Raw genomic sequence first — 111,551 nt, forward strand, 5'->3', positions numbered from 1 at the left:
TCTCGATCGCCTTGCTCGGAAATTTGTCCTGCGCGGCCGCCGGCAGGGCGCCCGCGGCGCCGATGGCGAGGGCCATCGCGGCTTTCCATAGGATCTTCATTCCGTTCCTCCCTGATGTTTTGCTTGATCGACCACGGCTCGGGCCGTAGCCAGTTTCGTCACGCGTCCAGACCGAGGAAGCGCGCGGCGTTCCGATACATGACCTTTTCCCTGTTCTCGTCACTCAAAGGCAGCGTGCAGAACCAGTCCTTATAATCCTTGATCGGGCAATAAGGATAAGACGAGGCATAGATAAAGCGGTCGGAGAGAAAGCCATTCGCGGCTTTTACATAATCATCCATGCCCGGCATGTTCACGAGATACATGTCGGGGGAAAGATAAAGGTTCGAGCGCCGAAAGGCGACGTGAAGGATCTCGGCGACCCAGGGCCAGTTGCCGTGCGAGGACACGATGCGCAAGGTCGGGAAATCGGCGAGCACGCGGTCGAGCGTCGCCGGCGCGGTATAGCTGACATCGGGGCCGGCATTTCCGCCCGTCATCATGATCAGCGGCAGGCCGCGATCCTCGCAATGGGCATAAATCGGATAGAGACGCCGGTCGTCGGTGTGGAGCGGATTGGCATAGGCGCCCGGTTCGATATTGATCGCCTTGAATCCCGCCGCCACCGCCCCGTCGATCTGCGCGACGGCCCGGCGCCGGTCGGTGACGTCGATCGAGGCCACCGGAATGAAGCGGCCGGGATGGGCCTTGGTGAATTCCATCACCTCGTCATTGTCGACGGATCCGAGCGGGCCGGAATTGCGTCCGACGACGACGCCGAGATCGATGCCCGCCGCATCCATTTCGCCGACCATCAACTCGACCGATTCGGCGCGCGCCGAGGGCGCCGGTTCGAAGCCGAGCTGCCGCGTGAACCGATCCCGCCGATCGCCGCTGGCATACATCACCATGCCGCGAAAGCTTTTGAAGGGCGGACGAATTCGGAAATCGATGATCGGCACTGGCGTTCCTCTTCGCGCTTGACTGTTGTTCTGCCGGCCTGGCGCGGCCGGCGTTTTGGATGAGGACCGCAAGAAGCATGCCGGCCATTTCCAACCCGCCTCTGCGCGCGATGGCGACAGCGGATCTGTCGGCGGGGAGGACATTTGTCCGGCATACGGACAGTCTCGCGCCCCGGAAATGCTCGGTCGGCCTCCAGGGGCTGCGGCAAGGGATGGCACGCGGTTTGCGGACCTCGCCGCCTGCGGCCACGGCGCCTGATGCCGCGGCCTAAAAAAGAAAAGCTCGGCCATGTCCGATTTCGCGTTCCGCGGATTTGGGGTGGCTGGCCAGATCCATAGGGAGCGGAATCATGTTCGTTTCACGCAGATTCGTCTTGCGCGGTGGCGCAGCCGCCCTCGCGGTGTCGACCTTCGCCGGCCCCGCCTCGGCGCAAGCGGGGTTTCCCGCCAAGGCCATTGAAATCATCGTTCCGTTCGCCACAGGCGGGTCCACCGATCTCGGGGCCCGCATCGTCGCGGATGCGCTCCAGCAGCGCTGGAACGTGCCGGTGAAGGTGGTGAACCGGCCGGGCGGCAACACGCTTCCCGGTGTTGAAGAGGTGATGCGCGCGCCGCCCGACGGGTACACGGTCCTGATGGACGGGCCGGGCTCGAGTTCCATGCTCGAGACGGTGGTGAAGAATCTGCCGTTCAAAGTCATGGACCGCAGCTTCATCGGCCTTGCTGCGCAGACCCCCTTGATGCTGGTGGTGCCGGAAGAGTCCCCCTGGAAGACGCTGGAGGATGCGGTGCGGGCCGCGAAGGCCGACCCCGCGCACTTTTCCTGGACGTCGGGTGCGGGAACAACCGATTTGACCTTCCGCAGGCTGTTCCAGATTGCCGGGGTGAATTTCCGTCAGACCCGCGCGGTTCAGGTGAAAGGGGGATCGGAGGCGATCAATCTGGTCGCCGGCGGACACGTGAATATCGGCGTCGGATTCTGGGGCTCCATCGCCGCGCTGGCGCAGGCGAAAAGATTGCGCGTGCTGGCGGTCGCGGGACCCGAGCGGTTCCCCGCCGCCCCCGAGGTGCCGACGACGGCACAGGCCGGGATGCCGGACCTCATCATCCTGCAATGGATCGGCGTCTCCGGTCCGGCCGGGATGAACCCGGAGGTCGTGGGGGCCTGGAACGCCGCGCTGCAGGCGGTGTCGAAGGATCCGAAGGTGGTCGAGGGGCTCGCGCGCGTCGGGCTGGTGCCGTTTTCCAGCTCGCCCGAGGGTATGCGCGCATTCGTGACGAAGGAGAGCCGGATCGTCGAGGATCTCTGGAGGGCCTGACATTTGCCCCGAGGCTGCGGCTGAGTCGCCTCCGCCTCGGGGTCTAATAAGCGCGGCGGATCAAACCGATAGTTTAAATTTGATGGGACATGGCGAACCCGGGTGCTTTCCTCGGCGAAGGATATCGAGGAGGCGATGGGCGGATGGCGGGTGCTTGGGGACGGGGGCTCGCGCTGCGGGCGACACGCGGTGGCGATCTGGCAAATCTGCTTCCGGGGCTCGCTCTGGCGGCGGGATTGGCGGCGGTGAGTTATGCGCTGCGGGATTTGAGCGGGCTCGCCTTCGTCAGTCCGCTCGTGCTCGGGGTCTTTCTCGGGATGGCTGCGCGCGCCGCAGTGGCGATGCCCGCGGTCGCGCGGCCCGGATTGAAATTCGCCGCCCGCCCGGTGCTGCGCTTCGCGATCGTTTTGCTGGGGCTCCAGATCACCTTCGGCAAGGTGGCGGAGGTCGGGATCGACGGCTTCGCCGTCGCGGCCTTGGCGCTCGTTCTCACCTTCCTGTTCACCCTCTGGCTGGGTGCGAAGCTCGGGGTCGGGCGCGAGCTCACACAATTGATCGCGGCGGGGACCTCGATTTGCGGCGCCTCGGCCATCGTCGCAACCAATTCCGTGGCGCGCGGCACCGATGAGGACGTGGCCTATGCCATGGCTTGCGTCACGCTGTTCGGCTCGCTGGCGATGTTCCTCTACCCGCTCTTGCCGCCGCTGCTCGGGCTGGACGCGCACGCCTATGGCCTCTGGACCGGGGCTTCCGTCCACGAAGTGGCGCAGGTGGTCGCCGCCGCCTTCCAGGGCGGACAGGAGGCAGGCGAGGTGGGCACGATCACCAAGCTCACCCGCGTGATGCTGCTGGCGCCCATGCTGCTGGCGCTCGCGTGGAGCGCGCGGTTCGCCGTTGCCACGGAGCGGCGCACGGGGCCTCCGGTCCCGCTGTTCGTCGTCGCATTCCTTCTCGTCATTGCCGCCAACAGTCTCGGCCTGGTTCCTGCCTCGGTCGCTGCCGTCGGTGCGGTGGTGACGCCCTTCCTGCTTGCCATGTCGCTGTCGGCGATCGGCCTCGAGAGCGACGTGCGCCGGCTCAGCGCCATGGGCCTGCGGCCTCTCGCGCTCGGTGCGGTGGCGACCCTGTTCATCTCGGGTACGGCTCTCCTGCTGGTTGCCGTTCTTTAGCATGCAGGTCCCGGAGAGACGGGTGTCGCAGGGCCGGGCTTGCATCGTCACGCGCTTGCGCGCTCCATAGGAGGCGCAATGACATTCGAGCAATTGCGCGTCTTCATCGAGGTCGCCACCCAACTTCATATGACCCGGGCGGCGGAGCGGCTCAACATGACCCAGCCGGCGGTCAGCGCGTCGATCGCCGCGCTGGAAGCGAGCTGTGGCATGCCGTTCTTCGACCGGGTGGGGCGTCGCATCGAACTCACCGAGGCCGGGCGTCTCTTCCGTGCGGAAGCGGAGGCGATCCTCGATCGCGTGTCGCGTGCCGAGGCGGTGCTGAACGACATTTCTGGTCTGAGGCGAGGCCGACTGCGGATCTTCGCGAGCCAGACGGTCGCGAACTATTGGTTGGGTACCCGGCTCGCCTGCTATCGCGCGCGTCATCCCGCGATCGCGCTGTCCGTCACCATTGCCAACACTGCCCAATGCGCCGCCGCCGTGGTGTCGGGGGATGCCGATCTCGCCTGTGTCGAGGGGGAGGTAAACGAGCCGCTTTTGGTCAAGGTCGCGCTTCCGGGGGACCGTCTGGTCCTGGTTGTCGGGGCAGCGCATGCCTGGGCGGATCGGTCGCCGGATGGCGCCTCCGGTTTCGATCCGGCCCGTTTGCTTGAGACGGCGTGGGTGTTGCGCGAACACGGGTCCGGCACGCGGCAAGCCTTCGAGGATCGGTGCCGCGACCTCGGACTGGCGCCGAGCCTGCTCCGGGTTGCGCTGGAATTTCCCTCGAACGAGGCGGTGCTCAGCGCCGTTGCTGCGGGAGCGGGCGCAACGGTGATATCGGAACTCGTGGCCCGTGCGGGTCTTGCCGCCGGCGATCTCCGGCTGGTGCCCTTCGACCTGCCGGAGCGCACCTTCCTGCTCTTGCGCCACGCCGACCGCTACCGCTCGAAGGCCGAGACGGCGTTTGTCGAGATGGTCCGCTCCCCTCAGGGGCAACGCGCGCTCCCCGCGGCCGGCTGAAGCCGGGCGGCGGATCGCCGGTGCTCGGGCATGTCGACATGCGCGATCCACCTCTCGCAAAATGCCGGGCGAAAACCGCTTGAAAGCTTCACCGTGATCTGTAAGCTTCTCACAGTTACGCGGTGAGGTGTCTAAATGTCGGAGGCGCGGGCGGTCCGCCCGAGGTCGAGCGTGCTGGAAATGCCAGCATCGACCCTGAAGGGAAATCAGGCCTATGATCGGCTGCGGCGTGAGATCGTGTCGTGTCGGATCGTTCCGGGCACGCGTTTCACCGAAGCCGAAATCATGGACCGTTTCGAGTTCGGCAAAGCGAGTTGCCGGATTGCGCTTCAACGCCTCGCGCAGGACGGATTCGTCGTGTCCATGCCGCGGCACGGCTACCGCGTGGCGCCGGTGACGGTGCGGGACGTCGACGAGATCTTCGCCCTGCGCGTCGTGCTCGAACCCTATGCCGCGCGCCTTGCGGCGGGCCGGGTGAACCGGGCGCAGCTCGAGCGGCTGGAACGGGCCTGTCGGGCCAAGATGCCTTCGGAAATCGGGAATCAGATCGACTTCTTCCTGGAGGCCAACCGGAGCTTCCATATGTCGATCGCCATGGCGAGCGGCAATCAGCGTCTGTGTCGGACGCTTTCCGGACTGCTCGACGAGATGACGCGGCTCGTGGCGCTCGGATTCGGCGTTCAGGGCGTCCGCCCGAATATAGACAACGACCACAGCCTGATGATCGAGCATCTGGTGGTGGGCGACGCCGATCAGGCGGAGCGCGTGGCGCGGCGCCATGTCGAGACCTTCCGCGCCATGACGATGGAAAAGGTTGTCCAGAGCCTGCGCGATTCCGCCGAGCTCCTGCCCCTCGACGGCTGCCTGGCAGGAGACCTTCAGTGAGCGTGGTCGCCCTCCAATCTGTCAGCAAATGCTTTTTCCGCCGCGACGGCGAGCAGCTCGAAGTGCTGCGCAATATCGATCTCGATGTGCCGGAGCGCTCGATCGTCGCCCTGCTCGGCGCCTCCGGCTGCGGCAAGAGCACGCTTTTGAACATCATTGCCGGGCTGGTCGAGCCCGACCATGGCCGCGTGCTTCTGAACGGGACTCCGTCAGCGGCCTTCAAGGATTGGAGGTCCATGACCTACATGTTCCAGGAGGATCGTCTTCTCCCCTGGCGTACCGCCGCGCAGAATGTCGCGTTCGGCCTGGAGGCGACAAAGCTCAGCCGGGCGGAGCGGCGGGTGCGCGTGGCGGAGACCCTCGACCTCGTCGGTCTGTCCCAGTTCGCGAACGTCTATCCCTATGAATTGTCCGGCGGCATGCGCTCGCGCGTCGCGCTCGCCCGCAGTCTGGCGACCGAGCCGTCCATCCTTCTGATGGACGAACCCTTCTCCAAGCTCGATCCCTCGATCCGCGCCCAGATGCATGCGGAGGTGTTGCGCATCGCCGCGCTGCGAAAGGTGACGATCATCTTCGTCACCCACGATGTCGAGGAAGCCGTCGTGCTCGCCGACAAGGTGGTGGTCCTGCATCCGCGGCCCGGTCGGGTGCGGGAGACGATCTCCGTGCCGCTCGCCTATCCCCGCGACCCGCTCGCCACCGCGTTCACCGATCAGGTGCGCCATTTGAGGCGGATCCTATGACCGACGCGCGCGATGTTCCCCCCACCTCCGGACCGGCAGCGATGAAAGTCTCGCCGGCCGCGGCGATCGAACGCCCCGCCCGCGCGCCGTCCGCGACGGACCGACGTCTTCGGACGCTCTTCCTCCGGGTGGGTCTGTTCGTCGCCATCCTCGTCGCCTGGCAGATCGGCTCGACCAATGCGCCGGCCTTCGTCCTGCCTTCGCCGGAGCGGGTTTGGCGCGTCTGGATCTCGCTGGTCGCGACGCCGAGCTTCTGGACCGATTTCGGGATCACGTTCGGCCGCATCCTCGCCGGCTTCGCCTTTGCGGCGGTCGTCGGCACGGTGCTCGGTCTGGTGCTCGGTGCCAGCCGCCTTCTCGGCGAGGCCTTCGAACCGCTGCTCACCGTCATCAATACGGTCTCCTCGGCGATCTGGGCGATCTTTGCGCTGATCTGGTTCGGCCTCTCGAATTGGACCACCATCTTCGTGGTGTTCATGACCGCGATGCCGCTGATCCTCACCAATGTCTGGCAGGGGACGCGGACGGTGAACGTCGAGTTTGTCGAATTGGCCCAGACCTTCCGCATGTCGCGCCGGCAGGTCCTGACCAAGATCTATCTCCCCACCATTCTGCCGCCCTTCTTCTCCGGCGCCCGGCTGGCCTTCGGCTTCGGCGCCCGCGTGAGCCTGGTGGCGGAGAGCCTCGGTGCGACCAGCGGGATCGGCTACCGGCTGCGCCAGGCGGCCGATCTCGTCCAGACCGACCAGGTGTTCGCCTGGACCCTCACGCTCATCGCGCTGATGATCGTCCTCGAAACGCTCATCCTGAAGCCGCTCGAACGTCATCTGTTCAAGTGGAAGGAGCGCGTGCCGGGATGAACCGCCTCTCCCCCTGTCCCGTCAACCCATGAAACGGAGCCGCCAGATGAAACGGATTGGTCTGATTGCCGCCGCGCTGACGCTTGCGCTCGCCACCTCGGCCGCCGCCCAGAAGGTGCGCATCGGCTATTGGAGCTCCGGGGTCAGCCTCGGCTTCGGCTCGATTCTCGAGAACGGCAAGTTCATGGAAAAAGAGGGGCTCGAGGTCGAGTACAGCAAGTTCCCCGACGTGAACGCCCCGACCAAGGCCATGGCCGCCGGCGCGATCGACTTCGCGATCGGTGCCAGCGCCGGCACCTCCTTCAGCGTGATCACGGACGGCCTGCCGCTCAGCATCATCCTCGCTACCCAGGTCGCGGATCTCGACTTCGTCGTGATGGAGGATTCGCCGATCAAGTCGCTCTCCGAGCTGAAGGGCAAGAAGATCGGCATGTCGCCGTCCGGCAGCGCCACGGCGGCCATCACGGCGGCGATCCTCGATGCCAATTACGGCATCAAGCCGAGCGATTTCACCACCGTCCCGGGCAACGATCCGCGCCTCGCGCAGTTTCTGGTTCAGAAGGACATCGATGCGGCCGCCCTGCGCACCGTGACCATCGCTCTGCTGCCCGACGTCAAGCTCAGGAAGCTCGGCACCTTCCGCGAGGAGTGGAAGAAGATCACCAAGCAGGATGCGCCGCCGGTGCTCGGGGTCGGTTTGATCCGCAACGACTGGATGAGCGCAAATCCCGACGGGGCAGCCAAGATCGTGGTGGCGATGCGCAAGGCCTACGAGTTCGGCAAGACGGACAAGGCGGCGGTGGCCAAGGCCCTGATCGAGAGCGCCAACATCAAGGCGGACGACGCCCGGGCATACGCCGCGCTCTGGGACGGAATCTACACGGTCAGCATGGAGCCCGCCGACGTCGCCTCCTTGAAGGCGGAGTTCGAGGTCTTCAAAAGCGTCGGCGCGGTCAAGGGCACCCTGCCGGATTCGGGCCTCGTCACGGCTCCGTACGAAAAGTCCAAGACCATGAAGTGACCCCGATCGCGACCAGCCGTTCTGGCGGCGTCGCCATCCGAGTGGTGAAAAACGTTGTCTGTCAGTGAGTTCGTGCCTGAGAGGCCGGCCGGTCGAGTGCCGGCCGGCCGCCGCAGGCACCCTAAGTTTTCCTCCGGCCCAGCGCCCAAGCAAGAGACGTTGCCAATGACTGCGACCATGAAGGCCCTGCTGCTCAAGCAGCACGGGGATCTCGATGCCTTGACCGTCGTCGAGGATCATCCCATCCCGGTTGCCGGGCCGGGACAGGTAGTGATCCGCGTCCGCGCCTCCTCCTTCAACTATCACGACGTGTTCACCGTGAAGGGCATGCCCGGCATCAAGGTGCCGCTGCCCGTGATCATCGGCCTCGATATGGCCGGTGAGATCACCGAACTCGGCGAAGGCGTAACCGACTGGAAGATCGGCGATCGCGTGCTGGTCAATCCGCTCAATCCGGCCAAAGGCCTGATGGGCGAGATGCTGGACGGCGGCATGGCGCAATATTGTGCCGTAACTGCCGGGCAGCTGATCCCGATGCCGCCCGACGTCAGCTTTGTCGACGCCGCCTCGCTGCCGGTGGCCTATGGCACCGCGCACCGCATGATCGTCACCCACAACACCATCAAGAAGGGCGACAAGGTCCTGGTGCTCGGCGCCTCCGGCGGCGTCGGCACGGGCAGCGTCATTCTCGCCAAGCATCTCGGCGCCGAGGTGATCGCCTGCGCGGGCAGCGACGACAAGATGGCCCGCCTGAAGGAGATCGGCGCGGATCACGTGATCAATTACCGCGAGACCGACTTCTCCAAATGGGCGGTCGAGAAGTTCGGCAAGCCGCAGCGCCGCACCTATGAAGGCGGCGTCGACGTGGTGATCAACTTCACCGGCGGCGACACCTGGATCCCTTCGCTCCGCTGCATCAAGCGTGGCGGCAAGCTGCTGGTCTGCGGCGCGACCGCGGGCTTCGATCCGAAGGAAGATCTGCGCTACATCTGGAGCTTCGAGATCAACATCGTCGGGTCGAACAGCTTCTACCACGAAAATCTGGCGGCCCTGATGGACATGATCCAGGCGGGAAGCCTCAAGCCGGTGATCGACAAGGTCCTGCCGCTGGAGGAGGCGGCCGAGGGGCTGCGGCTGATCCGCGACCGCGAGGTCATGGGCAAGGTCGTGGTCACGCCCTGACCGCCATGCCGCGCCTCGATCATGTGGTGGTGAACACCCTCAAGGACATGCCGGCGGCGGCGGCGGTCTTCGCGGCGCTGGGCTTTACGCTCACGCCGCTGGGCCGTCACTCGCTCGGCTCGATCAACCATCTCATGATGACGCCCGGTCCCTATCTGGAACTCGTCGGCGTCCCGGAGGCGGGGCTCCAGCGCCAGGAGGTGCTGGACAGTCCCTTCGGGTTGAACGGCCTCGTCTTCACGACCGACAATGCCGATGCGACGTGCGACCGCCTGCGCGCCGCCGGCCTTCCCGCCACCGACCCGGTCGCCTTTTCGCGGCCGGTGGAGATCGACGGCGAAGTCGTGGAGGCGCGCTTTCGCACCGTGCGCCTCCCCGCCGCTTTGGTGCCCGCCGGGCGGGTCTATTTCTGCCAGCACCTCACGCCGGACTATGTCTGGCGCCCCGAATGGCTGACCCATCCGAACGGCTTCCGTGCCATCGACCGCTTTCAGGTGGCGAGCCGCGATCCCGCGTCGGATGCCCGGCTGTTCGCGCTGCTGTGCGACGCGCCGGCCGAGACCGAGGGCTCCGTCTGGCGCGTCGACGGTGACGGGTTCCGGATCGAGATCGAGGAGGGGCCGGCGCCCCGCTTCGTCACGTTCGACCTCGTGTTCGACAGCCTCGACGAGATCGCACGCCGCGCCGGGCGCCTCCCGGGTGCCGTCTGGCAGCGGCTGGGCGCGGACGCCGCGCGCCTGGCCCTTCCCGCCTTTGACCTGACTATGGAATGTCGGAGTATCCGATGAGTGCCCCACAAAATCTCGGCGCGTTCGTCAACCGCGATGGCAGTCCAGACAAGCCGGTCATCATCGGCCTCGATGGCGAAAACCGCGAAACGGTGCTGACGCGCAGCGCCCTCGACGAAATGGCCGATGCGATCGCCCGCGGGCTCCTGAAAGGGGGCCTCGTGCGGGGCGATCGGGTGGCGATCCTGTCGGCCAACCGGCCGGACTATGTGGCAATCATCCTCGGCGCGATGCGGGCGGGCATTGTCCCGGTGCCGGTCAATTTCAAATTCCCGCCGGCCATCATCGCCCATGTCATCAAGGATTGCGGTGCGCGGCTCGTGGTCGGGGACGCGCCGCGGCTGGCGGCGATCGACGCCGCGGACTTTCCCGGCGTCGCCTTCGCCGCCTTCGAGGCGGACGGGTTGGCCGGCTGGCTCGATCCCGGTCCGTTCACGCCGATCGTGCCGCGTCCCGACGAGCCTGCGCTGAGCCTCTATACGTCGGGATCGACGGGGCGGCCCAAGGGCGTCCTGCTGTCGCACGAATCGCACTCCTGGGTGGTGCGCACCCGCATGGCGGAGAACGACCTTTCAAACGAGCGCGTCCTCATCGCGGCGCCACTCTATCACATGAACGCGCTCGCCCTTTCGCTGCTGGTCTGCGCCAGCGGCGCGACGGCGGTGATGCTGCCGCAATTTCAGGCGGTGCAATATATCGAGGCGATCAGCCGCTATCGGTGCACCTGGCTGACCGCCGTGCCGCCGATGATCGCCATGATGCTGCGCGAGCGGGATGCGCTCGCCAAGGCGGACTTGTCCAGCGTGCGGCTGGTGCGCATGGGCTCGGCCCCGGTAAACGATGCGCTCGCGGGACAGGTCCGCGCGCTCCTGCCGAACGCCCGCATCGTCAATGCCTATGGCACCACGGAGGGCGGGCCGATCGTCTTCACCGACCACCCGGCGGGACTGCCGACGCCGATCGCTTCGGTCGGCTATCCCCATCCGGAAGTGGCGGTGCGGCTGGTGGGGCCGGAGGCGCCGGATCACGGGGTTCTCCAGCAGAAGAGCCCGGCCGTCATGCTCGGCTATCACAACCGCCCGGATGTCCGTATGCCGATCTCGTCCGACGGCTATTACGACACGGGGGACGTGTTCCGACGCGACACCGACGGCTTCTTCTATTTCGTGGGGCGTGCCGACGACATGTTCGTGAGCGGGGGGGAGAACATCTTTCCCGGTGAGGTCGAGACGGTGCTGGAGACGCACCCCGACATCCTCCAGGCCTGCGTGGTGCCGGTCGACGACGAGATCAAGGGGCAGAAGCCGGTAGCCTTCGTGGTGCGGCGCCCCTTGGCCGACCTCGACGAGGAGGCTGTCAAGCGTCACACGCTGGCCAATGCCCCCGCCTATCAGCATCCCCGGCGGGTCTGGTTCGTGGAGGCCATGCCGCTCGCCTCGACCAACAAGATCGACCGCGCCGCCCTGCGCCAGCGCGCCGAGGCCGAGCTCAAGACCGTTTCCTGAACGCGAGAGAGCCGGATTTGGCGGGCATCAGGCCCGACCAAATCCGGCTCTCTGCGTCCTGCGTTCGAGACGGCGGTCGGACTGCTCCGCCCGCCGTCTCGGCTGTCAATCGGGCAAAGCGAGGTCCGACCAGATCGCCTCGGTGAGCCGGGTGAAAGCGGGGTCGGATCGCATCGAGCGCATGTGACGCGGCCGCGGCAGGGTCACCTTGTAGTCCGCGACGATGCGGGCCGGCCGCGCGCTGAACACCACCACCCGATCGGCGAGCGCGACGGCCTCCTCGATGTCGTGGGTGACGAAGATGATGGAGCGTCGCTCCGCCTCCCACACCCGCAGCAATTCGAGACCCATGGCGATCTTGGTCTGATAGTCGAGCGCGCCGAACGGCTCGTCCATCAGCATCAGCGAGGGCTGGTAGGCGAGCAGGCGGCCGAGCGATACGCGCTGGCGCATGCCGCCCGAGAGCTGACGCGGCCAGGCATCCTCGAACCCGTCGAGGCGGAGCAGCCGGATCAATGCTGCGATCCGCTCCGGGCGCTCCGCCGCCGGGGTGCCGCCGAGTTCGGCGCCGACCGCAATGTTCCCGGAGACCGTCCGCCAGGGCAGCAGCGCGTCCTTCTGGAACATGAAGCCGACCCCGGGTGGAGGGGCGGTGACGTCGCGCCCATCCACCATCACCCGGCCGCCCGAAGGCTTCAGCAGGCCGCAGAGGGCCCGCAGGATGGTCGACTTTCCGGACCCGCTCGGTCCGACCACGGCGACGAACTCGCCTTCCCCGACGCTCATCGATATGCCCGAAATCACCTCCAGGGGCGGCAGGTCCGGGCGCGGGAAGGAGATCTTCAGGTCGCGCAATTCGGCGCGGACCCGTGCCGGTGCGGGCGTGGCTTCAAGTGGCGGGACAGCCGCCAGGGTCGCGGTCAGCGCCATGTGACGAGCCTCCGTTCGATGAAGCCGATCAGCTGATTGGCGAGCATGGCGAGCACCATCAGCACGGTGAGGCCGGTGAAGACCCCGGTCGTGTCGAGCTGGCCGCCGGAACTTTCGACATACCAGCCGAGGCCGCGATTGGCGCCGATGAGCTCGCCCACCACCGCCCCGATCAGCGCCAGGCCGACGCCGATCCGGAACGAAGCGACGATCCAGGGGACGACGGCCGGCAGAAGCACCCGACGGATCAGATAGAACCGGCCGGCGCGCATGGACTTCATCAGGTCGAGATGGTCCGGGTCGATCGTGCGCACCCCCTCCATGACATTCAGGAGGAAGATGAAAACGACCATCGTGAAGGCCATCATGACCTTCGACAGGAGGCCGATGCCGAACCACAGGATGAACAGCGGCGCCAAGGCGACGCGCGGGAGGCCGTAGAGCCCCATCACCACAGGATCGACGGTGCGTGCGACGCGCGGGGCGCGGGCGAGCACGATGCCGAGCGGAATGCCGACCAAGGCGGCCAGCAGCAGGCCGGCCGCCGCTTCCTGGACCGTGGTGCTGGTATGCACCCAGAGCTCGCCGGAGACCGCGAGCTCCCACAGCCGCACGGCGATCAAGCTCGGCCGGCTGCTCCAGAAGGGATTGAACAGGGTGCGGGAGGCAAGCTCCCACAGCCCGAGAAGTGCCAGGATGAAAGCGAGCTGCGCGAGCGCGGTCGGGCTGATCCCGAAGGATCGCCGGCGCGCGGGCGCTGCGACGCGCTCTTCCGTCAGGGTTGCGGTGTCGGTCATCTGCGGGCTCACTTCGGCAGATAGGTCGTCACCATGATGTCGTCGTACGGAATCGCCTTCAGTCGGGGGTCCGCCGCCATCATCATCTTCATCAGGGTGTCGTAGCTCGCCCGCGTCATCAGGCCGTCCTTGGAGAGATAGCCGTTGGTCACGTCGGTCGCGATTTGGGCGAGCAGGGCCTCATCCTTGAGTCCCGGGAACATTTCCTTCACCGCCGGATAGATGATGGTCTTGTCCTCCTGGATCAGCTTCATGGCCTTGACCACGGCACGCGTGATCTTCGCGGCCTTTTCCGGATTCGCCTTCAGCCACGTGTCGGTGACGACGAGATCCTGGGCCGGATAGGCCATGCTGCGGAAGTCCTCGATAATCTTGTAGGCGCCCTTGTCCGCCATGGTGATCTGGATGTCGGGCGTCGTGAACATGCCGGCGGCAATGGCACCGGCCTGCAATGCCGCGCGCTGGGCCCCGGCGCGGCCGACCGCGAGGATTTCGAAGTCCTTGTCGGGATCGAGTCCGGCTTCCTTGATGGCATAGCGGATCGTCGTGTCGGTCAGGCTGCCGGCGGACGTGATGCCGATCTTCTGACCTTTCAGGTCCGCCAGGCTCTTGGCCTTGGACCCGGCTGCGCCGATCAGGGCGTAGCTGTGCTGGTCTGCGAGGCCGACCAGAACCTTGCCGCCGAGCCCGCGCTCCTCGAGCCGGATGGCATGGTCGGCGGCGCAGATGCAGACGTCCAGGCTGCCGGCGGCGAGCGCCTGCGCAGCCGGAGCGCCGCCTTTGAAGTCGAGCCGCTCATATTTGAGGCCTTCGGCGGCAAACAAGCCCTTCTGCTCCGCGACGATGACCGGCAGGGACCCCGCCGATACCTGGGCGGCACCGAACTTGACGACTTCCTGGGCCTGGGCCGGAAGTGTCAGGCTGCCCAAAGGCAGAATGGCGGCCGCAACAATAAGCGTCCTGAGTTTCTGATACATGGTGTCGCCCTCTGGTAAGACGAGTGGAAGTGAGGTTCCAGTCCTAAGGCGTTGCCGCAGCTTGTGCCGCAGTCATTGTATAATCTCGGGTCGTCGGCTTGGATTCTATAGGGTCCGGCGGCGGTCCCCATCTCTCCCTTTTTTCGGTGGTGTCGTCATTGTGAACGGCGACGCACAGCGCCGCCGTTCCAGCTCTCACGCGCGCGTCACGCGCCGGGCGGCTTGGCGGCGAAGGCGGAGCCGCGCAGGCACATGCGGCCCCGCGGATCCTGCCACAGCCGCTCTGTGGCGTGCAGAAGGCCGAGGGCCCGCGCCACCACCGGGAAGTCGTATGTGCCGAACGCTTCCGCGATGTCGGTATAGTAACGCGGCGCCGCGCCGATCATCTCGGCGATCGCTTCGGCGAGCTTCGCGACCTCGGCATCGGAGGCCGATGCCCCGGCCGGATCCGCCTTGCCGCGCTCGTAATCCGAAATTTTCGCCGTGTCGGCATAGGCATAGGCGATGCGTTCGAAGCGCTCCTTGGGAATGCCTTCGGAAATTGTCGCGTCGATGCCGACCTTGGCGGTGGTCGGGACAATTCCGGGCGGGGTCGGGGGCAGGCTCGGATCGAGCGGCTTGCCGCGCGCGCCGGTGATCACGACGATGTCCTTGTCGCCCTGGACGCGGGTTGCGATCGCCCATTCGACGTCCATCGGATTGAAGACGTCGATGTCGTCGTCCACCACCACCACATGCTTGAGGTCCATCACCGACAGCGCGGCGAGCAGTGCGTTCTTGCCTTCGCCCGGCTGCTTTTTGATGGAGATGACGGCGTGCCAGAAGGCGCAGCCGCCAAGCGTCACGTTGATGTCCTTCACATTCACGCCGGCGGTCTTCAGCGCCTGGCGGATCGCCGCATAGCGCGTCGGCGCCGCGAGCCAGGTGTTCTCCCAAGGCATGTGGAGCGCGTAATAGATCGCGTCCTTGCGCATCGAAATCGACTTCACCCGCACCAGCGGATTCCAGTGCAGCCCGCCCATCAGGCGCGTGAATTCGCCGAACCGGCCTTCCGGATAGACCCAGCCGGTGGGCAGGATCTCGGCCTCCAGCACGATCTCGGCATCGGCGATATAGGGCACGTCTATGGTGCGGCACGGGGCGAGGTCGACCGGTCCGCCGCGCAAGCCGCCGGAAATCGCCATTTCGTCCACGCCGAGCGGGGCACGGAAGCCGGAGCCCATGATCTCGTAGGGATGGGTGCCGATGGAGATCGAAATCGGGCAGGGCCGTCCCGCCTCATAGGCCCTTTGCGCGAACAGGCGCATATTGTTGGGCGTGACGATGTCGATCCCGGTGAGGTTCTTCTCCTTGACGATGAAGCGGTAGATGCCCGCGTTCAGCCCATATTCCGGGTCGCGGGCGATCACCACGCCGGCCGTGATCATCGGCCCGCCGTCATAGATCGAACTCATGGGGATCGGAAGGCGGTAGAGGTCGACATCGTCGCCCTCCATCACCACCTCCTGCGTCGGCGAGGTGTTGACGCTGTTGGAAGGGACCGGCCGGTCGATGGCGGCCTTCAGCTTGGCCTCGATCTCGGGATAGGCGGTGCAGCCGAGCGACATGATCGCCCGCTTCTGGGAGCGGATGATGCCCGAGACCACCGGCATGTCGTAGCCGATGACGTTATGGAAGAACAACGCCTTGTCCGACTGGTCGACCAGCGTCGCGATGTGGCGGATGTCGACCTTCTGGTGCAGGTCGATGAGTTCGCCGGCATCGCGCAGGCGGCTGAGGAACTCGCGAAAGGTCTCGGTATCGTGCCGCATTGTCCGCGCTCCGCGGCGCGCCCCATGAAGGGGCCGCGCCTGTGAAAAAGGCCCGGCATCGCTGCCGGGCCCTGGATCATTTGGTCGTCGTGGCGTAGGTGCCGCGGCCGCTGGCGACGAGCTTGCCGTCTGCGTCCTCGACATAGGCTTCGCAGGTCGAGAAGGTGGAGCCGAGCCGCACCACTTTGCCCCGCACGGTCAGTGTCCCCTTCATGGCGGGGCGGTGATAATCGACCCGCAGGTCCACCGTGGGATAAGGCCGGCCGAGCTTGGTCGTGGCGAGCGCCCAGTCGGCGACGAGGTCCACCAGGGTGGCGAGGATGCCGCCATGGGTGTAGCCGACGTCGGGATTGACGACCATTTCCTCGCGCCAGGGGCACGTCACCACGATCTCGCCGTCCTTCGCCTCGGTCACGGCGAGGCCGAGCCAGCGGTGGAAGGGGCCGCGCGTGATGCGGGCGTTCAAATCGGCGAGGTCGGGCCCGGCCTTGGTTTCGGTTTCGCTCATGACACTCTTCTCCTCAATTTCTGCGCGTCACGGCGCAACGATCACTTTGCCGATCACTTCCCGCTCCTCGATCAGGCGCAGGGCTTCGGCGGATTGGTCGAGCGGCAGCACGCGGTCGATCACCGGCTTCAGCTCGCCTTTGGCGACATGGTCGAGCAGCGCGACGAGATCTTCGCGCGCCCAGCTGTTCGAGCCCAGGATCTTCAATTCGAAGGTCCAGATGAAGCGCAGATCCTCGACCGGATTAAAGCCGGCGGTGGCGCCGCAGGTGAGCAGCTTGCCACCGCGCTTCAGCGCGCGCAGCGAAGGCACCCAGGTGTCGCCGCCGGTGAAGTTCACCACCACGTCCACCCCGCCATCATACGTGCGGCGATGCGGCTTGCCGTAGCGCGCATAGACCTCCTTGGCGAAGTCGGTCTTGGTATAGTCGATCACCTCGTCGGCGCCGATCTCGCTCAGCTTGGCGAGCTTGGCTTCGCTCGAGCCGCAGGCGATGACATGGGCGCCCGCGAGCTTGGCGAGCAGCACCGCGCCGGTGCCCACCCCGCCCGAGGCGCCGAGCACCAGAACTTTGTCGCCCGCCTTCACGCCGCCATTGGCGAACATCATGCGATAGGCCGTGCCATAGGCCACCGGGAGGGCCGCCGCCTGTTCGAAGGTGACGCCGTCGGGCATGGGCACGAGCTGGTGCGCCCGCACCTTCACATATTCGCCGAGCCCGCCATCCGTGGTCTCGCCCATCAGCCCGCCTTCGACGCGGTTGATCGGATCGACCAGCACGCGATCGCCGATCTCGACCCCTTCGACCCCTTCCCCGAGCGCCGACACTTCGCCGGCGATGTCGAGCCCGGGGACGACCGGAAGAGCGAGCTTGATGCCGGGCATGCCGCGCCGGGTGAACACGTCGTGATAGTTCAGGGAGCTGGCCTTGACCCGCAGGACCACGTCGCCGGGACCGGGCTGGGGCTGATGCCAGTCCTCGACATAGACCAGGTTTTCCGGGCCGCCATGGGCCTTCACGATTGCCGCCTTCACCTGCGCTCCTCCAGATCCGAAACCTTGCGACAGCAAGCGCTGTCGCCGATCGGGATCATGATACATAGCTTGCTATTCAAGTCCAGACGTAAGGCTCACTTAATTTCTTCGGCCGTTTCCGCCGCCGGCTCCCCGAGATCGGCTTCCAGCCGCGCCGCGAGATCGATCAGCGTGTTGCGAAGCGCGGCCTGATCGGCGGGCGACAAACCGTCGAGGGCAATCCGGTTCACCTCCGCGGCATTGCGCACGGCGGCTTGGGCGCGGCAGATGCCGAGTTCGGTGAGGTGAACGGTCGAGAGGCGCCCATCCTCCGTGCTTTGGCGGCGCGTGATCAGGCCGTCGCGTTCCATGCGCTTCAGCGTGTTGGCCATGGTCGCCTGCTCTATTCTCACGGCCTCGCACAGATCGCGCTGGCTCATTCCGTCCTGCAGCAGGAGTTCCACCGCGACCGGATATTGGCCCGGCAAGATGCCGTCCGCGCCGTTTCGCGCCTTCAGCGACTGCGCCATCAAGCGGGCGATGAGATTGACGAGATAGCCGAGCGTCATGCGGTGCAGCGGGTCGGTATCGAAGCCGGGCGCACCCTGCGCCTCCGGCTTCCGCTTCGCCTTCGCTGCCATGCCTTCGCTCCTCCTGGTCTTCGCGGCACTCTGGCCTAAATCAAGCGCGCCGCTAACGAAATATCGACGGGGCGCTTGAAGGGTCGCGCCGGTCTTGAAGAATGAAATTCTCCTGTCTGACGTGATATGAGAATCTAAATCCTCATTTCTTCGGATCCCCGCATGACCGATGCCATCGACTGCAAAATCCTCGACTTGCTCCAGCAGGACGCCACGCTTCCGGTGGCGACCATCGCCGACAAGGTCGGGCTGAGCTCGACGCCCTGCTGGCGTCGCATCAAGAAACTCGAAGAAGAGGGGCTGATCCTGCGCCGCGTGGCGCTGCTCGACCGGCGGAAGGCGAATGTGCCGCTCACCGTCTTCGTTGCGGTGAAGGCGCCGCGCCACGCGATGGAATGGCTGGAGGGATTCCGCCGCGCCATCATCGACATCTCCGAAATCGTCGAGGCCTGGCGGCTGACCGGCGAGACCGACTATCTGCTGCGCCTCGTCGTGCCGGACATCGAGACCTATGACGCGGTCTATCAAAGGCTGATCTCCCGCCTGGATTTTTCCGATGTCAGTTCCTCCATCGCGATGGAGGAACTGAAATTCACCACGGCGGTCCCCACGACCTATCTGGCCCGGTAAAGTGCCGGTGTCAGGCCGCGGCCGCATCGGGCAAGCGGGCCGATAGGCAGAAGTCCACGGCCTTGTCGGCATGCAGCAGGGTGGAATCGAACGTCGGCAGATCGAGATCCTCGGGGCCGATCAGCAGCCCGATCTCGGTGCAGCCGAGAATCACGCTGTCGGCGCCGGCCGCCCGCCCCTTGGCGATGATGTCGAGATAGCTCTGCCGGGATTCGGGCCGGATCACGCCGCGGCACAATTCCTCGAAAATGACGTCATGGACCACGCCGCGATCCGCGGCGTCCGGCACCATCGGGGCAAGGCCGTGGTGCGCGCGCATGCGGTCGAGATAGAAGCCGTGCTCCATCGTATAGCGGGTGGCGAGCAGGAGCGGTTTGCGCGCGCCGGCCGCGATCAGCGCCTCGGCGGTGATGTCGATGATGTTGAGCAGCGGCACCGAGACGCTGTCCTGAACCGCGTCGGCGAGCTTGTGCATGGTGTTGGTGCAGATCAGCAGACAGCGCGCCCCGGCGCCTTCGAGGCCGCCGGCGACGGTGCGCAGGGCTGCGGTCGCGGCATCCCAATCGCCGGCCTTCTGCATGCCGACAATGTCCTCGAAATTCACGGAATGCATGAGGACGGGCGCCGAGTGGAGCCCGCCCAGGCGGTCCCGCACCTGCTCGTTGATGCGGCGATAATAGACCGCCGTGCTTTCCCAGCTCATCCCACCGATCAGGCCGATCGTGCGCATCGCGACTCCTTCAGGCTGAGGGAGCGGCCCGCGCTCCGGTCGTGGCTATTAGAGCGGGAGGCGGGCGCACGGGGGCTGCAAATTTCGGGAAAATCCCGCCGGAAATTAGAAATAATTACTCGGAAAATGTCGATTACTAGGACTGAATAACGCGTACTACGAAATTGTTAGAACTTCGATCCTCCAAACCCCGGTCCCGCGCATCGGCGCTCTGGAACGGGAGCCGGCGGCGATGCTACAAGCGGGGCAGGTCCGGCGGGAGCCGCTCGCGCGTCCGCCGGGCTGCGACGAACTCGGCCGTTCGGGCCGGTCGCACCGGGACCCCGCCAAGAGTCGCCCCGCCATGAATCGCCCCGCCCTGAATCTCTCCGCTCTGGATTATCGCAGCTCCTATCCGATGGCCCGGCCGCCGGTCTTCGGCCGGAGCATGGTGGCCACCTCGCAGCCGCTCGCGGCGCAGGCCGGTCTCGCCATGCTGGCGAAAGGCGGCAATGCGGTCGATGCCGCGATCGCCACCGCGATGGCGCTGACCGTCGTCGAGCCCTCCGGCTGCGGCCTCGGCAGCGACGCCTTCGCGATTCTGTGGGACGGCACGCAGCTGCACGGTCTCAATGCCTCGGGGCGCGCGCCCGCCGATTGGACGACGGAACGGTTCGCCGGGCGCAGCGCCATGCCGGAACGGGGCTGGGACGCGGTCACCGTCCCCGGCGCGGTCTCGGCCTGGATCGCGCTGTGGCGCCGCTTCGGCACGCTGCCGCTCGCGACGCTCGCCGAGCCGGCCCTGCGCTTCGCCCGGGAGGGCTTTCCGGTTTCGGTGCAGGTGTCGCGTCTGTGGGCCAATGCCGCGCCGCTGCTCGGACGCCAGCCGGGCTTCGCCGAGGCCTTCCTTCCGAACGGCCGGCCGCTGGCAGCCGGAGAAATCTTCCGCAATCCCGATCTCGCCGCCAGCCTGGAAGCCATCGTCGCGACCGAAGGCGAGGCGTTCTACCGCGGCGCCCTCGCCGAGCGGATGGTCGCCCATGCCAAAGCGTGCGGCGGTGCGATGCGGCTCGACGATCTCGCGGCGCATCGCGCGGATTTCGTCGACACCCTCTCCCAGCCTTATGCGGGGGCGGTGGTGCACGAATTGCCGCCGAACGGGCAAGGCATCGCCACCCTGATCACGCTCGGCATTCTCGATGCGCTGGGGGTCGGCGCCGCGCCGGTGGATTCGCTGGAAACCACCCACCTCATGATCGAGGCGACCAAGCTCGCCCTCGCCGACCTCGACCATTATGTCGCCGACCCCGATGCGATGACCATCGATCCGCGCAGCCTCCTCGATCCGGCCTATCTCGCCGAGCGGGCGCGCGAGGTGTCGGCCAGCGAAGCCCGGCTTCCGAGTTTCAAGGGGCCGAAGCCGGGCGGCACGGTCTATCTCTCGGCCGCCGACGCGAACGGCATGATGGTCTCGTTCATCCAGTCCAATTATATGGGCTTCGGCTCGGGCGTCGTGGTGCCGGGCACCGGGATCAGCCTGCAGAATCGCGGCACGTCCTTCACGCTCGATCCCGCCCATCCCAATTGCGTCGCGCCGGGCAAGCGCCCGTTCCACACCATCATTCCCGGCTTCGTCATGGACGGCGGGGGCGCGCCCCTGATGTCGTTCGGCGTGATGGGGGGACCGATGCAGGCGCAGGGGCACACCCAGATGGTCCTGCGCACCCTGAAATACGGCCAGAGCCCCCAGGCCGCGGCGGATGCGCCGCGCTGGCGCGTCGTTCAGGGGCGCAAGGTGGCGGTGGAGCCGGGCCTCGGCGCCGAGCTGATCGAGGGGCTGGCCAAGCTCGGCCACGAGATCGTCGTGGAACCCCCCGAGGCGGTGTTCGCCTTCGGCGGCGCGCAGCTCGTGTTGCGCGGTGCGGACGGGGCCTATGTCGGCGGGTCCGACAGCCGCAAGGACGGGCAGGCGGTCGCCTTCTGACCGCGTCCGCCCGCCGGCGCGCTCAGGTCGAGCCTCGGGCCGAGTCTCAGACCAAGCCTGCGGCCTGCGCTCCCGCGAGCGCGGCGCAGAACAGAACCCCGTCATGCAGCGCGAGGGCGAGCCGGCCCGACGCCCCGGCCTCGCGCAGCCAGGCCGTCGTGCCGACGGTGGCGATGCACCAGCCCGCGCCGGAGAGCAGCAACGCGGCGCCCAGGCCGGGACCGGTCTGGGTCGCGGCGCCGAGCGCCAGCGCCGCGGCGCACAGCGACCCGCCGGCCAGAGCCAGGACCGGGCCCGGCACCCGGCCGGCGATCCACATGAGCGGCACGGCCGGGCCATACATGGCGAGGACGTGGAGGGCGACGAAGCCGAACACCGCGCCTTCGCCGACGCCGCAGGCGACGAGCTTGGCGGGGGAACCCGCCATCAGCGCGCTCATGGCGAACCAGGCGAGCGCGCCGGCCGCTGTGGGCCAGAGAAGGGGCCGGAGCGATCCGCCGGGCTGGGCGGCGGCTTCGGAAACGGGATCCGGCGCGAGCCGCACGGCGACCCCGAGCGAAGCGACATGGGCGAGCGCGGCGAGCGCCGCCGCGCCGACCAGGAAATAGGGCGCGACCAGCGCCTCGGCGGCCTGAACGAGGGCGGGGCCGGCCAAAGCCGCGAGCACCCCGCCGGCCAAGACGCCGGCCGCCGCCGCGCCCGGTGCGCCGGACGTCGCCGCCGCCTCGTGCCGATAGAAGAAGGAAAAGCCCTGCGCCATGCCGAGCCAGAGCCCGCCGATGCAGGCGAAGGCGAACTGGCGGTTCAGAAGCCCGAGCGCGAGCAGGGCGCCGCCCGCAATGCCGAGCGAGGCGCCGAGCGCGAATCCCGCGCGCCGCCCGAATGCATCGCGCAGGAAGGAGGCGGGGAAGGAGGCGAGGGCCGCGCCCAGCATCAGCGCCGCGAACGGCCAGGTGACGAGGGCGCCTTCGGGCGCCAGCAGGGTTCCCGCCAGCGGCAGAACGGTCGCGGCGATGGTCTGCGCCAGCACGGCGAAGGCGAAGCCCGCCGTCAGCGCGAACCGGCCCGCCGGGCGGCGCGCATTGTCGTTGGCGGGCGGCGCCGCGGCCCCGTCGCAGGCGCAGATCAGCATGCCCGCGCGCAACGGCGCACTCATCGCTCGATATCCTCGTCCGAGAGGATGCGCCGCGCGGCGCCGTCGAGATCCTCATATTGCCCCGCGCGCAGGCACCACAGGAAGGCGAAGAGGCCCGCCACCCCCAAAGCCAAAGCGAGGGGGACGAGATAGATCAGGACGTTCATCGCGTGCCCTCCGGCGGCTTTTCCCCGGTGTGGGCCGGACGGGTTGGTTCGGGATGCGCCGATTTGGGTTTCGCCGATTTGGGATTCGCCATGCGCAGGGCGTTCAGCGTCACCAGAATCGAGGAGCCCGACATGGCGAGCGCAGCGACCAGCGGCGTGACATAGCCCCCGATCGCCAATGGAACGGCGACAAGATTGTAGGCGAGGGCGAGGCCCAGATTCTCGCGGACGCGGCGCATGGCGCGGCGCGCGCCGTCGACCGCGGCGAGGACCGGCGCGAGGCCGGAGCCGAGGAATTCCGCATCCGCCTGCGCCTTGGTGAGGGCCGCCGCATCGACCGGCGAGAGGGAGACGTCGGCGGCGGCGAGGCTCGGGGCGTCGTTGAGCCCGTCACCCACCATCAGGACGCGACGGCCCTGCGCCTTCATCGCCGCCAGCGCGGCGATCTTGTCCCCGGGCTGCAGGCCGGCGCGCGCGTCCGCGATCCCGAGGGCCGCCGCAATCGGGGCGACGGCTTCGGGCCGATCTCCGGAGAGGATGACCAGATTCAGGCCCCGGGCGCGCAGCGCCGCGATGACCTCCACCGCGTCCGCACGCAGCACCTGATCGATGCCGATGACGAGGCCGCGCGCGCCGTGCCGCACCCCGATCAGCGAGGCGGTCGCCGGCAGGCCGGAGGGCAAAGCGAGCCCGCAGAAGGCGAGACTGCCGAGCCGGGCCGGCACGCCGTCGACCTCGGCACTGATTCCGGCTCCCGGGCTTTCCGTGACGTCGGGAAAGGGGCCATCCGCCGCGTCCCGGGCGAGAACGGAGGCGAGCGGATGCCGGCTCGAAAGCGCGAGGCGGAGGGCCAGCGGCAGCAAAGCGGCATCCGCGCCGGGTGCGAGCCGGACCGCCGGCTCCGGCAGCGTGAGGGTCCCGGTCTTGTCGAACACCACCGTGTCGATGCCCGCCAGGCGCTCCAGCACATCGGGCGCGCGCACCAGCAGCCCGGCGCGGAACAGCGCCCCGGTGGCCACCACCTGCACCGCCGGCACGGCGAGCGCGAGGGCGCACGGGCAGGTGATGATCAGGACCGCGACCGCGATCATCGCCGCATCGTGCAGGCTCGCGCCGAGCATCAGCCAGCCCGCGGCCGAGAGGAGGGCCGTGAGATGGACGACCGGGGCGTAGGCCGCGGCGATCCGGTCGGCGAGCCGGACATAGGTGCTGCGGCCGGTCAAGGCGGCGTCGAGGAGGCGCTGGACGTCGTCGAGCAGCGTGTCGGCCCCGCCCGCCGTGACGCGCACCGTCAGCGCGCCGGTTCCGTTGAGGCCGCCGGCATGGACGGGCGCGCCGGCTTCGACCAGACGCGGCAGGGTCTCGCCGGTGACCACGGGCTCGCTGACGCTGGACGCGCCGGCCGCAACCACGCCGTCCGCGCCGATCCGCTCGCCCGCGGGAACGAGGATCAGGTCGCCAGCCGCGAGCGCCTGGACCGGCACGCGGATCGTTCCGCCCGCCGGGTCGAGCCGGAGGGCGAATTCGCCGCGCAGCGCCGCCACGTTCGCCGCCTCGGCCCGCGCTTTGCGCCGGGCGGCATGGTCGAAATAGCGGCCGCAGAGCAGGAAGAAGAGCAGCATCAGCGCGCTGTCGAAATAGGCGTGCTCGGCATGCAGGGCCGTCTCGACCACCGACATGCCGAGCGCCAGCAGCACGCCGAGCGAGATCGGCACGTCCATGTTGAGCGTGTGCCGCCGGAGCGCGGCGAGCGCGCTGAGGAAGAAGGGCTGGCCGGCATAGGCGGCGGCCGGCAGCGCGATGAGGGCGGACAGCCAGTGGAACAGGTCGCGGGTTTCCGGGGTGATGTCGCTGACATTGCCGGCCCAGACCGACACCGAGAGCAGCATCACGTTCATCGCCGCGAAGCCGGCGACGCCGAGGCAGCGCAGCAGCCAGCGGGCGCGCTCGGCCTCCTCGTCCACGGCCCGCGGCGCGAAGGGATGGGCGCGGTAGCCGAGCGCCGAGAGCCGCTCAACCACCGCCCCGGCGCTCGCCTCCTCCGACCAGGCGACGGTGAGGCGGTGCGTCGTGTAATTCAGCCGGGCCCGCACCACGCCGGGCAAAGCGGCGAGCCCGCGTTCGATCTCGGAGATGGACGTGGCGTCCGCGACGTTCTCCACCACGAGATTCATCTGGGCGTGGCCGGCGGCGTCGCGCCCGACGAAATGGGAATAATCTGCGGCCTGCACGGTCGGCGGTCCCCGGCGCGCTCGGTCGATGGGTTCGAGACCGATTCCCCGATCGGGGCGTTTCAACCCGGTCGGATCAGGCTCTAGTCGAGCTGCACCCGGTTTCTGGACCGGAACAGGCGGCTGTCGCCTTGCGACAGGTCAAGGACGAGATCCCATTGTCCGGCGGCGGCCGGCAGAATGCCCGTATAGCGCCCGCCGCCCTCCTCCGAGAGCTGCGCGACCGCATCGCGCCGCGCATCGGTGGGGTGGGACAGGCGTGCGCGCACCTCGAGGCCGGGCAGCGGCCGACCGGCGGCGTCGCGCACGACGAGCGCCACCGTCCGGGTGTCGTCGCCGCGGCCGCGCACCTGCGCATCGACCTGCCAATGGCGCGCGGCCTGTTCCGCCGCGGCCTGCTCCTCGCCGCGGAAGGCGAGCCCGGCTTTGTAGGCGCTCGCGGTCTCGACGCCGCCGAACGTGCTCACGGCGAGCCGCGCCATCACCAGATTGACCCCCACCACCACGCCGAAGAAAGCGAGGATGGCAAACAGCACGACGCGGCCGGTCACCGGGCGCGGCGCGCCCTTTTCGAGCATGCTCATGGCGCTGACTCCGGCGGGCCGATGAAATGGTCCGTGACGTGCGCGGCAATCCCGGTCGCGGCGTCGCGGATGGTGAAGGTCACGGGGAGCGAAGCGGCGGGGGGCAGCGGCGCATGGGTGGTGACGAGCACCCGGATCTCGCGGGTCTGGTCCGGCCCCACCGTGACGCTCAGATCGCCGGCGGCCCCGACAATGTCGAGCCAGGCGCCCGGGACGCCGTCGACCGAAAGCCGGAAGCTGCGCTCGGTGAGCTTCTTGTTGGCAAGGCGCAGGGTGTAGGCGTTGCGGATCGCCCCGTCCGACAAGCGCACGAACAGGGGATTGCGATCATGGATCGCCGCCACGCCCTCGAGCTCGCGCCTGGCGAGGGCGGTGAGCATCAGGCCCGCCACGGCGAGGATCAGCACGGCATAGAGGATGGTGCGGGCGCGCACGATGTGGCGCACAAGCGGGCGGCCGGCGCGGCGGGCCTCCAGATTGGCCTCGCTGTCATAGGCGATCAGGCCGCGCGGACGCTCGATCTTGTCCATCACGGTGTCGCACGCATCGATGCACAGGCCGCATTGGATGCAGGCGAGCTGCGAACCGTTGCGGATGTCGACGCCGGTCGGGCAGACGACGACGCACTGGCTGCAATCGATGCAGTCGCCCGCCGGCAGGTGTGCCTGCCGTAGCGCCGCGGCCTTCTTGATCGAGTGGCGCGGCTCGCCCCGGTCGGCGCGATAGGAGACGTTCAGCGCATATTCGTCGGTGAGCGCGGCCTGGATGCGCGGCCAGGGGCACATATAGGTGCAGACCTGCTCGCGCATGTGTCCGGCGAGGACATAGGTGGTGAAGGTGAGAACGCCGATCGAGGCATAGGCGATGGCCGGCGCCTGGAACGTGGCGAGCTCGACCACCAAAGTCGGCGCGTCGGCGAAATAGAGCACCCAGGCGCCCCCCGTCCACCAGGCGATGATCAGCCACAAACTGTGCTTGAGGGTTTTGTGGGTGACCTTCTCCAGCGTCCAGGGCCCGGCATCCGCCCGCATGCGCGCGCGCCGGTCGCCCTCGATCACGCGCTCCACGGCGAGGAACAGATCGGTCCACACCGTCTGGGGGCAGAGATAGCCGCACCAGACGCGCCCGGCGACCGCGTTCATCAGGAACAGGATCAGCGCCGCGAGGATCAAGAGGCCGGCGACGTAGTAGAATTCCTGCGGCCAGATCTCCAGGAAGAAGAAATAGAAGCGCCGCGAGGGGAAATCGATCAGAACCGCCTGGTCGGGGGCGTCCGGGCCGCGGTCCCAGCGCACGAAAGGCAGCAGATAATAGATCGCGAGCGTGACCGCGAGCACCGCCCATTTGATGCGGCGGAACCGCCCGTGGACGCGCTGCGGATAGATCTGCCGCCGCGCCTCGTAAAGCGGCTCGTCGTCCGCCTCGTCGTGCGCGGCGGGTTCGGTGCCGGTGGCATGAGCCGTCATGATGCGTGAGCCGCCGGTGCCGGCGGCGCCTCCTATTGTCCGCCGCCGAGCGTGTGCACGTAGACGGTGAGCGCCTTGATGGTGGATGCGGGCAGGCGGCTGCCCCAGGCCGGCATCACGCCGCCGCGGCCGTGCGCGATGGTCTGCACGATGGTCGCCTTGTCGCCGCCATAGAGCCAGATGCCGTCGGTGAGGTTCTTCGAGCCGAGCTCGACCTTGCCCTTGGCGTCGTCGCCGTGGCAGACGGCGCAATTGGCCTTGAACACGACCGCGCCCCGCGCCACCGCGGGCTCGCCCGCCGGCACCAGGCCGGACAGCGAGCGGACATAGTCCGCCACGTCCGACATCTGCGCCGGGGTGAGCACGCCGGCAAAGGCGATCATGTTGCCCTGGTGGCCCTTGTCGTCGCCGGCCCGCACGCCGTGCTCGATGGTCGCCTGGATCTGCGCGAGCGTGCCGCCCCACAGCCAGTCGTCGTCGTTCAGATTGGGATAGCCCTTCGCCCCGCCGCCGCCGGCGCCGTGGCACGGCGCGCAATTGTCGGCGAAGGCGACGCGGCCCTCGGCCCGGGCCAGCGAGAGCAGTGCCGGATTGCGCTCGATCTCGTCCAGCGGGACATTGGCGAGCCGCGCCGAGGAGGTCGCCCGCAGCGCGGTGAGGTCGGCGAGCTGGGTCTCGACCGCGGTGCGCGAATGCCAGCCGATCAGCCCGCCGGTGGCGCTCGAGATCAGCGGCCAGGCGGGATAGACGAACCAATAGCCCACCGACCAGACGATGCAGGCATAGAAGGTCCAGAGCCACCAGCGCGGCAAAGGCGTGTTCAGTTCGCGGATGCCGTCCCACTCGTGTCCGGTCGTGGACTTGCCGGTGGCGGAATCCACATGAGCGTCAGGGCTGTCGTGCGCGGTGCTCACGGGATCAATCCTCTTTCAGCGGGATCTGCGCGGCCTCGTCGAAGGCCTTCTTGCGCTTTTTCGACGGCCAGAACGCGTAGGCGACGACGCCGAGGAAGCCGATGAAGAAGATCAGCAGCCCCCAGGTCTGGGCGAAGGCGGCGAGGGACAGATAGGTCTCGCGCATGGCTCACCTCACATTCGCTTTGTCGTCGTAGAGCTTGAAGTCGACGAGGGTGCCGAGCATCTGGAGATAGGCGACGAGCGCGTCCGCCTCGGTGAGGCGCCCCGGATTGCCGTCGAAGTCGCGCACCTGCGCCTTGGGATAGCGTGCGAGCAAAGCGTCGCCGTCCGCCGCGTCCGTCGTCGCCTGCGTCTTCAGGTCGTCGCCCGCCGCCGCGATCATGTCGTCGGTATAGGGCACGCCCTCGAGCCGGAGGACCTTCATGTCCTGGGCGATGTGCTTGCCGTCGAGGCGGGTCTGCGCCAGCCAGGAATAAGACGGCATGATCGAGGCCGGCACCACGGAGCGCGGGTCGTTGAGGTGCTCGACGTGCCAGAGGTCGGAATATTTGCCGCCGACCCGCGCGAGGTCGGGCCCCGTGCGCTTCGAACCCCATTGGAAGGGGTGGTCGTACATGCTCTCGGCGGCGAGCGAATAATGCCCGTAGCGCTCGACCTCGTCGCGCAGCGGCCGGATCATCTGGCTGTGGCAATTGTAGCAGCCCTCGCGCACATAGATGCGCCGGCCGGCGAGTTCGAGCGGCGTATAGGGGCGCATCCCCTCCACGGTCTCGATCGTGCTGCGCAGGTAGAACAGGGGCACGATCTCGACCAGGCCGCCGATCGAGATGACGAGGAGCACGCCGAGCAGCAGGATCGAGGAATGCTTCTCGAAAATGGCGTGGCGGGCCCAGAGCGAGGCGGATTTCGTGGACATCGGGATCTCCGTCATTCCGCGGCGGCGAGCTGAAGACCGGCGGCCGCTTCGGCCGTGTCGGGCTCCGCCTTGCGGATGGTCATCACCACGTTCCAGGCCATGATCAGCGCGCCGGCGAGGAACAGGATCCCGCCCACCGCGCGGATGACATAGAGCGGGTGCATGGCCTCGACGGTCTCGATGAAGGAATATTCGAGGAAGCCGAGCGAGGTATAAGCGCGCCACATCAGCCCCTGGAGGATGCCGGCGACCCACATCGAGGAGATGTAGAGCACGATGCCGAGCGTCGAGATCCAGAAGTGCCAGTTGATGGCCTTGACCGAATACATCTCACGCCGGTGCCACAGCCAGGGAACGAGGCAGTAGATCGCGCCGAAGGAGATATAGGCGACCCAGCCGAGCGCGCCGGAATGCACGTGGCCGATCGTCCATTCGGTGTAATGGCTGAGCGAGTTGACCGCCTTCACCGACATCATCGGCCCTTCGAAGGTCGACATGCCGTAGAAGGCGACGGAGACCACCATCATGCGCAGCACGGGGTCGGTGCGCAGCTTGTCCCAGGCACCCGACAGGGTCATCAGGCCGTTGATCATGCCGCCCCAGGAGGGCATCCACAGCATGATCGAGAAGGTCATGCCCAGCGTCTGCGCCCAGTCGGGCAGCGCGGTATAGTGCAGATGGTGCGGGCCGGCCCAGATATAGAGGAAGATCAGCGCCCAGAAATGGACGATCGAGAGCCGGTAGGAATAGACCGGCCGGTCGGCGCGCTTGGGGATGAAATAATACATCAGCGCCAGGAAGCCGGCGGTAAGGAAGAAGCCGACCGCATTGTGCCCGTACCACCACTGCACCATGGCATCCTGCACGCCGGACCAGACGATGTAGGAATTGGGCGAGAAGACCGAGACCGGCACCGTGGCATTGTTGCCGAGATGCAGCACGGCGATGGTCACGATGAAGGCGAGATAGAACCAGTTGGCGACATAGATGTGCGGCTCGGTGCGCTTCAGCAGCGTCAGCAGGAAGACCGCGAAATAGGTCACCCAGACGACCGTCAGGAACAGGTCGGCATACCATTCCGGCTCGGCATATTCCTTGCCCTGGGTGATGCCGAGGAGATAGCCGGTGCCCGCCACCAGGATGAAGAAATTGTAGCCCAGCACGACGAACCAGGGCGCCAGATCGCCGGCGAGGCGGGCACGGCTGGTGCGCTGGACGACGTAGAAGGAGGTGCCGACCAGAACGTTGCCGCCGAACGCGAAGATCACCGCGGAGGTGTGGAGCGGGCGCAACCGGCCGAAGGCGGTGTAGGGTAGGTCGAAATTCAGCATCGGAAAGGCGAGCTGCAGGGCGATGATCACCCCGATCAGGAATCCCGCAATTCCCCAGAAGACCGCGAACAGCGTGGCCACCTTGACCGGGCCCATATTGTAATTGGGCTTGCCGTCGATGGTCTGCGCCGGCAGCGCCGCCGGACGGTCCATGTAGCGGTTGCCGACCGCGAACACGGTGGCGATGCTCGCGGCGGCGAACAGGAAGGCGTGAAAGCCGAAGGCGCCGGTCTGGGCCTTGGCCATGACGATGATGGAAAAGCAGGCGAGCACCACGGCGAGGGCCAAGGCGATCATCTCGCCATCGGTCATGGTCTTCTGCTCGGTGTCGGGCACATCGCGGACGGTCGGCATGGGCAATCCCCTGCTTCGGCCGCGAGACGGCCCAAGCTTCGCGAGGCACCATGCGGTCGCCGCGCGGGCGGCTCCTTGATGCACGTCAAAGGGGATCGGAACGCGCCGTCGCCCGCCGCACGCGCGCAGGGACCGCCGAGGCGGGAGCGCCCCCGCTTGGGCGAGAGCGCTACTGGCCGCGATAGGTGGCGTAGGCCCAGGGCGTGATGGTGAGCGGAACGTGATAATCCCCGGTCGGCTCGTCGATCGAAAAGACGATCGGCACCACGTCGAGGAACGGCCACGGCCCATCCACCGCGCCGATGCTGCGGAAATAGTCGCCGACATGGAAGCGCAGCTCGTAGCGCCCGATGCGCAGCGGCTGCCCGGAAATGAGCGGCGCGCCGGTCTGGCCGTGGCTGTCCGTCACCGTCTCGATCAGCGCCGCGCCGGTGCTGCAGGGCAAGGCGCTGTCGACCTGATGGAGCGCGAGACGCAGACCCTGCGCCGGCTGGCCGCGGCTGGTGTCGAGGACATGGGTGGTGAGGCGGCCCTCGAGATCGGCAAGGCCATGATCGGCGATTCGCGCCGCGAGCCGGTAGCGCGTGATCAGGCCGATCTCGCGCAGCGTCGCGGCGATTTCCGCCTCGCGGCTGTTGCCGAGGCGCTGCGCGAAGACCTGGCGCATGGCGGCGACGGTGTAGTGCCGCGCGCAAAGGATGAAGGGGAAGCCGAACCGGGTCCGGTAGGCCGCGTTCAGGCGGTCCCACCACGCCTCCTCCTCGTGCGGCAGCCGATCCAAAGCGAGGGCGCCTTGTTCGCGGATGGAATCCGGCGTCATTGCTCCGGTCCGGGCCGCCGGCCCGGCGAGTTCGGGATGGCCGCAGAACACGGCGACGCGGGCGTCCTCGGGGAGCGCGCCGACGATCGCGAGCATCGCCGTGTGGAGGGCGTCGGCGGTGGCGAACGGCCGCTGCGCGGCGGCCTGCGCGGCGACCCAGGGGGCGTGTTCGAACACGTCGGCGAGCTGCGCGGCGAAGACGGACGCGGGGCAGGCATTGAGGTCGGCGAGGGAGAGGGGCGCGGTCATGGCGAGGCTCCGGCTGGCAGGCAGCGAGGTCACGGGGCGGCGACGGGCGTCCGGACCCGAAGCGGCGGAGGCGGGAGGAAAGCGGGGTCGAAGATGTCGCCGATGTCCGGGACGCGCGGGAGATCCTTGGCGCCGGCAATGGTCGCGATGGCGGCGCCGAGGCGCGCCGGATCGACCGGCCCGATGCCGGCAGTCGCCGCCTCGGGATGCGCCATTTCGAGCCCCAATGTCCCGACGAGCCGCGCCCGGTTCGCGGCGCGGTCGATGGCGGGATCGCGCCGCACCACCGCGTCGGTCGCCGCCTCGATGTCGGCGACCACGTCGGCGAGGCCCCGATTGATCGCGCGCACCAGCCCCCCAACGGCCTCCGGGCGGGTGGCGCGCAGCGCCCGCGACACCATGACGGCGGCGCCGTACAGCGCCGGCACATGGACCCGCCATTCCAGATGCCGCAGCAGCGCGGCCGGATCGAGGCCCGCCTCCAGAGTCTGGGCGTCGAGGGTGTTGACGAAGCCGAACAGGCCGTCCCACCGGCCCGCGAGCATCAGCGGGACCATCTCCTTGTGCGGCAGATCGCAGAATTCGATCCGGATGCCGGAGGGGTCGAGGCCGGTCGCGCGGCAGAATTCCGGAAACATCCGCCAGGCCGCGTCATTGGGATGCGCGGCGAGCCGGCGGCCGGCGAGGTCGCGCGGCGCCCGCACCGGACCCGCGGCCGGCACCGCGAGCGTGTAAGGCGAGCGGTTGTGCATCGCGAACACCGCGATCGGCGCGGTTTCGGGATGGACGGCCGCATATTCCACGAGCGCGTTCAGGTCGCCATAGCCGGCGTCGAACCCCGCTTCGGCGATGCGCGGCACGGCGTTCGCCAGGGTGTCCCCCGCCGTGAAGCGGACGTCGAGCCCTTCGTCGCGGAAGTAACCGCGGTCGTCGGCCACGAAGAACCAGGCCTGTGGACCCGAATAGAACGTGTTCAGGATGAAATTCAGGCGCAGGGGCGCCGGGATCGCGGGCGGCATCTGTCACTCCTCGCGCAAGGCGACGGCGCGGGTGCGCTTGACGCTGGGCAGGACCATCACCGCGAGCAAAGCGGCGGACACGAGCAGCAGGCCGGCGCTGATCGGGCGGTCGATGAAGGTGGCGGGATCGCCGCCCGCCAGCAGCATGGCGCGCTTGAAATTCTCCTCCATCATCGGACCGAGGATGAAGCCGAGCACCAAGGGGGTGGGCTCGAAGCCGAGCTTCGCCATGACATAGCCCAGCACCCCGGCGCCGACCGCGAGATAGACGTCGAACGCCTGGTTCGCGATCGAATAGACGCCGATCGCGCTGAAGAAGAGGATGGCGGGGAACATCAGCCGGTAGGGCACCTGGAGCAGCTTCACCCAGAGCCCGACGAGCGGCAGGTTGAGGACCAGCAGCATCAGATTGCCGATCCACATGCTGGCGATCATCCCCCAGAACAGGGGGGCGTGCTCGGTCATGACCTGGGGACCGGGAATGATGCCCTGGATCGTCATCGCCCCGGCCATGACCGCCATGATGGCGTTGGAGGGAACGCCGAGCGTGAGCAGCGGGATGAACGAGGTCTGCGCCCCGGCATTGTTGGCGGCCTCCGGCGCCGCCACGCCGGCGATGGCGCCCTTGCCGAAGCGGTCCGGCGTGCGCGACAGCTTCTTCTCCAGCGCATAGGCACCGAACGAGGCGAGCAGGGCGCCGCCGCCGGGCAGGACCCCGAGGATCGAGCCGAGGAAGGTCCCGCGCACGATGGGCATCGCGCTTTCGGACAGTTCGGCCCGCGTCGGAAACAGATCCCGCAGCGGGATCGCGGCGACCCGCGTCAGATCCCGTTCCAGATTGAGGATGATTTCGGTGAGGCCGAACAGGCCGACGGCGATGGCGACGAAGCTCATGCCGTCGGCCATCGCGTCGATGCCGAAGGTGAGGCGCGGCATCGGCGAGTTGGCGTCGGTGCCGGCCAGCCCGAGGAAGATCCCGAACAGGATCATCACCGCGGCCTTGTGGAGCGCCCCGGTGGCGAGGACCATCGAGCAGACGAGGCCGAGGACCATCAGCGAGAAATATTCCACCGGGCCGAACTTCAGCGCGAGCGCCGCCATAGCGGGGCCGAACTGGGCGATGAGCACGGTCGAGACGGTGCCGGCGAAGAAGGAGGCGATGGCGGCGATGGCGAGCGCCGCGCCGGCCCGGCCGCGCCGGGCCATGGCATAGCCGTCGAGCGTGGTGGCGACGGAATTGGCTTCGCCCGGCAGATTGACCAGGATCGCGGTGGTCGAGCCGCCATATTGCGCGCCGTAATAGATCCCCGCGAGCATGATCAGCGAGGTGGTCGGCGCGAGGTGGAAGGTCAGGGGCAGGAGCATCGCCATGGTGGCGACCGCGCCGATTCCCGGCAGGACGCCGATCAGCGTCCCCAGCAGGACGCCGAGGAAGCAGAACAGGAGGTTGTCGAACCCCGCCGCCACGCCGAGGCCGAGCGAGATGTTCTGGGCGAGGTCCATGGCATGTCCTCAGCGGGGCCAGATCGGGATGGCGAGGCCGAGGCCCTTGACGAAGGCCAGGGCGCCGAAGAGCGCGAGGACCGCACACAAGGCCGGCGTCTCGCGGTGGCGCGTGATCGGGCTCGCAAAGCTCGCGACGAGGGTCGCGGCGACCACCGCCAGCACGATCCCATAGCGGTCGACGAGCAGGCCGAAGATCACCACCGCGCCGGAGATTGCGACCAGGGGGCGCCAGTGCACCGCCTCCTGGACCTCCCGGCCGTCCCACAGCCCGCCGAAGGTCATGGCGGCCCCGGTGAGGAGGATCAGCCAGGCCAAAGCGAGAGGTACGTAGCCCGGACCCATTTCCTGCGCGGTGCCGATCTCGAGATCGCCGACCGCAAGGTGGCAGACGCCGCCCAGGATCAGGATGAAGAGCCCGGACAGGAACTCCGTGCGGCGGAGCAGACCGGCGAGGTTCGGCATGGCACCGTCCTCACTTCTCCGTGGCGCCGGCATCGATGATGAGCGGCCGCCACACGGCGATCTGGTCGGCGACGAAGGCGGCATATTGCGCGCTCGTCATCGGCTTGGTCTCGATGCCCCAGGTCGAGAGCTTGTCCTTCACCGCGGGGGTGGCGACGGCGGCGGCCACCGCGTCGTGGATCTTGGCCACGAGCTCGGGCGGCATGCCGGCCGGGCCGGAGACGCCGAGCCAGTTCTCGAGCACGATGTCGAGGCCCTGTTCGCGGAAGGTCGGCACGTCGGGGGCCTGCGAAATCCGCTCGGGCGCGGCGACGCCGATCGCCACCGCCTCGCCCGATTTGATCATGGGGACGTTCTGGGCGAGCAGGTCGTAATAGGATTTCAGCACGCCGGCCTTGAAATCCTGGATCGCCGGCGCGCTGCCTTTATAGGGCACGTGCACCATCTGGATGCCGGCCTTCTTCTTCACCGCCTCGCCGAGAATGTGGCTGATCGAGCCGACGCCGCTGGAGCCGTAGGTCAGCTTGGGATCGGCCTTGGCGAGCGCGACGAAGCCGTTCAGATCCTTCACGCCGAGCGAAGGCTGCACCATGAGGCCGGGCGCCGAGGCGCCGATATAGGCGATGTGGGTGAAGTCCTTGACCGGATCGTAGGGGATCTTCTTGAACTGGGTGGGGGCGATGGTGAAGGGCGCGTTGTTGGCGAGGATCAGGGTGTAGCCGTCGGGAGCCTCCTTGCGCACCAGTTCGGCGGCGACGGTGCCGCCGGCGCCGGGGCGGTTGTCGACCAGGACCTGCTGGCCGAGCCGTTCCGTCAGGTTCTGGCCGATCAGCCGCGCGACGATGTCGCTGGTGCCGCCGGGCGGGAAGGTGACGACGATCCGGATCGGCTTCTGCGGCCAGTCGGAGGCCTGAGCGAAAGCGCCGGGAGACGGCAAAGCGACGGCGGCGGCGAGCGCCAGAGCGGAGCCGAGAAGGGCTCTGCGGGAAGCGGTCCGGATCAGGCTGGAAAACGGCATCGCAAGGTCCTCTGGAAGCTGGTGCGGCGGGTTGATCCACCGTTCTGAAGCCGAGGCTAGGGGTGAACTGCGTTGCCGTCCATCGCAGCTTGAGCAATGATGCATTCGAAAAATTAGGATGAAAAAGGATGCGGCCCTCCTTCGTCCCCGCGGCGCTGCGCTATGTCGATCAGGTCGCCCGCTCCGGGTCGATCCAGCAGGCCTCGCGCGAGCTGCGGGTCGCCGCCTCCGCCATCGACCGGCAGATCCTGCTGCTGGAGCAGGACCTCGGCGTGCCGCTGTTCGAGCGGCGCCCGCGCGGCATGCAGCTCACCGCGTCCGGCGAAGCGATCCTCGGCCTGATCCGGCGCTGGCGCATCGACGAGCGCCGCGCCATCGCCGAGATCCGGCGCCTGCAGGGCGTGCAGCAGGGGCACGTCCAGTTGTTCGCGATGGACAGCCACACCACCAGTTTCCTGCCGCGCCTCGTCGACCGGCTGGCGCAGGCGCATCCCCTGGTCTCGCTCGATATCGAGATCGGCAGCCCCGACGAGGCGCCGGCCGCCCTCCTCGCCGGCCGCGCCGACGTCGCGGTCGCCTTCAATCTGCCGCCGCGGCGGGATCTCCAGGTGCTGTGGCGCGAGGATCTGCCGATCGGCTGCGTCGTCGCGCCGTCGCATCCTTTGGCGGGCGCCCGCTCGGTCAGCATGCAGGAGATCTGCGCCCATCCCGTGGCCTTGCAGAGCAAGGCGCTCGCGATCCGGCGCTTTCTCGAAGCGCAATACAGCTGGCTTCTGGCGGGCGCGAAGGGGCAGGTGGAATCGAACTCGCTCCAGCTCGTGAAGCTGCTCGCCTGCAGCGGCCGCTATGCCGTGGTGACCTCCGAGCTCGACGCGGCGCCGGAATTGATCTCCGGCGCCCTGGTCTTCGTCCCGGTGCGGGACACGGGCGCGGAACCGCAGACGATCAGCATCGCGGTCGAGGCGAAAGGGGTGGATTCGGTGGTGCGGCTGGTGGCGCAGCACCTCACCGAGGCCGTCGCCGCGTGCCTCGCCGAGGTGCGTGCCGCGCGGGATCCGGCGCCGGCGCCCGGTTAGGCCGGATCGCTGAAACCGGATATTACTTCTTTTAAAAGCTTAAGTCGGAAGTTATCATTTTCGCACGGACCGTCGGGCTGCGGCACCGCGGCCTTGAACGAAGCCCAGAACACCGAAGCCCAGAACACGAAGCTCAGGAAAGAAGCGACGATGAAGATCGACATCCAGCGCCTCCTCACCATGATCGACCACAAGACCGTCGAAGCCGGCCGAAGCCACGACCAGCCGCTCCGCAAGGTCGCGGTGATCGCTTTGGTCAAGAATCCCTATGCCAGGCGCTATGTCGAGGACCTGTCCGAGATGATCGCGGCGAGCGAAGCGCTCGGCGCGGCGATGTCGGAGGCGGCGGTCGCCGCGATGGGCGGGCTTCCGGTCGAGAGCTACGGCAAAGGCGGGGTGGTCGGCATGGGCGGCGAGGTCGAACATGCCAATGCGATGCTCACCACCACCTTCGCCGAGCCGCTGCGCGCGGCGGTGGGCGGCGCGCTCGCCTGGATCCCGTCCTTCACCAAGCGCGCGCCCGCCGGGGCGCTGATCGACGTGCCCCTGGCGCACAAGGACGCGCTCTATGTCCGCTCGCATTATGACGGCATGACCCTGCGCCTGCCCGACGAGATGCCGGACGCGGACGAAGTGGCGCTGATCATCTGCCTCGCCAATCGCGGCCGCCTCAATGCCCGCGTCGGCGGCCTCGCCAGCGATGCGATCCGCGCCAAAGACGGCCTGCGCTGACATCCCGACCCGGAGGCCGACATGCGCACCGTCATCGTCAATCTGGGCCGGATCGTCACCGGCCGCCTCGACCGTCCGTTCGCGGAGGGCGATGCGATCGTCATGGAGGACGGCCTGATCCGCGCGGTGGGAACCGCGTCGTCGGCCGACCTCGCATCCGCCGACGTGGTGATCGATGCCGGCGGCACGATCGCCATTCCGGGCCTGATCGACAGTCACGTCCACATCACCTTCGGGGATTACACGCCGCGCCAGCGCGTGGTCGGCTATCTCGAAAGCTATCTCCATGGCGGCACCACGACCGCCATCACCGCCTCGGAGGTCCATGTGCCGGGGCGGCCGAAGGATCCCGCCGGGGTGAAGGCGCTCGCTTTGGCGGCGCAGGCCTGCTTCCGCGACTACCGGCCGGGGGGCATGCGGGTGCATGCCGGCTCGATCATCCTCGAACCGGGCCTCACCGAAGCCGATCTCGCCGAACTCGCGCAGGCGGGCATCTGGCTCGCCAAAGCCGGCTTCGGCGCCTTTGCGACGCCGCACGATTACGCCCCGCTGATGCGTGCGGCGCGCGACCTCGGCATGATCACCACCATGCATACTGGGGGATCCTCGATCCCCGGCTCGTCGGGGATCTGGGCCGAGCACGTCCTCGCCTCCCACCCGAACGTCTCGTTCCACGTCAATGGCGGGCCGGTCGCGATGCCCGAGGCGGGCTTTGCCCGCCTGGTCGAGGAGAGCGACATCGCGCTCCAGATCTGCACCGCCGGCAATCTGCGGACCGCGCTCCTGACCGCGCGGCTGCTGGAGGAAGCGGGCCAGTGCGAACGCCTGCTGATCGCGACCGACACGCCCACCGGCAGCGGGATCATGCCGCTCGGCATGTTCTACACCATCTCCCATCTCGCCAGCCTCGGCGGCATGCCGCCGGAACGCGCGATCGCCGCGGCGACCGGCAACAATGCGGAGGTCTACCGGCTGAATTCGGGCCGGCTGGAAGAAGGCCGCGACGCCGACGTGGTGCTGATCGATGCCTGCGCCGGCGGTTCGAAGACCGACGCCCTGTCGGCTCTGGTCAATGGCGACGTCCCGGCGGTGGGCGCGGTGGTGACGGCCGGCATCCCGCGCTTCGTCGGCCGCAGCCGGAACACCCCGGCCGCCATGAAGCCGGTGCGCGTCGCGCACTGCACGTTGCCGTTCGACTTCTCGGGCGCGGCGCACTGAACCCGGCGCCGCCCGAAAGCGATCGCGGGAGGACAGGCGACAAGAGAAGCTTTTGAAGTTAGGTAGCGGATGGGAAGATTCTGCATCCTGGGAGGACAGAAGTGGCGGAAGCAAAAGCGCTCGCGCGCCCGCGGGGACGACGCAAAGCATCGCCGGTCGACGCGCCGGCCGCCGAGGCGCCCGCGCCGCCGCTGACCGTCACCCGGCCGGAACTTCTGGTCGACGGCAGCGACCGCGAGTTCCGCCGCCTCGTCCATGCGCTGTTCGGCTTCCTCGTGCGCCATGAGGCTATCCGTTCGGGCCATGGCGAGCGGATCGGGCTCGCCGGCATCGAATATACCGTGCTGATCTCGATCGCCCATCTCGCGGCGAGCGAGCCGGCCTTGAGCGTGAACGGCCTGGCGAGCCACCTCCATCTCAGCGGGGCGTTCGTCACCACCGTCACCAACAAGCTGGCCCGCCAGGGCCTCGTCACGAAGACCCCCGATGCCGCCGACCGGCGGCGGGTCCAGCTTCAGGTCACCGACAAGGGGCGGCTCCTGCTGGCCGAACTCGCGCCGGTGCAGCGGCGCGTCAACGACATCGAATTCGAGAGCCTCAGCCGCGAGGATTTCAAATATCTCCTCGCTTTGATCGAGCGGATGGTCGACAGCGCCGACCGCGCGCTGAAGCTCCAGTCTTATCTCCAGGATCAGCCGGTCGAGACCCCGACGCCCTGAGCCTGTCCCCGAAGAGCGGGGCCGCGGTCCGCGTTCCGGACGTCGCGGCCCAGCCGGTGCCGGACGTCCCGTTCAGACGAACTGCACGGCGACGCTGCCGAGCGGGCCGAAATCGGCATGCAGCGTGTCGCCCTTGGCGGCCCAGACCGGGCGGGTGAAGGAGCCGGAGAGCATGAGGTGTCCCGGTTCGAGCACGGTGCCGAAGCGGCCGACCTTGTTGGCGAGCCAGGCGATGGCCATGGCGGGATGGCCGAGCACGCCGGCGGCGAGGCCGGTCTCCTCGATCTCGGAATTGCGGTAGAAGACCGCGCCGACCCAGCGCAGATCCACATCGGTCGGGCGCACCGGACGCCCGCCCAGCACGATGCCGGCGGCCGCGCCGTTGTCGGCGACGGTGTCGGTGATCTTTCGGGGATTCTGCACCCGGGAATCGATGATCTCGATCGAGGGCACGACCCATTCGGTGGCGCGCAGCACGTCGACGAGGCCGATCCCCGGGCCTTTCAGCGGCTCCTTGAGGATGAAGGTCAGTTCCGGCTCGACGCGCGGCACGCAATAATCCTCGAACCGGACCTTGGCGCCGTCGTTCAGCAGCATCGAATCGAGCAGATGGCCGTAATCCGGCTCGTCGATCTGCGAGGATTGCTGCATCGCCTTGGAGGTGAGGCCGATCTTGTGGCCGAGCAGCTTGGCGCCGCCGGCGACCTTGCGCGCCGTCACCATGCTGGAGATGGCGTAGGAATCCTCGATCTCGATATGCGGATAGGTCTTGGAGAGTTGCACGGCCGGCGTCTTGGTCGCTTCGGCGGCGAGCAGGATTTCGACGGCCGCTTGGCGTTCTGCTTCGGTCAACATGGGGATCCTATCGGTTGATATGGGAGACACGGGGGCGGGTCAGGCGTCGGGCAGTTCGTTCAGACTCATGGCGAGGCGGATCTGCTCGGCGGTTCGAAGGATGTGATCTTCTACGAGGCGGCAGGCCTTCAGGGTCTGGCGTTCGAGCGCGGCGCGGAAGATCGCGACGTGCTCCTCGTGCACGTTGCGCCGGCCGCCGGACACCATCCGCGACACCCGGCGGTAGCGCTCGGATTGCTGGTAGAGCTGTTCGCAGAGCCGGGTGAGGCAGGGTGAGCCCGAGCCCGAGACGAGGGCGGCATGGAAGGCGTGATTTCGCTCCTCCCACGCATTGAGCAATGCGGCGGGGCGTTCCGTCCCCGGGCTCGGCATGCCTTCCTCGAACTGGGAGAGCCGTTCGAACGCCTCCTTGACGCGCCGTTCCCAGGCGCTGCCGCCTTTGGCGATCGACGCGCTCAGCGCCTCGGTCTCCAGCATGGCCCGGACCCGCGAGACATCGTCGATCTCGTCGAGCGGGAGCGGCGCGACCCAGAAGCCGCGCTGCCCCTCGGACACCACGAGATGATCGCCCTGCAGCCGCGCCAGGGCTTCGCGCAACGGCGACATGCCGACCGCGCAGTCCTTCGCCAGAGCCTCCAGCTTCAGCTTTTGGCCGGCGCCCAGATGACCGTCGAGAATCTCCGCGCGGAGCTTCCGGTACGCCTTGTCCGCAAGGGTCTTGTCCGGGCTCACAGCGGCCGTCTCCCGAATTCCGTCTGGGCCAGTGATAGTCAAAATATCGAAAATTTCAACGCCTATGGCCGCGCATGATTGACACGGCCCCGGATATGGGACGTCAATATCGAAAATTAATCCTGCTTCGGATCCGCATTCTCAAAAACTGGCGGCAAAAAGCCGGACCCGAAAACGGGTTCGGCGGACCGCCGGCAGCTGGGGCCGAAGCCGAGATAAAAACAGTGGGCAAGGGAGCGACGTCATGAAGATGAGGGCATTCATCGCCGGGGCCGGTCTGGCGCTGGTCCTGGGCTGCGCGACCGTGGCACAGGCGCAGGCGCAGGCGCAGACCTATCCGGACCGGCTGATCAAGATCGTGGCCCCGTTCCCGGCCGGCGGGGTCGTCGACGTCCTGTCGCGGGCGCTCGGGCAGGAGCTGTCGAAAGCGCTCGGCCAGCCGGTGATCATCGAAAATCGCCCCGGGGCCGGCGGCAATATCGGCGCGGAGACCGTCGCGAAGGCGCCGCCCGACGGCTACACGCTGATGATGACCTCGCCCGGGATCCAGAGCATCAACCAGTTCCTCTACAAGAAGATGCCGTTCGATCCGGAGACCGCGTTCGCGCCGATTTCGCTCGTCGCCGACATGCCGATGCTGGTGGTGCTGGGCGCGGCCAGTCCCTACACGACCTTGTCCGCCTTCATCGCGGCGGCGAAGGCGAAGCCCGACGGCTTCAATTTCGGATCCGCCGGGTATGGCACGACGGGCCATCTCGGGATGGAATTGTTCGCCTATACCGCGGGAATAAAGCTGCGCCACACGCCCTATAAGGGCGCCGCGCCGGCGGTCAACGACCTGCTCGGCGGCCATATCGACGGCGTCGTCGACAATCCGCCCACCGTCATGGCCCATATCAAATCCGGCGCGCTGCGGGCGCTGGCGGTGGCGGGGCCCGAGCGGCTGACGGCGCTTCCGAACGTGCCGACCTCCACGGAGGCGGGGCTCGCGGACTGGCGCGTCTCGTCCTGGTTCGGCCTCGTGGCCCCGGCGAAGACGCCGCCGGCGATCGTCGACCGGCTCGCGGAGGAAGTCCGCAAGGCGATCGCCCAGCCGGCGATGCGCAAGTTGAGCGACGAACTGGGGCTCGTGCTCGTCGGCGATACGCCGGCCGCGTTCGAAGCCGTCATCAAGCAGGAGCGCAAGAAGTGGGGCGAGCTGATCGCAAAGGCCGGCATCACGCTCGAGTGAATCGTGCGCGGGGCGCCGCCTCAGTCGAGGCGGTGGCCCCCCGCGATGAAGGGAAAGAAGGACTGGGCGCGTTTCACGCGTTCGCTGGGTCCGGGCGTCAGGCCCCAATGGTCGAGACGCCCGGGCGGCCAGCGCCACTCCTCCGGACGGCGGATCTCATAGGTGTCGTCGATCTGCGCCACCTCGCTCGTATATTCGAGCGGCAGCTCTTCCGGGCCGCAGAAATAGGCGAACACATTGTGCCCCGGCCCATGGCGGCCGGGTCCCCATTCCACGGCATGGCCGTGATCGCGAAGGCGCCCGATGCCCCGCATCAGGGATTCCGTGTCCGGCATTTCGAACGCGATGTGGTTGAGATGGGCATTGTCGGAAAAGCCGAGGACGAGGCTGTGATGATCCGGGCCGCAGCGCAGGAAGCGGAACATCCGGGTCTGGTCGGACAGCTCGAAGCCGAGCATCTCGCGCAGGAAACCGAACGCGGTGTCGTTGTCGCGGGCGTTCAGGTTGACATGGGCGAGCTTGGTCGGACGGTCGGCGACCGGCCCGCGGTCGTCGTGCTGCGCCATGCCGTGGACGAGGCTGAAATTGCGCCCTTCCGGATCGACGAGGCCGAACCCATAGCCCCCGCCGGGTCCGCCGAGCGCGCGGGGCGGGCCGTCCACCGCGTGGCCGGCCGCCAGCGCGCGCGCATAAGTCTGGTCGACCGCGGCCGGATTCTGCGCCTCGAGGCGGATGCGGATCAGTCCGCTGCGGTCCGCCTGGCGCAGGCTCAGCACGCTGAAATGCGGGCCGCTGGCGCGCAGATGGACGACCCCGCCAGCCTCCGCGACCATTTCGAGATGCCAGGCGTCCTCGAAGAAGCGCCGCGCCGCCGGAAGGTCGGTGACCGCGATGTCGACCGCCTGCACCGATCGCACGATATTGCCCATGACGGCGTTCTCTCCTTTATCATTTCGAATAAAATGTCCGTATGGGCTGTATATAGTCAAGTAGAATTTTGATCTGAATCGTTATTTCAATATAAATACAATCGAACGCCAAAATACATCGAAGGGGGATGCAATGTTTGAACAGACGGAATCGGATTTCGTCATCGAGAATTTCGAGACCGCCAGTGGTGAGCGCTTCGAAACGCTCCGCCAGCACGCCATGACGATCGGCACGCTGCGGCGCGACGCGGCCGGGCGGATCGACAATGCGGTCCTCCTCCTCCACAACACCACCGGCAGCGGGCGGGAATGGCTCGGGCCGGGCTTAAGCGGGGAATTGTTCGGACCCGGGCAGCCCCTCGATGCCGCGCGCTATTTCCTCATCGTGCCCGATGCGATCGGGTTCGGCCGGTCCAGCAAGCCGAGCGACGGCCTGCGGGCGAAATTTCCCCAATACCGCTATGGCGATATCGTCGCCGCGCAGCATCGTCTGCTGACCGAGGGGCTCGGGGTCGAGCATCTGCGCATGATCGTCGGCCTGTCCATGGGCGGCATGCTCGCCTGGCTGTGGGGCGGCCTGTTCCCCGGCTTCATGGACGCGCTGGTGCCGATCGCCTGCCAGCCGGCGCCGATGAGCGGCCGCAACTGGCTGCAGCGGCGGATGCAGATCGAGCTGATCCGCAACGATCCCGGCTGGCACGGCGGCGATTACACGGTGCAGCCGCGCTATTATGCCCGCGCCCCCTTCGGCGCCCTGATGACCACGAGCCCGGTCCACCTGCAGCGCCTCGCGCCGACGCGGGCCGCCGCCGACGCGCTCTATCAGCAATTCTGCGCGCGGGCGGAGGCGGGCGATGCGAACGACCGGCTCTACCAGCTCGAAGCGTCGATGGATTACGATCCGACCCCGCTTCTGGCGCGGATCGAAGCCCGCATCCTCGCGATCAATTTCGCCGATGACGAACTCAATCCGGCCGCGCTCGGCACCGTGGAGGCCGCCATCGCCGGGCTGAAAGCGGCCCGCGCCGTCATGCTGGCGCCGGGCCCCGAGCCCCGTGGGCACCAGGCGGCGCTGCACGCCGCGCTCTGGAAGGCCGAGCTGCAAGCCTTCGTCGCGGCGTTGGAATAATTCTCCCCGCCGCGCTTTATCCGCCGGATGGGGCCTCCGCCGCGAGGGGGCGGCCGCCGAGGAAGGTCTGGGAGATCACCGGGTCGTCGGCGAGGGCGCGCGCCGGGCCGGATGTGACCACCCGCCCGAGCTCCAGGAGATAGGCCCGGTCGGCGATCTTCAGCGTGTGGCGGGCCTTCTGCTCGACCAGGAGTACGGTCAGTCCGTCGGCGCGCAGCGACGCCACCAGCTCGAAGACAAAGCTCGCCATTTTCGGCGCCAGGCCGAGCGAGGGCTCGTCGAGCAGGAGAAGCCGCGGCCGCGAGAGCAAGGCGCGGGCGATCGCCAGCATCTGCTGCTCGCCGCCCGACAACAGGCTGGCGAGCCCGGCGCGCCGGTCGGCGAGGATCGGGAAACGGTCGTACATGCCGGCGAGGTCGGCGGCGGCCGCGCGCCGGTCGGTCCGGCAATAGGTGCCCATGAGGAGATTTTCCTCGACCGTCATGCGGCCGAGAATGCCGCGCCCCTCCGGCACCAGCGCGATGCCGGCGCGCAGATTGCGCTCCGCCGCGCCGGGGCGCAGCGGCGTCCCGTCGAGCGTCACGCTGCCGCCGAACGGCAGCAGCCCGGCGATCGCCTTGACCGTGGTGGTCTTGCCCGCGCCGTTGGCGCCGATCAAGGCGACGATCTCGCCCGCGCCGATCTCGAGGTCGATGCCGTGCACCGCGCCGATCGGCCCGTAGCTCACGGTGAGCCCGCGCACGCTGAGCATCATGTGTCGGCTCCCAGATAGGCGTCGAGGACGGCCGGGTCGGTGCGCACCGCTTCGGGGGTGCCGTGCGCGATCTGCCGCCCGAAATCGAGCACATGGATGCGGTCGCACAGATTCATCACGAAAGTCATGTCGTGCTCGATGAGCAGGATGGTCAGCCCGTCCGCCCGCAGCCGCATCAGCAGGTGGCGCAATTCGTCCGCCTCCTCGTGGCTCATGCCCGCGATCGGCTCGTCCAGGAGCAGCAGGCGCGGATTTGCGGTGAGGGCGCGGGCCATCTCCACCTTGCGCTGGGTGCCGTAGGGCAGCTCGCGCGCGGGGCGGTCGCGGACCTTTTCGAGGCCGAAGAAGACCAGCGCCTTTTCCGCCTCCCGCCCGGCCTTGGAGCGGGCGAGGCCGGCGGGCAGCAGCCGTCCGAAGACCGACCCGTCGTGCCGCTGCGCGACCAGCAGATGCTCCCAGACCGACATGCTGGAAAACAGCCGAATGTTCTGGAAGGTCCGGGCGATTCCCGCCCGGGCGATCTGGTAGGGCTTGAGGCCGGTCAGGCGCGCCCCGTCGAGATAGATTTCGCCGGCGGTCGGCGTATAGGCGCCGGTGATGACGTTGAACAGCGTCGTCTTGCCGGCGCCGTTGGGGCCGATGACGCCGGTGATCCGCCCGGCGGCGACGTCGAGCGAGACCCCGGACAAAGCCTGGACTCCGCCGAAGGTGCGCGTCACGTCGACCAGAGAGAGGAGGGGGGCGGGCATCGTGCTCAAGAGGCCTGCCTCCGGAAGGTGAGGGCGCGGAACAGGCCGCGATCGAGAATGCCCTGCCGCCGCACCAGCAGAACCAGGACCAGGAGCGTGCCGAACGCCGCGAGGCGCCAGTCGGCGAGGAAGCGCAGGGTCTCCGGCAGCAGGACCAGCAGCACCGCGCCGACCAGAGCGCCGGGCGCGACGGTCGAGCCGCCGAGGATCACCGCCAGAACCAGTTCGATCGAGCGGTCGAAGCCGAAATTGGCGGGCTCGATATAGACGTGGTGGTGGGCGAACAGCCCGCCCGCGACCGCCGCGACCGCCGCGCCGAAGCCGAACGCGCCGATCTTGGTGGCGGTGGTGTTGAGCCCGACGAGGCTCGCCGCGGTCTCGTCGTCATGGGTGGCGCGGATTTCCAGCCACAGCCGGCTGCGTTCCAGAAGCGTGACCAGGACCAGGATCCCGCCCGCCCACAGCCAGATATAGCCGACCGAGACGTGGACCATGCCGCTGAAGCCGCCGGCCCCGCCCATCGGCTCGAAATTGAGGAAGAAGCTGCGCACCATTTCGCCGAAGCCGAGGGTGGCCATGGCGAGATAGATGCCGCGCAGCCGCAAAGCGGGAAAGCCGATCACGATGCCGACCATCCCGGCGGCCAGCGCCGACAAGACCAGCGCGAGCGTGAGGGGGAGGCCGGCCTCGACGGTGAGATAGGAGGCGAGATAGGCGCCGATCCCCATGAACCCGGCATTGCCGAGCGACAGCTGGCCGGTGGCCAGGATGATGTAGACGCTCAGCGCGCCGAGCATGAGGATGCCGGAATCCGCCAGCAAAGCGGCATGATAGGTCGAGATCATACGCGCGGTCCCTGGTCGGAGCGGGCGCCGCCGAGCAGGCCTTGCGGACGCACGAGAAGGATCAGGATCATCAGTCCGTAGACCACGAAGTCGCGGATCTGCGAGCCGCCATAGGCGACGGTGGCGACCTCGGCGAGGCCGATCAGCGGACCGGCCAGAAGCGCGCCCCAGGTCCGGGTGACGCCGCCCACCACCATGACCGCGATCGCCTTCAGCCCGGTCTCGACGCCGATATAGGGCGTGATGGCGGCATAATGCAGACTGATCAGCACGCCGGCCGCACCCGCGAGCAGGCCGGACAGCAGGAAGGCGATGAGCAGGATGCGGTCGGCCCGCACCCCGAGCAGCCGCGCCACGTCGCGGTTTTCGGCGACCGCCCGCAGTGCGCGCCCGAGCGTCGTGTAGCGGATGACGAAGGCGAGCGCCGCCACCATGACGATCGCGGCGCCGATCACCAGAAGCTGCATCGCGCCGATGCTGACCTCGCCGAGGGCGATCCGGGTCGCCAGCATGTCGCCGGGCAATTGGAGCGGATCGGAGCCCCACAGATTGGTGGCGAGGTTCTGGAGGATGATCGAGAAGCCGAGCGTGCTCAGCATCGGCGTGATGAGCGGCGCATTGCGCAGCGGCTCATAGCCGATCTTCTCGATGACCAGCGACAGCGCCGCCGCGGCGAGCATGCCGGCGAGCAGCGCCACCGGCAGCGGCGCGCCGGCGATGATCAGCGTGAAGCCGACATAGCCGCCGATCATGAACAATTCGGCGATCGCCAGATTGAGGATCCCGAGGATCCCCATGACGAGGGAGAAGGACAAGGCGATCAGCGTGTAGACGGCGCCCAACGTCAGACCGTTGATCGCCTGCTGAAGCAAAAGAGTGCCGCTCATAGCATGCCTGCTGCTGCGTCGAAGAGGCAGGACCGGCTGCCGCGAGACGGCCGGCGCGGGGCGAGCGCCGATCCGGCGGGCCCGCGCGGGCCCGCCGGATCGCGGTCGCTTGGCTCAGAGGCCGCAGGCGGCGGGGTTGGGATCGCTGCATTTGTGCAGCTTGTCCGTCCAGACGCCGTTCTTGCCTTCGACGATGTAGAACAGCTTCACCGCGTCGCCATCGGCATTGAACGACACGGGACCGCCGAGCCCCTTGAAGTTCTTCAGCTGGGCCATGTAGTCGCGGATCTTGACGCGGTCGGCTTCCAGGTCTTCGGGCTTGGCGGTGATGCCGGCATTCTTGGCGGCATCGACATACATGCTGACGATCTCATAGATGTTCGCGTCATACATGCTGGGCTCGATTTCGGCCGGCAGGTTGGATTCCTTGCGCAGCAGCGGGGTCAGGGTCGAGACGAACGTCTTCGCCGCCTCGGTCTCCATGCCGGCATAGAAGGTCGCGGGGGCGATGATCGGCATTTCGGGGGCGGCCTTGAGGATCGCCGAGGAAATCAGCTGGGTGGCGCCGACGATCGGCTTCACCAGGCCCTGCCGCTTCATCTCGCGGATCACGGTGACCGCCTGGCTGTAGTCCGCGCTGACGACGACGCCGTCGGGATTGTAGGAGCGCAGCTTCGTCACCTGGGCGCTGACGTCGAGGTCGCCGGTGTTGAAGGACAGCAGGTCGCTGGCATTCAGCACCTCGATGCCGTTCGCGGTCAGGATCGCGGGCATGATCTTGGTGCCCACCGTGGCCGCGGTGGCGTCCTTCGCGTCATAGATGATCGCGACGGTCTTGATGCCGAAGGTCTGCTTGAAATAGGGCACCGTGGTCTGGGCGAGGATCTGCTCGTCGACGGTGTTGCGGAACGCCCAGGGCCGGTTGGCCTTGGCGACGCCGGGCTTCGAGGAGGCCTGGGACGTGCTGACGATGCCGATCTGGTTGGCGACCGGGAACACCACTTCGCAGGCGCTGCTGGTCAAGGGGCCGGCGACCGCCAGAACCTTGTCGTCGCCCGCGAGCTTGCGCAGGGCGTTGGTGGACTGCGCCGGGCGGGCGGCGTCGTCCATGATGGTGATGCGCAGCTTGGCGCCGTTGACGCCGCCGGCATCGTTGATCTGCTTTTCGAGCATTTTGAGGGTGACCGTATTGGTCCGTCCCCATTCGGCGAAGTGGCCGCTGCTCGGTACGATGGCGCCGATGGCGATTTCGCGCCCGGCCAGGGCCTGCGCCTCGGCTTCATTGCTCGACGCGACCGCCAAACCCAAGACGAGAGATGCGCAGAGCGCAATTTTTTCAACACGCCCGTTCAGTATAGCCAATGTCGTATCCCCTCTTTTTAGTTTGACGTGCGGCGCGCAGCGCGGTCTCGACGCTTCGTCCTGGGCGGATACTGTGCTTTGCCCGGGGCCGAACGGAATCTGGTCAAGGCGCGCGAAAGCGATACACGGCCAATATAATTAGCAAACACGAAAAGCTTCGGCAAGAAGGGAAATGCTGCGTGCCGCGCCAATTTCCTCCGCCGGCGCGCCGCCCCGCCGCCGTCCCGCCGACCCGCGGGGTCGGATCCGTCACAATTTTACTTGCAAAATTAGCTAATATGAGCAGTAATTGACCCAAGAGGCGCGCCGTCCGTGCCCGCACGCCCACCGGGGAGCCAGCACCATGAACGATGTCAGACCCACTTTGTCCCCGGTCAAGACCGGCGCCGAGCATATCGCCAGCGTCCGGGACGGACGCGCGGTCTATCTCGACGGCGAATGGGTTCCGGACGTCGCGACCCACCAAGCCTATCGCAACGCGGTCGCGACCTCCGGGCGGCTTTACGATTATCAGGCCGCGCCGGAAAATCTGGAGCGCATGACGTTCGACATCGGCGATGGCCGCCGCGTCAGCCGCGCCTGGCAATTGCCCACCAGCTATGGCGAGCTGGTCGAGCGCCGCAAGGCGCTGGTCGAATGGTCCGAACTGACCTGCGGCTTCATCGGCCGGTCGCCGGACCACGTCGCCTCCTCGGTCGCCGGGCAGATCATGGGGATCGAGGTGTTCGAGCGCCACGGCGCCAAGCGCGCCGCCGCGCTGCGCGACTGGTTCGACTATGCCCGGCGCAACGACCTGTTCCTGACCTATGTGATCAACAACGTCCAGGGCGACCGCTCCAAGGCGTTCGGCGACCAGGGGGCCGCCGCCGCGGACATGGTGGCGCGCATCGTCGACGAGGATTCCGAGGGCATCACCATCCGCGGCGCCAAGCTGTTCGCCACCAGTGCGATCATGGCGAACGAGATCTTCGTCGGTTCGGGCCAGCCGCTGAAGCCGGGCGAGGAGCATCTCGCCTTCGCCTGCGCGCTGCCGATGAACGCGAAGGGCATGAAGCTCCTGTCCCGCAAGTCGTTCGAGGCGCATGCGGTGAGCGAATACGACAATCCGCTCGCCTATCGCTATGACGAGAACGATGCGCTGGTGTTCTTCGACGACGTGAAGGTGCCGTGGGAACGGGTGTTCGTCTATCGCGACACCGACATGTGCCGGGCCCAGCTGCACGACACCCCGGCCCACATCTATCAGAATTACCAGGCGCAGATCCGCCTCTCGGTGAAGCTGCGCTTCCTGGTCGGGCTGGCGCGCTCGGTGGCGGAGATCATCGGCACGGTGAATTTCCCGCCGGTGCGCGACGCGCTCGGCCGCCTCGCTGCGCAGGCGAGCCTGATCGAGGGCATGGTCTACGGCATGGAGGCCGGCGGCGGCATGCGCGGCGCCTATTATCTGCCGAGCCGCACCTTGCTCTATGCGGCGCAGGTGCACTCGCAGGAGATTTATCCGCAGGTGATCGCGGCGCTGCGCGAACTGGCCGGCGGGGCGCTGCTGATGCTGCCCTCCTCGGTGCAGGATTTCGCCAATGCCGACCTCTCACACATCATCGACGCGACGCAGATCTCCCCCGCGATGAGCGGGCGCGACCGGGTGAAGGTGCTGAAGCTCGCCTGGGACGCGGTCGGATCGGAATTCGCCTCGCGCCATCTCCAGTACGAGATGTTCTATGCCGGCGCGCAATATGTCACGCGCGGCCATTCCTACCGCACCTATGACTGGGACCGCGCGGTCGGCATGAGCCGGGACATGGTCTCCGGCTACGAGGTCGAGGATTTCCTGACCAAAAGATGACGGGCCAGGGGCTGAGGGATCAGAGGCGCAGCGCCTCGATCCCGGCGGCGATGGCGAGGATCCGCCGGTCCGCGCCGCCCGCCCCCGCCAGCATCAGGCCGACCGGGGCGCCGCCGGTCGCCGCGATCGGCAGGGAGATGGCGCAGCCGTCGATCATGTTGATCAAAGTCGGGTTGCGCAAAGCGGCGAGATTGGCGGTGGCATAGGCCGCGTCGTCCTGCGCCAGAGCCGCGATCGGCGGCGGCAGGAGCGGCGCCGTCGGCAGGACCAGCGCATCATAGGGCGCGAGCCGCACGGCGGCGTCCGCGATCAAAGCGCGCCGCGCCGCCAGCATGTCGAGATAATCGGCCGCGGAGAGGTCGGCGCCGCGCCGGATCCGCACGGAAACGCGCGGGTCGTAGCCGTCGCCCTTCTCGGCCAGAAGCTGGCGCTGGGCGGCGTAGCATTCCGCCGCGGTGAAGCCGCCTTTGGCATTGATGCCGGCGATCGCGGAAAATTCCGGGACCGGCGCCGAGACCAGGATCGCCCCGGCCCGCGCGAGCGCCCGGAGCGCCGCCTCGAACGCCTCGGCCACCACCGGCTCGAGGCCGTCCAGCGCGACATTGGTCGGCACCAGCAGCCGCAGGCCGGCGACCGGCAGCGGCGCGAGCGGTTCGGGCTCGCCGCCGGCGAGCAGCGCGTCGAGCGCCGCGCAGCAGGCGACCGAGCGCGCCAGGGGGCCGATCGAATCGAGCGACGGCGATAACGGGAAGGCGCCGTCGAGCGGCACGCGCCGGGCCGTCGGCTTGAACCCGACGAGGCCGCAGAAGGCGGCGGGGATGCGGCACGAGCCGCCGGTGTCGGTGCCGAGCGCGGCGTGCGCCATGCCGTCCGCCACCGCCACCGCGCCGCCCGAGGTCGAGCCGCCCGAGACCCGGCCGACGGCGCGCTCGAACGGCGCGCGCGGATCGCCGTAATGCGGGTTCATGCCGAGGCCGGAATAAGCGAATTCGGTCATGTTGGTGCGGCCGATGGCGACGAAGCCGGCGCGCCGCAGCCGCGCGACCGCCGGGGCGTCGGCGGACGCCGGCGGCCGGTCGGCGAGCACCCGGGAACCCGCCGTCGTCACCTGCCCGGCGACGTCGAACAGGTCCTTGATCGCGATCGGGATGCCGGCGAAGCGCGAAGGCGCGGCGCCGGCCCGGCGCAGCGCATCCTGCCCGTCCGCCGCGGCCCGGGCGCCGGCCGCGTCGACCAGGGTGAAGGCGCGCCCGCCCTCGCCGTCCGGCGCGGCGATGCGCGCGAGGCAATCTTCCACAAGGGCGCGGGCGGTCGTCGCGCCGGCGGCGAGATCGTCCGCGAGCTTCGACAAGGTCGGCAAAGAGGGGGACATGGCAGGCCGCAGATCAGGAGGCGCCGGGGCCGGCGCGGGGCGGGGTTCGCGGATTGGCGGGATCAGACGGGATCGAAATAATGGATCTCGAACAGGATGCAGCCGCCTTCCGACTTGAACGGACCGTGAAAGGCGCCGGGCGGACGCACGGCATAGGTGAAGGGCGCGAAGCTCTCCCCGCCTTTGCCCTCGGCATCGTTGCCGACTGTGAGGTCGCCGGAGACCAGGAACACCTCTTCCCAATAGTCGTGCACGAACGGCGCGGTGGTGAATTCCCCGGCGTCGAAGCGCAGCAGGCGCGAGCGCGAGCCGCTTTTGTTCGCCTCGTCGAGCGCGCCGGACAGGATCTTCTGCTGGATCCCCTTGGGATAGCCGGGCGGCACTTCCCAGCCCGTCGCGAGGTCGACGGTGCGGAATTCGTCGTGGATCTTGTTGATGGCCATTGGGATCTCCGGTCTATTCGGCGGCCCGGCCGAGGGCCGGCACGATTTCGTCTTCAAGCTCGTAGCTCGACAGCATGCGGTCCAGCAAGGCGCCGGCCGCCGCCCAGTCGTAGGTGCGGTAGGAATGGCCCTTCACCACGAAGCTCGCCCCGGCATAGAACATTTCGTACTGGGTATGGCGCGAGGCGAATTCCGAGCCGACCGCGTCCCAGGCGAGCTTGTAGAACTTCACCTTCTCCCGCGCGCTGGCGGCGGGCGACTGCTGGGTCTTCGCGATCAGCCGGGCGAGCTCGGGATCCTCGAAATCCTGCACCGAGGAGGGCAGCATGATCATGCCGCCGCCCGCCAGTTCGCGCAGGGTGGCAATGAACTTGCCGTAGAGCTGCTGGGCCAGCGTCTGGGCGGCATAGAGGGTGTGGCGGTCGGGCACGAAATAGCGCCCGTGCCGCGTGCCCTTCGCCTCCATGGCGGTGACGAAGGCATCCACCATGGCGGCCTCGGCGGCGAGCTGGCCGAGGGTCTCCTTGACCTGCGGAAAGACCGTCGTGCCGTTGATCTCGGCGATGCGGCGGGCGATGGCGAGCAGGAAGCGCAGCTTCACCGAGAGCCGGATCTGCGCCTGGTAGTTCTGATAGACGTGCGCCGGCGTGCCGTGGAACTGCTTCGCCGTCATCTCGATGCTGCCGGCGACGAACACCCGGTCCCACGGCACCTTGACGTCGTCGAAATAGAGCACCGCGTCGTTCTCGTCGAAGCGGCTCGACAGCGGATTGTCGAACACCGAGGGCGCGGCCGCCTCGTAGGATTTGCGCGACAGGATCTTCAGCCCTTTGGCGTTCATCGGCACCGCGAACGACACCGCATAGCGCTCGTCGCCGGGCTGGAGCGGCTGGATGCAGGTGACGAACACCTCGTTCGCCATGATGCCGCCGGTCGCGAGCATCTTGGCGCCGCGCACCGTGATGCCCTCCGCGTCCTGGTCGACGATCCCGGTGGAAAGATAAGGATCGTCCTGCGCCGCCGCGCTCTTGGAGCGGTCGGCCTGGGGATTGATGATGACGTAGGTCAGATAGAGATCGTTGTCGCGGGCGTAGCGGTAATAGTCCGCGAGGGCCCGCGCCCGCGCCGGGTCGTGCGCCTCGAACGCGTCCAGCCCCATATACATGCCGGAAATGCAGGAGGCGACGTGGTCCGGCGCGCGGCCGAGGAAGCCGGCATGCAGCTCGGTCCAGGCTTCGAGGCCGGCGCGGCGCGTCTTCAGGTCCTCGTAGCTCTCCGGCAATTGCCAGATCCGGTTGGCGCGGGTGCCGGTGTCGGTCTCGAACGTCATCAGCGCGCGATTTTCCGGCGCGCTCTGGAAATCGAACATGCGGCCGACCGAGGCGATCGCGCCGCGAAAGGCGGGATCGACCGTGGCGTCGCGGACGCGGCGGCCGTCGAGGAAGATGTCCCGCCCGTCCCTGAGGCTGGCGATGTGTTCGGCTCCGGTCTTGATCATAGCGGGCTCCGTTCGGCGCTTCAGCCGGCTGCACCCGCCGCGAGGGCGTGGTAACGGCCACCGAAAAAGATGAGGGGCTCGCCCTCCTGCGCGGTCGAGAAGCGCAGGACGCGGGCGAGGAAGATTTCGTGGTCGCCGCCGTCATGGCGGGCATAGGGGGCGCATTCGAAATGGGCGATGGCGCCGTCCAGCAGCGGGGCGTCGTTGCCGCCGCGCCGATGCTCGACCTCCTGCCACTTGTCGGCGAGCGCGCGGGCAAAGCGGTTGGACAAATGCTGCTGATCCTGCGCCAGGATGTTGATGCCGAACCCGGTCGCCGCGCGCATCGCCGGCAGCGAATGGGCGGTGCGGGCGACCGAGAACAGGACCAGAGGCGGGTCGAGCGAGACCGAGTTGAACGAACTCATGGTCATGCCGACCACGGTGCCGTCCGGCGTTCCCGCCGTGACGATGGCGACACCGGTCGCAAAGCGACCCAGGGCCTGGCGGAAGGCCCGCGGGTCGAAATCAGCGTCACGCGCGATCTGCATGAGCCAATCCCTATTAGCTTGAGAGAATATCTTTGTTCCGAAGATATTATCAACGCCAAATCGGGTCAAGGCGGATTTCGCGGCGGGTCCGCGCGGCGCGCGTCCGGCGCGAACCAGGCGCGGGCGCGGGCCGAGGTCGTGTGATCCGGCACCGCGCCGCCGCTCAATATCAAGAGCGCACAGCGCCTTTTGCGGCCGGCTTGATGCAGCTCATCGCGCCCCGCTCGGGAGAACGATCCGGTCGGGTGGATCCCAACCCGAGCGGATCGTCGCCGAAGTCCCGGCGAGGGGGGCGTTCGTGTCAGGGCTGCCCCCCTCGCCCCTCCCCCGGCCGATCCGGTTGCCCGGGCCGGCCACTTGGGGAAGGAGCCTGAAGCGGGTGCGGCCGGCCATCGCGCCGGTCGCACCCGCTAATTCCAAAAGCGCAGGCGTCGGCGCCTACGAGTCCGCGTCCAGCCGGTCGTGCACCGGCGCCCAGAACAGCAGGCGTCCGCGGGCGAAGGCGACGGCGCGCTGGAGCGCGATGCCCATCACCGCCAGGATCACCAGCGCCGCCAGCGAGCCGGCGATGTCGAGGGCCGCATTGCGGCTGAGGATCAGCACGCCGAGCCCCGAATTGCCGCCGACGAACTCGCCGACCACGGCCCCCAGGATCGAATAGACCGCGGCCATTTCGAGTCCGGCGAAGACATAGGGCAGGGCGCTCGGAAACTTGACCATCCGGAACGTGGTCCAGCGCTTCGCCTTCAGGCTGGCCATCAGCTCGATCCGGTCGCGCTCCACGCTGGAAAGGCCCGCCGCCGTATTGATCAGCAGCGGGAAGAAGGTCAGCAGGACGCCGAGCAGGACCTTGGATTCGATGCCGAAGCCGAACCAGACCACGAACAGCGGCGCCAGGGCCACCTTCGGCACGCTCTGGAGTCCGATCACATACGGCAGGGCCAGCCGCCGCACGCCCTTGAACTCGACCACCATGGCGCCGGCGAAGATGCCGAAGGCGCTGCCGAGCACGAAGGAGAGGAGCGCCTCGGTCAAGGTCGTGGCGATGTTGACGTAATATTGCGACGGCGACAAAAACGGCGGCGCAAAGCCCCGCACCAGAGCGGTGAAGATTTGCGAGGGCGGCGGCAGGACATAATCCGGCACGCGGAAGTAGCGCAGCCCGAATTCGAGCGCCAGCATCAGGATGATGAAGGAGAGCACGCCGAGATGGCGGTCGATCAGCCCGGCGATGCTGAAGGGGGCGCGGGCGGGCAGCGTATCGGCCGGAGGGGGCGTGTCCGCCGAGGCCTTGACGTCAGTCGACATGGGGCCGCTCCTTACCGCCGATTCCAAACAGGCCGCGGATGTGCCGCACCGCCTCGGCGAAGGCCGGCTCCGACATCGTGTCGAGATCGCGCGGGCGGGGAAGGTCGACCTTGATCTCCTCGACGATGCGCCCGGGCCGCGCGCTCATCACCAGCACCCGGTCGGCCAGGAACACCGCCTCGGGAATCGAATGGGTGATCAGGAAGATGGTCTTGCCGCTCTCGCGCCAGATCCGCTGAAGCTCCAAATTCATGGTGTCGCGGGTCATGGCGTCGAGCGCCCCGAACGGCTCGTCCATGAGCAGGATGGAGGGGTCGTGCAGCAAGGCACGGGTGATCGAACAGCGCTGCTGCATCCCGCCCGACAATTCATTGGGATAGGACGAGGCGAACTGCTCGAGGCCGACCATGCGCAGCAGATCGTGGGCGCGCGCCTCGGCCGCCTTCGGATCGAGCCCCAGCACCTGCGCCGGCAGCAGCGTGTTCTGCAGGACGGTGCGCCACGGCAGCAGGACCGGCGCCTGGAACACCAGGCCGAGCCGGTTCTGCGCGTCGCTCGGCGGCTTGCCGCGGACCGCGACCGTCCCGACGGAATGGGCGACGATGCCGGCGAGGATCTTCAGAAGGGTCGACTTGCCGCAGCCGGACGGGCCGACGATGCAGACGAACTCGCCCTCCTCGACGGTGAAGCTGATGTCGTCCAGCGCGAGGACGGTCCCCTCCCGCTTGGAGCGGTAGGTCTTCGACAGGCCCCTGACCTCGATGGTCGGAGGCACCGCCGCCGAAGGTCCGGCCGCATTGTCCCGCGCATGCGTCGGGATTGCCCCGCCGCGTGCGTCCGGAGCCGTGCGTGCCGTTGCCTGGCGTGCGTTCATGTGTCCGGTTCCCCTTGTTTTTGGCCGTGACGCGTGAACTCGTTCATCTGGTCCCGCACCGGACCGGCGCGGAGTCGAAGGGCCGCCGATTTCGGCCGGCGGCCCGGTGCCGGGTCAGGCGACCGCCCGGACCTGGTTGCGCAGGATGCCGACGCCGCCGACTTCCGCTTCCACGATGTCGCCGTCGACCAGCCAGCGCTGCGGGGTCATGCCGAGCGCGACGCCCGCCGGGGTTCCGGTCGCGACGATGTCGCCGGGCTCCAGGGTGAGGCCCTGCGAGAGCACGGAGACGATGGTCGCGACGTCGAACAGAAGGTCGGACGTGGAGGAATCCTGGCGCGTCTCGCCATTCACCCGCAGCGTCACCCGCCGTCCCGAAGGATCCCCGAACGCATCCGCGGTGACGATCCAGGGTCCGACCGGGCAATAGGTGTCGAGCCCCTTGCCCTTGAACCATTGATGATGCCGCTTCTGCAGGTCGCGCGCGGTCACGTCGTTGAGCACGGTGTAGCCGAACACGGCCGACATCGCCTCCGCGACCGGAATGTCGCGGCAGGTCTTGCCGATGACGAGCGCCAGCTCGACCTCGTAATCGAGCTGATCGGTGAGGCGCGTGTCGAGGCGGATGTCGGCGTCGGGGCCGACGACCGCGGTGCTCGGCTTGGAGAAGAATTCCGGCACCGTCGGGAAGACCAGCGGCACGCCGCGGGCGCGGGCGCCTTCCTCGATATGGGCCTTGTAATTGCGGCCGACGCAGAAGACGTTCTTCTTCGGCCGGGGGATCGGCGCGAGCAATGCGGTCTCGGCCAGCGGCTGCCAGCACGCTGCGGCCGCCGAGGCGACGAGCGCGGCGAGCCGGTCGAGGGCCTCCGCGCCGGCCTCGATCAGGTCCTGCATGGCGGCGGGCACAACAATGCCGGCCTGCGCCGCCGCAGCCGCGACATCCAGCACGCGGTCGTCGACGACGACGCCGAGGGCGGGCGTTCCGGATCGGGAATAGGTGACGAGGCGCATCGGATTACTCTTTGACCGTCGTGAAGGCGGCGGGGATGTGGAATTCGAGGAAGCTCGCTTCCGTCACGCCCTCGGCGCAGCGCAGGCTGTGCACGTCTCCGGCGCGGAAGACCGTGGCATCGCCGGGCCGCACGACCACTTCCTTGCCGTCCACGACGAAGGTGATGGCGCCGTCGAGCAGCAGGAACATGCTCTCGGCGTCGGGGTGGTGATGCAGCGCGGTGACCGTGTCGCGCTCGTATTCCACGATCATCGCGTGGCCGCGCTGCGATTTCGAGGCTTCCTTGCTGACGATGTAGAAGCGCTTCTTCTTCTGCTCCGGCACCACGACGAGGGGGAGCTGATCGCGCGGGCGCACGTCGAGGCCGCCGCCGAAGCCGGCGAGGCCGGAGGCGACGCCCTGGGGCGGGGCGAGCACCTGCAGCAGTTCGCTCTCGCCGTCGAACATATTGGCGAGGGCGACCGTGGTGCCCTCCTCGATGACGGCGCTCGCCTGGAGCGCCAGATCGTGATCCGTCCCGTTCACCGTGAGGCGCACCGCGCCGCGCACGACGAACAGATAGCCGTCGGAGCCCGCCGGCACCGTCACGTCCAGGGTCGCCCCGGCCGCGAGGCGCAGAACCTTGGCGTCCATCCAGCGGGTTTCGCCCGCCGTTACGGAGGCGCCCGCCACACCGGCGGCGACCTCTTCACCCGGCAGATCCGCCAGGCGCACCACTCGTGCCATGCAATTCCTCCGTCCGGCCCTTCGGGCCGGCAACACACCTTCAACGAAAGCCAGTCTTCAAATTGTGCACGGCTTGGGGTAGAAGTCAAAACGGACGTTTGAATTTTTTGCGAGAGCATGAGCGCCCCACCCTCGGCACGGACCGCATCCGCCCCCCTCACCCCCGCCCGCAAAGCGCGGGAGCGGGACGTTCCTCCGCAGCTGGTCCACGACCCGCACGAGACCCGGCTGCGTCTGCTCGATGCGGCGGAGGCGCTGTTCGCCGAGCACGGATACAAAGGCGTGTCGCTGCGGACCATCACCGGCAAAGCCGGGGTGAATCTCGCGGCGGCGCACTATCATTTCCGCAACAAGGAAGGGCTCTACCGGGCGGTGTTCGAGCGCCGCGTCGGCCCGATGAACACCGAGCGCGACACCCTGCTCGCCGCGTGCGTCGCGGCGGAGGCGCAGACCGGCGCGCTCGACGTCGCGGCGGTCCTCGACGCCTTTATCGGCCCCTCGCTGCGGGTCGGCGCGTTGCCGGGGGGCGAGACCTTCCGCCGCCTCTCGGGACGCGCCGCGGCCGATCCCTCGCCGGAGGTGCGGCGCGTGGTCTACGAGCTCTACGACCCGGTCGCGATGCGCTTCGTCGAGGTTCTCACGCGCGCCTGCCCGCATCTGACGCGGGAGGATCTGTTCTGGCGGCTTGCCTGCGCCTATGGCGCGATGATGTATGTGCGGGCCGACAGCGGACGCCTTCAGCGCCTGCTCGGCGACGATCTCAGCATGGCCGACAGCGCGGCGGCCATGCACCACCTCATCCCGATGCTGACGGCGGGCTTCGCGCTTCCCTCTTTGTCCGCACCGCCGGCCGAGAAGAAGAAAAAAGCCAAATGATGTTCCGCGACCTGTTCGGCCCCGGCCGCTCCACCGTCCATTCCACCCATGCGATGGCGGCGACGTCGCATCCGCTCGCCACCGCCACGGCGCTCGACGTGCTGCGCGCGGGCGGCAATGCGGTCGATGCCGGGATCGCGGCCTGCGCCGTGCTCGCGGTCGTCGAACCCCAGATGACCGGGATCGGCGGCGACTGCTTCTGCCTCCTGGCGAAGGCGGGCGTGCCGCCCGTAATCGCCTATAACGGCTCCGGCCGCGCCCCCGCCGGGGCGACGCTCGCGCGCTATCGGGCGGCGGGGATCGCGGCGATCGACCCGCTCGGGCCGCACGCCGTGACCATTCCCGGCGCGATCGAAGCCTGGCACCGCCTCGCCACCGACCACGGCACGATGCCGTTCGGCGTGCTGCTGGAGCCGGCGGCGCAGCTCGCCAGCGAAGGCCATCCGCTGCACGAGCGCGTGGTGTTCGACCTGCGCGCCTTCCTCGCCAAGGTGAAGCGCGCCGAAGGCTTCGCCGACCTGATCCTCGATGCCGGCGAACTGCCGCGCCCCGGCCGGCTCTACACCAACCGCGCTTTGGGCCAGAGCCTGCGGGACATCGCCCGGGACGGACCGGACGCCTTCTATCGCGGCGCCATCGCGCAGCATTTGAGCGATTTCCTCGCCGCGCGCGGCGGCTTCCAGACCCCCGCCGATTTCGCGGCGCATGCCGGCGCCTATGTCGCCCCGGTGCGCGCCGATTATCGCGGCCACGAGGTCTATCAGTGCCCGCCCAACGGCCAGGGCATCATCACGCTCCTCTTGCTGCGCATCCTCTCGCATATCGACGTCGCGAAGGACGCGCCGCTGAGCCCCGAGCGCTTCCACACCTTGATGGAAGCGGCGCGCATCGCTTTTTCGGTGCGCGACGCCTGGCTCGCGGATCCCGAGCATTATCCGGTGCCGTGGGAGCGCTTCCTCGACGATGCCTTCACCTTGGCCGCGGCGCAGCGCATCCGGCCCGATTCTGTGGTGGATGTCGGCGGGCCGATCGATCTGCCGGAGCACAAGGATACGGTCTATCTGACGGTCGTCGACCGCGACCGCACCGCCTTCTCGCTGATCAATTCGCTGTTCGAGCCGTTCGGCAGCGCGCTCTACGAGCCGCAGACCGGCATCCTGCTGCAGAATCGCGGCCGCTCCTTCACGCTGCAGGAGGGCCACCCGAACGTCGTCGCGCCGGGCAAGCGTCCGATGCACACCATCATTCCCGGCATGGTGCTGAAGGACGGCAAGGTGCTCTATTCCTACGGCGTGATGGGCGGCCATTTCCAGCCCGTCGGCCATGCCACGCTGCTGTCGAACCTGATCGATTACGGCATGGACATGCAGCAGGCGGCCGATGCGGCGCGCTGCTTCCCGCAGGACGGCAAGGTGATGGTCGAGCCGACCGTGCCGGCGGCGACGCGGGCACGCCTCGCCGAGATCGGCCATGTCGTCGAGCTGCGCGCCGACCCGATCGGCGGCGCCCAGGCGATCCGCATCGATCCCGACAGCGGCGTCCTGTCCGGCTGCTCCGATCCCCGCAAGGACGGCTGCGCGCTGGGCTTCTGATCTATCGAGGGTTTGGAGACTGATTCGCCGATCCGGTTGATCAACCGGATCGGATCAGGCTCTAAGCGAGAGCGGCGCGGGCGCCGTCCCACAGGCGGCGCACGACGTCGCCGGCCGGCTCGGCCTTGGCGAGGCCTGCCGCCTGGCCGGCCCAGGCCTGCATGCGCGCGACGTCGTTGGCCTTTGCGGCCGCGCCGCGCATCGCCGCGGTGAGGCCGCGCTGGACCGGGTAGGGCGCCGGCGCGGGCGCGTCGGGGGCGGTGGCGGCGCGGACATAATCGGTCGCGAGGCTGCGTCCCGCACGGCCGCTGAACGCCCGGCTGACCCGCGTGTCCTCCGGCGCGGTCCGGCCCAGCGCGTCGGCCCAGGCCGAGGGGATGCCCGCTTCGGGCGTGCGCAGGAAGCCGGTGCCGATCTGCGCCGCGCTCGCTCCGAGCGCGAGGGCGGCGGCGACGCCGCGCCCGTCGCCGATCCCGCCGGTCGCCACCACCGGCAGACGGACCGCATCGACGATCGCCGGCACCAGAGCCAGGAGGCCGACCATGTCCCGCTCGGCGGCGGCGGCGTCGAAGCAGCCGCGATGGCCGCCCGCCTCGGCGCCCTGCGCCACGATGACGTCGGCGCCCGCCGCCTCCGCCGCCCGCGCCTCGGCGAGCGTCGAGACATTGGCGAACCAGGGGATGCCGCGCGCCTTCAGGCGCGCCACGAAGTCCGGCGGGAACAGGCCCATCACCGAGGACACCGCCGTGGGCGCGGCGGCCAGCATCGCCGCGCATTGCGCGGCGAAATCGGGCGGCACGGCATCGCCCGCCGCGGCGGGAACCTCAGGACCGAAGCCGCCGAGAAAGGCACGGATGCGCGCCTCCTGATCGGCGTCGCGGCGTGGCGCGGGATCGGGAATCCAGATATTGAGCTGGAAGGCGCCGGGCGTTCCCGCGCGCACCGTCTCGGCCCAGGCGCGGATGTCGTCCGGCGGCATCAGCAGCACACCGCAGGCGCCGAGCCCGCCGGCATTCGCGACCGCGATCGACAAAGCCGGCGCGGGGACGCCGGCCATCGGCCCGAGCAGGATCGGCACGCGCAGGCCGAACCGGGAACAGAAGGCCTCGGCCCGTTGCAAGGGGGTCGTCATGCGCGCACCTCGTCCGGCTTGGCCGGGGGCGCTGCCCCGCGGCCCGAGCGCGCGTGCCCGAAGCACGGCACCCTAAATTAGGCCGCCACTCTGGTCGGGGACGCACGCGCGGGCAAGCCCGTCCGGGTGGCAGGTGTCAGATGGCGGATGTCAGACCACCACCCGCGCGCCGAGATTGAGAATGGCCCGGGCGAGGCTCAGCGGCGCGAGGTAGGAGGTCTTGGGATTGGCCGCGAGCGGGCGGGCGAGCACCGCGACCGACAAGTCGCCGAACGCGCCCTTGGCCTCCAGAAGGTGACGGTTGCCGGCGGCATCCGGGTCCGCCATCAGCGTGACCTCGGTGCGTGTGAAGCCGATCCCGGCCAAAGCGGCGGCGGCGACGACATTGGCGTTCTGCGGGAAGGCGAGCGCCGCCTCGCGGGCATTGCCCTCGAAGAAGATCGTCGGTTCGACGATCGAATCGAGGTCGATCAGGTCCTGCGCCGCCGTGCCGCGCCAGGCGCGCGGCGCCTTGCGCGAGACGTAGCGCACGGACTCGAGCCCGCCGTGCCGCGCCGCGGCGAGCGCGTCGAGCCCCGCCAGCGCTCCGGCGGGAATGACCAGCCGTCCCCCGGTTCGCGCCGCCGCCCGCAAGTCCGCCTCGGTAGCGGGGTCCGCGAGCGCGCCGACCGAGGCGATCACCAGATCGAGCCCCGCCGCGAGGCAGGCCGGCCCGTGCTGCCGCAGGCCGGCATGGCCGGCGCATTCGACCGCCACGTCGGGCGCGGCGGCCGCGAATGCGGCGGGATCGGCCGTGACCAGGGTACCGGCCGGCAGCGCGGCGGCGATCCGGTCGATCGATCCCGGCCGCGCCAGCACCGCCGCGACCGCCGCCCCCTCCGCTTCCAGGAGCGGGCGCAAGGCGGCCGCCATGGCGCCGTATCCGATGAGGCCGATCCGCATCGCCATCTCCGTCAATAGACCCCGACCACGGCGCAGCCGGTGCGGGGATCGACCGCCGCGCGGTGCAGCCCGCCGGGTTCGGCGAGCGCGATGATCTGCTGGCAGGCGCGCAGCGACAGCGGACCGAGCGCCTTGTCGGGGATTACGTCCGGCGGCAGGGCGCCGGGCTCGGCCGACAGCACGTCCTGCGCGTCGAGCGCCCAGCGTGGCGCCGAGACGACGTCCGCCGGCGCGGCGCCGCGCGCCAGCTCGGTCACCATCTGGACGTTCCACGGCATCTGGTTGACGCCGCCCGGCGTCGCGCCGACGAACAGCGTGCCGTCGCGCTCCAGGCTCCAGGCATGCACCGTGGTCCAGGGGACCTTGCCGGCGGCGGGAGCGTTCGCCGCGCCGGCCGGCGCGGTGAGGTCGAAGCCCCGGCCCGGCCGGTTGTTCAGGATCAGGCCGTCCGCCATCACGATGCCGGAGGCGAATTGCGGAAACGAGTTGGAATGCAGCACCACCACCGCATTGCCGGCCTCGTCCGCCGCCGCCACCAAGGTCGTGCCGCCGTCGAGATGCTCGCGGCCCTCGCGCTTGGCCGCCGCGCGGGTGGCGCGCACCGCGTCGAGCGGCGCCACGGCCTTGCGCAGCACGTCCTGCGCCGCCGCGATGAGGCGCGGCCCGTGGGTCGGGAAGGGGGTGGCGGTGAGGACGCAGCCGGGGCCGATCTCGCTGGTCTCGGGGGCGAGAAACTGCCCCGGGCGCTGGCGGAAATCCTCGGTCCGCAGGATGCCGCCGCGCGCGGTCAAATCGGCGATGAGCGCCGCGCCGATTTCGCTCTCGAACAGCGCGTCGCCGTCGCGGGCGAAGGCCGCGAGCAGGCGGCCGAGGCCGGGCAGGCGCCGGATATCGCCGACCTTGGGCACGAGTCCGCCGGGGGCGTAGGGATTGTCCGGGCTGAGCCGCGCCAGCGTCTCGCGCGCCTCGACGACATAAGACAGGCTCACGCGGTCCCAGGCGATGCCGGCTTCCGAGGCGCGTACCGCCGGGCCGATCAGGGTGTCGCGGTCGAGCCGGGCATGACCATGCAGCAGGCTGTAGCCGTGGGGTGCGCCGGGCACGCCGACCGAGCGGGGCCCGACCCGCTCCAGCGCCGCCCCCTCGGCGAGCGCGAGGCAGCCGCCGCCGACGCTCACCAGCGCCTCGAACCGGCCGCCCGCGCGGCGCACCAATGCGACGAGATCGCCGAACAGGCCGCTTTTCATCGGCAAGGCGACGGTGTCCATGAAACAGGCCGCGAGCGCCGCGTCGAACGCGTTGCCGCCTTTGGCGAACATCGCCGCTCCGGCGGCCGCCGAGGCGGGGTGCGCCGCCGTGACGATGCGGGGCGCGCTGGCGGCGAGGTTTTCGCGGATCAGGCCGAGCAGCGGATCGCTCACGGGCGGAAGCCCGTAAACTTCAGCTGGGACAATTCCTCGATCGCATAGCGCACGCCTTCGCGGCCGGTGCCGGACAGCTTCATGCCGCCGAACGGATACATGTCGAGCCGGAAGCGGCTCGCTTCGTTGACCCAGAGCGCGCCCACCTCGAAATCCTCCGACACCCGCATCGCCGCGGCGAGCGAGGCGGTGAAGACGGCGCCCTGCAGGCCGAAGGGCGAATCGTTCGCGAGGTCCAGCGCCGCATCGATCCCGTCGAACGGCACCAGGATCGCCACCGGGCCGAACACCTCCTCCTGCCAGAGGCGGGCGGTGCGCGGCACGTCGGCGAGAATGGCCGGGGAGACGATGCAGCCGTCCTGGCGCGGTTCCAGCAGATAGCGCGCGCCCTTCGCGATCGCGTCGTGGCACATCGCCATGACCCGGTCGGCCGAAGCGCGGTGCACCATCGGCCCGACATCGGTCGCCGGATCCTCGGCCGCGCCGACCCTGAGCGCGGCGGCGGCGGTGACGAATTTCTCGGCGAAGGCGTCGAGAACCGCGCGGTCGACCAGAACCCGCTGGGCGGAGATGCATTGCTGGCCGGACGCCTCGAAGCCGGCGGCCGCGATCTTCTTCGCGGCGTCGGCGAGATCGGCGTCGGCGAGCACCAGATTGGCGGCGTTGGAGCCGAGTTCGGAGCAGAATTTCTTGATCCCGGCGGCGCGCGCCAGCGCCTCTCCGGCGGTGGTGCCGCCGGTGAAGCTCACCGCCGCGACGTCGGCATGGCCGGCGAGCGCGAGGGCAGTCTCGCGGTCGCCGGTGACGACGTTGAACAGGCCTTCGGGCCAGCCGGCCTCGCGCAGCAGGCGGGCGAAGGCGAGCGCGGTGCGGGTGCCGGACGGCGCCGGCTTCACGACCACGGAATTTCCAGCCGCGATCGCCGGGGCGACCTTCTGCACCAGGAGATTGGCGGGCGCGTTGAACGGCGTGATGGCCCCGACCACGCCATAAGGCACGCGCCGGGTGAAGCCGAAATGGCCGGCGCCGTTCGCCGTGGCGTCGACCGGGATCACCTCGCCGGCGGGAACGTGCGGCAGCGCGTTCGCGGTCGCCTCGATGAATTCGGCCGAGCGCCGGGCCTCGAACCGCGCCAGGCGGATCGGCTTGCCGACATCGGCGCTGATCAGATCGGCGATCAGATCGGCATTGGCCGCGACCGCCGCCTGTGCCGCCTTCAGCCAGGCGACGCGCTGGGCGATGGTCGATTTGCGGTGCGCGGCGAAGGCCGCCTTGGCGGAGGCGACCGCCGCCGCGACGCCGTCCGCGCCCGCTTCGACCAGATGCGCGTGCACCGTGCCGTCCTGCGGACGGACGAGGTCGAGCACCGCGCCGTCATGGTTCAAAGCCGTGCCGCCGACATAGGATGTGAGCCGCGCGGGGCCTGCCTCCATCACGCCCATCGCCTCACTCCGCCGCCGGCTGGCGCGGCTTCAGGCGCTGGATCTGCATATTGGCGAGGAACGGCACCAAAGGGTGCACGCCCATCGCGACCATTTGCGGGACGTCGAGATCGGCGAGCGCTGCCTTCTGGGTCTCGGGAAGGTCGAGCGCCGCGACATAGGATTTGGGATCCGCCACATAGGCGGCGCGCTTGTCGCCGTCATGGGCGAGGGTGTGCAGCGCGCTGGTCAACGCGACGAGTTCCGGCTTGATGTTGGGGTAGTGCGCCTGATGGTCGGTGCTCTTGGCCTCGAACCAGCCGAGCGAGGCATAATTGTGGTGCCAGCTCGGATCCATCGAGACGAGGTCGGGCTTGCGCTCGCCGAGCGCGCCGGCGCCGCAGGCCCAGCAGCGCAGCTCGATATTGCCGGTATCGTCCAGTTCGACCTCGTCATAGCCGACGAGCGACTTCAGATTGCCGGCGCACAGCCGTTCGAACGCCTTGGTGTCCCAGTCGAGTTCGGGGCTGGAATAGCGGTCGGTGCCGGGGAAGTGCGACATGCCGCCGGAGCACACGACGACGGTGCGCAGGCCCATGCTGGTGACGGCGCGGGCGATCGCCTGGCCGAAGGCGTAGCAGCGCTCCATGGTCGGCTGCGGCGGCAGATAGGCGTTCACATAGATCGGCAGGACCGGTGCGGTGACGCCGAGATGGGTCAGGGGAATGCCGATGGCGTAATCGATCTTGGCGGTCGAGGAGAAGGCCGGATCGAAGCCCTGGCGGTAAAGCTCGCGGACCAGTTCGAAGCCGATTTCGCTCGGCACCTGCCAATGGAATTTGTGGCCGGCGAATTCGCCCGTCGCCTCGCCGCCGACATGGATGGTGAAGGGCGGGGCGGAGGTGTGGAAGAATTGCTCGGCGTGATCGTTGGAGAAGATGATCCACAGGTCCGGATTGAGCGCCTTCAGCTTCTCGCCGATATCGGCGCCGGCCTTCTTGACGGCGGCGACGGTCGCCTTGTCCTCGGTGTCGGGGAGGGTGAAGAATTGCGGGGCATGCGGCAGCATGGCGCCGCCGACGACGGTGGAGCGCATCGGAACCTCCTGAAGGTGTGGGGAGCCGGTCCCTGTCGGGCCGTTCCGCCTGCGGGTGACGATACGGCTTCCGGCTTATGTGCGTTAGCGGTAATCTGTCGAACAATGTCTGTGAAACGACAACCCACCCCGCCCCGGCTGCGCGACGCCAACGGCTTCCTCGTCGACATGCCGGTTCCCGACCGGCCGCGCCGGGTCGTCGCCTTCGCCGCCGATACCGACCGCGGCACCGGCAAGACGCCGCACGCCCATCGGCGCGGCCAGCTTCTGTCGGTGCTGTCCGGGTCGATTGCGGTCACCGCGGCGCAGGGGACCTATGTGGTGCCGCCGGAGCGCGCGCTCTGGATCCCGCCCGACGTGCGCCACGAGACGCGCCACCTCGCGGCGACCCAGTTGCGCACGGTCTATGTGGCGCGCGACGCCGCCCGCGCGCTGCCGCCACGCATGGCGGTGGTGCAGGTCTCGCCGCTGCTGCGCTGCCTGATCGACGCGGTGACGGCTTTGCCGCCGGATTATGACGAGGCGGCGGCGCCGGGCCGGCTGGTCTCGGTCCTGCTCGACCAGATCGCCGCCTCGCCGATCGCGCCGCTGCATTTGCCCTTGCCGGCGACCGCGGCGCTGCGGCGGCTCGCCGAGAGCATCCTCGCCGATCCCGCCGACCGCCGCACGCTGGAGGATTGGACGGCGCCGCTCGGCATGTCCGCCCGCACCCTGGAGCGGCGCTTCAAGGCCGAGACCGGGCTCAGCCTGCGCGCCTTCCGCCGTCAGGCGAAGCTGTTCCGGGCTCTGGAAATGGTCGCCGCGCGCGCCCCGGTGAACCGGATTTCCGACGCGCTCGGCTTCGAGGGGCCGAGCGCCTTCATCGCGATGTTCAAGACCGCGTTCGGCGTCACGCCCGGGCGCTATCTGTCCGAGCGCCCGCCGCCGGAGACCGGCTTGGCGCCGAACACGGCGAAGCGGGTCAGGACATAGTTCACGCAGAGCGAAAATCCCGCCGCGCCGACCAGGACCGCGGCATGTTCGAGGTCGCTTGTCGCGAACCGCGCGAGGCTCCAGATGAACAGGCTGCGCACCGCGAGCCCGACCAAAGCGGCGCCGATATATTTGACGAAGCGCGTGCCGTCGCCGCCCTCCCGCCGGTCGGCGAAGGTCCAGACGGCGTGGGCGAGATAGGTCGCGATGACCGCCAGCGAGAAGCCGAGCGCGGCCGCCGCCACCAGCGGCAGGCCGAGCAGCTTGAAGGCGGCGAAGGATGCGGCGAAGTCGAGCCCGTAGCCGGCGACGACGACGATCAGGAAGCGCAGGTCGCGCGGGATTCTCACGCCGCCGGTCCTCCGCCGGTCGAAGCGCGCAGACGCGGCGCCGCCGCGCCGGGCAGCAGGCAAGAGAGATCGACGCCGCGCCAGCGCGGGTCCTCCTGGGGCAGGATTTCGAACAGGTCGTAGATGTTGTCGATCTTTCCGCCGAGGATCGAGATCACGTTCGGCGCGTCGGGGTGGCGGTGGAACAGGATCGGGCGCCCGTCATTGCGCTCGTTCTTCAGCAGGACGGTCTTCACGTCGAACAGCGAGTCGCGCCAGACCGTGCCGCCGAGGCAGGGCATGTAGCGCCGCGCATCCATCATCATGTGGCGCCAGCGCGAGACCTTCGGCAGCTCCTGCGCCAGCGCATAGGGCGCGCGGCCGACATTGGCGTCGAGCCAGGAGAAATGCGGGGTGTAGCGGACATGGGTGAGGGAATAGAGCCCGGCCGCGGGATAGGGCATGACCGAGAAGAAGGGGCCGTCCATCACGGTGGCGGCGAGCCCCGCCAGCGCCGGGGGCGGCTCGACCAGGGCGATCTCGACGAATTCGTGCTTGAGGCTCAACGGGGCGATGCCGCTCGCCGCCAGCACCGCATTCAGCATGGCATAGGTGACGTTGAACACGGTGCCGGCCGAGAGGCTCGTACCGCCCGCAAGCTCGATGCCGACGCGGTCGGCGCGCGGCTCCAGGCGCGCCACGGTGCATCCGAGCCGCATCTCGACGCCGGCGCGCGCGATCTGGGCCTCCAGCCCGTCGCGCAGCACGCGATAATCGAACGCCCATTCGCGCGCCTCGAACACGGCCTCGATCAGGTCCGGGGCGAACAGCGCGGCGGCGTCGCGGCCGGCCGGCCGGATCGGTGCGCCGAGATTTTCGAACATCCGCAGGAAGCGCCCGGCGGACACTTTCGAGCGCCGCCGCGCAATGGCGTAGAGCATCTCGAAATCGTCGACGACGGCGGCGGGAAAATCGTGCGCGAAGCGCCGGTGCAGCGCCATCGAGCGCAGCGCCGTCAGGAAGCTTCGGGGATAATGGAAGCCGGTATGGATGCGGGCCTGGTTGACCCGCGAGGCGCGGGTCAAGATCGCGTCGCCGGCCTCGATCACCACCACGCGGTCGCTGATCGAGCGCAAAAGGAGCGCGAGGCAGCAGCCATAGAAGCCGCCGCCGATCACCGCGAAATCGTAATCCGGCCGGCTCATCGCGCCGGCCTAGCGGGAGGCGGGATTATAGGCGCCCCGCAGCGTCTTCCACAGCACCTTGATGAGGTCCAGATGGGCGTGCGCGCCGCCGATCTTGGTCGGGATGGCTTCATCGGCGGGATAGACGCGCCGGGTCGGGATCTCCGCCGTGCGGTAGCCGAGCTGGCCGGCGCGCGCGGTCAGATAGGCCAGGAGTTCGTAGCGCACGAACACGTCGCGGAACGGCTGGACGCGCGAATCCAGGAGATAGCGGGAGGAATAGGCGCGATAGCCCTGGGTCGTATCGGTGAACCAGCGTCCGCCGGCGAGGCTCAAAGCCGGTGCGTGCAGCAGGCGGATGGCGAGCAGCCGGCTCGTCGGCGTGTTGACGCCTGCGCCGCCGGGAATGAAGCGGGAGGCCTGGGCATAGTCGATCCCGGCATCGAGCGCGGCGATGAAGCGCGGCAGGCTGTCGACCGAATCCTTGCCGTTGCCGTCGATGGTGATGATGCCGGAATAGCCCTCCGCCAGCGCGAAGGCATAGGCGCAGCGCAATTGCGCGGAGAGTTTGCCCGGCCCGGTCTTGGTGAGCAGCGCCCGCACCCCCATCGCCTGGAGGAAGTCACGCGCGAGCGAGCCGTCGGTGGAGCCGCCGTCGACGATGATCACGTCGAGCGCGTCCGACAGGCCGAGCCGGTGGGTCTCCTCCAGCTGCCGGCGGATCCGCTCGCCCTCGTTGATGACCGGGACCACCAGGCAATAGGGCCGGCGCACCGGCGCGAACACGTCCGCCGTGAAGCCCGGGACGGACCAGCCGAGCCGGCGGAATTCCTCCGCGTAGGGCTGGGTCATCGCGACTCGTCCCCGACCGCGTCCGCGGCCCGGATCTCGACGTTCAAATCCGTGACCTTGCTGAAGAAATCCACATTGGTGACTTCGTCGACGATGGTGTAGCGCAACATGCCCTCGATCCGGTCCAGGAGCTTCACGAGGCCGATGGAAATGGCGGCGACGGTGATGCCGAGAAAGCCGACGATGATCGCCTGGAGGGCCGATGTGGTCAGCCAGCCGGGGGCGATGTCGTCCTTCACCATCCAGACGATGACGGCATAAGCCCCGTAGACCACCGCGAACACCGCCACCGCGAGCGAGAGCGCGGCCACCGAGCGCAGCACGCGGGGGGCGGCGCTGGTCATCAGATCGGCGAGCAGCCGGAAGCGCCGGCCGAGGGAGTTCGGCGCGCGCGGCACCCGCACGCCGGGCGGCACCGGCGCGCGCCGGAACCGGCCGGTGCCGGTGCGGCGCTCGAACCGCAGCAGGAGGTCGGCGTCCGGACGGGGCAAAGTGAGGCTCAGCCAGGCGCGGGGAAAACCCGCGGTCAGCGTGTCGCGCGGATCGATGCGATAGCCGATCACGCGGCCGATGGCGCCGAGGAAGGCATGGGTGAGCGCGCCCTGATGCCCGCGCACCATGACGATGACCTCGTCGCTTTCATAGACCCGGTCGGCGAGGTCCGGCAGGTTCATCAGCGGCAGTTCGTCGAGCGAGGTCAGGAGCACCACGTCGCCGATCGCCTCGGACGCGGCGGCGAGCCGCATGCGGTAGAAATTGTCGACCGCTTCGACCCGCAGCACGCGGACATTGGGAATGCGCGCGAGGTCGCCGAGAAGGGCCGGGGCCGCCTCCTCGCCGATCGGCGCGACCACCACCATTTCCCAGAATTGGTAGCGCGCCGCCAATTGGCCGGCGAGCACGCGCAGCGCTTCGATCTGCGGCGCGCTCAAGGCGAGCACGACGACGCCGACCGAGACCAGATAGTCGCCGCGCAAGGCGGGGGTGCCGGCCGGGACGGGCGCGGTCATTCGGGATCCCCCAGGGCCGCGCGCGCCGCATCGACCGACCGGCGCAATGTCCCGATCGGGTCGACCGGGTCCGCGCGCATCTCGATCGACGCGTAGCCGTCCCATCCTGCGGCGGCGAGGGCGGCGGTCAGGCGCCGGGCGGTCGCGGCGTCGCGCGGGAAGGGGGCGAGGCCGGGCTCGCTCAGATGGACATGGGAGATGCGCGGCCGGGCGAGCGCGAGCAGCGCCTCCAGCCGGTCGAACGCGCCGTTTACATGCAGGGCGCCGACATCGAAATTCACCGTGACCGCGGGATGGCCGACCAGGCGCACGAAGGCGTCGGTTTCCTCGAGCGTGGTGAGGAAATTGGTCCCGTAAACGGCGGGGTTGGGTTCCATCGCGAGCACGCAGCCGGCGGTCCGGGCGCTTTCTCCGAGCGCCCGGAAGGTGTCCGCCGCGATTGCCCGGGCCTCGTCCTCGCTCATGTCCGGCGGCACGACGCGGTTGCGTGGGGAGCCGACCACGAGATTGGCGATGCCGAGCCGTTCGGCGAGCCGGATCGCGCGCAGCATCGCTCGGGCGAACACCGCCCGCTCCGCCGCGTCGCCGAATAGCGCCGCGCCTTCCACGCCGAACAGAAGCGACTGCATGGAGCAGAAGGTCAGGCCCGCCGCCGCCGCCGCCGCGCGCGCGGCGACGACCGCGCTGTCGGGCGGATCGAACGGGGCGGCGGCATCGGCGAACAACAGGCCGGGGGCGATTTCGAGCCCCGCGACGCCGGCGGCGGCGAGCACGTCGTAGGCCGGCTGCGCCGCGTCCGCCGGCCAGGCGATGTTGGAGACGGCGAGCCTCATGCGCCGACCGCCTCGCGATAGAAGCGCGTGAGGTCGGCGAGCGTGTCGGCGGCCGAATAGAGATAGGGCGCCGGCCCGCCCCATTGCGCGCAATAGCGGCTGTGCATGTCCTCGGCATAAAGCGGCGGGCCGGGATTGTCGAACGCGGTGCCCGTCAAAGCGAGGTGGATGTCGGCGGCGCGCAGCGGCGCGCTCGCGACGTGCAGGACCGGGATCTCCGCCGCCAGACACCGTTTGATGTCGTCCCAGAGCCGGTCGAGCGCGTAATATTGAAACCGGCTCTCGCTGTTGGTGAAGCCCGGCGCGGTGAAGCCGGCGGCCGCAAATCCCTGGGCGAGAATGCGGTCGTGCCCGGCGGCGCGGGCGGCGTCCCGTTCGAACCGCATCATGCCGAGCGCCGTGTCGGGGACGAAGAAGGCCCGCGCCGCCGCCGCGCTCTCGGCCGGCATGGCGCCGAGCAGATCGGACAGGCGGTCGGGTTTGAGGAAGGAGGGGACGGGATTGATCAGGTCGAAGACGAAGTTCTTCTTGATCGCGTGCCCGAACAGCGCGGGAAGGCGCAGGATGTGGCAGCGCTGGACCTGCGCGCTCAGCGCCAGTTCGAGATGCCGGCGGTTGCGGCCATAGGCCTTGGCCGTCTCGTAGCGCGCTCCGGTCTCGTCATAGCCGGCGGCCGCATCGTCGAGCACGGCGATGGTCGAGACGAGCACGAGCCGGTCGATCGCGGCCCCGGCGAGATGCCCGACCAGCGCGTCGATCCCGGCGAGGTCCCGCGCGGGATCGGCATTGGCCGCCCACATCGTGGCGGGCGCGGCGGCGCAGACGACGAGATCGAAGGCGCGCCCCCGGATGTCGGCGATGTCGGCCGAATTGTAGAGCGCGTCGAACGCGGCCGCGCGCTTCAGATTCGTCCCGACAAACCCGCTGTGCCCGATGAGTGCGCGCATGCCCGCTCCTGCCTTCCTCCTCGGTTCATAGGGGAGTTTGCCCAATGCGCAAAGACGCGCCTCAAAATGCATCGCGGCCTTGATCTGCCTCACCGCGTCCGCGGCAGGGCGGTCCGAAGCTCAAGTCGCGACTGCGGCCGCGCGCGGCGGGAGGTTCGGCATGGGACGGCGCATTCTGATCATTGACGGGCATCCGGATCCGGAGGGCGGCCATCTCTGCCACGCTTTGGTCGCGGCCTATCGCGCCGGCGCCGAAGCCGCCGGACATGCGGTGCGGCAGGTGGATGCCGCGCGGCTCGACGTGCCCTTCGTCCGCTCCCAGGAGGAATGGCGGTTGCCGACCCGCCAACCGGTCGTCGCCCAGGCGCAGGCCGACATGGTTTGGGCGGAGCACGTGGTGCTCGTCTTCCCGCTCTGGCTCGGCGACATGCCGGCGGCGATGAAGCACGGGCTGGAGCATCTGAGCAGCGGCGGGGCGATGATCGAACGCGACGCGGCGGGGCGCTGGCACAAGAAGCTGTCGGGGCGCTCGGCGCGGATGATCGTGACCATGGGCATGCCGGCGTTGATCTATCGCCTGTTCTATTTTTCCCATGCGCTGCGGAGCCTGCGGCGCAACATTCTCGGCTTTTCAGGCCTGTCGCCGGTGCGCGAGAGCCTGTTCGGAAACGTCGAGGGACCGGACCGGGCCGCGGCACGCGCCCGCTGGATCGCAGATGTCCGCCACCTCGGCGAGACGGCCGGTTGACGTAGCGGAATATCTTGATCTGCCTCAACGCCGCCAAAGGCTTCCGGCGTAATGTTTCCCGCAGATCAATCGGGAGGACGACATGCTCCAAGGCATCAAGAGCGTACTGGTCGGCGTGACCGAAGAAGGCATCGAGGAAAGCGCGTCCGCCCTCGGCTATGCGCTGTCGCTGGCCCGCCAGGCCGGCGCACATCTGACGGTGCAGGCGACGTCGGTGCGGATCAATCTCCACCATGCCGTCGTCAGCGATTTCGCGACCAGCCTGATCGCGGCCGAGAACCGGCGGATCCAGGCGCTGGCCGAGGCGGTCGCCGAGCGCAGCCGCGGCGAGGCCGAGGCGGCCGGCGTCACCTGCACCGTCGAGAGCAGCCAGCTCAGCTATCAGGAACTGCTGAAGAGCTTCGTCGCGCAGGCCCGGGTCAACGACCTCGCGGTCCTCGATGCCGAGACAGCGACCGTCGACGTGGATCGCGGGCTGATCGAAAACGTGCTGTTCGAGAGCGGTCATCCGCTGCTGCTCGTGCCGCCCAAGGCCCGATCCTTCAGCGCGCGGCGCGTCGTCGTCGCCTGGGACGGCAGCGCCCATGCGGCGCGGGCCATGACCGATGCCCTGCCCTTCCTGCGTGCGGCCGAGGCGGTGGATCTGCTGTGCATCGTCGCCGAGGCGGATCTCGCCCGGACGATTCCCGGGGCGGATGCCGCCACCTTCCTCGCCCGTCACGGCGTGGCGGTGACCGAGAACGACCTCCCGGCGGGGCCGGACGGCACGTCCCAGACGCTGCTGCGGTATCTCGAGCGGGTCGGTGCGGACCTGCTGGTGATGGGAGCCTACAAGAAGTCCCTGTTCTGGGAATGGGTGGCCGGCGGGGTCACGCAATCCCTCCTCAAGGCCAATCCGGTGCCGATGCTCATGTCGCACTGACCGGCCGCGGAGGCTGCACTTCCGGCTTGCACACGGCCGCCGATTGCGCTTCGGATGGGTGTGCGCCGGGGGCGCGGGAGGAGCCGGCTGACCTGATGACGGACGTGACGGACGAGAGCGGGGACGGCGCCGGGCAGGATTCGCGCGCGACGGAGGACGGTCTGCACGGCATTCTCGACGATGCCGGGATCGGCACCTGGTCGCTCGATATCCATACCGGCCGTATCCGCATGTCGGCCACCTGCGCCCGGCTTTTTGGGATGGGCGAGGCCTGCGTCGCGGACTTTGCCGGGCTGCAGGCGGCGGTCCATCCCGACGACCGGGAGGCGCGGGAGCGCGCGACCGCTCGCGCGTTCGCCGGCAGCGGCCGCTATGCCGCCGAGATGCGGGTGCGCCGGCCGGGCGGGACCTATGGCTGGGTGCGCTCGCAGGGCCAGGTGCGCCGGGACGCCGCCGGCCGTCCGCTCTGGATGCATGGCGTCGTCTTCGCGGTCGACGGCCAGAAATCCGCAGAGGAGGAGCTGCGGGCGCGCGAGGAGCATCTGCGCTCGATCCTCGACACCGTGCCGGAGGCGATGATCGTCATCGACGAGGCGGGGATCATGAGTTCCTTCTCCGCCACCGCCGAGCGGCTGTTCGGCTACGGCGCGCGGGAAGCCATCGGCCGCAACGTCTCGATGCTGATGTCCGAGCCCGACCGCAGCCGGCACGACCGCTATCTCGCCAATTATCGCCGCACCGGTGAAAAGCGCATCATCGGGACCGGCCGGATCGTCAACGGGCAGCGGCGGGACGGGTCGATCTTTCCGATGGAACTCGCGGTCGGCGAGATGCGCTCCGGCAACCGGGTTTATTTCACCGGCTTCATCACCGATCTCACCGAACGCCAGCAGACCCAGGCCCGCATGCAGGTGCTGCAGTCGGAACTGGTCCATGTCTCGCGCCTCACCGCCATGGGCGAGATGGCCTCGACCCTCGCCCATGAGCTGAACCAGCCCCTGGCGGCGGTGAGCAATTATCTGAAGGGCTGCCGCCGCCTGCTCGACCAGGCGGATCTGGCGGCCCTGCCGAAGGTGAAGGAAGGTCTGGACCGCGCCTCGGAGCAGGCGGTGCGCGCCGGGCAGATCATTCGCCGCCTGCGCAATTTCGTCTCCCGCGGCGAGACCGAGCGGCGGATGGAGCGGGTGTCGCAGCTGATCGACGAAGCGAGCGCGCTGGCGATGGTCGGGGGCCGGGAGGCCGGGATCGTGTCGCGCCTCGAACTCGATCCGCGGGTGTCGAGCGTCCATGCCGACCGGGTTCAGGTCCAGCAGGTTCTGGTCAATCTGATTCGCAACGCCATGGACGCGATGCATGCCTCGCCACGCCGCGAAATTACCTTGTCGGCCCGGCCCAGTCCGGGCGGGATGGTGGAGATCGGCGTCTCCGATACCGGCCCTGGCCTGTCGGCAGAGGTGGCGGAGCGGCTGTTCCAGCCCTTCGTGACCACCAAGGCGAACGGCATGGGGGTCGGCCTGTCGATCAGCCGGACCATCATCGAGGCCCATGGTGGTAAGCTCTGGGTCGAGACGAACGCGGCGGGAGGCGCCTGCTTCCGCCTGACGCTTCCCGCCGGAGAGAGCAGCGAGCCGCGCGATGCTGGACGATGATCTGATCCATGTGGTGGACGACGACGATGCAATGCGGGAATCGCTCGCCTTTCTGCTCGGCTCGTCGGGCTTTTCGGTGCGGCTCTATGACGGCGCGCCGGTCTTTCTCCAGAAGATGGCGGGCCTGCCGTCCGGATGCATCCTGACCGACATCCGCATGCCGGAGATCGACGGCATGGAATTGCTGCGCCGGGTCCGGGCGAGCGGGCGCAACCTGCCCGTCGTGCTGATGACCGGCCATGGCGACGTGCCGCTCGCGGTGGAGGCGATGAAGCTCGGCGCGTCCGATTTCATCGAGAAGCCGTTCGACGACGAGGTTCTGCTCGGCGCGCTGCGGACCGCGCTGGCGCGCAGCCGGGGCGAGCAGCGCGCGGGCGACACTTTGGCCGAATTCACCCGCCGCCTCGCCACCCTCTCCCAGCGCGAGCGCCAGGTCTTCGACCGGCTGGTGGCGGGCGACGCCAACAAGGTGATCGCCCGCATCCTCGACATCAGCCCGCGCACCGTCGAAGTCTACCGCGCCAATGTCATGACCAAGATGCAGGCCTCCAGCGTCTCCGAGCTGGTGCGCCTCGCGGTCCATGCCGGGGTGGCGTGACGGCGACCGGTCTCGATCCCGGACGCAGGAGAGGTCGCGTCGCCGCCGGACTTGATCCGGCTCAAGGTGCCGACCCCGCCGGCAGGCTTTGATGATCCGCCATTGCTGGCCGTCTGGAGGCCGAGGACGTGTCCACCCCGCCGCCCGGCGCCCCGCTGCCGGTCATGATCGTCGACGATGACCCCGGAGCGCTGAGCTCGCTGCGCTTCCTGCTGGAGAGCGAGGGCTACGAGGTGCGCGCCTTCGCCAGCGGGCCGGAACTCCTCGCGAGCCTGCCCGCCGGCGAAGTCACCTGCCTGATCATCGATTTCAAGATGCCGGAAATGGACGGCCTCGCCGTGTTCCGCTGCCTGCGCGACCGGCAGATGGACGCGCCCGTGATCGTCGTGACCGGCCATCCCGATCCCGGCATCGCCGACCGGGTGACCGCCGCCGGGCTGCGCCTGATCGAAAAGCCGCTCTCGCAGGACATGCTGCTCAACGCGGTCCGCGCCGTGCGCGCCGGCGGGACCTTCGAAGCGGATCGGTGATCCGGCCAATCTCGGCCCGCGCGCGCCGTTTTGCGCCTCCGGGATTTCCCTTAAGGGGCGCCCTTAAGCGATCGCCACGACGTTCCCGCGGACCGCCTGCTTGCTAGCCTCGATCCATCGAGCACGCAGGAGACGGCCATGAGACACGAAGCGCTGACCATCGCGACCTCCCTGCCCGCCGGCCTGCCCCGGTCCGGCGCGGAGCCGGGGCTGCTGCCCGGGTGCCCGGACCTCGTCGGGACCTCCTTCACCTATGGCCGCGAGGAAGAGATTTTCGGCGAGGGCGAAGAGGCGGATTTCGTCTATCGCGTGGTGCGCGGCGCGGTGCGCACCTGCAAGGTGCTCAGCGACGGCCGGCGCCAGATCGACGCCTTCCATCTTGCCGGCGACCTGTTCGGCTTCGAGAATGGCGGCACCCACCGGCTCTCCGCCGAGGCCATCGTCCCGACCACGGTTCTCCTGTTTCGGCGGCGCCAGATCGAGGAGGCCGCCGGCCGCGAGGTCGCGGCGGCGCGGCAGCTCTGGAATCATACCCTGCGCAGCCTCGGGCACGCCCAGGACCATATGATCCTGCTCGGCCGCCGCACCGCTTTGGAGCGCGTCGCCGCCTTCGTGCTGCTGATGGAGGCCCGGCTCGGCGGCACCGGCCGGTTCGAACTCGCCATGCCCCGCCGCGACATCGCCGATTATCTCGGCCTCACTCTGGAGACGGTGTCGCGCGCCATGTCGCAGCTGCAATCCGAGGGTGCGATCGCGCTCTCCGGCGCCCGCCGCCTGACGGTCGACAAGCGGCGGCTCAACGCCCTGGTCGAGGACTGATCCGCCGCACGCGGCGGCGGCCGCTCTTTCGGCGGCGACGTGCCGTGCTCACTGCGGTCGGGCACGCACAATCCGCTCGCAACTCGGCTATATTGCTTCTAAGCTTGATTTCACGATCCGTTCGCGCTTCCGTCGGTCCGACTTAAATCGTTTCGACATTTTCAGTCGTTGCGGCCAGTTCCGAAGAGACGGGCCTGCCCGCGCGCCTGTATTCGACTGGGACCCCGGATGCGGAACCGCAGCATCATTCTCGAGGAGGCGCCCGATGCGGTGATCGCCATCGACGCCGGCCTCAGAATCCTATCCTGGAATCGGGGCGCCGAGCGAGTCTATGGCTATTCCGCCGAGGAAGCGGTGGGGGCGCGCCTCGATGCGCTGGTCGCCGCCAGCGTCGACGGCGACGAGGCGCTGCGCAAGCTTGCACCTTTCTTCGTCCCCGGCCCCGACGTCGGCACGTTCGAGGCGATGCGCCGGCGCAAGGACGGCCTGCTGATCTTTGTCGACATCACCGCCAAGGCGCTGGGCCGCGCGCTCGAAGGATCGACGGGTCCCGCCGTGGTCCTGTGCGAGAAGGACGTCACGCAGATCCGGGTGCGACGGGATTCCAAGCATCTGGAGACACGGTTCCGCGACCTGTTCGAGATGATGCCCGACGCCATTGTCGTGCTGAACGCCACCGGGCGCATCGTCTTCGTCAACACCCAGGCGGAGACGCTGTTCGGCTATGCGCCGGGCGCGTTGATCGGCGAAGCCGTGGAGCGGCTCCTGCCCGACCGGCTGCGCACCGCCCATCTCCAGCATCGCTCGCAATATGTCCAGCAGCCCCGCGTCCGTGTCATGGGAGTCGGGCTCGAACTGTTCGGGCTGAGGTCGGACGGGCAGGAGATCCCCGTCGACGTCTCCTTGAGCCCGCTCCAGACCCCCGAGGGCACCCTGGTCCTGAGCGCGATCCGCGATGCCACCGAGCGTCGGCGGTTCGAGCGCGTGCTGCGCGACAAGAACGACCAGCTCGCGGCCGCGATGCACGCCAAGGACCGCTTTCTCGCGACGATGAGCCACGAGCTGCGCACCCCCTTGAATGCGGTGATCGGCTTCACCGGTACCCTGCTGATGCGGCTCGCCGGCCCGCTCAATGCGGAGCAGGAAAAGCAGTTGCGCACCATCCAGGCCTCGGGCCGCCATCTCCTGTCCCTGATCAATGATCTGCTCGATCTGGCCCGGATGGATGCCGACAAGCTCGAGCTTCACTTCGAGCCTCTGGTCTATCAGGAGGTGCTGAACGGGGTGTGCGAGAGCCTGCGTCCGCCACGCGAAGCCAAGGGGCTCGGCCTCGATTTCGTGATGCCGGAGCACAATCTCGTGCTGTCCACCGACCGGCGCGCCCTGACCCAGATCCTCACCAATCTGATCGCCAATGCCGTCAAGTTCTGCGATACCGGCGGCGTCACGCTGGATCTGCGCGAGGAGGTCGAGGGCGGCGAGCGCACGGTGCGGCTCGCGGTGCGCGACACCGGCATCGGCATCGCGCCGGAACATGTGGCGACGCTGTTCGACGCCTTTTCGCGGTTCGAGCACAACACCTCGTCCCGCGAGGGCAGCGGGCTCGGGCTTCACATCAGCCGCCGGCTGGCCGAGCGGCTCGGCGGCCGGATCGAAGTTGCGAGCGAGCTCGGCAAAGGCTCCACCTTCAGCCTCGTTCTGCCGGGAGGCTGACCATGCCGGCGACCATCCTGGTGATCGAGGACCACCCGACCAATCGCGACCTGATGCACTTCCTGCTGACCAAATCGGGCTTCCGGGTTCTGCTGGCGGAGGACGGCACGCGCGGGCTCGAGATCGCGCGCCGCGCGCGTCCCGATCTGGTCCTGAGCGACGTTCACATGCCGGGCCTGTCGGGCTTCGAAGTGGTCCGGGCGATGGCGCAGGATCCCGACCTCGCGGCGATCCCGATCATCGCCGTGACGGCCTCCGCCATGAGCGGGGACCGCGAGACCATGATCCGGGCCGGCTTCCACGATTACGTGTCGAAGCCGATCGAGCCCGAGACCTTTGTCGCGCAGGTCGCCCGCCACCTGCCGCCCGGTCCGGAGTGATCGAAATGGCGACCATCCTGATCGTCGACGACCATGCCGTGAACCGCGCGTTTCTGATCGCGCTGCTGCAGCATCGCGGGCACCGTCTGTTCGAGGCCGCCGACGGGAGCTCGGCGCTCGATGCCGCCCGGGCGCTCGTTCCGGATCTGGTCATCTCCGACGTCGTCATGCCGTCCGGCGACGGCTACGAGCTGGCGCGGGGCCTTCGGGGGGATCCGCGCCTCAGCCATATTCCGATCATCTTTTATACCGCGCACTACAACGAGCGCGAGGCGCTCGTCCTGGCCGACGCCTGCGGCGTCGCCCATGTCCTGACCAAGCCGGCCGAGCCGGAGCGGGTGCTCCAGGTGGTGGACGAGGTCCTGGCCCGGGCCGGCGTCCCGGCGGGGGACGCGCCGCAGGTTCCGACCGGCATCGAGCGCGATCACCTCCGGCTGGTGACGGACAAGCTGGCGAAGACGACCGGGGCGCTGGAATGGACCACCAGCCGGCTGGTCGCCCTGATCGAGATGAATCTACAGCTCGCTTTGGAGCGGGACCCGGCGCAGATCGCCAGCACCTTCTGCCGCTGGACCCGCGACCTCGTGGCCGCCGAGCTTGCGGTGGTGGTGCTGGCCGAGACCGGCCGCACGCCTTTCGTCGCGGTCAGCGGGCCGCCCCAGAGCGCGGTGGCGCAGGCGCAACTCGCGGCGTCGTTCGGCGCAGCGGACGGCGCGGGAGGTTCCGCCGATCCGGTGCCGGCAATGCCCTTGCGGCGGATGGGGCCGGCAGTCTCGGCGGCGAGCCTGGGACTGCCCGAGGCGCTGCCGGCGATCGCGAGCGCCCTGATTCTCCCCGTCGAGACCCCCGCCCGCACCTTCGGATGGGTGTGTGCCGCCAACAAGATCGGCGGCGTCGGGTTCGGCGAGGACGACCAGCGCCTCCTCACCATTTTCGCGGCGCATGTCGGCCGTCTGTTCGAGAATTTCTGCCTGTTCCAGGAATTGTCCGCCCGCTCGCTGGACCTGGAGCGCGAGGTGCGCCAGCGCGCGGAAGGCCAGCAGCGGCTGGAAGTCCAATATGCGGTGGCCCATATCCTGGCCGGCAGCGCGACCCTGGACGAAGCGGCGCAGCGCGCCCTGCGGGTGGTGTGCGAGGGCCGGGGCTTCGTCATGGGCGAGTTGTGGGAGGTGGATTGGCCGCGCGAGCGTCTCTGCCAGATCGCGACCTGGCATGCCGACGACGCCGTCGCCCGGCAATTCGCCGAAATGGCTCGCGGGCCCTTGTCCCGCTCCGATCCCGGCCTGCTGCCGCTGGTTTGGAGGAGCGGAGTGCCGCAGCTTCTGCCCAACATCGCGTCCGAGGCCGTCTTCCTGCGCCGCGCCCAAGCGCAGGCATTGGGCGTGACGTCGGCCGTGGCGCTGCCGGTCATGGGGGGCGGCCGCGTGGTCGGTGTGATGGCCTTTTTCGCCGCGTCGGCCGGCGGCCTGACGCCGGATGCGGTTTCGTTCTTCAACGCGCTCGGCAGTCAGATCGGCCAATTCATCGCGCGACGCCACCAGGAGCAGCGCATCGTCCGCCTGGCCCGCATCCAGGCCGTTCTCGGCGCCGTCAACGCCCTGATCGGGCGGGCCTCCGACACCCGCGCGCTGTTCGACGGCGCCTGCCAGGTCGCGGTCGAAGAAGGCCGCTTCGTGCGCGCCGAGGCGTTCGCGGTCGAGCCGGACGGGCGCCTTCGCTCGGTTTCGGTCTGCGGAGCGTCGGACGCGGACGAGCCGGACACGCGGCCGGGCGCGCCGCGGGCCCGCGATCAGACCTTGCTCGCCGAGGCGCTGCGCACAAGCGAGCCGGCGATCGACAATGCCGCGCATCCCGCCAAGCCGGGCGCCGGCGCCCGTGCCGCTTTGCCCTTGCTGGAAGCCTCCGACGTGCGCGGCGTGCTTCTCCTCGAGGCGGGGGTCCCGGATTTCTTCACGCCGGACGAGATCGACCTGGTCAAGCAGACGGCGGCCGACGTCTCGTTCGCGATGGATGCGCTGTCGAGCCGCATGCGGCTGGCGCGGCTCGCTTATTTCGATTCCCTCACCGGCCTGCCCAATCGGACGATGTTCTATTCGCGGCTGCGGCAGGCATTGGCGCTCGCCGGCCCCGAAGGCCGCAGGGTTTTCGTCGCCGCGGGGAATCTCCGCAATTTCGGCTCCGTCAACACCACGTTCGGCCGGCATGCGGGCGACGAGGTGCTGCGCGAAGTGGCGCGCCGCCTGCAAGCCAATTCCCGCTTCCCCGACCATCTCGCCCGCATTTCGGGCAACGAGTTCGCAACCTTCTTCCCCGAAAGCGCCCATGCCGGCGCAGAGGCGATGCGGATCGACCGGATCCTCACGCTCGATCACGCCCGCCCGATCGTCGTCGACGGCCAGGACGTCAATCTCCATGCCTTCGCGGGCATCGCCGTGTTCCCGGACGACGGCACGGATGCCGAGACGCTGCTGGCCAATGCCGAGACGGCGCTGCGCCGCGCCCGCGACATCGGTGCGCGGGTCGCGTTTTTCGAGCCGCGCATGCACGAGGAGGTCGCCCGCCGGGTTCTGCAGGAGAATCGGGTGTCCCGCGCCCTTCAGGAAGCCGAGTTCCAGCTCCATTACCAGCCGCGCGTCGAGCTGAAGAGCCGCCGCGTGGTCGGCCTCGAGGCGCTCGTGCGCTGGCGCAATCCCGATGGCACGGTCGACCCGCCGGCGCTCTTCATTCCGTTCCTCGAGGAAACCGGCCGGATCGTCGAGGTGGGGCGCTGGATCCTGCGGCAGGCACTGGAAGATCAGGCGGAATGGGCCCGCCGCGGCTTCCTGCCGCTGCCGGTCGCCGTGAACGTCTCGCCGGTGCAACTGCGCGAGCCGGGTTTCGTCAACGAGGTCATCGACTTGGTCGCGCAGATCGAGGGGGCTCCGGGCGCGGCGGCGTGCGGGCTGGAAATCGAGATCACCGAGAGCACCGCGATGTCCGACATCGCGCGCACCTCGGCGCAGCTCAAGACCCTGCGCGACCATGGCGTCGCCATCGCCATCGACGATTTCGGCACCGGCCATTCGTCGCTGGCCTATCTGGCGCTGCTCCCGGTTTCGATGCTGAAGATCGACCGCTCCTTTATCGCGACCATGCTGGAGCAGAAGGACAGCCGGACCATCGTCGAGGCGGTGATCTCGCTCGCCCACGCGCTCGGCCTTTCGGTGGTCGCGGAGGGGGTCGAGACCCGGGCGCAGGCGGCGCTGCTGGAGCGGCTCGCCTGCGATCAGATTCAGGGATTCCTGATTGCGCGGCCGATGGACGCCTGGTCGGTCACCGCCTTCCTGCCCCAAGCGGGCCGGACGGGCGCCGCGGACAGGACCGAGGCGCGCTGAGCACAGACCGCATCGCGGCGCGCCGAAGGCGCCCGTCGCGACGATGCGCACCTGTGCGACGTGTCGAGATTGCATCCGGCAAGAGCGCACTAAAAAGCTGTTCTGAAGGGAGCGAATCCAAGCACATGGATTGTGCGAAGCCTGCTTTCCCGACTATCTAGGTCGATGGCGGGGGGCCGTAGATCTATGGAAGGAACGCGTCTTAATCCGTGGACGGGCGAGTTCGTCGCCCGCGACCAGGAGCAGACCTTTCGCGACCAGCGCGTCCCCGAGCTTCGGCGCCATGCGCGGATCCTGTTCGCCCTCGCAGCGGTGCTGAACTGCGTCCTGGTCGCCGCCGATCTGCGCTTTACCGGCGGACCGCATTTCGTCTCCGCTTTGGCCGCCCGCGGCACGCTGATCGCCATTGCCGCCGCGAGCTTTCTGCTTCTGCCCCGCATGCACACCTATGGTGCGCTCGAACGGCTCTTCGTGGCCTGGCAATGGACGACGGCCGGCGCCGTCGCGGTTCTGGTCAGCACACACAGCTCGATCGCGCTGTTCGCGGTGCTGCTGGTGCCGTCGATCTATTATCTCGCCGTTCCGGTTTCGTTCTCCTGGGCGGTGACGGGCGGGGCCGGATGCAGCCTGCTCCTGCTGGTCGCCTATCTCGGCATTCCCTCGAGCTGGGACCCTGCGGTCGGCCTCACCCTCGCGGTGGTCGCGCTCAATGCGGCGCTGGTGCTCGCTTTGATCCAGTCGAACCGCCAGAGTCGGCTGGAATGGGCGGCGATCCAGGCCGAGCGGCTTGCCCGCAAGGTCCTCACCCAGAGCCAGCATCTGCTCGAACACACCTTCATGGCGGTGCCCATCCCGCTGGTGGTCACCGAGATCGAGACCGGGCGGATCGTCCGCTACAACGAGGCGGGGGTGCGCTATTTCGGCGGCGAGCCGCACGAATTCGGCATCGCCACCGTTGCCGACATCTATGAGGACGCCAATACGCGCCGGGCCTTCCTCGATCTGCTGGCGCGTGACGGGCGGGTCACCGATTTCGAGACCAAAATCCGGCTCGGCAATGGCGAGATCCGCACCGTGCTGCTCGCCGCCGCCTTTACGGAGGTCGAGGGACGCCCTGGCCTGGTGACGGGGGTGGTCGACATCACCGACCGCCTGGCCGCCGAGCAGAAGCTGCGGTACGCCGCGACCCACGACGCGCTGACCGGCCTGATCAACCGCGCCGCCTTCCAGGCCAGGCTCGACGCCGTGATCCGCGAGGCGCGCGACGTTCGGGGCGCGGTGGTGCTCCTGCTGGTCGATCTCGACGGCCTGAAGGACGTGAACGACACGCTCGGCCACGATGCCGGCGATGCGCTGCTGATGGAGACGGCCCGGCGCCTGGAGCATCTCGCCGGCGATCTCGGCGCGGTGGCGCGGCTCGGCGGCGACGAATTCGTCATTCTGTTGCAGGGCCAGCCGTCGTCTCAGGCCGCCATGGACCTCGCCGACGCCATTCTGCGCGACTTCCGCCAGCCGCTATCCTACGGCGAGCGCAATCTGACCAGCCGCGCCAGCATCGGCATCGCGGTGTGCCCCTCGCCGGATTATGCCCCGGGCGAGCTGATGAAGGATGCCGATCTCGCGCTCTATACCGCGAAAAAGCAGGGGCGGAACCGGGCGGTGCTCTACGCCCCCGCGATGCGCCGGTCGATGATCGACCGCGTCGTCCTGAACCGGGAACTCGCCAGCGCGCTCAGCCGCGATGCCATCCTGCCCTTCTACCAGCCCAAACTGTCTTTGGTCACGGGACGGGTGGTCGGCCTCGAGGCTCTGATGCGCTGGCATCAGAGCGGCGGGCTCATCGTGCCGCCCGACAAGTTCATGTCGGCCTTCGAGGATCCCGATCTCGCCATGCAGATGGGCGAGACCATGCTGCGCCAGGTGGCGCGGGATGCAAGGAAGTGGCTGACCCAGGGCGAGGCGTTCGGCCGGATCGCATTCAATCTGGCGCCGGCGCAGTTCACCCATCCCAAGCTCGCGTCGCATCTGCTCGGCCTGATCTGGGACGAGGAAATCGAGCCGCGTCATTTCGACGTCGAAGTGACGGAAACGGTGTTCCTCGGCCGGGATTCCGAGTTCGTCGCGCCGATTCTGGACGAGCTTTACGCGGCCGGCATGCGCATCGCCCTCGACGATTTCGGCACCGGCTATGCGGCGCTGAGCCATCTCAAGCAATTGCCGATCGACGCGGTGAAGATCGACCGCAGCTTCGTCGCGCACATCGACAGCGACCCGTTCGATGCCGCGATCGTCTGCGCGGTGATCGAACTCGGCAAGAATCTCGGGTTGCGCGTGATTGCCGAGGGCGTGGAAACCGTGTGTCAGGCGCGGTTTCTGCGCGAACGCGGCTGTGAATACGCCCAGGGCTATTATTACGGATATCCCATGTCGGCGGCCGACATGACGGTATTTTTGCGTGCCGAGACGGAGGAACGGGCCGCTGCGCGCATCGCCGCCCTCTGGCCCTGACCCGCGCCGAACGGCCCGATGCGTGCGGCGCATGCGCGATGCAGCTTGGCGCGCCGCGGCATTATTGCTAATCCGGCCCCCATGACCGCCAGCGCCCAGAAGAACATCCGCAACTTTTCCATCGTGGCCCATATCGATCACGGGAAGTCCACGCTCGCCGACCGCTTGATCCAGAGCACGGGCGGGCTGACGGAACGCGAGATGACCGAGCAGGTGCTCGACAATATGGACATCGAGCGCGAGCGCGGCATCACCATCAAGGCGCAGACCGTGCGCCTGTCCTACAAGGCCAAGGACGGCGAGATCTACACGCTGAACCTCATCGACACGCCGGGCCATGTCGACTTCGCCTATGAGGTGAACCGCTCGCTCGCCGCCGTCGAGGGCTCGCTCCTCGTGGTCGATGCGTCCCAGGGCGTCGAAGCCCAGACGCTCGCGAACGTCTATCAGGCGATCGACAACAATCACGAGATCGTGCCGGTCCTCAACAAGATCGACCTGCCGGCCGCCGAGCCGGAAAAGGTCAAGGCGCAGATCGAGGACGTGATCGGCCTCGACGCCTCCGACGCGATCGGCATTTCCGCCAAGACCGGGCTCAATATCGACCTGGTGCTGGAAGCGATCGTCACCCGCCTGCCGCCGCCCATGGGCGACCGGGAGGCGCCGCTGAAGGCGCTGCTGGTGGATTCCTGGTACGACACCTATCTCGGCGTCGTGGTTCTGGTGCGCGTGGTCGACGGCGTGGTCAAGAAGGGCCAGCGCATCAAGATGATGCGCACGGGCGCCGCCTACGACATCGACCGCGTCGGTGTGTTCACCCCGAAAATGGTGGCGATGGAGAGCCTCGGCCCCGGCGAGATCGGCTTCCTCACGGGCTCCATCAAGGAAGTGGCGGAAACCCGCGTCGGCGACACCATCACCGACGAGAAGAAGCCCTGCGCGGAGGCCCTGCCGGGCTTCAAGCCGGCCCAGCCTGTGGTGTTCTGCGGCCTGTTCCCGGTGGATGCCGCCGATTTCGAGGATCTGCGCGCCGCGATGGGCAAGCTGCGCCTCAACGATGCCAGCTTCTCCTACGAGATGGAGACTTCGGCCGCGCTCGGCTTCGGCTTCCGCTGCGGCTTTCTCGGCCTGCTGCATCTCGAAATCATTCAGGAGCGCCTGGAACGCGAGTTCAACCTCGATTTGATCGCCACCGCTCCGTCGGTGATCTACGAGATCGAGATGAACGACGGCTCGGTGATCGAGATGCACAATCCGGCCGACATGCCGGACGTGGTCAAGATCAAGGAGATCCGCGAGCCCTGGATCCGCGCCACCATCCTCACCCCGGACGATTATCTCGGCAGCGTGCTGAAGCTCTGCCAGGACCGGCGCGGCAACCAGATCGAACTGACCTATGTCGGCGCCCGCGCCATGGTCACCTACGATCTGCCGCTGAACGAGGTGGTGTTCGATTTCTACGACCGGCTGAAATCGATCTCGAAGGGCTATGCCTCGTTCGATTACGCCATCACCGATTATCGCGAGGGCGACCTCGTGAAGATGTCGCTCCTGGTCAATGCCGAACCGGTCGACGCGCTGTCGATGCTGGTGCACCGCTCACGCGCCGAGCATCGCGGCCGAGCCATGTGCGAGAAGCTGAAGGACCTGATCCCGCAGCATCTGTTCAACATTCCGATTCAGGCGGCGATCGGCGCCAAGATCATCGCCCGCGAGACCATCAAGGCCCTGCGCAAGGACGTGACCGCCAAATGCTATGGCGGCGACGTGTCGAGAAAGCGCAAGCTCCTCGACAAGCAGAAAGAGGGCAAGAAGAAGATGCGTCAGTTCGGCAAGGTGGAGATCCCGCAGGAGGCCTTCATCGCCGCGCTGAAGATGGACGATTGAGCCGGCGCGCGCACGGCGCCCCCGGCGCCGCCGTGTCCCGGCCCCGCTTCGGTCCGCGCTGCCTCAGGGGCAGCGCACATAGACCATGATGCCGTAGCGCTTGGCGATCTCGGGGTCGACCCATTTCAACTGCAGCACGGTGCCGTTGAAGCTGATCACCTGGCGGTCGCGCTCGCCGCCGGCCGGGTCTTCCGCCGGTCCGATATAAGTGGGCTGGCCCGGCACCTGCTTGGAGATCACCTCGGTCAGCTTGGTGTCGTCGGCGAGATACATCATCACGCCGCCATTCGGTCCGTCGGTGATGACATAGGGATTGCTGCACTGGGCGCGGGCCTGCGTCTCGGTCCGGGTCGCGTCCTGCGGCCGGTGATAGGCGGCGAGCCCATAGCGCCCGACCAGAGCGGAGGCCGGGATCGGGCTGGTATATTGCGGGATGGCCGGCGCCGGGGGCGGTGGCGGCTCGGTCGCGCACCCGGCGAGCACGAAGGCGCCGAAGACCAGAGCGAGGGCGGCCGAACGGGACGGGGTCCGCGTCGCGGAAGGAGCGGCACCGCCGAGCGGGAGGGGGGATAGAGACATTCACACACTCCGAAGCCGAAGCCAGTCGCAGAAACTCGATGCTGCACAAGGCCGCGAAGCGACCTTAGAGCGGCAACGGCGCAGATGGAAGCGCATGCGGACGCTGCGGTCTCGCCGCTGAGATGGCACGGCCGAGGTTCGCAGGCCCGGCACCGTCCCCGCCACCTTGCCACGCTCAACCGGCGCCCGCATCCTGAGTTCCGAAATTCTCCGTCGATCGAGATGGGGCGCCATGCCCGGGCCGCTGACCGCCTTCGCCAAGCAGATCCTTCCCGCGTCCTTGGTTTCCCGTCTCGCGGCGCTCAGGGCCCGGCGGGCGGCGCGACGCATCGCGGCGCGGAACCGGGAGCGGTCCGCCGAAGAGGTGTTCTCCGAAATCTACGCCACCAACCAATGGGGCGGGGCGAAGGGCGATCTTTATTCCGGCTCCGGCACCCATAGCGGGGCGGCGCTGCAATATGTCGAGATGGTGAACGCTTTCATCACGCAGGCGGGGGTGCGCTCGGTCGTCGATATCGGCTGCGGAGATTTTCACATCGGTCGCCTGATCCGCTGCCCGGATTATACCGGGGTCGATGTCGTGCCGGCGGTGGTGGCGCGCAATCAGGCGGCGTTCGGGGGGGCGGGGCGGCGTTTCGTCCAGTGCGACGTGGCGGGCGAGGGCGGCGTTCCGCCCGGCGATCTCTGCCTCGTCCGGCAGGTCTTTCAGCACCTCTCGAACGATCAGATCCTCCGCGCCCTGGGCAAACTGCGGGATTTTCGCTATCTGATCGTCACCGAGCACCATCCGAGCGACGCAAATTTCACCGGCTTCAACAGGGACAAGGTGCATGGCGGCGACACCCGGGTCGTGTTCGGCTCCGGGGTCTATCTCGACCAGCCGCCGTTCGGGGCGACCGTGCGCAAGCTGCTGGAATGCCGCGCGGAAGACGGCGCGGGGCCGGGTGCGGCGGAGCCGATCCGAAGCTATCTGGTGACGCTGGCCGATCCAGGCGCCGGCCGGACGGCGCCGCGGTGAAGGCCGAAGCCCCGGCGCTCGGGCGCCCGGTTTAATGCGCTGCGCGCCTTGACGTCGGAGGGCGCCTTCCTTATCTCCCGGTTGCAGCTTGGCACTCGTCATTGCCGAGTGCCAAAGGCCGCGGGCGACGGCCCGCCCACATCGAGAGGATCAGGCCCATGTCCTTCCGCCCCCTGCACGACCGCGTCGTCGTGAAGCGTATCGAAGCCGAGCAGAAGACTGCCGGCGGAATCATCATCCCCGACACCGCCAAGGAAAAGCCCCAGGAGGGCGAGGTCGTGTCCGTCGGCCCCGGCGCCCGCGACGAGAGCGGCAAGGTTGTCCCGCTCGACGTGAAGGCCGGCGACCGCATCCTGTTCGGCAAGTGGTCCGGCACCGAAGTCAAGATCGCGGGCGAAGACCTGCTGATCATGAAGGAAAGCGACATTCTCGGCGTCATCGCCTGAGCTGCCGCCCGACCGGCGGATCCGGTCCGGGCCCATCGGCCCGATCGGCGGTCCGCCGACCCCCATTCAAGTGAGAGCCCGTTTCCGGACGAACTGCGGTCCGTCGGAACCAGGCTTGGCGCAACCCACATTCCAGGAGACGGCACATGGCTGCCAAGGACGTAAAATTTGCGGGCGATGCCCGCGAGAAGCTGCTGCGCGGCGTCGACATCCTCGCCAACGCGGTCAAGGTCACGCTCGGCCCCAAGGGCCGGAACGTCGTGATCGAGAAGTCGTTCGGCGCGCCGCGCATCACCAAGGACGGCGTGACGGTCGCGAAAGAGATCGAGCTCGAGGACAAGTTCGAGAATCTCGGCGCCCAGCTGGTGCGCGAAGTCGCGTCCAAGACCAACGACAAGGCCGGTGACGGCACGACCACGGCGACCGTGCTCGCCCAGGCGATCGTCAAGGAAGGCGCCAAGGCGGTGGCCGCCGGCATGAACCCGATGGACCTGAAGCGCGGCATCGACCTCGCGGTCGCCGCGGCGATCCAGGACATCAAGGCCCGTGCCAAGAAGGTCTCCTCCTCCGCCGAAGTGGCGCAGGTCGGCACCATTTCCGCGAACGGCGACGCCTCGATCGGCGAAATGATCGCGGGCGCGATGCAGCGGGTCGGCAACGAGGGTGTCATCACCGTCGAGGAAGCCAAGACCGCCGAGACCGAGCTCGATGTCGTGGAAGGCATGCAGTTCGACCGCGGCTACCTCTCTCCCTATTTCATCACGAATGCGGAGAAGATGGTCGCCGAGCTCGAAGATCCCTACATTCTGATCTTCGAGAAGAAGCTGTCCGGCCTTCAGCCGATCCTGCCGGTCCTCGAGGCCGTGGTGCAGTCCGGCAAGCCGCTCGTGATCGTCGCCGAGGACGTCGAGGGCGAAGCGCTCGCGACCTTGGTCGTGAACCGTCTGCGCGGCGGCCTGAAGGTCGCGGCGGTGAAGGCCCCCGGCTTCGGCGATCGCCGCAAGGCGATGCTCGAGGACATCGCGATCCTCACCAACGGTCAGGTCATCTCCGAGGATCTCGGCATCAAGCTCGAGAACGTCACCCTCGACATGCTCGGCCGCGCCAAGAAGGTGATTCTCGAGAAGGAGAAGACCACCATCGTCGACGGCACCGGCGAGAAGTCCGAGATCGACGCCCGCGTCGCCCAGATCAAGGCGCAGATCGAAGAGACCACCTCGGACTATGACCGCGAGAAGCTCCAGGAGCGCCTGGCCAAGCTCGCGGGCGGCGTCGCGGTGATCCGCGTCGGCGGCTCGACGGAAGTCGAAGTCAAGGAGAAGAAGGACCGCGTCGACGACGCCCTCAACGCCACCCGCGCGGCGGTCGAGGAAGGCATCGTTCCCGGCGGCGGCATCGCGCTCCTGCGCGCCAAGGTCGCCGCGGCCAAGGTGACCTCGGACAATCCCGACATCACCGCCGGCATCAAGATCGTGCTGCGCGCGCTCGAAGCCCCGATCCGGCAGATCGCCGAAAATTCGGGCGTCGAGGGCTCCATCGTGGTCGGCAAGGTGCAGGAATCCACCGATCCGAACTTCGGCTTCAATGCGCAGACCGAAGAATATGTCGACATGATTGCCGCCGGCATCGTCGATCCGGCGAAGGTCGTGCGCACGGCGCTCCAGGATGCCGCCTCCGTGGCCGGCCTCCTCGTGACCACCGAGGCGCTCGTCGCCGACCTGCCCAAGAAGGAAGCCGGCATGCCCCAGATGCCGGGCGGCGGCATGGGCGGCATGGACTTCTGAGACCCCTTCAGGTCTCGGTTTCTGGAAAAGGCGCGCCACCCGGCGCGCCTTTTTCTATTCTGGCCTCCTTTGGCCGTCCGCCCGCAGTGGCTCTGGCTCAATATCCGACCGTGAAGCGGGCGCGCGAATGGCGCGGCTTTTCGATCTCGTCGGCCAGCGCCACGGCGAAGTCTTCGTAGCTGATGAAACTGCGGCCGGTGTCCGCCACGAGAAGCTGGTCGGTGCCGAGGCGGAACGTGCCGGTGCGCGCGCCCGGCCCGAATTCGGCCGACGGCGAGAGGAAGGTCCAGTCCAGCGCGGAGTCCGCCCGCAGCAGCTCCAGAAACGCCCCGCCCGCCTTCGCCTCCGCAAGGTAGGCGGCCGGAAAGCCCGGAGCATCGATCAGGGCGAGGCCGGGGGCGACCTCGAGGGTACCCGCCCCGCCGACCACAAGATAGCGGGGGACGCCGGACGCCTTGACGGACGCGATCAGCTTCGGCGCATCAGTGTCGGCAAAGCGCAGCGCGGTCACCACCGCATCGTGCCCGGCCAGGATCCCGACGAACGCCTCTGCCTGATCGGCGTCGCCCGAGACGGCGGTTGAGCCGGGCGCCGCGGCGATGCGGGAGGCATCGCGGGCGATGGCGGTCACGCTATGGCCGCGGGCGGACAGTTCGGTGAGAATTCGCGATCCCGCCGCACCCGAAGCGCCGACCAATGCGATTTTCATGTCTCTTGCTCCATCTGGTATCGAATGGAAACCAGATGGACTAAATGAAAGCTACATGTAAGAAGGCACTTTTAGCTCATCTGGTCACGCATCGGAAACCGCCCGGCCCGCCATGCACGCGCCCGACCCGTATTTAGCCCTGTGTCCGACCCGCGTGGTGCTCGACCGCATCGCCGACAAATGGACCGTCCTGCTGCTGACCGCCGTCGCCGAGCGCCCGATGCGGTTCAACGCGCTGCGGCGGCGGGTCGAGGGCGTGTCGCAGAAGGTGCTGTCGCAAACGCTGAAAAGCCTGGAGCGCGACGGGCTCGTCACGCGCAGCGTGTTTCCGACCGTCCCGGTGACGGTGGAATATGCCCTCACCCCGCTGGGCGCGTCGCTGGAGCGCACCCTCGCGCCGCTGGCCCAGTGGTCGCGCGAGAACATCGACGCCATTGCCGAAGCGCAGGCCCTGTACGACGCACGCGGCCCATAGGGCCGCCTACCAGCCGATCGCGCTCGGCAGCCAGAGGGCGAGTGCCGGGAACAGGAAGACGACCACCGTCGCCGCCACCTGCAGGCCGATGAAAGGGATGACCCCGCGATAGATGTCGCCGGTCTTCACCTCGGCCGGCGCGACGCCGCGCAGGAAGAACAGCGCCCAGCCGAAGGGCGGGGTGAGGAAGCTGGTCTGCAGCATCACGCACACCAGCATGCCGACCCAGACGAGGTCGACGCTCTGTGCCTGGAAGATCGGCAGGAAAAGCGGCACGGCGATGTAGCAGATCTCGATCCACTCGATGAAGAAGCCGAGCAGGAACACGATCAGCAGCATGAACCAGATCTCGGCCGCGACCCCGCCCGGCAGCAGCGCGAACATGTCCTCCACCAGACGCTCGCCGCCGAGGCCGCGGAAGGCGATGGCGAACACCTGGGCGCAGATCAGGATGAACATCATCTGGCCGGTGATCTTGGCGGTGTCGGCCATGGTCGCCCAGAGCACCGACCAGGAGAAGCGCCCGCCGACGATCGTCACCACAATGGCCCCGAGGGCGCCCATCGAGGCGGCTTCGGTCGGTGCGGCGATGCCGGCGATGATCGAACCGAGCACGGCCAGGACCAGGCCGAAGGGCGGCAGCGCCACCTTGAGGAGCTTGATCCAGAGCTGGCCCCAGCTCAAGGCGGCGCGCTCCGCGGCCGAGACGGGCGGCACCATGTCCGGCCGGAAAATGCCGATGGCGAGGATATAGAGGCAGAACAGCGCCGACAGCATCAGGCCGGGAAGGACGGCGGCGGCGAACAGGGTGCCGACCGATTCGTTCATGATGTCGGCGAGCAGGATGAGGACGAGACTTGGCGGGATGATCTGGCCGAGCGTGCCGGAGGCGCAGATCGCGCCGCAGGCGAGCCCTTTGTCATAGCCCCGCCGCAGCAAGCCGGGCAGCGTGAGAAGGCCGAGCGTCACGACCGTCGCGCCGACGATCCCGGTGGTCGCGCCCATCACCACGCCGACCAGGATGATGCCGACGCCGATCCCGCCGCGCAGCCCGCCCGCGAGATGCGCGACCACCTCCATCAAATCCTCGGCGAGCCGGGACTTCTCCAGCATCACTCCCATGAAGACGAACAGCGGGATGGCGAGCAGGGTGTAATTCGTCACCACGCCGAAAATGCGCGCCGGCACCAGATTGAACAGAAGTGGGCCGAAGCCGAGATAGCCGAACACGAAGCCGGACACGGCGAGCGTCAGCGCCACCGGCAGGCCCGCCATGAGCAGGCCGAAGAAGCTGACCAGCATGGCGATGGCCAGCCATTCATTCACGCTCATGATGTCACCGGGAGAACAGGCGGCCGCCGGCCTTCAGCGCGTCCGAGACGGACTGGAGCAGGACCAAAGCGAAGCCGAGGGGAATGAAGGCTTTCAGGACATAGCGGGCATCGATGCCGCCGGGATTGGCCGAGCCCTCGCCCATCCCGTAGGACTGGAGCACATAGGGCACGGACAGTTTGATGATGATCACGCACACCGCCGCCGCGACCAAAGCGGAGAGCAGTTCGGTGAGCGCCTTGCCGCGCGGCGAATAGCGGGAATAGAGCACGTCCACTCGGACATGCTCGCCGTGCCGCAGGGCATAGGCCGCGCCGAGCAGGCAGATCGGCACCAGAAGGTGCCATTCCAGCTCCTGCGCCCAGACCGAGCCGAGGGAAAATCCGTAGCGCAGCAGCACATTGGTCGCCATGACCAGGACCAGCGCGAGGCAGGTCCAGGCCGAGAGGGCGCCGATGCGGTCGACGATCGCATCGAGGATCGCGGAGACCCGTTGCACCCCGGAGGGGGGCGCGCCGGTGGCGTCTCCGATCATTTCAGGATCTCGTCGTAATACACCTTCTCCGACAGATTGGCCCAGCTCTTGTACTTGTCCAGGAAGGCGTAATAGCTGTCGGCCACCTTCTTGGAGGCGGGATCCTTGGCGATCGCCTCGTCCACCACCTTCTTGGTCGCGGTGCGCAGATCGTTGACGATCGCGTCCGGCAGCGGCTGGGCGATGACGCCCTGATTCTTGACCAGATCCTCCATCGCGTCGGCATTGGCCTTTTGGCACCAGCTCTCGCTGATCACGTTGCAGGCGGCGCAGGCGTTTTCCACGACCGCTTTCAGATCGTCGGGCAGCTTGGCCCAGGCGGCCTTGTTGACGATGACTTCCGACACCGTCGCCGGCTCGTGCCAGCCGGTCGTATAATAATATTTCGCCACCTTCTGCAGGCCGAGCTGACGGTCGAGATAGGGTCCGACGAATTCGGCCGCGTCGATCACGCCGCGTTCGAGCGCCGGGAAGATTTCCCCGCCGGGGAGAAGCCGGACATCGACGCCGAATCGCTGGTAGACCCGGCCGGCAAGGCCCGGAATGCGCATCTTCAGGCCGTTGAAGTCGCCGATCTTCTCGATCGGCTTGCGGAACCAGCCGGTCATCTGCACGCCGGTATTGCCGGCGACCAGCGGGACCAGATTGAAACGATCATAGAGCTCCCGGTAGAGATCCATGCCGCCGCCTTCATAGAGCCAGCCATTCACGCCCTGGAAGTCGAGGCCGAACGGGACCGCCGTGAAGAATTGGGCGGCGAAGCTCTTGCCGGTCCAGAAATAAGCGTTGCCGTAATTCATCTCGACGGTGCCGGAGGAGCAGGCGTCGAAGCCTTCGAGCGCCGGGATCAGCTCGCCCGCGCCGAAGAACTGGATCTTCAGCCGGCCGCCGGACATCGCCTCGATGCGCTTGCAGAGGTCCGTGGCGCTGCCCGGGCCGACCGAATAGAACGCCGCCTTCGGACCATAGGCGCTGGTCATCTTCCAGGAAAAGGTCGTCTGCGCACGGACCACCGCGGGCGCGGCAACGGTTCCGGCGGCAGCGGTAAGGGCCAGCTTGGCAAAGTCGCGGCGGCGCATGGGGGATGGTCTCCGGTGGAGGATGCCCCCTTCAAGCAATCCATGTGCCATGCGCCGGCGCTTCCGCCGCGGACGGCGCTGCGGCGTTGCACGGCGGAGGCTCGGCCTGCGCGCCCCGGTCTCAGTGGCGATTTGCCCACATTTTATTCCCGATCGCCCAGATTGTATGCAATTCCACTTCGGGATCGGATCCAGGAAAGCCGGCTCAGGTCCGGGGGCGGAATCCCACATAGCCGCCGTCCGCGTCGAACAGATAGTCGAAGCGGTTGAGCAGGCGGACGCCGGTATTGACGAAGGTCCGGTCCGGCCGCGGCACCAGGATCACCCGCTCGGGGGCGACCGGGTCCGTGCCGTCGCCGAGGGCGAACCCGTAGGCCGCCGCCGCACCGAAGGCGATATCGAGCCGTTTGCCGGCGGCGAGCGTCGGCTTGCCGTCCGGGCCGGGCGCGCTCTGGCCCTGAAGCTGCGCGTCCGGCAGCGTGAGATACATCACCGTGACGCCGGTATCGACCAAAGCCGTTCCGCAGGCCGGCGGGGTTCGCGCGCCCAGCGACAGGCAGGCGGGGAGCGCCGCCCAGTCGGGAAATTCCGTGCTGCGCGCCAGCTTGAGAAAGGCGAAATTCTTTGCCGCGGCCGCCGAGAGGCCGATGGCGACGCCACTTTTGCTCACGACATAGCCGCGCCGCATCGCTCCCGGCGCCTCCGCCGTTCCCATGTCCGGCAGGTTCAGGAAGGGATTGCGATCCGGCGTGCTCTGGGCCTGGCGGTCGCCCTGGCGGGCAAAGCCGATCCCGAGCATGGCGATGCCCGTCGGATCGGTCCGCGGCCGGCAATTGCGGGCGGTCTTCAGGCAGGCGACCTGGCGGACGGCGAGCACCGGAAGGGGGCGCGTCGTCACCGATGCGCCGTTCGTGCCGGCGATGGTCACCGGCGTCACCACCCAGTCGCCCTGCATGATGCGGCCGGAACTCGTATAGGTCAGGCTGCCCGGCCCGAGTTTGGGCAGGCCGGCGAGGTTCGGGATCAGCTTCGCCGACACCACGATCCCGGTCGAGCCGGTATCCATGACCGCGCGCGCCACGCGGCCGCCGAACGACACGCTCAGCGCCGGTGGCCGCGTGATCGGCTCGCCGGACAAGGGCGCGTTGAGATAGGGCAGGAAGACGCTCTTGGTGGCGCCGGACAGATCCGGCGCGGGATCGGCGGCGGCGGGGCCGGCCAGCAGCGCGAGCAGCGCGGCCGTGCCGCAAAGTCTCTTCCTCATCGATCTCCGCCCCTGCGCCGGATCGGACGGGGGCCGATCCGGTTGCGCTGCAACATGGCCGAGGGGTTGCCCCGGCCGGCTCGTGGCATCAAGCTTCCGGTCCACTGCCCCAACATCATGGCAATCATGCGCACCGAAATCACCGGCACCACCCTTCCCGTCCTTCAGGTGACCCTCGCGCCGGGGGAGACCCTGGTCGCCGAGCCGGACCGGTTGTCGTGGATGACCCCCAATATCGCGCTGCGCACGACGACGGCGACCGCCGGGGCCTCCGGCTTCTTCGGGGCGATCGGCCGGGCGATTTCCGGCGGCGGTCTGTTCATGACGGAATTCACCGCCGAGGGCGGGGAGGGCCTGGTCAGCTTCGCCGCCACCGTGCCGGGCAACATCTCCGAGGTCCAGGTGGCGCCGGGACGCGGCTTCATGATCCACCGCCACGGCTTTCTGGCCGGTGCGCACGGCGTCGAACTCGCGATCGGCTTCCAGCAGACGCTGGGGGCGGGGGTGTTCGGCGGCGAGGGCTTCGTGCTCCAGCATCTGACCGGCCAGGGCAAGGCCTTCGTGGAACTCGGCGGCGAGATCATCTCCTATGCGCTCGATCCGGGCCAGAGCCTGCTCGTCCATCCCGGCCATGTCGGCATGTTCGAGGACAGCGTCGGGTTCGAGATCACCATGATGCGCGGCGTGAAGAACGTCCTGTTCGGCGGCGACGGCCTGTTCCTCGCCCAGCTCACCGGGCCGGGCAAGATCTGGCTGCAATCGCTCACCCCGGCGAAGCTCGCCCACGCGCTGCGGCCCTATCTGCCGAGCGGCGAGCACCGATAGGCCGCCGGCGTCAGCCGCGCATCAGGGCCGTGACATGGGCGGCGGCGGAGGTGGCGAGGCCCTCGAGGTCGTAGCCGCCCTCCAGCACCGAGACGACGCGCCCGCCCGCCGTCTTGTCGGCGATCTCCATCAGCCGCCGCGTGATCCAGCCGAAATCGGTGTCGACGAGCCGCAGCGAGCCGAGCGGATCGTTGCGGTGGGCGTCGAAGCCGGCGGAAATGATGATCAATTCGGGGGCGAAGGCCTCGAGGCGCGGCAGGATGCGCGCTTCCATCGCTTCCTGGAACCGTTCCCCGCCGTCGCCGGCGCGCAGCGGCGCATTGACGATCGTGTTGACGGCACCGTTCTCGCTGATCGCGCCGGTGCCGGGATAAAGCGGCATCTGGTGGGTCGAGCCGTACATCACGCTCTCGTCGGCCCAGAAGATTTCCTGGGTCCCGTTGCCGTGATGCACGTCGAAATCGACGATGGCGACGCGGTCGAGACCATGCGCGGCCTGGGCATGGCGCGCCGCGATGGCGGCGTGGTTCAGCAGGCAGAAGCCCATGGGACGGCGGGTTTCGCAATGGTGGCCGGGCGGGCGCATGCAGACGAAGGCGTTGTCCGCCTTGCGCGTGACCACCTCGTCCACGGCATAGCAGGCCCCGCCCACCGCGCGCAGCACGGCTTCCCAGCTTCCCGGCGAGAGCACGGTGTCGGAATCGATCCGGACGAGGCCTTCCGCCGGGGCGGCGGCGGCCATGGCGTCGAGGAAATCCTCGGGATGGACGCGGATGATGTCCTCGCGCGCGCCGCGTGGCGCGCTCTCGCGCAACAGGCTCGCGAACTTCTCCTGCTCGAAGATCCGGTCCAGCGCGCGGAGGCGGTCCACCCGTTCGGGATGACCGGGCGGGGTCACATGCTGAAGGCCGGACGGATGCGTGATGAGCAGGGTGGACATTGGCGTTTGGGCCTCTCTCGAGGAGGGTTTGATCTGACATACCATATTCCAAGTGCCGGCAAGTTGCGCCCGCGCAAACCGCGGGTCCCCGCTTGCCCCGTCCCCGATTTTTTTGCGCCGCCCGGTGCGCGCCGCGATGCGGGGCCGCTGGACGCGACGGCGCCGGGCGATTAGCCCTTCGGGAAACATCCGGGAGGACGCCATGACCGAACGTGCCGAACAGCCCCTTGCCCTCGTAACCGGGGGGGCGTCCGGGATCGGCGAGGGATGCGCCCGCATCCTGTTGGAGAAGGGCTGGCGCGTCGTCGTCGCCGACATTCGCGCCGAGGCGGCGCAGGCGACGGCGGACCGGATCGGCGCAGCGGCGCTGACGCTCGACGTCACCGACGCGGCCGCGGTCGAGGCCGTGGCGCAGGAGGCCGAGGCGCGCTTCGGCCCGGTCGACGCGCTGGTGACGAGTGCCGGCGTGCTCCAGCCCCCGACCCCGCCGGAAGATTTCGCGCTCGCCGATTTCGACGCGGTGGTGTCGGTCAATCTGCGCGGCACCTATGTCACCGCGGTCGCCTTCGGCACCCGGATGGCGCGGCGCGGACGCGGCGCCATCGTCACGATCGGTTCGATCACGGCGGTCCGCGCCGTGCCCCTGCACGCCTACGGCCCGACCAAGGCGGCGGTGGTGAGCATCACCCAGTGCCTGGCGGCGGACTATGCGCGCTCGGGAGTCCGGGTCAATTGCATCTCGCCCGGCTTCGTCGCGACCCCGCCGCTCCAGGCGGCGATCGCGCGCGGCCAGCGCGATCCGCGGCTGCTCACCGAAAGCGCCGCCCTGGGGCGGTTCGTCGCGGTCGAGGATGTCGGCCGGGCGGCGGCCTTCCTGCTGTCGGACGAGGCGTCGGCGATCACCGGAATCAACCTGCCGGTCGATTGCGGCTGGCTGATCGGCGCGCATCTCGGCACCTATGGCGGGGTGCGGCCGGCACGCGGGGGCGCGTAGAGCACGGTCCGAATCGGACCGCGCAAGTCGATCGGCAAACCGTCTCACTCACGGGATTGGAGCGTTTTCCGATCGGTTTGCACCGTATTCTGCTGCGCTGAAGGGGTTTTGGCATTCGCCGGGGCGGGAAGTAATCGACGATGCGGCCGATGGCGGACCAGAAGGCATCGACGGCTCGCCCGGCGCCCCTGCGCCGCAGGGCCTCGAGCTTGGCGAAGGCGTCTCGATCGGAGTGAAGTCGATGCGGTCGGGCGGCAGCGTCGCGTTTTCCCGGCGGGACGGCGGCCCGCTCCGGGCGGATTTCGGCCGATGCGCGCCGGCCGTACCGCCCGCGCTTGCCCGCACCCGCCCGCCCGGGTTACATAGGCGCGTGCGGCGCAGCTGCGGCGCACCGGCCAAGCGGCTGGGGATACTGGTCTTTGTCTCCCCCGGGCCTGGCAGATCGCGCGCCGTCCGGGCGCGCGCTGTCGGGATCGAGCGCCGTCCGACGCCGTCCGTGCCGCCTGTCCGACGCCTGGATCTGTGAGGATCATGACTTATACGGGCTGGATCGACGACGAACCCGAGGACAGCCGGACCCGTCGATTCGACCGGGCGCGCCTGCGCTTGGCCGGCGCCGGCCTGGTGGGCCTTGCCGGCCTGATCGCCGCCGCGATGGTCGCGAGCTGGGCTTTCGCCGGCATCGGCCATGCCCCCGTCGCCGTCGCGGCGCTTTCGACTTCCGCCGGTCCGTCCTCTCCGGCCGCGTTCGACGAGGAGGCGATGGCGCGCCGCGCCGCGCAGCTCGCGGCCGATGCGGCGAGCGAGGCCGAATCCGCCGCCGACCCGGTCGCGTCCGCGACTTTTGCGGCCCTGCCGAGCTGGCTGTTCGATCCGACGCCCCTCGCCGGGCCGACCCGTCCGCGGGCCGTCGCGCCGGCGCCGTCGGGCCCGGTCGCCGCCGTGCCGGAGCCCGAGCAGCGGGTGGAGATCGTGCGCAGCGTACCGCTGCCGATGGCCAATCCGCTCGGCGCCGCCCGCCTCCAGGCGCTGGAGGGCGACGTTCCCCTGGCGCTCCAGCGCGATCAGCTCGCGGCGGTGCCGCTGCCGCCGCGCAACCCGCTCCTCGGCGGCGAGCCGCGATTGGACGGTGAGCCGCGCCTCGCCTCGCTTCCGCCGCCGGCGGAAATGCACGTGCCGACCGCCCCCGCCGAGCCGGTGCCCGAGCGCAAGTCGATCCTGCCCGGTCCCGGCGACCGGTTCGCGGTCTATGACATCAAGAACAGCCTGGTCTACATGCCATCGGGCGAGAAGCTCGAAGCCCATTCCGGCTATGGCGAGGGCTTCGACAATCTCGCCTATGTCTCGGTGCGCATGCGCGGGCCGACCCCGCCCAACGTCTACACGCTGAAGATGCGCGAGCGTCTGTTCCATGGCGTCGAGGCGCTGCGCATGACGCCCGTCGGCGAGGGCAAGATGCACGGGCGCGACGGCTTCCTGACCCATTCCTATCTGATGGGTCCGCGCGGCGATTCCAACGGCTGCGTCTCCTTCAAGGATTACGACAAGTTCCTGGAGGCCTATAAGCGCGGCGAGGTCACCCGGCTGGTCGTGGTCGAGGACGCCGGGGTGACGCCGAGCCAGAGCAATCCGCTTCTCGCCTGGCTGGCCAATATGAGCCGCGAGCGGTAGCGGCCGGGCGGCCGCCGGCGGCTACGCGCCCCGCGTCCAGCGGTTGATCGCCACCATCAGCGCCCCGGCGAGGGCGAGGGCGGTGAGAAAGCCGTAGCTGCCGACATAGGTGCCGGTCGCGTTGTGCATCTCCGAAAAGATCACCGGGCCGAACACCACCCCGGTAAAGGTGAAGAACATCGAGGCGCCGGTCACCGCGCTCACCAGGCCCGCCGGTGCCTGACGCGCCACCTCGGAGAGGTAGACGCCGTTCCAGCCGACCGCCGACAGGCCGAGGACGATGAACAGGCTCGCCGTGATCTCGGGCGGCCAGGCCGGCGTCGCGAACATGATCGTTGCGGAGGCCGCCGCCATGACGAGGGCGATGCCGAACAGCACCGCCAGGCCGTCCCCCACCATGTCCGCCACCTGCCCCCAGAGCACCCGGCCGACCGCCCCGCCCACCTGGACCGCGGCGAGCAGCGCCCCCGCTTCGACCAGCGAGAAGCCGAGATCCTCGACCAGCAGCACGACCAGGAAGGTGATGGCGCACAATTGCATCGACGAGAAGAAGAAGGAGGAGGCGGCGATCCAGCGCAGCGCCGGGGTGGCAACCACCAGCCGCAGGGCGCCCAGCGAGAACAGCCGCATCTGGCCGCGCAGCCGGTGCGAATCGAGTCGCGCCCGGCCGATCTGCGACAAAGCGGCGACCACCAGACAGCCGCCGGCCACCGCCAGCAGCGCCGCCGGCCAGCCGAACGGCAGCGCGATCTGCGGCCCGGCCAGCCCCGCCACCACCCCACCGAGCGGCACGCCGGTCTGCTTGAACGAGAAGATCAGATTGCGCCGGGCGGGCGGGGAGTGGCGCATCAGCAGGTCGGACGCCGACGGATTGATGAGCCCGTAGGCGAAGCCGCCGACCAAAGTGGCGGCGAGCATGGACCAGAGGCTCGGAATGCTGGCGAGCGCGCAGGAGGTCGCGTGCAGCCCCATCGCCGTCTGGCTGATCCGGCACGGGCCGAAGCGCGTCACCAGCGCCCCGGCGATCACCGAGGCGAACATGCCGGCGACATAGAGCAGCGAGATCTGATAGCCGACCATGCTGGTCGGCACGCCGAGATCCGGCGCGATCAGCGGGGCCAGCGCCGGCACGATGAGAATGGCGGTGGTGCCGAGGCACTGCACCGCCAGAGTTTCTGCCAGAAGCCCGGTCAGCCCGACCGGTGCCTCGGGGGGAGACGCGTCCGCGGCCGTCGCGCTCACGGGGCGCCCGGCGGCTCGGTTTCCCGGATGGCCGGCCGTTCGGCGAGCGCAGCGAGCCGCGCGGCGAGCCGGGGATGCGCCGGCGCCCAATCATGGGGATAGCGGAAGGCGGTGTAGCGCAGCGCCACCGCCAGCATCAGATCGCCGAACCCGACCGGAGCGTCGGGCGCGAGCGGGGCGTCGGGCACCGTCTGCTCCATGGCGTCGAGCAGCGCGGCGACGCGCGCCTCCTCGCGGGCGACGCGGTCCGGCATCTGGAACGCGTCGGGCCGCCGCAATTCGAGCAGCCGCGCGACCACCGCCTCGATCAGCGCATGCGCCCGCGCATGGGCGCGGAGCGCCTCCCACCGCGCCGGGCCGGCGGCGGGGATCAGCGCGCCCTCGGGGGCGCCCAGGCTGTCGAGATATTCCGCGATCAGCAGCGATTCGACGAGGCTCGTGCCGTCATCCAATTCCAGAACGGGCACCTTGCCGGCGGGGTTCATGGCGATCAGCCGGGGCGACATCTGCCACGGATCCTCGACCACGAAGTCCACCGGAACCGCCCGCGCGATCGCGACCGCGCGCACCTTGCGCACGAAGGGTGAAGTCAGCGAACCGTACAGCTTCATGGCACCACCTCGTCCCGCGGGAGCCCGATCGGTAGATCAATCTCCGCCTGATTGGTAGAGGGCGCCGGACCGTTCAGGCGGCGATGCCGTCTGAACGGGACGCTCTCGCGGCCGCGCCCGGCGGGCTCAGGCCTCGTTGGTGCTGTCCTCGACCAGGCCCTGGACGACCTTCGACTTGGTCTTGAAATAGGCGGTCGCCGCGACGACCAGGATTGCGGCGAGGCACAGGCCGAAGGCGATCGGCCGGTCGATCATGAACAGCGGATTGCCGCCGGTCAGAGCGAGCGACTGGCGCAGCGACTGTTCGAACATCGGGCCGAGCAGGAAGCCGAGCACCAGCGGCGCGACCGGCATGTGATAGCGCCGCATCACATAGCCGACGATCCCGAACCCGATCGCCACCCAGACGTCGAACAGCGTGTTGCGCGGGGCATAGGCGCCGATCACGCACACGCCGAGCACGATCGGCCCGAGCACCGAATAGGGGATCTGGCTGATCTTGGCCCAGACGCCGACCAAAGGCAGGTTCAGCACCAGCAGCATCATGTTGGCGAGCAGCATCGAGCCGATCACGGTCCACACCAGAAGGCCCTGCTGCTCGAACAGCATGGGGCCGGGGGTGAGGCCGTTGATCATCAGCGTGCCGAGCATGATGGCGAGCGCCGGGCTGGTCGGGATGCCGAGCGCGAGCAGCGGGATGAAGCCCGCCATGGCGGTCGCATTGTTGGCCGCCTCCGGCGAGGCGACGCCTTCGATCGCGCCATTGCCGAACCGTTCGGGGGTGCGCGAGACGCGCTTCTCCACGTCATAAGCGAGATAGGCGGTGAGCGCCGGCAGCATGCCCGGCAGCAGCCCCATGACGAAGCCGATCCCGGTGCCCCGCATCGCCGCCTTCAGGCCGGCCGACAGTTCCCGCCCGCGCGGAATCATCGACCACCAGGAGCCGAGCTTGCCGGAGAAGACCTTCTGGGTGTCCATCGACGCGGAATAAAGCACCTCGCCGATCCCGAACACGCCGACCAGGACCGGGACGATGTCGAGCCCCTTGGTAAATTCGATCGAGCCGAAGGTGAGGCGCTGCGCCCCCGTGAGCGGGTCGGCGCCGACCGAGGCGAGCGCCATGCCCAAGGCGGCGATGCCGAGGCCGAGGACGAGCGAATTGCCGGCGAAGGAGATCAGGGCCGTCATCGAGAACAGGACGAGGCCGAAATATTCCGGCGGCCCGAACCGCAGCGCGAGATCGGCGATCGCGGGACCGATCAGCGAAATGGCGAGCGTGCCGAGGATGCCGGCGGCGAACGAGCCGATGGCCGCGATGGCGAGCGCCTGTCCGGCGCGCCCCTGCTTGGTCATCGGGAAGCCGTCCTGGGCGGTGACGATCGAGGACACTTCGCCGGGAATGTTCATCAGGATGGCGGTGGTCGAGCCGCCATACATCGCGCCGTAATAGATGCCGGCCATGATGATGATGGCGCCGTCCGGCGGCAGATAGACCGCGATCGGCAGCAGGATCGCCATGGCCGAGGCCGGGCCGAGCCCCGGCAGAACCCCGACCAGCGTGCCGAGCAGGCAGCCGATCAACGCGAAGCCGAGATTGACGAACGACAGCGCGTTGAGGATGCCGGTAAAGAGGTTCGCGTCCATCAGCCCCGTCCGTCGCCGCCGGCGGCATCTGCGTGGACCAGATCGGAGATCGGCCGGTAGAGGCCTTCCACCACCCCGGCAATATCGAGCGGGCGTTCCGGCGCGTCGGCCGCGACCACTTCATAGCCGATCAGGGCGGTGTGGCGGTCGAGCCCGACCGAGTCCATCCAGCGCACGCCGGGGCGCAGCGCCTCCACCTGCGCCTTGGCGGCGGCCGCCTCGGGCGCGCTCAGGCCCTCGAAGGACACGATCCGCAGCGCCTGGTCCGGACCGACCACCGGCGAGTGCACGTCGCCCGACTGCGGGGCGAACAGATCGCGGCTCCAGTCGATGATATAGGGCTTCCATTCGAAGAAGCCCCAGTCATTCTTGTATTCGGGGGTTTCGAACGCCTGGTCGGAGTCGAGGATCCAGAACGCCACATAATTGCGCCCCGCGCCCGCGCTGCGCAGGAAACGCTGCACCGACAGGAAATGCGGCTTGTCCAGCATCTGCTTGAGCTTGGGGCCGCCATACCAGTCGTTCCAGCCCTGCTCGAGATCCTCGCGGCTGAAGTTGCAGCGCACAATATAAGCGAGCGTCATAAGCTTCCTCCGGCCGGATTCTACAGTTGGTCGATGCCGTGGCGGCGGGTCCGGTCCGCAGCTCCGATGCAACGAGTGGGCCAATCCTGCGAGCTGGGCGCGAACGGCGCCGTTTCGTCGGCGCTCCGGCGGGTGTCCTCTCGGTAAACATCGAAAGTGTATTTTCCGCAGACAGGATGTCTTCCGACGGATACTTGCCGCGGCGGAAGCCCGCCCACCGTCCGCGTTCGGGACAGAGCCCGCCGCGCCGCGGCTGGCCGAAGAATCCGCGCGCGGGACGGGATGCCGGCGGGCGGGGGCGCCCGGCCGCCGGCAAAGCGGGCCGGGCCGCCGCCTTGGCACGGGCCTTGCGGGGCCTGCGCCAAAACCGGCGCCGACGGGCGAAGCAGCCGGGGAGGGAGGTCGGGATGGGACGCATCTGGGGTCTGATGTTCATCGCGTTCGGCGCCGTCTGGATGTGGGACGGCTGGCGGCTGGAGACCGCCGAACGGTCGAGTTCGATGTTCGACGATCTCGGGCCGGACCGCTATCTGGTGGTGCTGGGCCTGATCATGGTGGCGGTGGGCGTGGCGCTCGCGGTGCGGCCGCCGCCGAACCTCATGAAGCGGGACGGCGGCGCCGCCGCGTTCTGGCCGCCGCGCCCCCCGGTCACCTTCACCCTCGCCATGGTGGCCTATGCGCTCATCATGCCGCGCCTCGGCTATGTCGCCGCGACCTTCCTGTTCTTCATCCTGATCTTCTATCTCGCCGGCAAGCGCTCGGTGCTGGCCAATCTCGGCTATGGCGCCGTCTGCACCGCGGTCTTCTACGTGATCTTCAAGCAATTCGCCGACATGCCGCTGCCGACCGGCCTGCTGAGCTTCTGATCGGGAGGGGACGATGGAAAACGGACGCCTTCAGGGCAAGGTGGCGCTGATCACCGGCGGCGCCGGCGGCCAGGGCCGGGTGGAGGCCGAGCTGTTCGCCCGCGAGGGCGGCGCCGTCCTCGTCACCGACATCGACGCCGCGGGCGGCGAAGCGGTGTGCGCCGCGGTCCGCGCCGCGGGCGGGCGGGCACAGTTCCAGCGCCACGACGTGTGCGATCCGGCCGGCTGGCAGGCCTGCGTCGCCGCCGCGCAGGCGGCGTTCGGGGGGCTCGACGTGCTGATCAACAATGCCGGCACGATCAGCCGCCACGGCATCGCCACCATCCCGCTCGATTCCTGGAACCGCACGCTCGAGGTCAATCTCACCGGCGTCATGCTCGGCATGCAGATCTGCGCCCCGGCGATGCGGGCGCGGGGCGGCGGCTCGATCGTCAACGTCTCCTCGATCGCCGGCATGGGCGCGCATTACGACGCCGCCTATTGCGCCAGCAAATGGGCGGTGCGCGGCCTCACCAAGACCGCCGCGATCGAGTTCGTGGACTGGGGCATCCGGGTCAATTCGATCCATCCCGGCCAGATCGTCGAGACCAGCTTCTTCCGCGACGGCGCCCCCGGCCATGCCGAATCGGCCCGCCGCGCCATTCCCATGCAGCGCCAGGGCACGCCGCTGGAATGCGCTTATCTCGCTTTGTTCCTCGCCTCCGACGAAGCGAGCTTCATCACCGGCGCCGAGATCGCGATCGATGGCGGCTTCACCGCCGGGGCGGCGATCTGGATGCGCTCGCGCATGCGCGACGAACTCGCCGCGGCCGAGCGCGCCGGGGCGGCCGCGGGCTGACCCCGTCCTGAAAAAAGCCCTCCCCGTCAGGGCGGGGAGGGCTTCAGAGGTGCCCGGAAGGAGGTTCGAGCGTCCGGGCCTCGGGAGCGCGGCGGCGGCGCCGCGCAATTTCAGGCGCTGCGCGCGACCGGCTTGAAGCGCACCGGCACGGGCTGGATCTCGCCGTGCCGCACCATCTCGACCAGCGACCGCTTCAGGATCTTGCCGCTCGCGGTGAGCGGGAAGGCGTCGAGGGCGAGGAAATATTCCGGCATGTCGAACTTCGACAGGCCGAGCGCGTCGAGATGGGCGAGCAGTGCGTCCGGCTCGACCGTGCCGATCACCGCGAGGCAGGCGCGCTCGCCGAGCCGGTCGTCGGCGACCGGGAAGCACGCGGCCTTCTGGACCTCGGGGTGCCGCACGGCCAGCGCCTCGATCTGCGCGGGATAGATGTTGTGCCCGCCGCGGATGATCAGGTCCTTCAGCCGCCCCTCGATCTTCAGATTGCCGGCGGCGTCGATCACGCCGAGATCGCCGGAAAGGAACCAGCCGCCGGCATTGAAGGCGGTTTCGGTGGCCTTCTGATTGTCGAAATAGCCGAGCATCAGCGCCCCGCCCCGGCCGCCGATATGGCCGACTTCGCCGGGCGGCAGTTCGCGGTCCTCATCGAGCGGGTCGAACACCTTCACCTCATAGGCGCGCCCGCCGCGCCCGCAGGTCGAGATGATGGTGTCGTGGTCGTCGGTCGGGTGGGTGTATTGGTGCGAGGAGTTTTCCGTCATGCCGTAGATGTTCTGCGGCTTGATTCCCTGCCGGACGAAGGCGTCCGCGACCGAGGGCGGGATCGGCGCGCCGGCCATGTAGAAGATGTCGACCGCCCCGAGGCGGGGCAGGCCGCGGGCCTTCTGCTCGGCGAGGATGTCCATGGCATGGGTCGGCACGCCCATGATGTAGGTGGCGCCGCTCTCCAGGATCCAGTCGAGCCGGGACATGCCGGCCGGCGGCAGGTCGGTCACCAGGCGGCAGCCGGCCAGCAGCCATTGCGCCACCGCCACCCAGGCGATGTGGTGCGAGAGCGGGGAGAGGGTGAGCAGCACCGTGTCCGGCCCGTGGCCCCAGTCGCGCACCAGGTCGCGGGCATTGGCGAGCAGCGAATTGTCGGAATGCATGACGCATTTCGGTGCGCCCGACGTGCCCGAGGTGAAGGCGAGATAGACGACCTTGTCGGGGTCCGAGGAGGGCGGGGTGCGGTACGGCCCGGCGCCGGGGAAGGTGTCCGGCGTATAGACCACCTTCAGCGCCGGCAGGGTCGAGAGCATCGCCTCGAAATCCACCCGGTTGCGGTCGGCGCCCCAGCCGGGTTCGGTGACGAGGCAGCGCGCCGAGAGCCGCTCCAGCAGCGCCGCCACTTCCGCGCAGGTATAGGTGCGGTGGAGCGAGGGGTTGCAGGCGAAGCCCTCGCGCGAGCAGGCGAGGAAGGTGATCACCGCCTCGATGCGGTTGTTGGCCCAGACCGACACGCGGTCGCCGCCGACCAGCCCGTAGGCGCGCAGATCCGCCGCCATGCCGTCGACGCGGCGGCGCAGCTCCTCCCAGGTCAACCGGTTGGCGCCGTCCTGGAGCGCCACCGCCTGCGGCCGTCCGGCGGCATGGCGCGCAAGCAGGTCGTAGAAGGTGTCGCCCTGCCACACGCCCTCGGCATAATAGCGCCGGGCGGCGGCGGGATGATGCAAGGTGAGGAAGGGGCGCACGCTCACCTCCCGAACTTGGCGGCGTCGGGCTTCCGCTTGTTCCGGAAGCTGTCGGACAGTTCGTGGCTCTCCTCGCTTTCGAGATAGGAGCGCAGCAGAAGATCGTGGGCGACGCGGGCGAGGCCGGAGACGCCGCCGTGCCGGGCGTTGAAGGCGCCCTTGATCGAGGCGAGGGCGAAGGCGCCGCGTTCGGCGACGGCCATCGCATAGGCCCGGGTTTCCTCCGCCAGCCGGTCGTCCGGCACCACCTTGTTGATGAGGCCCATGGCGAGCGCCTCGGCCGCGGTGATGCGCGGGTTGAGATACCAGATCTCCTTGGCGCGCTTCTTTCCGACGAGGTCCTCGAGATACCAGGTGCCGTAGCCGGCATCGAACGAGCCCATCATCGGCCCGACCTGCCGGAACACCGCGCTCTGCTTGGCGATGGTGAGGTCGCACACCACCTGGAGCACGTTGCCGCCGCCGACGGCGAAGCCGTTGACGCTGGCGATCACCGGCTTCTGCAGACGGTCGATCGCCTCGTACATTTCCAGGGTCGGCAGCGTGCCGGCATAGAGGGTGGTGTCCTCCATGCCGTCCTTGCGGCCGCCGATGCAGAAGAATTTGTCGCCCGCGCCGGTGATCACCAGAACCCGGGTCCGGGTCTCGCGCCGCATCGCCTCGATGCAGTCGCGGATTTCATGGCACATGGTCACGGTGAACATGTTGCCGTCGTCCGGGCGGTTGAGCGTGATCGTCCCGACCGGCCCGTCTTCGGCGTAGAGGATGGTTTCGTAATCCAAGGGACGTCTCTCCTGTGTCGGCGCGCGCGCCGCGGCCGTTGCCCGGCCTGTTCGATGTGCCGAAGGACGGCACGGTCCGTGCAGCGGGCGCCAAGGCCCTGGCGCCGGTTTCCCGGCCGCCGGCGCTCTGCCGCCGGGCGTTTGTGCTGACAGAGCAATGTGCATGCCAGCCGTGCGTTCCCGCGGCGGGGCCTGCGGGGACGTTTGAAAGATGGCTGCGCCACGGACTGGCGCAACCGCGCATGTCTTTGAATGCAACACGCGACGCGCTAAAGTGTCGCTAATAAAGACATAACAGTGGGAGTGACGCATATGGAGGCCGAAAGCGGCGTCGTGGAAGGCCTCGCGGTCCTCAAATCCGACGGATCCGTCTTATATTCCACAGGCTTGGCGGGCGATCAGCGGGTCCGCTCCCTGATGGCCGACAAGGCCTGGATGGCGAGCGCGCGGCACCACCGCCTGCAATCGCTGACCCTCGACCGGCGGTCCTATTCGGTCCTCGTCACGCCGATGCGCGGTGCCGAACTGATCGTATTCTCCGCCCTGACCGGCCAGGCGGTGCTGGAATTCCTCGGTTCGGTGGATTTCGCCTACGACATTCTCGAACATCTCCTCACCGATCCGTTCGACGCCATGACCGTGGTCGATGGCGAGGCGCGCGTCGCTTATGTCTCGCCGGTCCATGAGCGCTTCTTCGGCCTGTCGCGGGGCGAAGCGAACGGCCGGCCGGTGCGCGAGGTGATCGAGAACACGCGGCTCGACAAGATCGTCGCGACCGGCCTGCCCGAGGTCGGCGAGATCCAGCACATGCGCGGCTCCGAGCGGGTGGTCTCGCGCGTGCCGATCCGCCGCGACGGGCGGATCGTCGGCGCGGTCGGCCGCGTCATGTTCAAGGGGCCGCAGCAGGTGGAGGCGCTCGCCCGGCGGGTGAACGCGCTCGAAAACGAGGTGCGCTTCTACAAGCGCGAGGCGGCCGCGCTGCGCACCCGCTCCTACGGGCTCGACGAGCTGATCGGCGAAAGCCCGGCCATGCAGCGCTTGAAGAGCGAATTGACCAAGATCGCGCCGCTCAGCATCCCGGTTCTGATCCATGGCGAGAGCGGCACCGGCAAGGAACTGGTGGCGCATGCGCTGCACCGGCTCAGCCCGCGTCGCGACGCCACCCATGTCATGGTGAACGCGGCGGCGCTGCCGGCGACCCTGGTCGAATCCGAACTGTTCGGCTACGAGCCCGGCGCCTTTACCGGCGCCGACCGCAAGGGCCGCAAGGGCAAGTTCGAGCAGGCGGCGGGCGGCACCATCTTCCTCGACGAGATCGGCGACATGCCGATGGAGGTCCAGGCCAAGCTGCTGCGCGTGCTGCAGGACCACATGGTCGAGCGGATCG

At 68.5% G+C, this 111,551-nt stretch carries 108 protein-coding genes (2 of these 108 running past the window's edge); 43 read left to right on the forward strand and 65 right to left on the reverse strand.

What is annotated here, in order from left to right; translation table 11 throughout:
• On the reverse strand, positions 1-100 hold the 5' portion of the coding sequence (locus EDC64_RS07415; RefSeq protein ID WP_132030630.1) for a tripartite tricarboxylate transporter substrate binding protein. It extends 863 nt beyond the left edge of the window; the window shows 100 of its 963 coding nt (coding positions 1-100); it begins with the start codon at positions 98-100; its stop codon lies off the left edge, out of view.
• A 58-nt stretch (positions 101-158) separates the two neighbouring features.
• Complete coding sequence (locus tag EDC64_RS07420) at positions 159-1,001, reverse strand: amidohydrolase family protein (protein WP_132030631.1); 843 nt, start codon at positions 999-1,001, stop codon at positions 159-161.
• Positions 1,002-1,351: 350 nt separating this feature from the next.
• Between EDC64_RS07420 and EDC64_RS07425 the strand changes: the two genes are divergently transcribed.
• From EDC64_RS07425 to EDC64_RS07470, 10 genes are all read left to right on the forward strand, one after another.
• Positions 1,352-2,320, forward strand: coding sequence for a Bug family tripartite tricarboxylate transporter substrate binding protein (locus EDC64_RS07425; RefSeq protein ID WP_132030632.1), 969 nt, complete (start codon positions 1,352-1,354; stop codon positions 2,318-2,320).
• A gap of 143 nt (positions 2,321-2,463) precedes the next feature.
• A complete protein-coding gene (locus tag EDC64_RS07430) occupies positions 2,464-3,489 on the forward strand; it encodes a YeiH family protein (protein ID WP_132030633.1) in 1,026 nt (341 codons plus the stop codon).
• Between the two features lie 78 nt (positions 3,490-3,567).
• A complete protein-coding gene (locus tag EDC64_RS07435) occupies positions 3,568-4,494 on the forward strand; it encodes a LysR substrate-binding domain-containing protein (RefSeq protein WP_132030634.1) in 927 nt (308 codons plus the stop codon).
• A 180-nt stretch (positions 4,495-4,674) separates the two neighbouring features.
• Complete coding sequence (locus EDC64_RS07440) at positions 4,675-5,379, forward strand: GntR family transcriptional regulator (protein ID WP_132030635.1); 705 nt, start codon at positions 4,675-4,677, stop codon at positions 5,377-5,379.
• The gene (locus EDC64_RS07445; protein ID WP_132030636.1) at positions 5,376-6,122 is read left to right on the forward strand and encodes an ABC transporter ATP-binding protein; all 747 of its coding nucleotides are present in this window, start codon (positions 5,376-5,378) and stop codon (positions 6,120-6,122) included. Before EDC64_RS07440 ends, EDC64_RS07445 begins: the two co-directional genes overlap by 4 nt.
• Complete coding sequence (locus tag EDC64_RS07450) at positions 6,119-6,982, forward strand: ABC transporter permease (RefSeq protein WP_245504582.1); 864 nt, start codon at positions 6,119-6,121, stop codon at positions 6,980-6,982. The genes EDC64_RS07445 and EDC64_RS07450 overlap by 4 nt, the downstream gene beginning before the upstream one ends.
• A 46-nt stretch (positions 6,983-7,028) precedes the next feature.
• On the forward strand, positions 7,029-8,003 hold the full coding sequence (locus EDC64_RS07455) for an ABC transporter substrate-binding protein (protein ID WP_132030637.1): 975 nt from the start codon (positions 7,029-7,031) through the stop codon (positions 8,001-8,003).
• A 165-nt stretch (positions 8,004-8,168) separates the two neighbouring features.
• Positions 8,169-9,185 carry a zinc-binding dehydrogenase gene (locus EDC64_RS07460; protein ID WP_132030638.1) on the forward strand — a complete coding sequence of 339 codons (1,017 nt, stop codon included), beginning with the start codon at positions 8,169-8,171 and terminating at the stop codon, positions 9,183-9,185.
• A gap of 5 nt (positions 9,186-9,190) precedes the next feature.
• A complete protein-coding gene (locus tag EDC64_RS07465) occupies positions 9,191-9,973 on the forward strand; it encodes a VOC family protein (RefSeq protein ID WP_132030639.1) in 783 nt (260 codons plus the stop codon).
• Entirely contained in the window at positions 9,970-11,478 is a 1,509-nt protein-coding gene (locus tag EDC64_RS07470) for a class I adenylate-forming enzyme family protein (protein ID WP_132030640.1), read from the forward strand. Before EDC64_RS07465 ends, EDC64_RS07470 begins: the two co-directional genes overlap by 4 nt.
• A 105-nt stretch (positions 11,479-11,583) precedes the next feature.
• On the opposite strand, the gene EDC64_RS07475 is transcribed toward EDC64_RS07470, so the two are convergent.
• From EDC64_RS07475 to EDC64_RS07505, 7 genes are all read right to left on the reverse strand, one after another.
• On the reverse strand, positions 11,584-12,408 hold the full coding sequence (locus EDC64_RS07475; RefSeq protein ID WP_132030641.1) for an ABC transporter ATP-binding protein: 825 nt from the start codon (positions 12,406-12,408) through the stop codon (positions 11,584-11,586).
• On the reverse strand, positions 12,399-13,205 hold the full coding sequence (locus EDC64_RS07480) for an ABC transporter permease (RefSeq protein ID WP_132030642.1): 807 nt from the start codon (positions 13,203-13,205) through the stop codon (positions 12,399-12,401). The genes EDC64_RS07475 and EDC64_RS07480 overlap by 10 nt, the downstream gene beginning before the upstream one ends.
• A gap of 8 nt (positions 13,206-13,213) precedes the next feature.
• The gene (locus EDC64_RS07485) at positions 13,214-14,182 is read right to left on the reverse strand and encodes an ABC transporter substrate-binding protein (RefSeq protein ID WP_132030643.1); all 969 of its coding nucleotides are present in this window, start codon (positions 14,180-14,182) and stop codon (positions 13,214-13,216) included.
• A gap of 206 nt (positions 14,183-14,388) precedes the next feature.
• On the reverse strand, positions 14,389-15,993 hold the full coding sequence (locus EDC64_RS07490; RefSeq protein WP_132030644.1) for a UbiD family decarboxylase: 1,605 nt from the start codon (positions 15,991-15,993) through the stop codon (positions 14,389-14,391).
• 76 nt (positions 15,994-16,069) lie between these two features.
• Positions 16,070-16,501, reverse strand: a complete 432-nt coding sequence (locus EDC64_RS07495; RefSeq protein ID WP_132030645.1) for a PaaI family thioesterase — start codon at positions 16,499-16,501, stop codon at positions 16,070-16,072.
• 27 nt (positions 16,502-16,528) lie between these two features.
• On the reverse strand, positions 16,529-17,536 hold the full coding sequence (locus tag EDC64_RS07500; RefSeq protein ID WP_132030646.1) for a zinc-binding dehydrogenase: 1,008 nt from the start codon (positions 17,534-17,536) through the stop codon (positions 16,529-16,531).
• A 95-nt stretch (positions 17,537-17,631) separates the two neighbouring features.
• Positions 17,632-18,156: a MarR family winged helix-turn-helix transcriptional regulator gene (locus tag EDC64_RS07505; RefSeq protein WP_132030647.1), complete on the reverse strand. Its 525-nt coding sequence runs from the start codon at positions 18,154-18,156 to the stop codon at positions 17,632-17,634.
• Positions 18,157-18,318: 162 nt separating this feature from the next.
• Between EDC64_RS07505 and EDC64_RS07510 the strand changes: the two genes are divergently transcribed.
• On the forward strand, positions 18,319-18,786 hold the full coding sequence (locus EDC64_RS07510; RefSeq protein WP_132030648.1) for an Lrp/AsnC family transcriptional regulator: 468 nt from the start codon (positions 18,319-18,321) through the stop codon (positions 18,784-18,786).
• Between the two features lie 10 nt (positions 18,787-18,796).
• Here the strand turns inward: EDC64_RS07510 and EDC64_RS07515 are convergent, their stop codons facing one another.
• The gene (locus tag EDC64_RS07515) at positions 18,797-19,516 is read right to left on the reverse strand and encodes an aspartate/glutamate racemase family protein (RefSeq protein WP_132030649.1); all 720 of its coding nucleotides are present in this window, start codon (positions 19,514-19,516) and stop codon (positions 18,797-18,799) included.
• Between the two features lie 343 nt (positions 19,517-19,859).
• Here EDC64_RS07515 and EDC64_RS07520 point away from each other — a divergent pair, with 343 nt between their 5' ends.
• Entirely contained in the window at positions 19,860-21,479 is a 1,620-nt protein-coding gene (locus tag EDC64_RS07520) for a gamma-glutamyltransferase family protein (protein ID WP_207915948.1), read from the forward strand.
• A 46-nt stretch (positions 21,480-21,525) separates the two neighbouring features.
• Here EDC64_RS07520 and EDC64_RS07525 read toward each other — a convergent pair whose 3' ends face one another.
• The 14 genes from EDC64_RS07525 to EDC64_RS07590 all read right to left on the reverse strand — a co-directional run bounded on the left by EDC64_RS07525 (position 21,526) and on the right by EDC64_RS07590 (position 35,654).
• Positions 21,526-22,635, reverse strand: coding sequence for a hypothetical protein (locus tag EDC64_RS07525; protein ID WP_132030651.1), 1,110 nt, complete (start codon positions 22,633-22,635; stop codon positions 21,526-21,528).
• Entirely contained in the window at positions 22,632-22,781 is a 150-nt protein-coding gene (ccoS, locus tag EDC64_RS07530; protein WP_132030652.1) for a cbb3-type cytochrome oxidase assembly protein CcoS, read from the reverse strand. The genes EDC64_RS07525 and ccoS overlap by 4 nt, the downstream gene beginning before the upstream one ends.
• Positions 22,778-24,955, reverse strand: a complete 2,178-nt coding sequence (locus EDC64_RS07535) for a heavy metal translocating P-type ATPase (RefSeq protein ID WP_132030790.1) — start codon at positions 24,953-24,955, stop codon at positions 22,778-22,780. Before EDC64_RS07535 ends, ccoS begins: the two co-directional genes overlap by 4 nt.
• A 140-nt stretch (positions 24,956-25,095) precedes the next feature.
• Positions 25,096-25,596, reverse strand: a complete 501-nt coding sequence (locus EDC64_RS07540) for a FixH family protein (protein WP_132030653.1) — start codon at positions 25,594-25,596, stop codon at positions 25,096-25,098.
• Entirely contained in the window at positions 25,593-27,062 is a 1,470-nt protein-coding gene (gene ccoG, locus EDC64_RS07545) for a cytochrome c oxidase accessory protein CcoG (RefSeq protein ID WP_132030654.1), read from the reverse strand. Before ccoG ends, EDC64_RS07540 begins: the two co-directional genes overlap by 4 nt.
• A 32-nt stretch (positions 27,063-27,094) precedes the next feature.
• A complete protein-coding gene (gene ccoP / locus EDC64_RS07550; RefSeq protein WP_132030655.1) occupies positions 27,095-27,976 on the reverse strand; it encodes a cytochrome-c oxidase, cbb3-type subunit III in 882 nt (293 codons plus the stop codon).
• A 4-nt stretch (positions 27,977-27,980) separates the two neighbouring features.
• A complete protein-coding gene (locus EDC64_RS07555; protein ID WP_132030656.1) occupies positions 27,981-28,142 on the reverse strand; it encodes a cbb3-type cytochrome c oxidase subunit 3 in 162 nt (53 codons plus the stop codon).
• A 3-nt stretch (positions 28,143-28,145) separates the two neighbouring features.
• Positions 28,146-28,895, reverse strand: coding sequence for a cytochrome-c oxidase, cbb3-type subunit II (ccoO, locus tag EDC64_RS07560; protein WP_132030657.1), 750 nt, complete (start codon positions 28,893-28,895; stop codon positions 28,146-28,148).
• Positions 28,896-28,906: 11 nt separating this feature from the next.
• Positions 28,907-30,580 carry a cytochrome-c oxidase, cbb3-type subunit I gene (ccoN, locus tag EDC64_RS07565; protein WP_420808950.1) on the reverse strand — a complete coding sequence of 558 codons (1,674 nt, stop codon included), beginning with the start codon at positions 30,578-30,580 and terminating at the stop codon, positions 28,907-28,909.
• Positions 30,581-30,749: 169 nt separating this feature from the next.
• The gene (uraD, locus tag EDC64_RS07570) at positions 30,750-31,649 is read right to left on the reverse strand and encodes a 2-oxo-4-hydroxy-4-carboxy-5-ureidoimidazoline decarboxylase (RefSeq protein WP_132030658.1); all 900 of its coding nucleotides are present in this window, start codon (positions 31,647-31,649) and stop codon (positions 30,750-30,752) included.
• A gap of 29 nt (positions 31,650-31,678) precedes the next feature.
• The gene (locus tag EDC64_RS07575; RefSeq protein ID WP_132030659.1) at positions 31,679-32,668 is read right to left on the reverse strand and encodes an ABC transporter substrate-binding protein; all 990 of its coding nucleotides are present in this window, start codon (positions 32,666-32,668) and stop codon (positions 31,679-31,681) included.
• A gap of 3 nt (positions 32,669-32,671) precedes the next feature.
• Entirely contained in the window at positions 32,672-34,171 is a 1,500-nt protein-coding gene (locus EDC64_RS07580) for a tripartite tricarboxylate transporter permease (RefSeq protein WP_132030660.1), read from the reverse strand.
• Between the two features lie 9 nt (positions 34,172-34,180).
• Entirely contained in the window at positions 34,181-34,636 is a 456-nt protein-coding gene (locus EDC64_RS07585) for a tripartite tricarboxylate transporter TctB family protein (protein WP_165933675.1), read from the reverse strand.
• A 10-nt stretch (positions 34,637-34,646) separates the two neighbouring features.
• On the reverse strand, positions 34,647-35,654 hold the full coding sequence (locus EDC64_RS07590) for a Bug family tripartite tricarboxylate transporter substrate binding protein (protein ID WP_165933676.1): 1,008 nt from the start codon (positions 35,652-35,654) through the stop codon (positions 34,647-34,649).
• Positions 35,655-35,782: 128 nt separating this feature from the next.
• Between EDC64_RS07590 and EDC64_RS07595 the strand changes: the two genes are divergently transcribed.
• Positions 35,783-36,730 carry a LysR family transcriptional regulator gene (locus EDC64_RS07595; protein WP_132030663.1) on the forward strand — a complete coding sequence of 316 codons (948 nt, stop codon included), beginning with the start codon at positions 35,783-35,785 and terminating at the stop codon, positions 36,728-36,730.
• Here the strand turns inward: EDC64_RS07595 and EDC64_RS23485 are convergent.
• Positions 36,727-36,894: a hypothetical protein gene (locus EDC64_RS23485; protein WP_165933677.1), complete on the reverse strand. Its 168-nt coding sequence runs from the start codon at positions 36,892-36,894 to the stop codon at positions 36,727-36,729. The two genes, EDC64_RS07595 and EDC64_RS23485, sit on opposite strands and share 4 nt — an antisense overlap.
• Here EDC64_RS23485 and EDC64_RS07600 point away from each other — a divergent pair.
• The 3 genes from EDC64_RS07600 to EDC64_RS07610 all read left to right on the forward strand — a co-directional run bounded on the left by EDC64_RS07600 (position 36,881) and on the right by EDC64_RS07610 (position 39,399).
• Complete coding sequence (locus EDC64_RS07600) at positions 36,881-37,462, forward strand: amino acid synthesis family protein (RefSeq protein ID WP_132030664.1); 582 nt, start codon at positions 36,881-36,883, stop codon at positions 37,460-37,462. The genes EDC64_RS23485 and EDC64_RS07600 overlap by 14 nt on opposite strands.
• A gap of 21 nt (positions 37,463-37,483) precedes the next feature.
• A complete protein-coding gene (locus EDC64_RS07605; RefSeq protein ID WP_132030665.1) occupies positions 37,484-38,680 on the forward strand; it encodes an amidohydrolase family protein in 1,197 nt (398 codons plus the stop codon).
• Positions 38,681-38,781: 101 nt separating this feature from the next.
• Positions 38,782-39,399 carry a MarR family winged helix-turn-helix transcriptional regulator gene (locus tag EDC64_RS07610; RefSeq protein ID WP_132030666.1) on the forward strand — a complete coding sequence of 206 codons (618 nt, stop codon included), beginning with the start codon at positions 38,782-38,784 and terminating at the stop codon, positions 39,397-39,399.
• Between the two features lie 72 nt (positions 39,400-39,471).
• Here EDC64_RS07610 and hpaH read toward each other — a convergent pair whose 3' ends face one another.
• Entirely contained in the window at positions 39,472-40,254 is a 783-nt protein-coding gene (gene hpaH / locus EDC64_RS07615; RefSeq protein WP_132030667.1) for a 2-oxo-hept-4-ene-1,7-dioate hydratase, read from the reverse strand.
• Between the two features lie 39 nt (positions 40,255-40,293).
• Entirely contained in the window at positions 40,294-40,986 is a 693-nt protein-coding gene (locus EDC64_RS07620) for a GntR family transcriptional regulator (RefSeq protein ID WP_132030668.1), read from the reverse strand.
• Positions 40,987-41,230: 244 nt separating this feature from the next.
• Between EDC64_RS07620 and EDC64_RS07625 the strand changes: the two genes are divergently transcribed.
• Positions 41,231-42,217 carry a Bug family tripartite tricarboxylate transporter substrate binding protein gene (locus tag EDC64_RS07625; RefSeq protein ID WP_132030669.1) on the forward strand — a complete coding sequence of 329 codons (987 nt, stop codon included), beginning with the start codon at positions 41,231-41,233 and terminating at the stop codon, positions 42,215-42,217.
• A 20-nt stretch (positions 42,218-42,237) separates the two neighbouring features.
• On the opposite strand, the gene EDC64_RS07630 is transcribed toward EDC64_RS07625, so the two are convergent.
• Positions 42,238-43,146 carry a VOC family protein gene (locus EDC64_RS07630; protein WP_132030670.1) on the reverse strand — a complete coding sequence of 303 codons (909 nt, stop codon included), beginning with the start codon at positions 43,144-43,146 and terminating at the stop codon, positions 42,238-42,240.
• A gap of 100 nt (positions 43,147-43,246) precedes the next feature.
• Between EDC64_RS07630 and EDC64_RS07635 the strand changes: the two genes are divergently transcribed.
• Entirely contained in the window at positions 43,247-44,275 is a 1,029-nt protein-coding gene (locus EDC64_RS07635) for an alpha/beta fold hydrolase (protein ID WP_274594940.1), read from the forward strand.
• 16 nt (positions 44,276-44,291) lie between these two features.
• On the opposite strand, the gene EDC64_RS07640 is transcribed toward EDC64_RS07635, so the two are convergent.
• The 5 genes from EDC64_RS07640 to EDC64_RS07660 form a co-directional block, all read right to left on the reverse strand.
• Entirely contained in the window at positions 44,292-45,029 is a 738-nt protein-coding gene (locus EDC64_RS07640) for an ABC transporter ATP-binding protein (protein ID WP_132030672.1), read from the reverse strand.
• Entirely contained in the window at positions 45,026-45,778 is a 753-nt protein-coding gene (locus EDC64_RS07645) for an ABC transporter ATP-binding protein (protein WP_132030792.1), read from the reverse strand. The genes EDC64_RS07640 and EDC64_RS07645 overlap by 4 nt, the downstream gene beginning before the upstream one ends.
• Before the next feature lie 5 nt (positions 45,779-45,783).
• Positions 45,784-46,623 (reverse strand): branched-chain amino acid ABC transporter permease, encoded by an 840-nt coding sequence (locus EDC64_RS07650; protein WP_132030673.1) that lies wholly within the window; start codon positions 46,621-46,623, stop codon positions 45,784-45,786.
• Complete coding sequence (locus EDC64_RS07655) at positions 46,620-47,510, reverse strand: branched-chain amino acid ABC transporter permease (protein ID WP_132030674.1); 891 nt, start codon at positions 47,508-47,510, stop codon at positions 46,620-46,622. Before EDC64_RS07655 ends, EDC64_RS07650 begins: the two co-directional genes overlap by 4 nt.
• A gap of 114 nt (positions 47,511-47,624) precedes the next feature.
• Positions 47,625-48,818 carry an ABC transporter substrate-binding protein gene (locus EDC64_RS07660; protein WP_165933678.1) on the reverse strand — a complete coding sequence of 398 codons (1,194 nt, stop codon included), beginning with the start codon at positions 48,816-48,818 and terminating at the stop codon, positions 47,625-47,627.
• 397 nt (positions 48,819-49,215) lie between these two features.
• Between EDC64_RS07660 and EDC64_RS07665 the strand changes: the two genes are divergently transcribed.
• On the forward strand, positions 49,216-50,715 hold the full coding sequence (locus EDC64_RS07665) for a 4-hydroxyphenylacetate 3-hydroxylase family protein (protein ID WP_132030676.1): 1,500 nt from the start codon (positions 49,216-49,218) through the stop codon (positions 50,713-50,715).
• 19 nt (positions 50,716-50,734) lie between these two features.
• Here EDC64_RS07665 and EDC64_RS07670 read toward each other — a convergent pair whose 3' ends face one another.
• The 8 genes from EDC64_RS07670 to EDC64_RS07705 all read right to left on the reverse strand — a co-directional run bounded on the left by EDC64_RS07670 (position 50,735) and on the right by EDC64_RS07705 (position 58,481).
• On the reverse strand, positions 50,735-52,087 hold the full coding sequence (locus EDC64_RS07670; RefSeq protein ID WP_132030677.1) for an amidase: 1,353 nt from the start codon (positions 52,085-52,087) through the stop codon (positions 50,735-50,737).
• A gap of 62 nt (positions 52,088-52,149) precedes the next feature.
• Entirely contained in the window at positions 52,150-52,530 is a 381-nt protein-coding gene (locus EDC64_RS07675) for a cupin domain-containing protein (RefSeq protein ID WP_132030678.1), read from the reverse strand.
• 13 nt (positions 52,531-52,543) lie between these two features.
• The gene (locus EDC64_RS07680; protein WP_132030679.1) at positions 52,544-54,028 is read right to left on the reverse strand and encodes a 4-hydroxyphenylacetate 3-hydroxylase family protein; all 1,485 of its coding nucleotides are present in this window, start codon (positions 54,026-54,028) and stop codon (positions 52,544-52,546) included.
• A gap of 20 nt (positions 54,029-54,048) precedes the next feature.
• Complete coding sequence (locus EDC64_RS07685) at positions 54,049-54,558, reverse strand: flavin reductase family protein (RefSeq protein ID WP_132030680.1); 510 nt, start codon at positions 54,556-54,558, stop codon at positions 54,049-54,051.
• A 438-nt stretch (positions 54,559-54,996) separates the two neighbouring features.
• Positions 54,997-55,866 carry an ABC transporter permease gene (locus EDC64_RS07690; RefSeq protein ID WP_132030681.1) on the reverse strand — a complete coding sequence of 290 codons (870 nt, stop codon included), beginning with the start codon at positions 55,864-55,866 and terminating at the stop codon, positions 54,997-54,999.
• Positions 55,856-56,740, reverse strand: coding sequence for an ABC transporter ATP-binding protein (locus EDC64_RS07695; RefSeq protein WP_132030682.1), 885 nt, complete (start codon positions 56,738-56,740; stop codon positions 55,856-55,858). The genes EDC64_RS07690 and EDC64_RS07695 overlap by 11 nt, the downstream gene beginning before the upstream one ends.
• 114 nt (positions 56,741-56,854) lie before the next feature.
• Positions 56,855-57,754 carry a fumarylacetoacetate hydrolase family protein gene (locus tag EDC64_RS07700; protein ID WP_132030683.1) on the reverse strand — a complete coding sequence of 300 codons (900 nt, stop codon included), beginning with the start codon at positions 57,752-57,754 and terminating at the stop codon, positions 56,855-56,857.
• Positions 57,755-57,758: 4 nt separating this feature from the next.
• Complete coding sequence (locus EDC64_RS07705) at positions 57,759-58,481, reverse strand: cupin domain-containing protein (protein WP_132030684.1); 723 nt, start codon at positions 58,479-58,481, stop codon at positions 57,759-57,761.
• Positions 58,482-58,598: 117 nt separating this feature from the next.
• On the opposite strand from EDC64_RS07705, the gene EDC64_RS07710 reads away from it, so the two are divergent.
• Positions 58,599-59,357: a TetR/AcrR family transcriptional regulator gene (locus EDC64_RS07710; RefSeq protein WP_132030685.1), complete on the forward strand. Its 759-nt coding sequence runs from the start codon at positions 58,599-58,601 to the stop codon at positions 59,355-59,357.
• On the forward strand, positions 59,354-60,949 hold the full coding sequence (ggt, locus tag EDC64_RS07715) for a gamma-glutamyltransferase (RefSeq protein WP_338023390.1): 1,596 nt from the start codon (positions 59,354-59,356) through the stop codon (positions 60,947-60,949). Before EDC64_RS07710 ends, ggt begins: the two co-directional genes overlap by 4 nt.
• A gap of 61 nt (positions 60,950-61,010) precedes the next feature.
• On the opposite strand, the gene EDC64_RS07720 is transcribed toward ggt, so the two are convergent.
• The 5 genes from EDC64_RS07720 to EDC64_RS07740 form a co-directional block, all read right to left on the reverse strand.
• Positions 61,011-62,081 (reverse strand): NAD(P)H-dependent flavin oxidoreductase, encoded by a 1,071-nt coding sequence (locus EDC64_RS07720; RefSeq protein ID WP_132030686.1) that lies wholly within the window; start codon positions 62,079-62,081, stop codon positions 61,011-61,013.
• 150 nt (positions 62,082-62,231) lie between these two features.
• A complete protein-coding gene (locus EDC64_RS07725) occupies positions 62,232-63,023 on the reverse strand; it encodes an aspartate dehydrogenase (protein WP_132030687.1) in 792 nt (263 codons plus the stop codon).
• Positions 63,024-63,034: 11 nt separating this feature from the next.
• The gene (locus EDC64_RS07730; protein WP_132030688.1) at positions 63,035-64,444 is read right to left on the reverse strand and encodes a gamma-glutamyltransferase; all 1,410 of its coding nucleotides are present in this window, start codon (positions 64,442-64,444) and stop codon (positions 63,035-63,037) included.
• A complete protein-coding gene (locus tag EDC64_RS07735; protein WP_245504596.1) occupies positions 64,441-65,877 on the reverse strand; it encodes an aldehyde dehydrogenase family protein in 1,437 nt (478 codons plus the stop codon). The genes EDC64_RS07730 and EDC64_RS07735 overlap by 4 nt, the downstream gene beginning before the upstream one ends.
• Before the next feature lie 13 nt (positions 65,878-65,890).
• Entirely contained in the window at positions 65,891-66,961 is a 1,071-nt protein-coding gene (locus tag EDC64_RS07740; protein ID WP_132030690.1) for a DODA-type extradiol aromatic ring-opening family dioxygenase, read from the reverse strand.
• Between the two features lie 111 nt (positions 66,962-67,072).
• Here EDC64_RS07740 and EDC64_RS07745 point away from each other — a divergent pair, with 111 nt between their 5' ends.
• Positions 67,073-67,933, forward strand: a complete 861-nt coding sequence (locus EDC64_RS07745; protein ID WP_165933680.1) for an AraC family transcriptional regulator — start codon at positions 67,073-67,075, stop codon at positions 67,931-67,933.
• Here EDC64_RS07745 and EDC64_RS07750 read toward each other — a convergent pair.
• From EDC64_RS07750 to EDC64_RS07775, 6 genes are read right to left on the reverse strand one after another with little or no spacing between them, the layout of a single operon-like run.
• Positions 67,864-68,283 carry a GtrA family protein gene (locus tag EDC64_RS07750; RefSeq protein WP_165933681.1) on the reverse strand — a complete coding sequence of 140 codons (420 nt, stop codon included), beginning with the start codon at positions 68,281-68,283 and terminating at the stop codon, positions 67,864-67,866. The two genes, EDC64_RS07745 and EDC64_RS07750, sit on opposite strands and share 70 nt — an antisense overlap.
• Complete coding sequence (locus EDC64_RS07755; RefSeq protein ID WP_132030693.1) at positions 68,280-69,467, reverse strand: NAD(P)/FAD-dependent oxidoreductase; 1,188 nt, start codon at positions 69,465-69,467, stop codon at positions 68,280-68,282. Before EDC64_RS07755 ends, EDC64_RS07750 begins: the two co-directional genes overlap by 4 nt.
• 9 nt (positions 69,468-69,476) lie before the next feature.
• Complete coding sequence (locus EDC64_RS07760) at positions 69,477-70,298, reverse strand: glycosyltransferase family 2 protein (RefSeq protein ID WP_132030694.1); 822 nt, start codon at positions 70,296-70,298, stop codon at positions 69,477-69,479.
• Positions 70,295-71,308 carry a hypothetical protein gene (locus tag EDC64_RS07765; protein ID WP_132030695.1) on the reverse strand — a complete coding sequence of 338 codons (1,014 nt, stop codon included), beginning with the start codon at positions 71,306-71,308 and terminating at the stop codon, positions 70,295-70,297. The genes EDC64_RS07760 and EDC64_RS07765 overlap by 4 nt, the downstream gene beginning before the upstream one ends.
• Positions 71,305-72,141: a sugar phosphate isomerase/epimerase family protein gene (locus tag EDC64_RS07770; protein ID WP_132030696.1), complete on the reverse strand. Its 837-nt coding sequence runs from the start codon at positions 72,139-72,141 to the stop codon at positions 71,305-71,307. The genes EDC64_RS07765 and EDC64_RS07770 overlap by 4 nt, the downstream gene beginning before the upstream one ends.
• Positions 72,138-73,088, reverse strand: coding sequence for a sugar nucleotide-binding protein (locus tag EDC64_RS07775; protein ID WP_165933682.1), 951 nt, complete (start codon positions 73,086-73,088; stop codon positions 72,138-72,140). Before EDC64_RS07775 ends, EDC64_RS07770 begins: the two co-directional genes overlap by 4 nt.
• Positions 73,089-73,248: 160 nt before the next feature.
• Here EDC64_RS07775 and EDC64_RS07780 point away from each other — a divergent pair, with 160 nt between their 5' ends.
• The 11 genes from EDC64_RS07780 to lepA all read left to right on the forward strand — a co-directional run bounded on the left by EDC64_RS07780 (position 73,249) and on the right by lepA (position 88,216).
• Positions 73,249-73,836, forward strand: a complete 588-nt coding sequence (locus EDC64_RS07780; protein WP_132030698.1) for an NAD(P)H-dependent oxidoreductase — start codon at positions 73,249-73,251, stop codon at positions 73,834-73,836.
• Positions 73,837-73,918: 82 nt separating this feature from the next.
• Positions 73,919-74,758, forward strand: coding sequence for a universal stress protein (locus EDC64_RS07785; protein WP_132030699.1), 840 nt, complete (start codon positions 73,919-73,921; stop codon positions 74,756-74,758).
• Positions 74,759-74,853: 95 nt separating this feature from the next.
• On the forward strand, positions 74,854-76,407 hold the full coding sequence (locus tag EDC64_RS07790; protein ID WP_132030700.1) for a PAS domain-containing sensor histidine kinase: 1,554 nt from the start codon (positions 74,854-74,856) through the stop codon (positions 76,405-76,407).
• On the forward strand, positions 76,394-77,005 hold the full coding sequence (gene fixJ, locus EDC64_RS07795) for a response regulator FixJ (protein ID WP_132030701.1): 612 nt from the start codon (positions 76,394-76,396) through the stop codon (positions 77,003-77,005). The genes EDC64_RS07790 and fixJ overlap by 14 nt, the downstream gene beginning before the upstream one ends.
• A gap of 128 nt (positions 77,006-77,133) precedes the next feature.
• Positions 77,134-77,535: a response regulator transcription factor gene (locus tag EDC64_RS07800; RefSeq protein WP_245504583.1), complete on the forward strand. Its 402-nt coding sequence runs from the start codon at positions 77,134-77,136 to the stop codon at positions 77,533-77,535.
• A 138-nt stretch (positions 77,536-77,673) separates the two neighbouring features.
• Positions 77,674-78,354, forward strand: a complete 681-nt coding sequence (locus tag EDC64_RS07805) for a helix-turn-helix domain-containing protein (protein ID WP_132030702.1) — start codon at positions 77,674-77,676, stop codon at positions 78,352-78,354.
• Positions 78,355-78,582: 228 nt separating this feature from the next.
• Entirely contained in the window at positions 78,583-80,067 is a 1,485-nt protein-coding gene (locus tag EDC64_RS07810) for a PAS domain-containing sensor histidine kinase (RefSeq protein WP_132030703.1), read from the forward strand.
• 2 nt (positions 80,068-80,069) lie between these two features.
• Positions 80,070-80,447 carry a response regulator gene (locus tag EDC64_RS07815; protein WP_132030704.1) on the forward strand — a complete coding sequence of 126 codons (378 nt, stop codon included), beginning with the start codon at positions 80,070-80,072 and terminating at the stop codon, positions 80,445-80,447.
• A gap of 5 nt (positions 80,448-80,452) precedes the next feature.
• A complete protein-coding gene (locus EDC64_RS07820; protein WP_132030705.1) occupies positions 80,453-83,821 on the forward strand; it encodes an EAL domain-containing protein in 3,369 nt (1,122 codons plus the stop codon).
• Between the two features lie 186 nt (positions 83,822-84,007).
• Positions 84,008-86,329, forward strand: coding sequence for a putative bifunctional diguanylate cyclase/phosphodiesterase (locus tag EDC64_RS07825; RefSeq protein ID WP_165933683.1), 2,322 nt, complete (start codon positions 84,008-84,010; stop codon positions 86,327-86,329).
• Positions 86,330-86,410: 81 nt separating this feature from the next.
• A complete protein-coding gene (lepA, locus tag EDC64_RS07830; RefSeq protein WP_132030707.1) occupies positions 86,411-88,216 on the forward strand; it encodes a translation elongation factor 4 in 1,806 nt (601 codons plus the stop codon).
• 63 nt (positions 88,217-88,279) lie between these two features.
• Here the strand turns inward: lepA and EDC64_RS07835 are convergent, their stop codons facing one another.
• Positions 88,280-88,795, reverse strand: a complete 516-nt coding sequence (locus tag EDC64_RS07835) for a hypothetical protein (protein ID WP_132030708.1) — start codon at positions 88,793-88,795, stop codon at positions 88,280-88,282.
• A 232-nt stretch (positions 88,796-89,027) separates the two neighbouring features.
• On the opposite strand from EDC64_RS07835, the gene EDC64_RS07840 reads away from it, so the two are divergent.
• The 3 genes from EDC64_RS07840 (at position 89,028) to groL (ending at position 92,043) form a co-directional block, all read left to right on the forward strand.
• The gene (locus EDC64_RS07840; protein WP_132030709.1) at positions 89,028-89,813 is read left to right on the forward strand and encodes a class I SAM-dependent methyltransferase; all 786 of its coding nucleotides are present in this window, start codon (positions 89,028-89,030) and stop codon (positions 89,811-89,813) included.
• Positions 89,814-89,971: 158 nt separating this feature from the next.
• Positions 89,972-90,259: a co-chaperone GroES gene (groES, locus tag EDC64_RS07845; RefSeq protein WP_132030710.1), complete on the forward strand. Its 288-nt coding sequence runs from the start codon at positions 89,972-89,974 to the stop codon at positions 90,257-90,259.
• 146 nt (positions 90,260-90,405) lie between these two features.
• Positions 90,406-92,043, forward strand: a complete 1,638-nt coding sequence (gene groL / locus EDC64_RS07850; RefSeq protein WP_132030711.1) for a chaperonin GroEL — start codon at positions 90,406-90,408, stop codon at positions 92,041-92,043.
• A gap of 97 nt (positions 92,044-92,140) precedes the next feature.
• On the opposite strand, the gene EDC64_RS07855 is transcribed toward groL, so the two are convergent.
• Complete coding sequence (locus EDC64_RS07855) at positions 92,141-92,752, reverse strand: NAD(P)-dependent oxidoreductase (RefSeq protein WP_132030712.1); 612 nt, start codon at positions 92,750-92,752, stop codon at positions 92,141-92,143.
• Positions 92,753-92,864: 112 nt separating this feature from the next.
• On the opposite strand from EDC64_RS07855, the gene EDC64_RS07860 reads away from it, so the two are divergent.
• Positions 92,865-93,227, forward strand: a complete 363-nt coding sequence (locus tag EDC64_RS07860; protein ID WP_132030713.1) for a winged helix-turn-helix transcriptional regulator — start codon at positions 92,865-92,867, stop codon at positions 93,225-93,227.
• A 6-nt stretch (positions 93,228-93,233) separates the two neighbouring features.
• Here the strand turns inward: EDC64_RS07860 and EDC64_RS07865 are convergent, their stop codons facing one another.
• From EDC64_RS07865 to EDC64_RS23685, 4 genes are all read right to left on the reverse strand, one after another.
• Positions 93,234-94,559, reverse strand: a complete 1,326-nt coding sequence (locus EDC64_RS07865) for a TRAP transporter large permease (protein WP_132030714.1) — start codon at positions 94,557-94,559, stop codon at positions 93,234-93,236.
• Between the two features lie 4 nt (positions 94,560-94,563).
• Positions 94,564-95,094, reverse strand: a complete 531-nt coding sequence (locus EDC64_RS07870; RefSeq protein WP_132030715.1) for a TRAP transporter small permease subunit — start codon at positions 95,092-95,094, stop codon at positions 94,564-94,566.
• Complete coding sequence (locus tag EDC64_RS07875) at positions 95,091-96,173, reverse strand: TRAP transporter substrate-binding protein (protein WP_132030716.1); 1,083 nt, start codon at positions 96,171-96,173, stop codon at positions 95,091-95,093. The genes EDC64_RS07870 and EDC64_RS07875 overlap by 4 nt, the downstream gene beginning before the upstream one ends.
• Before the next feature lie 205 nt (positions 96,174-96,378).
• The gene (locus EDC64_RS23685) at positions 96,379-97,437 is read right to left on the reverse strand and encodes a hypothetical protein (protein ID WP_207915950.1); all 1,059 of its coding nucleotides are present in this window, start codon (positions 97,435-97,437) and stop codon (positions 96,379-96,381) included.
• A gap of 54 nt (positions 97,438-97,491) precedes the next feature.
• Between EDC64_RS23685 and EDC64_RS07885 the strand changes: the two genes are divergently transcribed.
• The gene (locus tag EDC64_RS07885; RefSeq protein ID WP_245504584.1) at positions 97,492-98,262 is read left to right on the forward strand and encodes a TIGR00266 family protein; all 771 of its coding nucleotides are present in this window, start codon (positions 97,492-97,494) and stop codon (positions 98,260-98,262) included.
• Between the two features lie 10 nt (positions 98,263-98,272).
• Here the strand turns inward: EDC64_RS07885 and EDC64_RS07890 are convergent, their stop codons facing one another.
• The gene (locus EDC64_RS07890; RefSeq protein WP_132030717.1) at positions 98,273-99,202 is read right to left on the reverse strand and encodes a histone deacetylase family protein; all 930 of its coding nucleotides are present in this window, start codon (positions 99,200-99,202) and stop codon (positions 98,273-98,275) included.
• A gap of 202 nt (positions 99,203-99,404) precedes the next feature.
• On the opposite strand from EDC64_RS07890, the gene EDC64_RS07895 reads away from it, so the two are divergent.
• Both EDC64_RS07895 and EDC64_RS07900 read left to right on the forward strand, forming a co-directional pair.
• Positions 99,405-100,196, forward strand: a complete 792-nt coding sequence (locus EDC64_RS07895; protein ID WP_132030718.1) for an SDR family NAD(P)-dependent oxidoreductase — start codon at positions 99,405-99,407, stop codon at positions 100,194-100,196.
• Between the two features lie 531 nt (positions 100,197-100,727).
• Positions 100,728-101,867 carry a DUF2778 domain-containing protein gene (locus EDC64_RS07900; protein ID WP_132030719.1) on the forward strand — a complete coding sequence of 380 codons (1,140 nt, stop codon included), beginning with the start codon at positions 100,728-100,730 and terminating at the stop codon, positions 101,865-101,867.
• 21 nt (positions 101,868-101,888) lie between these two features.
• Here the strand turns inward: EDC64_RS07900 and EDC64_RS07905 are convergent, their stop codons facing one another.
• The 4 genes from EDC64_RS07905 to EDC64_RS07920 form a co-directional block, all read right to left on the reverse strand.
• Positions 101,889-103,109, reverse strand: coding sequence for an MFS transporter (locus tag EDC64_RS07905; RefSeq protein WP_165933684.1), 1,221 nt, complete (start codon positions 103,107-103,109; stop codon positions 101,889-101,891).
• Complete coding sequence (locus EDC64_RS07910; RefSeq protein ID WP_132030721.1) at positions 103,106-103,720, reverse strand: glutathione S-transferase family protein; 615 nt, start codon at positions 103,718-103,720, stop codon at positions 103,106-103,108. The genes EDC64_RS07905 and EDC64_RS07910 overlap by 4 nt, the downstream gene beginning before the upstream one ends.
• Positions 103,721-103,846: 126 nt before the next feature.
• A complete protein-coding gene (locus tag EDC64_RS07915) occupies positions 103,847-105,364 on the reverse strand; it encodes a tripartite tricarboxylate transporter permease (RefSeq protein WP_132030722.1) in 1,518 nt (505 codons plus the stop codon).
• Positions 105,364-105,948: a hypothetical protein gene (locus tag EDC64_RS07920; protein WP_132030723.1), complete on the reverse strand. Its 585-nt coding sequence runs from the start codon at positions 105,946-105,948 to the stop codon at positions 105,364-105,366. The genes EDC64_RS07915 and EDC64_RS07920 overlap by 1 nt, the downstream gene beginning before the upstream one ends.
• Positions 105,949-106,355: 407 nt before the next feature.
• On the opposite strand from EDC64_RS07920, the gene EDC64_RS07925 reads away from it, so the two are divergent.
• Together EDC64_RS07925 and EDC64_RS07930 are read left to right on the forward strand one after the other, a co-directional pair.
• Complete coding sequence (locus EDC64_RS07925; RefSeq protein ID WP_165933685.1) at positions 106,356-106,814, forward strand: tripartite tricarboxylate transporter TctB family protein; 459 nt, start codon at positions 106,356-106,358, stop codon at positions 106,812-106,814.
• Between the two features lie 13 nt (positions 106,815-106,827).
• On the forward strand, positions 106,828-107,652 hold the full coding sequence (locus EDC64_RS07930) for an SDR family NAD(P)-dependent oxidoreductase (RefSeq protein WP_132030725.1): 825 nt from the start codon (positions 106,828-106,830) through the stop codon (positions 107,650-107,652).
• A 110-nt stretch (positions 107,653-107,762) separates the two neighbouring features.
• On the opposite strand, the gene EDC64_RS07935 is transcribed toward EDC64_RS07930, so the two are convergent.
• Positions 107,763-109,382 carry a class I adenylate-forming enzyme family protein gene (locus tag EDC64_RS07935; protein ID WP_132030726.1) on the reverse strand — a complete coding sequence of 540 codons (1,620 nt, stop codon included), beginning with the start codon at positions 109,380-109,382 and terminating at the stop codon, positions 107,763-107,765.
• 2 nt (positions 109,383-109,384) lie between these two features.
• Positions 109,385-110,164 carry an enoyl-CoA hydratase-related protein gene (locus tag EDC64_RS07940; protein ID WP_132030727.1) on the reverse strand — a complete coding sequence of 260 codons (780 nt, stop codon included), beginning with the start codon at positions 110,162-110,164 and terminating at the stop codon, positions 109,385-109,387.
• Positions 110,165-110,476: 312 nt separating this feature from the next.
• Between EDC64_RS07940 and EDC64_RS07945 the strand changes: the two genes are divergently transcribed.
• On the forward strand, positions 110,477-111,551 hold the 5' portion of the coding sequence (locus EDC64_RS07945) for a sigma-54 interaction domain-containing protein (protein WP_132030728.1). The gene runs 575 nt beyond the window's last position; 1,075 of the gene's 1,650 nt are visible here — the first part of the coding sequence; the start codon lies at positions 110,477-110,479; the stop codon falls past the right edge of the window.

Origin of the sequence: Aquabacter spiritensis (assembly GCF_004346185.1) — a bacterium.
In the GTDB taxonomy this organism is placed as follows: Bacteria; Pseudomonadota; Alphaproteobacteria; order Rhizobiales; family Xanthobacteraceae; genus Aquabacter; species Aquabacter spiritensis.

Excerpts from the sequence above, each read along its gene's own strand:
- EDC64_RS07425 (WP_132030632.1), top strand. The coding sequence starts at position 1,352 with ATGTTCGTTTCACGCAGATTCGTCTTGCGCGGTGGCGCAGCCGCCCTC.
- EDC64_RS07430 (WP_132030633.1), top strand. The coding sequence starts at position 2,464 with ATGGCGGGTGCTTGGGGACGGGGGCTCGCGCTGCGGGCGACACGCGGT.
- EDC64_RS07435 (WP_132030634.1), top strand. The coding sequence starts at position 3,568 with ATGACATTCGAGCAATTGCGCGTCTTCATCGAGGTCGCCACCCAACTT.
- EDC64_RS07440 (WP_132030635.1), top strand. The coding sequence starts at position 4,675 with ATGCCAGCATCGACCCTGAAGGGAAATCAGGCCTATGATCGGCTGCGG.
- EDC64_RS07450 (WP_245504582.1), top strand. The coding sequence starts at position 6,119 with ATGACCGACGCGCGCGATGTTCCCCCCACCTCCGGACCGGCAGCGATG.
- EDC64_RS07455 (WP_132030637.1), top strand. The coding sequence starts at position 7,029 with ATGAAACGGATTGGTCTGATTGCCGCCGCGCTGACGCTTGCGCTCGCC.
- EDC64_RS07460 (WP_132030638.1), top strand. The coding sequence starts at position 8,169 with ATGACTGCGACCATGAAGGCCCTGCTGCTCAAGCAGCACGGGGATCTC.
- EDC64_RS07465 (WP_132030639.1), top strand. The coding sequence starts at position 9,191 with ATGCCGCGCCTCGATCATGTGGTGGTGAACACCCTCAAGGACATGCCG.
- EDC64_RS07470 (WP_132030640.1), top strand. The coding sequence starts at position 9,970 with ATGAGTGCCCCACAAAATCTCGGCGCGTTCGTCAACCGCGATGGCAGT.
- EDC64_RS07475 (WP_132030641.1), bottom strand. The coding sequence starts at position 12,408 with ATGGCGCTGACCGCGACCCTGGCGGCTGTCCCGCCACTTGAAGCCACG.
- EDC64_RS07480 (WP_132030642.1), bottom strand. The coding sequence starts at position 13,205 with ATGACCGACACCGCAACCCTGACGGAAGAGCGCGTCGCAGCGCCCGCG.
- EDC64_RS07485 (WP_132030643.1), bottom strand. The coding sequence starts at position 14,182 with ATGTATCAGAAACTCAGGACGCTTATTGTTGCGGCCGCCATTCTGCCT.
- EDC64_RS07490 (WP_132030644.1), bottom strand. The coding sequence starts at position 15,993 with ATGCGGCACGATACCGAGACCTTTCGCGAGTTCCTCAGCCGCCTGCGC.
- EDC64_RS07495 (WP_132030645.1), bottom strand. The coding sequence starts at position 16,501 with ATGAGCGAAACCGAAACCAAGGCCGGGCCCGACCTCGCCGATTTGAAC.
- EDC64_RS07505 (WP_132030647.1), bottom strand. The coding sequence starts at position 18,156 with ATGGCAGCGAAGGCGAAGCGGAAGCCGGAGGCGCAGGGTGCGCCCGGC.
- EDC64_RS07510 (WP_132030648.1), top strand. The coding sequence starts at position 18,319 with ATGACCGATGCCATCGACTGCAAAATCCTCGACTTGCTCCAGCAGGAC.
- EDC64_RS07515 (WP_132030649.1), bottom strand. The coding sequence starts at position 19,516 with ATGCGCACGATCGGCCTGATCGGTGGGATGAGCTGGGAAAGCACGGCG.
- EDC64_RS07520 (WP_207915948.1), top strand. The coding sequence starts at position 19,860 with ATGAATCGCCCCGCCCTGAATCTCTCCGCTCTGGATTATCGCAGCTCC.
- EDC64_RS07525 (WP_132030651.1), bottom strand. The coding sequence starts at position 22,635 with ATGAGTGCGCCGTTGCGCGCGGGCATGCTGATCTGCGCCTGCGACGGG.
- ccoS (WP_132030652.1), bottom strand. The coding sequence starts at position 22,781 with ATGAACGTCCTGATCTATCTCGTCCCCCTCGCTTTGGCTTTGGGGGTG.
- EDC64_RS07535 (WP_132030790.1), bottom strand. The coding sequence starts at position 24,955 with ATGAATCTCGTGGTGGAGAACGTCGCGGACGCCACGTCCATCTCCGAG.
- EDC64_RS07540 (WP_132030653.1), bottom strand. The coding sequence starts at position 25,596 with ATGAGCATGCTCGAAAAGGGCGCGCCGCGCCCGGTGACCGGCCGCGTC.
- ccoG (WP_132030654.1), bottom strand. The coding sequence starts at position 27,062 with ATGACGGCTCATGCCACCGGCACCGAACCCGCCGCGCACGACGAGGCG.
- EDC64_RS07555 (WP_132030656.1), bottom strand. The coding sequence starts at position 28,142 with ATGCGCGAGACCTATCTGTCCCTCGCCGCCTTCGCCCAGACCTGGGGG.
- ccoO (WP_132030657.1), bottom strand. The coding sequence starts at position 28,895 with ATGTCCACGAAATCCGCCTCGCTCTGGGCCCGCCACGCCATTTTCGAG.
- ccoN (WP_420808950.1), bottom strand. The coding sequence starts at position 30,580 with ATGCCGACCGTCCGCGATGTGCCCGACACCGAGCAGAAGACCATGACC.
- uraD (WP_132030658.1), bottom strand. The coding sequence starts at position 31,649 with ATGACCGCGCCCCTCTCCCTCGCCGACCTCAATGCCTGCCCCGCGTCC.
- EDC64_RS07575 (WP_132030659.1), bottom strand. The coding sequence starts at position 32,668 with ATGCCGCCCGCGATCCCGGCGCCCCTGCGCCTGAATTTCATCCTGAAC.
- EDC64_RS07580 (WP_132030660.1), bottom strand. The coding sequence starts at position 34,171 with ATGGACCTCGCCCAGAACATCTCGCTCGGCCTCGGCGTGGCGGCGGGG.
- EDC64_RS07585 (WP_165933675.1), bottom strand. The coding sequence starts at position 34,636 with ATGCCGAACCTCGCCGGTCTGCTCCGCCGCACGGAGTTCCTGTCCGGG.
- EDC64_RS07590 (WP_165933676.1), bottom strand. The coding sequence starts at position 35,654 with ATGCCGTTTTCCAGCCTGATCCGGACCGCTTCCCGCAGAGCCCTTCTC.
- EDC64_RS07595 (WP_132030663.1), top strand. The coding sequence starts at position 35,783 with ATGCGGCCCTCCTTCGTCCCCGCGGCGCTGCGCTATGTCGATCAGGTC.
- EDC64_RS07600 (WP_132030664.1), top strand. The coding sequence starts at position 36,881 with ATGAAGATCGACATCCAGCGCCTCCTCACCATGATCGACCACAAGACC.
- EDC64_RS23485 (WP_165933677.1), bottom strand. The coding sequence starts at position 36,894 with ATGTCGATCTTCATCGTCGCTTCTTTCCTGAGCTTCGTGTTCTGGGCT.
- EDC64_RS07605 (WP_132030665.1), top strand. The coding sequence starts at position 37,484 with ATGCGCACCGTCATCGTCAATCTGGGCCGGATCGTCACCGGCCGCCTC.
- hpaH (WP_132030667.1), bottom strand. The coding sequence starts at position 40,254 with ATGTTGACCGAAGCAGAACGCCAAGCGGCCGTCGAAATCCTGCTCGCC.
- EDC64_RS07625 (WP_132030669.1), top strand. The coding sequence starts at position 41,231 with ATGAAGATGAGGGCATTCATCGCCGGGGCCGGTCTGGCGCTGGTCCTG.
- EDC64_RS07630 (WP_132030670.1), bottom strand. The coding sequence starts at position 43,146 with ATGGGCAATATCGTGCGATCGGTGCAGGCGGTCGACATCGCGGTCACC.
- EDC64_RS07640 (WP_132030672.1), bottom strand. The coding sequence starts at position 45,029 with ATGATGCTCAGCGTGCGCGGGCTCACCGTGAGCTACGGGCCGATCGGC.
- EDC64_RS07645 (WP_132030792.1), bottom strand. The coding sequence starts at position 45,778 with ATGCCCGCCCCCCTCCTCTCTCTGGTCGACGTGACGCGCACCTTCGGC.
- EDC64_RS07650 (WP_132030673.1), bottom strand. The coding sequence starts at position 46,623 with ATGATCTCGACCTATCATGCCGCTTTGCTGGCGGATTCCGGCATCCTC.
- EDC64_RS07655 (WP_132030674.1), bottom strand. The coding sequence starts at position 47,510 with ATGAGCGGCACTCTTTTGCTTCAGCAGGCGATCAACGGTCTGACGTTG.
- EDC64_RS07665 (WP_132030676.1), top strand. The coding sequence starts at position 49,216 with ATGAACGATGTCAGACCCACTTTGTCCCCGGTCAAGACCGGCGCCGAG.
- EDC64_RS07670 (WP_132030677.1), bottom strand. The coding sequence starts at position 52,087 with ATGTCCCCCTCTTTGCCGACCTTGTCGAAGCTCGCGGACGATCTCGCC.
- EDC64_RS07675 (WP_132030678.1), bottom strand. The coding sequence starts at position 52,530 with ATGGCCATCAACAAGATCCACGACGAATTCCGCACCGTCGACCTCGCG.
- EDC64_RS07680 (WP_132030679.1), bottom strand. The coding sequence starts at position 54,028 with ATGATCAAGACCGGAGCCGAACACATCGCCAGCCTCAGGGACGGGCGG.
- EDC64_RS07685 (WP_132030680.1), bottom strand. The coding sequence starts at position 54,558 with ATGCAGATCGCGCGTGACGCTGATTTCGACCCGCGGGCCTTCCGCCAG.
- EDC64_RS07690 (WP_132030681.1), bottom strand. The coding sequence starts at position 55,866 with ATGTCGACTGACGTCAAGGCCTCGGCGGACACGCCCCCTCCGGCCGAT.
- EDC64_RS07695 (WP_132030682.1), bottom strand. The coding sequence starts at position 56,740 with ATGAACGCACGCCAGGCAACGGCACGCACGGCTCCGGACGCACGCGGC.
- EDC64_RS07700 (WP_132030683.1), bottom strand. The coding sequence starts at position 57,754 with ATGCGCCTCGTCACCTATTCCCGATCCGGAACGCCCGCCCTCGGCGTC.
- EDC64_RS07705 (WP_132030684.1), bottom strand. The coding sequence starts at position 58,481 with ATGGCACGAGTGGTGCGCCTGGCGGATCTGCCGGGTGAAGAGGTCGCC.
- EDC64_RS07710 (WP_132030685.1), top strand. The coding sequence starts at position 58,599 with ATGAGCGCCCCACCCTCGGCACGGACCGCATCCGCCCCCCTCACCCCC.
- ggt (WP_338023390.1), top strand. The coding sequence starts at position 59,354 with ATGATGTTCCGCGACCTGTTCGGCCCCGGCCGCTCCACCGTCCATTCC.
- EDC64_RS07720 (WP_132030686.1), bottom strand. The coding sequence starts at position 62,081 with ATGACGACCCCCTTGCAACGGGCCGAGGCCTTCTGTTCCCGGTTCGGC.
- EDC64_RS07725 (WP_132030687.1), bottom strand. The coding sequence starts at position 63,023 with ATGCGGATCGGCCTCATCGGATACGGCGCCATGGCGGCCGCCTTGCGC.
- EDC64_RS07735 (WP_245504596.1), bottom strand. The coding sequence starts at position 65,877 with ATGGAGGCAGGCCCCGCGCGGCTCACATCCTATGTCGGCGGCACGGCT.
- EDC64_RS07740 (WP_132030690.1), bottom strand. The coding sequence starts at position 66,961 with ATGCGCTCCACCGTCGTCGGCGGCGCCATGCTGCCGCATGCCCCGCAA.
- EDC64_RS07755 (WP_132030693.1), bottom strand. The coding sequence starts at position 69,467 with ATGAGCCGGCCGGATTACGATTTCGCGGTGATCGGCGGCGGCTTCTAT.
- EDC64_RS07760 (WP_132030694.1), bottom strand. The coding sequence starts at position 70,298 with ATGACCCAGCCCTACGCGGAGGAATTCCGCCGGCTCGGCTGGTCCGTC.
- EDC64_RS07765 (WP_132030695.1), bottom strand. The coding sequence starts at position 71,308 with ATGACCGCGCCCGTCCCGGCCGGCACCCCCGCCTTGCGCGGCGACTAT.
- EDC64_RS07770 (WP_132030696.1), bottom strand. The coding sequence starts at position 72,141 with ATGAGGCTCGCCGTCTCCAACATCGCCTGGCCGGCGGACGCGGCGCAG.
- EDC64_RS07775 (WP_165933682.1), bottom strand. The coding sequence starts at position 73,088 with ATGCGCGCACTCATCGGGCACAGCGGGTTTGTCGGGACGAATCTGAAG.
- EDC64_RS07780 (WP_132030698.1), top strand. The coding sequence starts at position 73,249 with ATGGGACGGCGCATTCTGATCATTGACGGGCATCCGGATCCGGAGGGC.
- EDC64_RS07785 (WP_132030699.1), top strand. The coding sequence starts at position 73,919 with ATGCTCCAAGGCATCAAGAGCGTACTGGTCGGCGTGACCGAAGAAGGC.
- EDC64_RS07790 (WP_132030700.1), top strand. The coding sequence starts at position 74,854 with ATGACGGACGTGACGGACGAGAGCGGGGACGGCGCCGGGCAGGATTCG.
- fixJ (WP_132030701.1), top strand. The coding sequence starts at position 76,394 with ATGCTGGACGATGATCTGATCCATGTGGTGGACGACGACGATGCAATG.
- EDC64_RS07805 (WP_132030702.1), top strand. The coding sequence starts at position 77,674 with ATGAGACACGAAGCGCTGACCATCGCGACCTCCCTGCCCGCCGGCCTG.
- EDC64_RS07810 (WP_132030703.1), top strand. The coding sequence starts at position 78,583 with ATGCGGAACCGCAGCATCATTCTCGAGGAGGCGCCCGATGCGGTGATC.
- EDC64_RS07815 (WP_132030704.1), top strand. The coding sequence starts at position 80,070 with ATGCCGGCGACCATCCTGGTGATCGAGGACCACCCGACCAATCGCGAC.
- EDC64_RS07820 (WP_132030705.1), top strand. The coding sequence starts at position 80,453 with ATGGCGACCATCCTGATCGTCGACGACCATGCCGTGAACCGCGCGTTT.
- EDC64_RS07825 (WP_165933683.1), top strand. The coding sequence starts at position 84,008 with ATGGAAGGAACGCGTCTTAATCCGTGGACGGGCGAGTTCGTCGCCCGC.
- lepA (WP_132030707.1), top strand. The coding sequence starts at position 86,411 with ATGACCGCCAGCGCCCAGAAGAACATCCGCAACTTTTCCATCGTGGCC.
- EDC64_RS07835 (WP_132030708.1), bottom strand. The coding sequence starts at position 88,795 with ATGTCTCTATCCCCCCTCCCGCTCGGCGGTGCCGCTCCTTCCGCGACG.
- EDC64_RS07840 (WP_132030709.1), top strand. The coding sequence starts at position 89,028 with ATGCCCGGGCCGCTGACCGCCTTCGCCAAGCAGATCCTTCCCGCGTCC.
- groES (WP_132030710.1), top strand. The coding sequence starts at position 89,972 with ATGTCCTTCCGCCCCCTGCACGACCGCGTCGTCGTGAAGCGTATCGAA.
- groL (WP_132030711.1), top strand. The coding sequence starts at position 90,406 with ATGGCTGCCAAGGACGTAAAATTTGCGGGCGATGCCCGCGAGAAGCTG.
- EDC64_RS07855 (WP_132030712.1), bottom strand. The coding sequence starts at position 92,752 with ATGAAAATCGCATTGGTCGGCGCTTCGGGTGCGGCGGGATCGCGAATT.
- EDC64_RS07860 (WP_132030713.1), top strand. The coding sequence starts at position 92,865 with ATGCACGCGCCCGACCCGTATTTAGCCCTGTGTCCGACCCGCGTGGTG.
- EDC64_RS07865 (WP_132030714.1), bottom strand. The coding sequence starts at position 94,559 with ATGAGCGTGAATGAATGGCTGGCCATCGCCATGCTGGTCAGCTTCTTC.
- EDC64_RS07870 (WP_132030715.1), bottom strand. The coding sequence starts at position 95,094 with ATGATCGGAGACGCCACCGGCGCGCCCCCCTCCGGGGTGCAACGGGTC.
- EDC64_RS07875 (WP_132030716.1), bottom strand. The coding sequence starts at position 96,173 with ATGCGCCGCCGCGACTTTGCCAAGCTGGCCCTTACCGCTGCCGCCGGA.
- EDC64_RS23685 (WP_207915950.1), bottom strand. The coding sequence starts at position 97,437 with ATGAGGAAGAGACTTTGCGGCACGGCCGCGCTGCTCGCGCTGCTGGCC.
- EDC64_RS07885 (WP_245504584.1), top strand. The coding sequence starts at position 97,492 with ATGGCCGAGGGGTTGCCCCGGCCGGCTCGTGGCATCAAGCTTCCGGTC.
- EDC64_RS07890 (WP_132030717.1), bottom strand. The coding sequence starts at position 99,202 with ATGTCCACCCTGCTCATCACGCATCCGTCCGGCCTTCAGCATGTGACC.
- EDC64_RS07895 (WP_132030718.1), top strand. The coding sequence starts at position 99,405 with ATGACCGAACGTGCCGAACAGCCCCTTGCCCTCGTAACCGGGGGGGCG.
- EDC64_RS07900 (WP_132030719.1), top strand. The coding sequence starts at position 100,728 with ATGACTTATACGGGCTGGATCGACGACGAACCCGAGGACAGCCGGACC.
- EDC64_RS07910 (WP_132030721.1), bottom strand. The coding sequence starts at position 103,720 with ATGAAGCTGTACGGTTCGCTGACTTCACCCTTCGTGCGCAAGGTGCGC.
- EDC64_RS07915 (WP_132030722.1), bottom strand. The coding sequence starts at position 105,364 with ATGGACGCGAACCTCTTTACCGGCATCCTCAACGCGCTGTCGTTCGTC.
- EDC64_RS07920 (WP_132030723.1), bottom strand. The coding sequence starts at position 105,948 with ATGACGCTCGCTTATATTGTGCGCTGCAACTTCAGCCGCGAGGATCTC.
- EDC64_RS07925 (WP_165933685.1), top strand. The coding sequence starts at position 106,356 with ATGGGACGCATCTGGGGTCTGATGTTCATCGCGTTCGGCGCCGTCTGG.
- EDC64_RS07930 (WP_132030725.1), top strand. The coding sequence starts at position 106,828 with ATGGAAAACGGACGCCTTCAGGGCAAGGTGGCGCTGATCACCGGCGGC.